This window comes from Pseudomonas sp. CFBP13509 (assembly GCF_005233485.1).
In the GTDB taxonomy this organism is placed as follows: domain Bacteria; phylum Pseudomonadota; class Gammaproteobacteria; order Pseudomonadales; family Pseudomonadaceae; genus Aquipseudomonas; species Aquipseudomonas marginalis.
In genome coordinates this window covers 1-107,407 of sequence record NZ_QGAA01000020.1, presented here as the reverse complement: position 1 = coordinate 107,407, position 107,407 = coordinate 1, and the positions used below count along the sequence as shown (strand labels likewise).

Sequence of the window (107,407 nt, the reverse complement as noted above, 5' to 3'; positions counted from 1 at the left end):
GGCTTGCCCCGCGCCGGGCCGCGAAGCGGCCCTCATCAAGAACACCGCGTTTTTCCAGGTGAACCCGGATGATAGATTTTGGGGCCGCTTCGCCGCCCGGCGCGGGGCAAGCCCGCTCACCACAAAAGCCAGGTCACTCCGGGCTGGATACATTCAGTCACCCGATGACACTGGCTCGCCAGCTACGGCGCGCTAGTGTTAATGCTCTTCAGGACGGTCCCCAGGAGCATCGGAATGCGCCCCACACCCCAATCCCATCGCCTGCGTCACGGTCGTTACTCTGAATACGGACGCAGTTACCTCATTACCGTTGTCGTGCATCACCGTCAGCGCCTATTCACCGACCTTTATCTGGGTCGTCTGTTGGTGGCCGAATTCCGGCAGGTTCATGAGCTGGGATTGGTCGACTCTCTGGCCTGGGTCATCATGCCTGACCACATTCACTGGTTGTTTGAGCTGAAGCAGAAGACGTTGCCCGACGTGGTGCGGCGTATGAAGTCGCGTAGCACGCTGACCATCAACCGGCGTCGTCAAAGCAAGGAGCGTGTCTGGCAACCCGGTTATCACGATAGGGCTGTCCGTGCGGAGGATGATGTTCGCAAGATGGCTCGCTACGTCATTGCCAACCCCTTGCGGGCCGGGTTGGTGGCGCAGGTAGGGGATTATTCGTTATGGGATGCTGCATGGCTCTGATTGAGTAATTGATGGTGTAGTGGTTGAAGCCCGCTCATCACAAAAAGGCGCCCGCTTGCCGCACAGGAACCTTCAGGCCTTGAGGGGCTCACTTGTTATGTCGCCCTGTTCCCCAGCCGAAAGGAATCCGCATGCATGCCACCTCATCAACGGTCCCCCTTCATCCCCCCGTCGAACGCGAACTGAGCCTGCGCGCGGTCATCACCGGCACGTTGCTCGGTATCCTGCTGACCCCTTCGAACGTGTACGCCGGGTTGAAGATCGGCTGGTCGTTCAACATGTCGATCATTGCCCTGCTGGTGGGGTATGCGATCTGGCAGGGCCTGGCGAAGCGGTCGTCGGAGCAGTTGCCGTGGACGCTGCATGAAAGCAATATCAACCAGACCGTCGCCTCGGCCGCTGCTTCGATCATTTCCGGTGGGCTGGTGGCGCCGATCCCGGCCTATACCCTGCTGACCGGCAACCAGTTGGACGCGCTGCCGATGATCGCCTGGGTGTTCTCGGTGAGTTTCCTGGGCATCTGGATCGCCTGGTACCTGCGGCCTTCGTTGCTCAATGACAAGGCGCTGAAATTTCCCGAAGGCATGGCCACCCTGGAAACCCTGCTGCATATCTACAACCATGGGCGCGAAGCGGCGACGCGTTTGAAGGTGCTGCTCAGCGCGGCGTTGCTGTCCGGGCTGGTGAAGTGGGTGGACACCTTTGTGTGGGCCTTCCCGCGTTGGTCGCCATCCGCCCAGCTGGAGCGCCTGACCTTCACCGCCGACCCCTCGCTGTTGCTGCTGGGGTTTGGCGGCATTATCGGCATTCGCGTCGGCCTGACCCTGCTGCTCGGCGCCTTGCTCGCCTGGGGCGGCCTGGGCCCGTGGTTGCTGGCGCAAGGCCTGGTGACCTTGCCGGCCGGCAGCAGCGGCCCGCAATTTGCGGCGTTGGTGGAGTGGTTGCTGTGGCCGGGAGTGAGCCTGATGGTGTGCTCAACCTTGGCGTCGCTGACGATTCGTCTGTGGGCGTTATACACCTCGACCAAGTCCGCCGGCGGGCAAGCCTGGAGCGTACCCAAACCCGGGCCGGCCGCTGGTTTTGTGCTGTCGATCGTATTGGTGGTGAGCCTGCAGGCGCTGTTGTTCGGCATCAACCTGTGGATGGCGTTGCTGACCATTCCCCTGGCGATCTGCCTGGCCGCCGTCGCCGCCCGCGTGGTGGGCGCCACCGGTATTCCGCCGATTGGCGCCATCGGGCAGTTGTCCCAGCTGAGCTTCGGCATCGTCGCGCCGGGGCAGGTGCCGATCAACCTGATGAGCGCCAACACCGCCGGCGGCTCGGCGGGGCAGTGCACCGACCTGATGAACGACTTCAAGGTCGGCAAGGCCATTGGTGCCACGCCGCACAAGCAAGTCATCGCCCAGATCCTGGGGATTTTCATTGGCAGCATCGTCGGGGTGTTTGCGTACCTGGCGCTGATTCCTGATCCGCAATCGATGCTGCTCACCGAGGAGTGGCCGGCGCCGGCGGTCGCAACCTGGAAAGCCGTGGCGCAAACCCTTACCCATGGGCTGGATTCATTGTCGGCGAGCATTCGCTGGGCGATCGGTATCGCAGGGCTGGCCGGGGTGTTGCTGGGCGTGCTCGACAGCCTGTTGCCCGCCCATCGCGCCCGCTACTTGCCCAGTGCCGCCGCGTTGGGGCTGGCGTTTGTGCTGCCAGCTTCGGTGTCGCTGATGATGGCCCTGGGTGCGGTGCTCACCTGGCTGGTGAGCTGCCGCTGGCCGAGCCTCACCGAGCGGTTTGCGATTACCGCAGCGGCGGGGTTGATTGCGGGGGAGAGCATCACCGGCGTGGGCGCTTCGCTGTGGCAGATGGCGGCGCCTTAGCCTCTGTCACGCGGTCGAGGGCAAGCTACTCACTTGGCAAACGCATACTCCCCACCCTGTTCCAGCGCCTGGCGGTAAGCCGGGCGAGCCTGGAACCGCTGTACCCACGCCGCCAGGTGCGGGTACGCCGCCAGCTTGCCCTGGGCCTTGGCGATTTCGCCGATAAAGCTCATCTGGATGTCCGCGCCGCTCACGTCATCCCCCAGCAGATACGGCGTGTGTGCCAGCGCCTCGTTGAGGTAACCGAGGTAATTGGTCACTTCCGATTCGATACGCGGATGCAGCGGTGCACCGGCATCGCCCAGGCGCCCGACGTACAGGTTAAGCATCAGCGGCAGCATGGCCGAGCCTTCGGCGAAGTGCAGCCATTGCACGTACTGGTCGTAGGCGGCCGTGGCCGGGTCCGGCTGCAGGCGACCGTCGCCATGGCGGCGGATCAGGTAATCGACGATGGCGCCGGACTCGATCACCACGTTGGCGCCGTCTTCGATCACCGGGGATTTACCCAGCGCATTGATCGCCTTGAGCTCCGGCGGCGCAAGGTTGGTTTTCGGGTCGCGCTGGTAGCGCTTGATCTCGTACGGCAGGCCAAGCTCTTCCAGCAGCCACAGAATGCGCTGCGAACGTGAGTTGTTGAGGTGATGGACAATGATCATGGGAACTCCGCGGGGCATGGGGTGTGTAGGAACAGACTGCTGCGACAACGTAGAGTGCCCTGAATCAGCGGGATGTTTGCTTGGCAAACGCCCCTTCGATCAACGCACCACCTCGAACGCCGTGTATTCATACGCCGAGCGCATTTTGCTCGACGTCGTCTCCAGCGTCAGGGCAATGCCCAGGTCTTCGATAAACGCGCGCGAGGTCTTGTAGTCGCCTTGCTCGCACTCCAGCTTGATGGCGTCGCCGGTCAACGAGGCAAACACCTGTCGGGCCGGGAAGCGCTGGCCGACCTTGCAGCTCACGGAGGTCTCGAGCGGAGTATCGGTCGGTTTGCCGGGCACGTTCGCCATGTGCAGGTTGGCGCTCAGCGTCTGGCCAGGCGTCCAACTGCTCGGAATACTCAGCTCGGCTTCGCGGGTCAGCAGCACCTGGCCGTCGCCCACGCCGTTCATCTTCGACTTCAACTGGATCAGGTCCGCCTGCACCAGGCGCTCGACATGGAAGGTGTCGCTGTAGATCTCGTTCTTGTTCAGCAAGCCACCCACCGCCGTGAAGGTCACCGAGGTGGGGCTGTCGTTGCTGCCATCGCTTTTTTTCGACAGGTACGTGTAGCTCAACGTCTTGAACTTCGGCTGCAGCAGGGCCGAGTCGAGGCGCTGGAGCACGCTGGCGGGGACGGCGACGTCGTTGATGCTTGGTTCTACGACGGTGCGCGGGTAGTCAACCGGTTGGATGTCCGGACGCGACCAGGCCAGCAGCGCCGCATCGACACCGCCCTGCAACGAACAACTGATGCGCGATTGCGTACCGTCGCTGCCCTCCGGTTCTACCAGCAGCACGCGCTCGACTTCGCGTGTGCCCGGCGCGACGCCGGGCCGTGGCTTGATGGCCTGCCAGCGGTCGCCGACCTTGAGCTCGCTGCGGATGTAGGCGCCGTCGCCCTTTTGCAGGCGAGCAGGTTGGTCGAGCAGCGGGGCAAGGCGTTGGGCAACCTCGTCGATAGTGCCTTGCACAACAAAGCCCCAGTAATAGTAGCGCCCCAGATTGCCGAGGTCGGTGGCCTCGTCGGCGTACGACAACAGCTTCAAGCCGGCGATGGGCGGCGTGCTGACCGGCACCGCGTTGGCCTTGCGGTCCGCGCGGTTGACTACCGCGATCCACGCGAAGTCTTTGTCCTGCTTGAGCGGTGCGTAGGGCTGCCAGGCGTCGCGGTGGCTGTTCAGGCGGCTGAAGAACGTCGCGTCGCAGCGGGTGAAGGCCTTGAGCGTGTCGGTCAGCGCGGCGTCGTCGGCGTGGGCGATGGAAGGCAGCAGCGCAGAGGCGAGGAGGAGGGCGGCGGTGGGCAACTTCATCGAGGGGATGTCCGTATCGGGAGCGGGAGCTGGGCATTATCCAGAAATTACCCGCTAAAGGCTCGGTTCAATGACGGAGAGTATCTACACACCTTTGACGGCTGCCACCGCTCACTACAAAAGCCTCACGCTGTAAGGCTATGGGTTCACCCGCGCCACTTTTCAGATCCACAGATCATTCATGGCCGTACGTTCACCGCCTTCATGGCCGGTATTCAAAATGCCCCGAGGCTCAATCATCATCAGCTTCGCCTCACCTTCGGCGGCGGTCCGATGTTCAACGCCACGCGGGACCACATACAGCTCGCCCGCCGCCACATACACCGGGCCTTCCGGTAGATCGATACGCAGCGTCCCTTCGAGCACCAGGAACGCTTCGTCGGTTTCCGGGTGCGAGTGCCAGATGAACTCCCCTTCGATGCGCACCACCTTGAACTGGTAGTCGTTCATTTCGGCGACGACCCTGGGGCTCCACTGCGCGTCGATGAGCGATGCCTTTTGCGCGAGGTTTACCGGTTGTGCCGAGTGCTGTGACGTAGCCATGATCCATCCTCTGGTAGGTAAGACGGCCAGACTATCGAGACCGCGGGGCGCCTGGCTTGTACGATCCTGCAGGTTGGTCGTCTAAAGCTCGGCCGATTTCCGTCGATAACCTGTATGAACCCGCCAATCATGGACCGATTAAATGGCTCTTTCCGTCAGCGCTGCCTATCTCCCGCCGGCCAACACCAGCCTTACACCTTCCGACCAGAAGCTCGTGGCCCAGCCTCTGACAGATGCCGCGAAGGAAGTGTTGGCAAACGCCGCCCCGGCGGCCGTCTACCATCCCAGTGGATCAGCAAGCACCACGGTGGAACCGCCGGAGGTGGTCGACGTCTGGGTCGGTCGGACCCAGTCGCCAGACCACCCTCGGCTCGTCGAAATTTCCACCGGCGCGCTCAATACGCTGAAGGCATCCTTCAAGGCATTCGAGTCAGCGCTGTCGACCACCGCTCCCGACTTGGCCGGCAAAAAATACGGCTTCACCGTCGAAGCCGATGGCCGCCTGAAAGTGCTGGATTCGGCCAGCCAGCTCAGCAGCTCGGATACCCAGCGGCTGACGGATTTGCTCAACCGATCCCTGGGCCTGAAAACCGCAGCCATTGCCTACCGCAATGCCGCCATCGACACGGTGGACGCCGATTCCGTCTGGTCGGGCCTGGGGTTTTACAGCCTGACTAACGAAAACTTCGCCAAGACCATTGATCTGGCGCCGCTCTTAAGAGACTTCGACCCGTCTGACTTCAAAGGGTCCAGGGATCGGATTTTTATTAATCAACTGGCCTCCAAAGGCGAACTGGCGACGCAACAGACGGAAGCGGCGATGTTTGAGCGGCGTGGAGTGCAGCGGTTCAGTACGCAGGCCTGACCTACTGTGTGGGGTAAAAATGAAGCCGTGCAGGCGGTTCAACCCCGCCTGCGCGATTCAATCCCCGCAAAAACCAGCATGCCCGTCACCATCGCCAGCGTGAACACCAGCACCTGCCATTGCCCCGTCAACAGCAATGCCACTGCCGGTCCGGGGCACAACCCCGCAATCGCCCACCCCATGCCGAACACCAGGCTGCCCAGCACGAGGCGGCGGTCGAGGGTGCGTTGCGTCGGCATCTGGATCGGTGCGCCCAGCAGCGAAACCTGACGATGCCTTACGACGTAAAAGGGCACGCTGCTCACCACCAGGGCGCCGAGCATGACCAGGGCCAATGAAGGGTCCCAATCGCCGGCGAGATCGAGGAACGCGAGCACCTTCTCCGGGTTGGTCATGCCGCTGAGGTGCAGTCCCAGACCGAAGATCAGACCGGCCATCAATGCCATGAATTTGCGCATGCTCAGGCTCCCAGCCCGTGGCGGATGAAGTAGACACCGGCAAACCCGCTGCCCATGAAACAACCGACCGCTACCAGCGAGCGCAGCGACCACCGCGAAAGCCCGCAGATGCCATGCCCACTGGTACAACCGGCGCCATAGCGCGTGCCGATGCCGACCAATAACCCGGCCAGCACCAGCGCGTAGCCACCGGCCTGGAACGATGACTCAGGCAGCTTGGCAAACAACGACCAGATCCAGGGCGAGACCAGCAGCCCGAGCACAAACAGCAGTTTCTCCCCACGTCCTTCGCCGCGCCTGGAGAGCAGGCTGCCGAGCAGGCCGCTGATCCCGGCGATGCGGCCGTTGAGCAGGATGAACAGGCCTGCGGACAAACCGATCAGGGCGCCGCCGAGCAGGGCGGTCCAGGGGGTGAACTGGGCGGAGAGGGTCATGGTGGGGCCTGGGTGTGTTGGACTACGTGCATCGATACCACAGTTTTATCCATGAACCCAACGAGTGACGATGCGCACTTACACCTTGGCCGTATGCACCTTGGCCAGGCGTACGCGCCAATCGCCGTCATGGCGCAGGCGGCATTCTTCGTCGGAGTCGAAGTGTACGCAGCGCTCCATGGGCGCGACGTGCACATCGGCGTCGTTGAGCGCGGCGGCGGTCAGCTCACGCATGCGTGTGTCTGCCCCTGTCGAGAGGGCGTGCTCCTTGTTGGCGCGGCTGTCGAACACCCAGATCACCCGCAGGCTTTGGGGGAAGACGCTGTAGTCGACGGTGTGGGTCAGCCAGTCGAAGCCGGGGATTTCGGCTTTGGCGGTTTCGCAGGCGTCGGTGAGGGCGGCGATGAGGCGACGTTCAAGCCGGGCGTTGTCGCGTGAGGTGGTTGGCATAAAGGGCTCCAGGTGGGTGTTCAGCGTGTGTATTAAACCAGCTACACCTGAACTCTTAGCGCATTGATGATAAACGCATGCAGGCTATTAACCGCCTTGGCCCCCCGAGAAGCTCGGCTACGCAGAATCGAAACCTCCATGGGCGCAATGCTTCCCAAGCCATGCTCGCTGCTCAACACCTGCAGTGATGGCTGCACGGTGCACTGCGTGATCGCGGCAATCGCCAGCCCACCTTCCACCGCGGCCACCTGGCCGGCGAGGCTGGAACTGTTGTAGACCACCTTGAATTGTCGCCCTTGCTGGGCCAGTGAATGCACCGCATAACGCCGCGCCAGGCTTTCACTTTCGTAGACGGCGATAGGCAGCGGGTCGCGCCGCCACAGTTCGAACTGGGGCGAGCCCACCCAGACCATGGGTTCCTTGAACAGAAAGGTGCCGCTGTGGGGCGAGTCCCTGGACACCAGCGCAAGATCAAGATCGCCGCTGCGCACACGCGGGATCAGCGTGGTCGACTGCTCGCAGGTCAGTTCTATTTCCACACCGGCGTAGCGCGGTGAAAAACGCTTCAGCAGCGGCGTGAGGTATTTCGCCGCATAGTCCTCCGCGACGCCCAGGCGGATTCGCCCGGTGATCGCTTCCCCGTTAAAGGCCGCCTGGGTTTCCGCGTGCAGTGCGAGCATGCGACGGGCATAGCCGAGCAGCGTCTGGCCGTCATCGGTGAGTTGCAGATGCCTTGGGCCACGGCTCAACAGCGGGCGTCCAAGGGCGGCTTCGAGCTTCTTCATCTGCATGCTGACGGCGGACTGCGAGCGATTGACCTCGTGGGCCGCAGCCGACAGCGAACCGGCGTCTACCACCGCCACGAAGCACTTGAGCCAATCGATCTGCAAATCGCTGGAGGGCATGGCGGTTTCCTTTATTCGTTAATCGAATGGCTGCAACGTGAATAATGCGCTTTTCAGGACTTTTCTTCACTCGCAAGATACTGGCCTCAATACCCACCTGCTGGAGTGGATCATGCCCTTTGATACCTGGTTGCTCTACCTGATGACGTGCTTCGGCATCGCCGTGGTACCAGGGCCCAATGCATTACTGGTGCTGACCCATGGGGCCCTGCACGGCAGTCGCCGGACGCTGTTCACCATCAGCGGCGGCGTGCTCGGTTTTGCCCTGGTGCTGACGCTGTGCGCGCTGGGCCTGGGGGCACTGATCCAGGCATCGGCCAGTGGGTTCACCGCCTTGAAGGTGGCCGGCGGGCTCTACCTGATCTGGCTCGGTTTCGGCCTGTGGCGCGCGCCCCCCGTCAGCCTTGAGGCCAGCGGCACAATCAGCTTGCGGCGCTGGTCGCTGTTCCGCCAAGGGCTGGTCTCGGCGATTTCAAACCCCAAGGCACTGCTGCTGTTCACCGCGTTTATCCCACCGTTTCTGGACCCGCATAGAAGCATCATCGCGCAGACGGCTGCCATCGCGCTGACCTACGCCGTGGTGGAATTCGTCGTTGAGTACCTGGTGGCCAGCGCAGCCAACCGCATCCGGCCCTGGCTGGCCCGCACCGGGCGCCGATTCAATAAAGTCTGCGGTGGTTTTTTTGTACTGTTTGGGTTGGCCTTGCCGGTGCATAGTTGAAGGCAAGGCTGCCTTGGAGCTTGTCGCCCCAATTTGTACAAAATCCGGAATTCGCACCCGCCTTTGGCACGAAGCTTACCGGCGCTGAAGAGCAACTGGAGCCGCCAGCCACAAACTTCACGGCAGGGCGGGCCAGGTGGTGCTTGATTTCCTGAATCTCCATGGCGATGTAAACCTTCCTTTTGCAGGCATAAAGGCCGCAGGTTAGCAGTGTGCGCAAGCGGGTGGCAGTAGTCAGGGGGGGCGGGACCAGCGGCACACGGATATTTTCAACGCAGGCCCGTATTGCTAAAGTTTCCCACTCACCCGCCGACAGCTTTTGTTCCCACTTCACGGATGATTTTAATGTTCCGCTCTCTTTTTTCCGGCGTTGCATTGCTCGCCGTCGCCTGCACTGCCCAAGCCCGTACCGTCACCACGCCCGAACAACTGCTGACCGAGTTCTCTCGTTGCGATGCACATTTCTTCGAGAGCCTGCGCGATGCGCGCTTGCCAGCAGGGACCTTGCGCCTGAGTGACTACGGTTCGGTCAAGGCACCGACCATCATGAGTCCGCTGCAGGAAGGTGGCACTTACCAACACTTCGAAACGCCCCTGATCGTTAACGGCGTGCGTATGGTCGGCTATTACAACCAGGCCCAAACCATCAAGGACGTCGGCAATTTTCTGTTCTGGGGGTTTGTAACCGATGGCTCGCCGCAAGAGGTGGCCGCAAAGCTCAAGCCGCTGATCGTTGATAACGCACGTTTTGTCAGTCAGGGCAAAGCCATTACCCGCGCCGAAATCCGCCGTGTCGGTGACCCGATCGGCCAATGGCGCACCGAAGGGCTGACCGGTCCTGGTGTCGCCACGCCGTTTGGTTTCGTAGACCGCGTGCTGATGGTCGACGCGGGCGACACGTCACCGTCGCTCGTGGGACACACCACCGTGTTCTGCTCGCTGCAAGGCACCGTGACCGCGCCGCTCCTGCAGGTCTATCGCCCTGACCTCAACGCTCATCTGCTCGACTGACAAGGATGCTGATCATGAATACTCGCTGGCTCGCACTGATTGCCTGCTCCGCCCTCCTCACCGGTTGTGCAGGGATGCAGAACCCGCAAAAAGCCAACCTTGCCCACTGCGCTAATCAGTTAAAGGCGTCCAAAGCCGAAAACTACCCCTTGGTGCTGCAGGAAGGTGATCTATGCCTGCAGAAAGCTACGCTGCCTGCCTCGCTGCATAGTTTGATTTATGCGGTGCAGGCCGACGCCTACCTCAACCTCAAGCGCTTTCCCGAAGCCTTGGCCGCCAAGGAGAAATCCATGCAACTGGTGGTCAAGCCTGAGCCGCGCGCCTACCTGGACTTGAGCGCCATGTATCGCGCCGCTGGTAACCCGAAAAAAGCCCTTGAGCTCGTGCAGTTCAACCTTGACAACGGAATGGGAGAAGCAGGAAAGGGGGCCGGCTTCAATATGCCGACCTACTATCATCTGGGCCTCGCACTGACAGACCTGGGTCAGTACCGGGAGGCCGCCGAAGCATTCAGTACCGGCCTTCAGCGCCAGCCGGACTACGCCTGGGCCTATTATGCGCGCGGGATCGCGTACGACCATTTGGGCAACAGGGAAGACGCCAAGGCCGACTTCATGAAGTTCTCGCAGATCGTCGACAAGAAGTACCTGGAGCAGGAGAACAAGGCCAAGCTCGCGGAGTACAGGATTTCCATGCCGTAATTGGAACACCCGCTTAGGGGCGAATGTGCACGTTGTCTGGATAATTCGACGGATTCTGAGAAAGCACAGGCAGTGGAACAGGGTGGCCAGGCTCTGTTGTTCATCTGTGCTGCGAATGGTTGGGGCTGCTGCGCAGCCCCACGGGAGCAAGCTCCCTCGCCACAAGGGGGAGCGTTTGCCTTGGTCAGTTCGCTGCTGCTGTCGCATGCTTCTAGCGCTCGTATTCAATTAAATCCACCCTGTTTTTTCAGGTATTAAAAGAGCGGTAGTGTTTACTAGTCTTATAGTTGGTGTTTTATGTTTTTTGTGTTTGGTGATTTAAGGTAGTTTATTGAATCGATTGTAGTTATTTGGTTGTCGCAAATGTCATTGCATAAGAGCATGAACCATTTAAGTAGTGAGTATTCTGATTCGTCTTCAGTGCTGTAGTACAGGCCGACAGCTTCTCTGGGGTCTGTTGTTAAACCAGAGTGTGAGTAGTAGGATATGATTCCCTTGTTTAAAATGCATGCCATGTTGGGCCAGAGATGCTTTTCTAATGACTTTAGTTCATTGGCTAGGTTGGTTGTAACTGTATCTAGCTTTGGGCTGTCTGAGCAGAATATGAAGGTCCATATTGAGTCGCAGTTGTTGTTTTTTGGTGAGATCAGTGAGTGATTGTTTTTGAAGTGGTATCCAAGGCGGGTTTTATTTTTGTTGTTTGCGGATCTGTCGAGTTGTCGTATTTTTGTTAGCTTGGTCAGTGCATCTTTTAATTCGATTTTGTCCATGAAGCTTTTGACTTCTCCAACAGCAACAACGGATTCGCATGGGTATACATATTTGTCACCTGCAATTTTAAATTTTGGCGCTACAAAACGGTCAAATATTATTATGTCAGACTGTTGGGAGATGGCCCCATTAATGTCCATTACAAAGCCTGTGCTGACCCCGAATCTTTCTGGAAGATATTTTTTTAGTAAGTTTTTTACAACTTCTTCGCGACCCTCGCCGCGCTCTCCGTAGTGGGGGATCTGGGAGGCAAGTTCTTCATATTCGACTTTGATTTGTTTTGATATCAGTCTGAATATTTCTTTAATATTTATGTTCTTTGTCTGGCTTGGCATGTGTCATTACATCCTGATGTGAAAGTGTGGGCGATAATTATTTTGGAGATAATGTTGGAGTTTGCTTTCGGTGTGCGGGCGATGGTCTATATCGTGTTCATAGTCAATCAGTAAAAGTGGTTTTTAAAGCCGTTGGGTATGTTGTTTTGGATTTGGATGGAACATCCGGTTCACACTACGTTTGAACGATGTTTAAGATGTGAGCTGACCCTGATGAGTTTCCGGTGAGGGAATTTGCCTTGGTCAGTTCGTTGTTGCTGCCGCATGCTTCTTGGCCCTCAGCGCCAGGCCGCGGTCGTATTCAGTTGTGAAGGCTTGGCTCGGTGTGTCGTTGGCGTGAGTCAAGCGCACCACTCGGATGATGCTCCGCATATCTTGGGCTTCCTGGCCTTTGAGGCCCCCGGCATGAACGCGAGCAGCAGCAGGCTGGCGGCGAGCAGTGTCTTGAATGGCGGCATTGCCTGTCCCTGGTCTTTGTTGGATTAAGTGTGCGGGCCCCGCGCGATGACGCGAGGCCGGGGTGATGCATGATAGCTAAATGACATGATTAAGGCATCTTGAGTTTGAAGGGGGGCATCAGGCTCACCCGGAAAACAGCCCCTTGCGGCGTATAACGGTCTACCATGCCACCCCCGGCAGTGGTTCCACGCGCTACCGATCTCTCTCTTTCAAGGTATCGCCCATGTCCATCGACCAAATCAGCCTTCCCAAGGGTGTAGGCCCTCACGCCATCAAGCTGCTTGACGCCATCACCGGCGCGTCCACCCCCGAAGAACTCAACCGTGCCGGCGGTAAGGCGGAAGGTTTTGTGTTGGGGCTGGAGTCCACCAAGGCCATCAAAAGCCAAATCGCCGAGTCGTTGTATGTGGCTTACGACGATGCGGCGGGTCATCGGGCGGGTGAGTTGAAAGGCTGATCATCAGCCGGAGCAAGGCACGGTGGCTGCGCGGCTCACACCGTAAGACTTAATAACCATCCCGCCGCGCCGCTTCCTACAACCACCAGCCACGGTGGCAGTTTCCCCACCATCAGCGCCACCAGGCCAATCAGCGCCAGGGCGACGTCCTGGGCGGTGAAGATGGCGCTGGTCCACACCGGTTGGTACAGCGCCGCCAGCAACAGGCCGACCACCGCCGCGTTCACGCCCGCCAGCGCGGCTTGGGTGCGCGGGCTGCGGCGCAGGCTTTCCCAGAAGGGCAGTGCGCCCAGCACCAGTAAAAACGACGGTGCGAAGATCGCCAGCAGGCAGAGCAGGCCACCGAGCCAGCCGTTCGGCGCTTGGGTCATCGAGGCGCCGAGGAAGGCGGCGAAGGTGAACAGCGGGCCGGGCATGGCTTGGACGGCGCCGTAGCCGGCGAGGAACACGTCGTTGCTCACCCAGTGGCGGGGCACGACTTCGGCTTGCAGCAAGGGCAGCACCACGTGGCCGCCGCCGAATACCAGCGCGCCGGTGCGGTAGAAGGCGTCGGTCACGGCCAGGGTTGGGTTGGGCATCAACTGGGCGAGGATCGGCAGGCTGGCCAGCAACAGCACAAACAGCGACAGCCATAGCGCCCCGGCGCGACGGCTGATGGTCACGGGCAGGGCGTCGTGCGCGGTGGGCGGTGTGGGCTTGAACAGCAGCAGGCCGGCCATGCCCGCGATGAGGATCACGCCGACCTGGCCCCACGCCGATGTTTGCAGCAGGGCCACGCAGGCGGCGAGCAGCATCACGGCCACGCGCGGGGCGTCGGTGCACAGGTTGCGCGCCATGCCCCACACGGCCTGGGCGACCACGGCGACGGCCACCACTTTAAGGCCATGCAACGCGCCGGGCGGGATGGCGGTGCTGTGCCGGGTGATGCCCAAGGCCAACAGGATCAGCACAACGGCGGACGGCAGGGTAAACCCGAGCCACGCCGCCAATGCGCCGCCGTACCCCGCGCGCGACAGGCCGAGGGCGATGCCGACCTGGCTGCTGGCGGGGCCGGGCAGGAATTGGCACAGCGCGACCAAATCCGCGTAACTGCGCTCGCTCAGCCAGCGTCGCCGGGTCACGAACGCGTCCCGGAAATAACCCAGGTGCGCAATCGGGCCGCCAAAGGAGGTAAGGCCCAGGCGCAGGAAAATCAGGAACACTGACCAGGGGCTTTCGCGTCGATTTGCTGGGGAGTCAGCCAAGGCGGGCGGTCTCGGTGAGGGCAGGGCATCGCGGCACCTTAGCGAATTTTGATGACGTGAAGAAGCGGCGCCAGCGCTCAATGTTGTACCGTTGCTCCCCAGGACCGTACCGATGATGAAGGAGCCTCCATGACATTGACCGTCGAAACCCTGCTCGAACTGGCCATGGCCAACCTCGTCAACGCCGAAATCACTGCGCGCCTGCCCGACCTCGGGGTGGACCAGTGCATGCTCACGGCGGGTTGCCTGTTCCAGGCGGTGTGGAATCATCAGGCGAATCTGCCGGCTGATCAGGGCGTGAAGGATTACGACGTTTTTTACTTCGACACCGACCTGTCCTACGAGGCGGAGGATGCGGTAATTCGTGCGGCGGATGAACTGTTCAAAGACCTGGGCGTGAATGTCGAGGTCAAGAACCAGGCGCGGGTGCACCTTTGGTACGGCAAACGCTTTGGTCGGCCTTACCCGCAGTTGCAGTCGGCGCGCGACGGGGTCGACCGTTATCTGGTGGCCGGTACGTGCATCGGCTTGGAGATTGCCACGGGCCAGGTGTATGCGCCGTATGGGTTGGAGGATGTGGAACTGGGGATTTTGCGGATTAATCCACTGCATCCGGAGCAGGCGTTGTTTGAGCAGAAGGCGCGCAGTTATCAGGCGCGGTGGCCTTGGCTGAGGATTGTCGGGGTGGAGATACCGGAATGGATTGGCGCTGAACTTTTAGGTAGGTGTCGCACGTCCAAGCTTCAAATCACTCCCGCCAAGGACAGACGATGACCTTCTTTATCTTCCTGCTTGCCTGCGCCGCCGCCGCCAGTACCGGCGTCATTTTCAAACCCGGCGCCTGGTATGAATCCCTCGTCAAACCCAGCTTCACCCCACCCAATTGGCTGTTTCCGGTGGCCTGGACGATCATCTACCTGCTGCTGGCCTGGGCCGGCTATCGCTTGAGCCTGATCCCCGGCAGTCAAATGGTGCTGGCGCTGTGGGCTGCGCAAATTGCCCTGAATACCCTGTGGACGCCGGTATTTTTCGGCGCGCATCGCCTGCTGGCCGGGATGGTGATCATCGTGTTGCTGTGGATCACCGTGGCGGCGATGGTGGTACTGGCCGTGCGCCTGGACCTGATCACCGGCCTGATCCTGTTCCCGTACCTGGCGTGGCTGTGTGTGGCGGCGGCGCTGAATTTCTCGATCCTGCGTAATAACCGCTGATGGCTCACCAACCGTGGCCCGCCAATGAGGCGGAACTGGCCCAGATGCGCCGCTTCAATCAGAAGCTCGCCTGGCTGCCGCGCTTCAAGATCCGCAATCGCGTTACGCCGCGTTTGATCCAGGCGCTGTTGCGCGTCAGTCAAACGCTCAAGCGCGCCACACCGGCTGAAAGCAGGGTTGTCGACAACGTCCCGGTGCGCATCCTGCGGCCAAGCGGCAAGCCCAAGGGCGTAGTGCTGGATATCCACGGCGGCGGCTGGGTGATCGGCAATGCGCAGATGGATGACGACCTCAACCTGGGCATGCTGCAGGCGTGCGACGTGGCGGTGGTGTCGGTGGATTATCGGTTGGCGGTCGACACGCCGGTCGAGGGGCTGATGGCGGATTGTTTGGCGGCGGCGCGCTGGTTACTCAGTGCTGATGAGTTTGCCGGCCTGCCGGTCATCGTCGTAGGCGAATCGGCCGGTGGGCATCTGGCGGCGGCGACGTTGCTGGCCCTCAAGCAATGGCCTGAACTGCTCAAGCGCATAAGCGGCGCGGTGTTGTATTACGGCGTTTACGACCTGACCGGCACACCGAGCGTACGCGCTGCGGGGCCTGAAACGTTGTTGCTGGATGGGCCTGGGATGGTGGAGGCGTTGCGCATGCTCACGCCGGGGCTGAGTGATGATGAGCGCCGACAGCCGCCGTTGTCGCCGTTGTATGGCGACTTTGAAGGGCTGCCCCCGGCGTTGATGTTTGTGGGGGAGTTGGACCCGCTTAAGGATGACACGCTGCTGATTGCCGAGCGGTGGCCCCACGCTGAAGCACACCTGTTGCCGGAGTCGGCCCATGGGTTTATTCATTTTCCGGTGGCGATGGCGGATGGGGTGTTGGCCTATAGCCGACAGTGGATCACTCAGTGCATTGATGGCGAACAGGCATAACTGTATAGGCGCCTCTCTAAGGCTCACCCATTCCTCTGTGGTGAGCGAGCTTGCTCGCGTTGGGCTGCGAAGCAGCCCCAAAACCAGCCAGTGCAGAGTAAGCCCGCTTCCCACAGAAAGCACCGATTCACTACAATCGCCTTATCTTTTATCAGCAGGCCGGGTACCCTCTTTTCTCCAAACATTCCCCCCAAGCAAAGGAAAGCACGTGAAGATTCTCCAAGGAGCCATCGGTCTATCGGCGCTGTATCTGCTGGCAGGCTGTGGCCAGGTCACCGAAAAAACACTGACGTTCGATGTGCCCTATGGGATGTATGAAACCGTTCTGCGCCAGAACGTCACCGGAACAGGCCAGTTGACCTGCAAGGTCACCACCGACAACCAGGACCGCGGCGAAAAGTGGGTGCCGTCGGTGATTCTTGCGGCGGCCGAGGACGCTGCCGAGGACGACACCCTGTTTCTTTCCAGCTACACGCCAGCCGACAGCGACCAGCGCTTGTTCCAACTGCGCACCTTCAACAAAGCCAAGCCGGTCATCGACACCTTCTTCCATCGGGCCCCCGACCAACGCGGTGTGTATACGTTGCGCCTGACCTGGCAAGCGGACGGCGCCATTGGTTATCAGGTCGCCAGCGGTGGGGCCTGGGAAGAGAGGAAACTCGTGGACAAGCCCGGTTTTTCCGTGCGCCACGTGAGCGTACATGCCTCCGGTATGAAGGGCAGCGCTGTGTGTGAGTTGCGTGAGTGAACGCGCTGACGTTGAGGCCGGCGACGGTGACTGATCTGCCGTCGATCTATCGGGGAGAGCAGGACTACATCCGCCGCTGGGAGCCCGACCACGAAGCAGCCTGGCGGCTCCAGTTGGAGCGCCACCTTACGCGCTGGGTCGATAACTTCGAACGCTTGACGATCGCGATGCTGGGCGGGCAGTTGGCCGGTTATTCGCTGTGGACTGCAGAGGAGGGGGTTGCCGAGCTTTGTACGATCAACGTCAGTGACGCTCACCGACGCCAGGGGATCGGTCGGACGTTGCTGGACGCTTACGCGGCGGCGGCTGGGCAGAATGACTTCTTGACGTTGCGATTGAGCGTACGTTCCGATAACCCTGCCCGGCTGATGTATGAGCGCGCCGGGTTTGCCTGTGTGGGCACAGATTCGAACGACTACCTTTGCTACGAGCGAGCCAGCCGCCCGTGAATATCACCGCAAGAAGCGGATAGCCACCGCTGGCCAGGTGCTTGTCTCATGGGGCTCACCCTAAGAGGCGCCCACCATGAACTTCCGCATTACGGGCCTTGCTCCCGATCCATTTCTCAGTGTGTTTGGTTTGCCCGACGATGAGCTTGCCGCGCGCGGGACAAGCCCGCTCGCCACAACAGCCCTATCTGTCCAGCGTTCAGCGTTTAGCCAACGGTGCGTAGATACCTATGCCCGATAGCAGTCTGTCAGGTGATGCATATGTCGACTGGCACACCGCTATCGGTGGCAAGCCCCTCCCACATTAGGATCTCGAGTGGAGTCGATATTGTGGTGTTCAGTTAGACCGCAACCGCAGTATCTGCGCCCCATCGAACGGGTCCGTCAGGTAGTGCGCCTGCACCCCGAATGTCTCCCGCAAGCGCTCCGGCGTCAGCACCTCCAGCGGCTTGCCCAGCGCGACCAGGCGCCCACGGTCCAGCACGGCCAGGCGATCGCAGGTCAGCGCCTGGTTCAGGTCATGCAGGGCGATGAGGGTGGTCACCGGCAAACCTTGCACACCTTTCAAAATCGCCAGTTGATGCTGGATATCCAGGTGATTGGTCGGCTCGTCCAGCAACAGTATCTGCGGCCGTTGCGCCAGGGCGCGGGCGATGTGCACGCGCTGGCGCTCGCCGCCGGAGAGGCTGCGCCAGGCGCGGTGGCTCAGGTGGGTGGCGTCCACATCATGCAGGGCCTGGCGCACGATGGCGTCGTCGTCGCCGGACCACGGGCTCAGCGCCGACAGCCACGGTGTACGGCCCAGTGCTACGGCGTCGAATACGCGGATGGCGTCGTCGGTGTCGGCCTGTTGCTCCACCACCGCCAGCTGTTGGGCGATGGCGCGGCGGGACAGGTCGCCCAGGCGTTGGCCGCCCAGGCGCACGTCGCCGCTGGCCGGTGTGCGCAGACCGGCGAGCAGTTTGAGCAGGGTGGATTTGCCGGAGCCGTTGGGCCCGACAATCCCCAGGGTTTCACCCAACTGAACCTCCAGGTGGATATCGCGCAGCAACTCCGCCTCACGCACCTTGAAGCCCAGGCCGGTGCAACTCAGTACGCTCATCGCGCATTCCTCCGGCCAATCAGGATCAGCGCAAACACCGGCGCGCCCACCAGCGCCGTCACCACGCCGACCGGGATCACCTGGCCTTTGATCAAGGTGCGCGACAACACATCGGCCGCAATCAAAAATAACGCGCCGCCCAGCGCACTGGCGGGCAGCAGGCGCGAATGCCCGGTGCCGAGGAGCAGGCGCACCGCGTGGGGGATCACCAGGCCGACAAAGCCGATGGAGCCGACAATCGACACCATCACCGCCGTCACCAGCGCCGCGCAACCCACCAGCACAACCTGCACGCGGCGCACCGGGATGCCCAGGGACGCGGCCGAATCCGTGCCGAAGGTGAACGCATCCAACGCGCGACGATGCCACAGGCACACCACCAGGCCCGTGATCGCCACCGGCACTGCCAGCCACACCGACGGCCAGCGCACGCCGCTGAGGTTACCCAGCAGCCAGAACAGGATGCCGCGCGCCTGTTCGGAGCTGGCTGATTTGGTGATCAGGAACGCCGTGAGCGCATTGAACAACTGCGACCCGGCGATGCCGGCGAGGATGATCTGCCCGGTGCCGCTGGACGAACCGCTGGCCCGCGCCAGCAAAATCACCAGGGCAAACGCCGCCATCGCGCCGACAAAGGCGCCGGCCGACAATGAAATCAGCCCGCCGCCCACGCCCATCAACGCCACCAGCACCGCGCCGGTCGAAGCGCCGGCGCTGATGCCCAGCAGGTACGGATCGGCCAGCGGGTTGCGCAGCAACGACTGCAAAATCACCCCGCAGGTGGCCAGCCCGGCACCGCAGGCGGCGGCCACCAGGGCACGGGTGAGGCGGTAGTTCCACACCACGCCTTCATCGATGGGGTCCAGCACGTAACCGGCCGCCCACAGTTTGTTGGCGAGCACCTGCAGCACCACCTGGGGCGAGATGGCGGTTTCGCCGATGGCCACGCCGGCGAGCACGGCGATCAGCAATAGCGCCAGGGCGAGTAAGGTCCGGATCATTGCGGCAGGTCGTAGCCGTCGATGGCCGTGGCCAGGTGTTCAAGGCCGTCGAACATGCGGATGCTGGCCTGCAGCGCCAGGGCGTCGAGGATGATGATGCGGTTGTTTTTCACCGCGTCCATGTTGCGCGTGACCGGGTCGCTGCGCAGGAAGGCGAGTTTCTTTTCATGGTCGTCGGCGGGATAGCGGCGACGGTCCATGCGGGCGATCACCAGGAAGGTCGGGTTGGCCTTGGCGAGGGTTTCCCAGCCGACGGCGGGCCATTCTTCATCGGATTGCACCACGTTGTGCAGGCCGAGGGTTTCGAGCATGAACTCCGGAATGCCCTTGTGGCCGGCCACGTAGGGGTCGCTGGCCAGTTCGGCGCTGGAGAACCACACCAGCGCGCTGGCCTGCTTGAGGCCTTTGCTCTGCACGGTGGCCACGGATTGGGCCAGGCGCGCCTGGAGCTCATCGTTCAACTGTTGGCCGCGATCCTGCACATCGAAAATCTGCGCCAGCTGGCGGATGCTCTTGTAGATCGTCTCGATACGGAACGGCTCCAGCCGCGTGCCGTCGGCGCCCACCAGGTTGTCCTTGCCTTCGCAGTCGGAGGGCAGCAGGTAGGTGGGGATCTTCAGGTCGTGAAACTGCTCGCGGGTGCCGACCACGCCTTGTGGACCCACCACCCATTCCAGCTCGGCGGCCACCAGTTGCGGGCGCTTGGCGATCACCGCTTCGAAGCTGGGCTCGTTGTTGGCCAGGCGCTCGATGCTGTCGTTCTGCGCCTTGAACTGCGGCAACACGCTGTTGAACCACAGCGAGGTGCCCACCACGCGGTCAGCCACGCCGAGGGCATAGAGCATTTCGGTGGCGGCCTGGCCGATGGTCACGCTGCGCGCGGGCGCCTGCGGGAAGGTGAGGGTGCTGCCGCAGTTTTCCAGGGTCAGCGGGTAGTGCGTGGGCGCGGCGTGGGCCAGGGCGCAGAAACCCAGGCCGCTGATCAGGGCGGTAACGCGTGGCAGCATGAGGCGATCTCCGTGTGGACCGTACGTGGAAACAGGCTAGGTACGGTTCGGAAATACGCCCTCGAACGCCGGCGAACGGGCAGGCAAGGATGTCCTTCCCGGACACCCCGCCGGTGAGTGATTGTGCTGGGCCGGCAGGTCTCCTGACTGATGCGTCGTCGCCACGCTCCGGCCTTCCCGGACGCGGTCCAGTGGCAGTGGGGAGCAGGCTCGGCACCTACAGTTGCGGGGGCAGTTCCGATTGACGCGGTGTACCGCGCTTCGGATTCCCTATTAGTCCCGTTCGGGAACCGGCGCGGTATGGTAGTTGATTAGGGCGAGGCGATACAGCCCGAAGGGCGCCCGGTCAGAGACGAATATCCTCGGGGCCGCGGATCAGCGCTTCAATTCGCGTGCCCGTAGCGCGCTCTTCGTTGCTGAAGCCGTCGTAGTCCGCCAGGTTGGCGAAGCGGATGCCGGTCAATTGTTCGATCTGGATCACGCTGCGCTGGTAGGTCCTGACCTGGCCGAACATCAGGTCGAGCTGACCCAGCTCGCGGCTTTGGTCGATCATGTAGGCGCTGGCGGAGGGCTTGCCGTCATCGCTGAGGTAGGCCACCACTTTCCAGAACGCCTTGGGGATTCTGATACCACGGTAAAGGCGGTCGTCGTCGGCGAACACCGGGCCGCTGAACACCGTTGCCCGGGCTTTCCAGCGCTGCGTGTTATTGAGGATGTAGTCTTCCAGTTCCAGCCAGGTCTTCTGGTTGAACCCGCTCATCTGCGGCGAGCAGTTGGTGAAGTGGAAGGTGTCGAGGTTGGCGGTGTTTGCCGCGTCGCCCCAGTTAGGATCCTGGCGCCGTACCAGGTGACCGCGATCCAGGCCATTGCTGGCATAGAGCTCTTCGCCCACCTGGGCGCTGATCGGCAGGCGCCCATCGTAGGCCCAGGTGTCGTTGCTGCGGATAATCTCCACATGCTGCCCGCCGTCGATATTGACGCCCACGTAGAGCGCCAGTCGTCGGGAACGGGACATCGTCACCGAGAAATGCGTGTAGTCCAGGCGCAGCGGTTGGACGTCGTCCGCCAATGCCTCATCGGCGGTGGGCCAGGGCACTGCGAAGCTGCTGAGAAAGTCCTCGGCGTAGCCCTGTCGGTCCTGTAGATCCTTGGCCGCGGTGACACGGGGCGTCGCCGCCCGGGCTTCCATCAAGGTGGGATTGGTCGCGATCAACGGGCGTAGATCGGCGAGTCGTGGGCGGTGCGCAAGATCGATTTTGGCTTTGCGGGCTGGCATGGGTAAGTCCTCCTTGGATAAACACGACTGCAACATAGATTGATGACAATTGATGACACGGGTTAACCCTGGGGGGCTATCCTCAAACGGTTACCGGAGCTACACCATATGCCAACAGGGAGCCAGCTAATGTGTGATCGCCACCACCGCAACCCGATTTTCTGCCTGATCCCGCCGTATATGCTCGACCAGATCGCGCGTCACGGTGATAAGGCCCAGCGCGACATCGCGCTGCGCACCCGCGCCAAGGACAGCACGTTCCGTTCGCTGCGCATGGTCGCAGTGCCCGCCAAGGGGCCGGCCCACATGGCCCTGGTCATGGGCGCCGGCAAACGGCGCTCGATCTACACCGCCGAAGGCACCGACAGCCTGCCGGGCAAGCTGGTCCGCGGTGAAGGCCAGCCCGCCAGTGGCGACGCCGCCGTGGACGAAGCCTATGACGGCTTGGGTGCCACGTTCGATTTTTTCGAAGAGGTGTTCGACCGCAACTCCATTGACGACGCCGGCATGGCCCTGGATGCCACCGTGCACTTTGGCCAGAACTATAACAATGCGTTCTGGAACTCGACCCAGATGGTGTTTGGCGATGGCGATGGGCAGTTGTTCAACCGCTTCACGGTGGCCCTCGATGTGATTGGCCATGAATTGGCCCACGGCGTCACCGAGGACGAGGCCAAGCTGATGTATTTCAATCAGTCCGGTGCCTTGAACGAGTCACTCTCGGACGTGTTCGGCTCACTGATCAAGCAGTATGCGTTGAAGCAAACCGCCGAAGACGCCGATTGGCTGATCGGCAAAGGGTTGTTCACCAAGAAGATCAAAGGCGTCGCCCTGCGTTCGATGAAGGCCCCCGGCACCGCGTTCGATGACAAGCTGCTGGGCAAGGACCCTCAGCCAGGGCATATGGATGATTTTGTCCAGACCTACGAGGACAATGGCGGGGTGCATATCAATTCCGGCATTCCCAACCATGCGTTCTATCAGGTGGCGACCCGGATTGGCGGGTTTGCCTGGGAGCGTGCAGGACGTATCTGGTATGACGCGCTGCGCGATGCGCGGTTGCGGCCGAACTCGGGGTTTTTACGTTTTGCGCGTATAACCTACGATATCGCCGGCCGTCTCTACGGCGCGAACAAGGATGAGCACAAGGCGGTCAAGGAGGGCTGGAAAGCGGTTGGCATTAACGTCTGACGTGAGGAACAGCCATGCAAATTTCGATCAAGGAAAACGGCGGGCCGGCGTTTTTTCCGGGTTTGACCAAGCCTCGTACTGTGGAGTTGAACACGTTGCCCGAGCCGGACCAACAAGAGTTGCGGCAGCTGATCGAGGCTTCAAACTTCTTTCAGTTGCCGCAGAGCACCACGCCAGAGCCCGGAAATCCGGGCCAGGTGCACTACACTCTGACCGTGAAGGAAGGCCAGCAGGAACATACGGTGTGCGTGCTCGCGCCGGTGAAGTCGCAGGCATTGGATGGGCTGGTGCAGTGTGTGCGCCGGCATATCCGCAGTTGAGGTCACCCCAGCAGTTCCTTCACCTTGGTAATGAGCTTGTTGATGTCGAACGGCTTATCCAGCACCGCATCGAACAGGTCCGAGCGCTGCATGCCGATATGGGCCTGCGCGCCGCTGATCAGGATAATCGGCAGGTGCTTGACGGCCGGCAGTGCACGGACCGCTTCGGCGAACTCCTCACCGTCCATCACCGGCATCATGAAATCGGTGATGATCAGCGACGGCCGTTCTCGCTCCAGCACCTCCAGCGCCTTTTTCCCATTGCCAGCTGTGACGACCATGAACCCCTCATCTTCCAGTGCGTAGGCAAGGATATCGGCGATCAAGTACTCGTCATCGACGACCAGGATGGTGGCCATGTCAATTCAACCTACCCAAAGACTTAAAAAGCTGAACCAGGCAGCGCTGAATTGGATGCAACTGAGGGGGCATTTGTTGAAACCTTTCTTAAGTCAACGGCTTGGTCACGGATCACCACCTCTAATAATGAGGGGTCATAAAAGCTGTCTCTGACCTTAAGAATGGAAAGCGTCCTTCTAAGTTCAGACTGAATCTCGAAGAAACGCATAAGCATGAGGTTGTCGGCAATGCTTGACAGTTCAGACGCGGGGGAAGTGACCTCCGAGCCGAACAGATCATGCATCTCCCACGTGGCGAAGACCGTGACGCCCTTGGCGCGCAGTTCGTTCATCAGTGCGCTGTAGAAGTCGGTGATCCGTGCCGGGTTGTTGGAGACGCGGGTCATGCCGCTCAAGCTGTCGATGAACAGGCGCTTGATGCCCTTTTCCTCGACAAGGCGCAGCAATCGCGCGCCAAGCCCGTCCAGCAGGCCTTCGGTGGTGGGCTGCCAGGCGATGGTCAGTGCGCCACTGTCTTCCATCTCCTGGATATCGATGCCCAGGGATTGGCCTTTGAGCCGCAGGCGCTGAGGGCTTTCGTAGAAGCCGAAGTGCAGGCCGGGAGCGTCTACCGTCGATTCCGAGAGAAACTTGAGGCCCAGGGTGGTCTTGCCAATGCCCGACGGCCCCATGACCAGGGTCACGCTGGAACTGTGCAGCCCGCCGCCGAGGATGCCGTCCAACGAGCCGATACCGCTGGCGATGCGCGTCAGGTCGGCGCTGTCGGGTGCGGACGGGCGGCCATAGAGGCTTTCCAGGCGTGGGTACACCACCAGGCCGTCGTCGTTGATTTCACACTCGTGCAGGCCGGTGAGCGCGCCGCTGCCGCGGGTCTTGCGCAACTGGATACGGCGCACGGAACGGGTGCCGAACAGTTCCTCACCCATTTCGATCACGCCATCGACCATGGTGTGCTCGGGACTGCCGTCATCCAGGCGTGAGCTGGTGAGGAACAACACCGTGCAACCGGCGAAGGCGGCATGCCCTTGCAGTTCTGAAATGAATTTTTTCGTGTCGATCGGCGAGTCGGCCTTGGAACGCGCGTTCAACAAGCCGTCCACCACCATGACGGTGGCCCTCTGCCTGCTGATCTCACGCCTGAGCAGCTTGACCACTTCGTCGAGGCCTTCGTTTTCCAGGGTGTCGAAGGCGCTGACAAACTGGATTTCGGCGCCGACACGGGAGGCGTCAAAAAAGCTCAGGGTAGAGAGGAACTGGAAAAGGCGGTCGTGGGATTCCGCCAACAGCGTGGCAACCAGGACTCGGCCGCCATTGCGCGCGTGATGAAACCCCAGCTGGTTGGCAAGGATGGTTTTACCTGAGCCGGGGCGGCCCTGAATGATGTAGGACGCCCCAGACACCAGCCCTCCCTTGAGCAGAGCGTCCAGCCCTTCGATTCCGCTTTGAAGGCGATTTAGCTTTTCCACAGTGCGATCCTGACCCTAAAAACATGCTGTTAAGCCGAGTGGACAGAATGCTAACGCCATTTGTTCACTGCTGCTACTTGCGATCCAGCCATACGGTCTGCGCATTGCAGAATTCGCGTAGGCCAAAATGCGACAACTCGCGCCCGAACCCGCTCTTCTTCACGCCGCCAAACGCCACCCGAGGGTCGGACACGCTGAACGCATTGATGAAGATCCCGCCGGTTTCCAGCTGGTTGGCGATGTCGCGGGCCTTGGCCGGGTCGGTGGTGAAGAGGCTGGCGGTGAGGCCGAACTCGCTGTCATTGGCCAGGGCCACGGCGTGGTCGGCATCGCGGGCGGTGATGATCGACGCCACGGGGCCAAACAGTTCCTGCTTGAACGAGGTCATCTGGTCGGTGACGTCGGCCAGTACGGTCGGCTCATAGTAGTTGGCGACACCGGCAACTTTGTGGCCGCCCAGCAGCAGGGTGGCGCCTTCTTCCAGGGTGGCCTGGACCTGGCCGTGCAACTCGTCGCGCAGGTCGAAGCGCGCCATCGGGCCGACGTAGGTGCTGGCCGAGGTCGGGTCGCCCATCACCAGCGCGCGGCTGGCTTCGACGAACTTGGCGGTGAAGGCGTCCACCACGCCGGCTTCGATGATCAGGCGCTTGGCGGCGGCGCAGACCTGGCCGCTGTTCTGGAAGCGGCCGATGACGGCGGCCTGCACGGCGGCGTCGAGGTCGGCGTCGTTGAGCACGATGAACGGGTCGGAGCCGCCCAGTTCCAGCACGCACTTCTTCAGCGCAGCGCCGGCCTGGGAGCCGATGGCCATGCCGGCGCGTACGCTGCCGGTGAGGGTGACGGCGGCGATGCGCGGGTCGGCGATGGCGGTGGATACGCCGTCCTGGGTCACGTTGATCACTTCGAACAGGCCTTCAGCGAATCCGGCCTTCTGCAACGCCGCTTTCATCATGTACGCGCTGCCCATCACGTTCGGCGCGTGTTTGAGCACGTAGGTATTGCCGGCGAGCAGGGTCGGCACGGCGCCACGCAGCACTTGCCATACCGGGAAGTTCCACGGCATCACGGCGAGGATCGGGCCCAGCGGGCGGTATTCGATGTGGGCGCTGCCGTTGTCCACCAGGGTGGGTTCCGGGGCTAGCATGGCCGGGCCGTGGGCGGCATACCACTCGCTGAGCTGGGCGCATTTTTCGATTTCGGCGCGGGCCTGGGTGATGGGCTTGCCCATTTCCAGGGTGATCATCTGCGCCATTTCTTCGGCTTGATCGCGCAGGGCGCCGGCCAGGGCCAGCAGCAATTCGGCACGCTGGCTGACCGGCTGGCGGCGCCAGGTGCGGAAGGCGGCGGTGGCACGGTCGAGGGCGGCGTCCAGTTGCGACGCGGTTTCGTAGGGGTAGCTGCCGACTGTTTCGCCGGTGGCGGGGTTGATCGACAGGGCGTGGGTCTGGTGAGAAATAGCGTTCATGGCACCGTCCGGCTGAATGAGTGGAATGGGTTCAGCCTACGGGGATGCATGTTTTCTGGAAACTGAATAATATTGAGCAATACGTTCACGATTGGAGAATGACTTGGATCTGGTGCAGCTGGAAATCTTCAAGGCCGTTGCCGAGCAAGGCAGCATCAGCGCCGCCGCGCAGTTGATTCATCGGGTGCCGTCGAACCTGACCACGCGCATCAAGCAACTGGAGCAGGATTTGGGCGTGGAGTTGTTTATCCGCGAGAAGAGTCGCCTGCGCCTGTCGCCCGCCGGATGGAATTTCCTCGGCTATGCGCGGCGTATTCTCGACCTGGTGCAGGAAGCCCGCGCGACGGTGGCGGGGGAGGAGCCCCAGGGCGCGTTTGCTCTCGGCTCCCTGGAAAGCACGGCGGCGGTGCGCATCCCGGCGCTGCTCGCGGCCTACAACCAGAAGCACACCAAGGTCGAATTGGACCTGAGCACCGGGCCTTCAGGCACGATGATCGAGGGCGTGTTGTCGGGACGGCTGGCGGCGGCGTTCGTCGATGGGCCGGTATTGCATGCCACCCTGGAAGGCGTGGCGGTGTTCGAGGAGGAGATGGTGGTGATTGCGCCGTTGCACCACGGTCCGATCACGCGAGGGCAGGATGTGAACGGGGAGAGCATCTACACCTTTCGCTCCAACTGTTCCTACCGGCACCATTTCGAGCGCTGGTTCGCACAGGACGGCGCGGTGCCGGGGAGGATCTTCGAGATGGAGTCCTACCACGGCATGCTCGCCTGCGTCAGCGCCGGGGCCGGCCTGGCGCTGATGCCACGCAGCATGCTCGAAAGCATGCCGGGGTTTACCACGGTGAGCGTGTGGCCGCTGACGGACAGTTTTCGCACCCTGCATACCTGGCTGATCTGGCGCCGTGGGACGGTGTCGCAGAGTTTGAACAGTTTTGTGAAGTTGCTGGAAGAGCAGGGTGTGGCGTCGGCCTAGCCGCCAAACTGGAAGGTGCCCATGGCCAGCTTGGCCATGATTGCCGTCGCGCCCAATTGCACCAGCCACAACGCCAAACCGCCCAGGAACACCCCCAGCGCCACTTGCAGTACCAGGCTTTTCTGGCGCTTGGCTTGGGGCGCGCGCGGGGTGTAGTCGTGCAGTTCGTCGCGGTCGGCGCGCAGGTCCAGGTCGTCGTTTCTCATAGGGCTCTCACAGCAAAGGGGCAATCAGGGTTCAGTCTAGTGGGTTCGCCAATAAAAAGGGGGAAGCCATCGGCTTCCCCCTTCGTATAACGCCGTCAGGCTTATAGAACCTGAACAATCGCCTTTGTTACCGCAGCAATGTTCGACTGGTTCAACGCTGCCACACAGATACGCCCGGTATCCAGCGCGTAGATACCAAACTCGCTGCGCAGGCGGGTGACTTGCTCAACGGTGAGGCCCGAGTAGGAGAACATCCCGCGTTGGCGACCGACGAAGCTGAAGTCGTGGCCCGGAGCAGCCTTGGCCAGCTCGGCAACCATCTGCTCACGCATGCCACGGATGCGCAGGCGCATCTCGGCCAGTTCGGCTTCCCACTGGGCGCGCAGCTCAGGGCTGTTCAGCACCGCGGCAACAATCGCTGCGCCATGGGTTGGCGGGTTGGAGTAGTTGGTGCGGATCACGCGCTTGACCTGGGACAGGATGCGCGCGCTTTCTTCCTTGGAGTCACCGACGATGGACAACGCGCCCACACGCTCGCCGTACAGGGAGAACGACTTGGAGAACGAGCTGGAGACAAAGAAGGTCAGGCCCGATTCGGCGAACAGGCGCACGGCGGCGGCGTCTTCGTGGATACCGTCGCCAAAGCCCTGATAGGCCATGTCGAGGAACGGCACCAGGTTCCTGGCCTTGACCACGTCCAGCACGTTCTGCCAGTCGGCCGGGCTCAGGTCGACGCCGGTCGGGTTATGGCAGCAGGCGTGCAGCACCACGATGGACTGGGGCGGCAGGGCGTTGAGGTCTTCGAGCAGGCCGGCACGGTTCACGTCGTGGGTGGCGGCGTCGTAGTAGCGGTAGTTCTGCACCGGGAAACCGGCGGTTTCGAACAGGGCGCGGTGGTTTTCCCAGCTCGGGTCGCTGATCGCAACGACGGCGCCTGGCAGCAATTGCTTGAGGAAGTCTGCACCCAGCTTCAGGGCGCCGGTGCCGCCTACCGCTTGTACGGTGGTGACGCGGCCAGCGTTCAGCAGTGGCGATTCAGCGCCGAACAGCAGGGTCTGCACGGCCTTGTCGTAGGCGGCGATGCCGTCGATCGGCAAGTAGCCACGGGCGGCGTGTTGCGCCACGCGAATGGCTTCCGCTTCGGCAACGGCACGCAAGAGTGGAATCTTCCCCTCCTCGTTGCAGTAAACGCCCACGCCAAGGTTAACCTTGGTGGTTCGTGTATCGGCGTTGAATGCTTCGTTGAGGCCCAGGATTGGATCGCGTGGTGCCATTTCGACAGCGGAGAACAGGCTCATTTTGCGGCAGCTCTATGGGGGAAGGGAGGGACGTGTCGCGCTCCAGCCGAATGCACTAGAGCGGTGCACAAACGGGGAGCTAGTATAGAGGCCATCACCGCTGAGGGCGACAACCGAAACGGCTTTTCGGCCAAGTTTTTCGGTTTATTTGCCGACCGTTAGTCTTATTGCAACATTGATCAACCACGGCAGACAGGACGATTGCCTTGAAACCCGTCACATTCGCCACCACTTCTACAGCTATCATGGTTTTTTCCTACGACCCGCTCTGAAACTTCGCGGGTTGTGGTCTTTTTCGTCCCCGACGGGTTTACAGTCTGGGGTGACTTCAAGAGGTACGTTATGTCGGATTTCCAACTAGTCACCCGCTTTGAACCTGCCGGCGACCAGCCCGAGGCCATTCGCCAGATGGTCGAAGGCATCGAGGCCGGCCTGGCGCACCAGACGCTGCTCGGGGTGACCGGTTCGGGCAAGACCTTCAGCATCGCCAACGTGATTGCGCAGATCAACCGCCCCACGCTGGTGCTGGCCCCGAACAAGACCTTGGCCGCGCAGTTGTACGGCGAGTTCAAGGCGTTCTTCCCGAACAACGCGGTGGAATACTTCGTTTCCTACTACGACTACTACCAGCCCGAAGCGTATGTGCCGTCCTCCGATACCTTTATCGAGAAGGATGCGTCGATCAACGACCATATCGAGCAGATGCGGCTGTCGGCGACCAAGGCGTTGCTGGAGCGCAAGGACGCGATCATCGTCACCACGGTGTCGTGCATCTATGGCCTGGGCAGCCCGGAAACCTATTTGAAGATGGTGCTGCACGTCGACCGCGGCGACAAACTCGACCAGCGCGAGCTGCTGCGCCGCCTGACCAGCCTGCAGTACACCCGCAACGACATGGATTTTGCCCGCGCCACCTTCCGTGTGCGTGGCGATGTGATCGACATCTACCCGGCCGAATCCGACCTGGAGGCGATCCGCATCGAGCTGTTTGACGATGAAGTCGAGAGCCTGTCGGCCTTCGATCCGTTGACCGGCGAAGTGATCCGCAAGCTGCCGCGCTTCACCTTCTATCCGAAAAGCCACTACGTGACCCCGCGCGAAACCCTGATGGGCGCCATCGAGGGTATCAAGGTCGAGCTGGCCGAGCGCCTGGAGTACCTGCGCGCCAACAACAAGCTGGTGGAAGCCCAGCGTTTGGAGCAACGCACGCGCTTTGACCTGGAGATGATCCTCGAGCTGGGCTACTGCAACGGCATCGAAAACTACTCGCGCTACCTCTCGGGCCGTGAGTCCGGCGCGCCGCCGCCGACCCTCTACGACTACCTGCCCGACGACGCACTGCTGGTGATCGACGAGTCCCACGTCAGCGTGCCGCAAGTGGGCGCGATGTATAAGGGCGACCGCTCGCGTAAGGAAACCCTGGTGGAGTACGGCTTCCGCCTGCCGTCGGCACTGGATAACCGGCCGATGCGCTTCGACGAGTGGGAAGCCATCAGCCCGCAGACCATCTTTGTGTCGGCCACGCCGGGCAACTATGAGGCCGAGCATGCCGGCCGTGTGATCGAGCAACTGGTGCGTCCCACCGGCCTGGTCGACCCGGAAATCGAAATCCGCCCGGCGCTGACCCAGGTGGATGACCTGTTGTCGGAGATCCATAAACGTGTGGCCCTGGAAGAGCGGGTGCTGGTCACCACGCTGACCAAGCGCATGTCCGAAGACTTGACCGACTACCTCGCCGACCACGGCGTGCGCGTGCGTTACCTGCACTCGGACATCGACACCGTGGAGCGCGTGGAAATCATCCGCGACCTGCGCCTGGGCACCTTTGATGTGCTGGTGGGCATCAACCTGCTGCGCGAAGGCCTGGACATGCCGGAAGTGTCGCTGGTGGCAATCCTCGATGCAGACAAGGAGGGCTTCCTGCGCTCTGAACGCTCGCTGATCCAAACCATCGGTCGTGCGGCGCGTAACCTCAATGGCCGGGCGATTCTCTACGCGGATCGCATCACCGGTTCCATGGAGCGGGCGATTGGCGAGACGCAACGCCGTCGCGACAAGCAGATTGCCTTCAACCTGGAAAACGGCATTACGCCCAAAGGCGTGTTCAAGGACGTTGCCGACATCATGGAAGGCGCCACCGTGCCGGGCTCGCGCAGCAAGAAGCGCAAGGGCATGGCCAAGGCCGCCGAGGAAAGCGCCAAGTACGAAAACGAACTGCGCTCGCCGAGTGAGATCACCAAGCGGATTCGCCAGTTGGAAGAGAAAATGTACCAGTTGGCGCGGGACCTGGAGTTTGAAGCTGCGGCGCAGACTCGGGATGAGATTGGCAAGTTGCGTGAGCGGTTGCTGGCTGTCTGATCTGCGGTGACTAGACTGGCCTCATCGGGGGCTTGCCCCCGATGGCTGCGCCTCGGTTTTCCAGAAATCACCCAGGCTGTTACCATTCGCCCCTTGTTTCAATTTCAGTTATATCGCCCATTCGAGACCTGCCATGACCACCGTCCGCACGCGCATCGCGCCATCGCCTACTGGGGATCCCCACGTCGGCACTGCCTACATCGCCTTGTTCAACTACTGCTTTGCCAAGCAGCACGGCGGTGAATTCATCCTGCGGATCGAGGACACCGACCAACTGCGCTCCACCCGTGAGTCGGAACAGCAGATTTTCGATGCCCTGCGCTGGTTGGGCATTACCTGGGCCGAAGGCCCGGACGTAGGCGGCCCGCACGGTCCGTATCGCCAGAGCGAGCGCAGCGACATCTACAAGCAGTACACCCAGCAACTGGTCGACATGGGCCATGCGTTCCCATGCTTCTGCACCGCTGAAGAACTCGACCAGATGCGCGCGGAGCAACAGGCCCGTGGCGAAACCCCGCGCTACGATGGCCGCGCATTGCTGCTGTCGAAAGAGGAGGTGGCTGCCCGCCTGGCCGCCGGTGAACCTCACGTTATCCGCATGAAGGTGCCGAGCGAAGGCGTGTGCGTGGTGCCGGACATGCTGCGCGGTGATGTCGAAATCCCGTGGGACCGCATGGATATGCAGGTGTTGATGAAGACCGACGGCCTGCCGACGTACTTCCTGGCCAACGTGGTCGACGACCACCTGATGGGCATCACCCACGTATTGCGGGGTGAAGAATGGCTGCCATCGGCGCCGAAGTTGATCCTTCTCTACGAATACTTCGGCTGGGAACAACCGCAGCTGTGCTACATGCCGCTGCTGCGTAACCCGGACAAGAGCAAGCTGTCCAAGCGCAAGAACCCGACCTCGGTGACGTTCTACGAGCGCATGGGCTTCATGCCTGAAGCGATGCTCAACTACCTGGGCCGCATGGGCTGGTCGATGCCGGACGAGCGTGAGAAGTTCTCGCTGCAGGAAATGGTCGATAACTTTGACCTGTCCCGCGTGTCGCTGGGCGGGCCGATCTTCGATATCGAGAAACTCTCGTGGCTCAATGGCCAGTGGCTGCGTGATCTGCCGGTGGAAGAATTCGCCAGCCGCGTGCAGCAATGGGCGCTGAACCCTGAATACATGATGAAGATCGCGCCACTGGTGCAGGGCAGGGTGGAGACGTTCAGCCAGGTTGCCCCGTTGGCCAGCTTCTTCTTTGCCGGTGGTGTGAACCCGGATACCAGGCTGTTCGAATCCAAGAAGCTCTCGGGCGATCAGGTGCGCCAGTTGATGCAACTGATCCTGTGGAAGCTGGAAAGCCTGCGCCAGTGGGAGAAGGATGCGATCACTGCGACGATCCAGGCGGTGGTGGAATCCCTTGAGTTGAAATTGCGCGATGCCATGCCGCTGATGTTTGCCGCGATCACCGGGCAGGCCAGTTCGGTGTCGGTGCTGGATGCGATGGAAATTCTCGGCCCGGACCTGACCCGTTTCCGCCTGCGCCAAGCCCTTGATTTGCTTGGTGGTGTATCGAAGAAAGAAAACAAAGAGTGGGAAAAGCTGTTGGGCGCTATCGCTTAAGCAGTCCATTGCAGCGACGAAACCCAGGTTTTCCGGGGTTTCGTCGGTAAGTGATTGTTATCCCGGCAAAAAATTTTGGAAAATGTTGAAAATAAATTTGACACCTTTCCAAACCGCCATTAAGATTCGCCCCGTCCTCACCGATGAGGGGCTATAGCTCAGCTGGGAGAGCGCTTGCATGGCATGCAAGAGGTCAACGGTTCGATCCCGTTTAGCTCCACCAATCTACAGGTTCAAGGTCTGGCCACACCGTCCTTGAATCGATCAGCTCTCAGCGCTGGTCAGTTGTACAGAAGGTTTTGTCCCCTTCGTCTAGTGGCCTAGGACACCGCCCTTTCACGGCGGTAACAGGGGTTCGAGTCCCCTAGGGGACGCCAGTTTCAACAAGCAGTTCGAAAGGTCTGCTGCGCCGCGAGGCGAAAAATCCGGGGCTATAGCTCAGCTGGGAGAGCGCTTGCATGGCATGCAAGAGGTCAACGGTTCGATCCCGTTTAGCTCCACCAATTTACAGGTTCAAGGTCTGGCCACACCGTCCTTGAATCAGATCAGTTCTCAGCGCTGATCAGGTGTATAGAAGGTTTGTGTCCCCTTCGTCTAGTGGCCTAGGACACCGCCCTTTCACGGCGGTAACAGGGGTTCGAGTCCCCTAGGGGACGCCACGATTACCCGCTCTGCGGGATTTTTAAGGGTCATTCAATTATTGAATGGCCCTTTTGTTTGTCTGGCGTTTGGCCAATTCTCTCCCCCCATTCCCTTTGCTTTGCTGACCAGTGGTCATGCTTGTCGCTTGCCAAATATTATTATGGTAATAATATTCAACCCATGAAAGTCGGAGGCAACGATGAGCGATAAAAAAGCGCAAACCCGCGAACGTATTCTGCAAGCCGCCAGCGCTGCATTGACCCAGCGTGGTCCGGCCGAGCCTAGTGTGGGCGAAGTCATGGGCGCGGCGGGGCTGACCGTCGGTGGCTTCTACGCACACTTTGAAAGCAAGGACGCCTTGATGCTGGAGGCGTTCACCCAGTTGTTGGCGCGGCGGCGTGCATCTATCGACGATATGGACGCACAGCTGACGGGAGAAGAGCGCAGGGGCCTGGTGGCGGCGTTTTATCTGTCACGCAAGCACCGCGATTCAACAGTCCAGGCATGCCCGATACCGGCCACAGTGGGCGAGATGGCGCGGCTGCCGGACGCCTTCCGCGAGGCGCTGAGCGAGCATGTGGAACTGATGGCGGCCCAGCTTGCCGCGAGTCCCGAAGACACTGACAAAGCCTTGGCTGATATGGCGTTGATGATCGGCGGGCTGGCCTTGGCGCGTGCCCTGGGGCCGGGCGAGTTGTCGGACCGAGTGTTACGCGCGGCCAAGTCGGCTGTGCGTTAGAAGAGGGTGCGAGGATGGGCGCGTTAACCTGGATTCGTCGCTTCAACGGCACCGTTGGACACCTGGCACCGCAAACCGTGGCCAACAAGATGCGGCGTGCCTTCATGACGCCGCGCGACCTGCCGCCACGTGACTGGGAGCTGCCGCTGCTGGCGCAATCGGAGCGCATCACCTTGCGTTTCGGCCTGTCGGCCCTGCGCTGGGGCCAAGGCCCTGCGGTGTTGTTGATGCACGGCTGGGAAGGCCGGCCAACCCAGTTCGCCAGCTTGATCACCGCGTTGGTAGGCAACGGTTACTCCGTGATTGCCCTGGACGGTCCGGCCCATGGTCGTTCGCCGGGACGGGAAGCTCACGTGCTGCTGTTCGCCCGAGCCATGCTGGAGGCGGCTGCCGAACTGCCGCCGCTGCACGCCGTGATCGGGCATTCCATGGGCGGCGCCAGTGCGATGCTGGCAGTGCAGTTGGGGCTGCGTACCGAGGCGTTGGTGAGCATCGCCGCACCGTCGCGCTTCCTGGATGTGCTGCGCGGCTTTACCACGATGGTCGGTCTGCCGGCGCGGGCACGCTCGGCGTTTATCCAGGAGGTGGAGCTGACGTTCGGAATGCCGCTCAAGCACTTGGATGTGGCGCACTACCAAATGAACATCCCTGGCCTGGTCGTGCACGCCGAGGACGATACCTTTGTTCCGGTCAAGGCATCTCAAGCCATCCACGAAGCCTGGTTCGACAGCCGCCTGCTGCGCCTGGAGCAGGGCGGGCACCAGAAAGTGCTGGCCGATCCCCGGGTGATCGAGGGCGTACTGGCGCTGTTGGCCGGCCGTCGTCTACAGGACCGGCAAACCGCCTGATACACTGCTCCCGCCGACATCAATCGACTGGAGCAAGGCATGGGCTGGGATTTGGCAACGCCGTTTATCATCGATCTGCAGGTCGCCCCTGAAGACATCGACGGCCTGGGGCACGCCAATAACGCGGTGTACGTGTCCTGGCTCGAGCGCTGCGCCTGGCGCCATTCGCAGCGTCTGGGGCTGGACCTCACCGAGTACCGCCGCCTGGACCGTGCCATGGCCGTGGTGCGCCATGAAATCGATTACCTCGCGGCAGGCTACGAAGGCGACGAGTTGCAGTTGGCCACCTGGATCGTCGATTGGGACCGGCGCCTGAAGATGACCCGTCGTTTCCAGCTGGTACGCCCGCGTGACGGTGCCACCTTGCTGCGGGCTCACACCACCTTTGTCTGCATCGAATTGTCCAGCGGCAGGCCCAAGCGCATGCCGGCCGAATTTCTCGACGGTTATGGTCCCGCCCTGACAGGGGGTTAACGGTTGCCGCGGGAAACCCAGTAAACTGCGCCACGATTTTTGTTGAGTGTTTTCCATGCAAATTGCTTTGGCGCCCATGGAGGGGTTGGTCGACAACATCCTGAGGGACGTGTTGACCCGCGTGGGCGGTATCGACTGGTGCGTGACCGAGTTCATCCGCGTCAACGACCGCTTGCTCACCCCCGCGTATTTCCACAAGCTCGCCCCGGAACTGCTGCACGGCGCCCACACCGCAGCCGGTGTGCCGTTGCGCGTGCAATTGCTCGGTTCCGACCCGGTATGCCTGGCGGAAAACGCCGCCCTGGCCTGCGAGCTGGGTTCCGAGGTGATCGATCTGAACTTCGGCTGCCCGGCCAAGACCGTCAATAAATCCCGCGGCGGTGCGGTGCTGCTCAAAGAGCCGGAGCTGCTCAACCGGATCGTCGAACACGTGCGCCGTGCCGTGCCTGCCCATATCCCGGTGACCGCCAAGATGCGCCTGGGCTTCGACAGCCCGGATGGCGCGCTGGTGTGTGCCACGGCCCTGGCCGAAGGCGGTGCGGCGCATATCGTGGTGCATGCGCGTACCAAGACCGATGGCTACAAACCGCCCGCCCACTGGGAGTGGATTCCGCGTGTGCAGGAGGTGGTCAAGGTGCCGGTGTTCGCCAACGGCGATATCTGGAGCGTCGAAGACTGGCGGCGCTGTCGGGAGATCAGTGGTGTCGAAGACATTATGCTCGGTCGCGGCCTGGTGGCGCGCCCGGACCTGGCCCGGCAAATCGCCGCCGCGCGTGCAGGCGAAGACGTCGTGGAAATGACCTGGGCGCAAATGCAACCCATGCTCCAGGACTTCTGGACCCAGTCGGTCGCACAGTTGACCGAGCGCCAGGCCCCTGGCCGGTTGAAGCAGTGGCTGGCAATGCTGACGCGCAACTACCCCGAAGCTGTCGCGCTGTTTACCGCGTTGCGCCGCGAGACCGAACTGGAGCAGGTCAGCCGGTTGTTGGGGATGGATACTCCGGTCGCAGCCTGACCTCTTAAAGCGCTGTGTCGAACGCCTGATATGTTTCACAGAAGGCTCCTTGTCGAAAGACAAGGAGCCTTCTGCGTTTAAAAGTCTTTGGATAATGACTGAATCATTCTGCATGTTTTGGTGACTGTTCCTGCGACGCTTTGATGATTGCGGGTGGATGTTCTGTGCGTGTGAATTATCACAGTTCAACTATTAGTGGTGTGTTCAGTTATGTCTCTTAATTGCATGTCCAGCACTTTATGAGTGGGTATGTCTGTTAGTGCGGCGCCGGTGTGCGATGAATCAAGGTTTTCTTGGAATGACCATGGGGTAAAGTCTGAAAGTTCGCGTTGGTTTCCTTATGTGAGGCGCGATTTCTGGAACTCGATAGTCTCACGCTCCACGAAGTAGGGACTGTAAGGCAGCGCTGTTGTTTTCCAGTATCTATAAATCCTATCGCCACTCCTGGTGTTAACCGCCGGGGAGGGGCGCCCACTAAGGAGCGTATTTATGTCCATCTCGATTAATGGTTCACCCTCTGTAAAGGTTGAGACCCCGCGTCACCACTTGCTGCCATCGACACCTCTTAAAACCAATGAACCGCTGAGTTCTTCCAAGGCGGATCCAGTATGGATTTCGCCTGCGCTTCGGCCTGACGTCGCCCGAGCGCCTCACGGTGAAATGATGATCAACGCCGGAGCATTTTCAAAATTGTTCGACATGCTTGAGCAAGTCTTCAAAACCATGCGTGAGATGGTGTCGGTGAGAAACATGACGCCTGCCCTGACCACACATTCCGATAAAACACCCAAGCACACGCCGGATATGACGACCCAGTTGAAAGCAAAGGCGGAACCAGCCAAGTTGCCGGGGACCACCCCGGACTTGGCGACCCAATTGAAAGTGAAGGGGGAACCAGGCACAACGCCCAGGGCTACATCGGATACGACGAATCAGCTGACAGTGAAAGTCGACAAAGGGACGCTTCAGTCGGTCCCTGTGCCCCGTGTCAACGTGAGCAACGACTCGAATGCGCAGGTCAAGGTGGAACTCAATATCGGCAATTGTCACTGTCCTGATACCCATGTGGAGCGCGACGGAGGACGGGTCAATCCTCCTTCGGTGCCCACCCCCGGGGTGACTCCACAACCCGACGCCAAGGTGCCGCCCATCAGGCCTGAGGTACGGCTTAATGCTCACCCGGTGCACAGGCTCGACGTGACTCCACGGCACGACACCAAGATGCCGGACAACAGGGCGACGGATACGAAGCTGCCGGACACCAAGTTGCCTGGTACCAAGGTGCCGGACACCAAGGTGCCGGACACCAAGGTGCCAGACGCCAAGGTGCCGGACACCAAGGTGCCGGACGCCAAGGTGCCGGACGCCAAGGTGCCGGACGCCAAGGTGCCGGACGCTAAGGTGCCGGACGCCAAGGTGCCGGACACCAAGGTGCCGGACACCAAGGTGCCGGACACCAAGGTGCCGGACGCTAAGGTGCCGGACGCCAAGGTGCCGGACACCAAGGTGCCGGACACCAAGGCTCCTGACGCCAAGGTGACACCACCCTCCAAAGCCAAGTCTTCAGGCATCCATCCTGGCGCGCTGCACCGGCTTGAATCGACGCCCCTGCCCGGAACTACACCGCGACCTGACACAAACACCCTGACCTCGACCGATAACAGGCAGAAGGATATTCCCGATCAGCCAAAGCCCGAAGCGGACGTCACCAGTCCTGGCCCGGCTGAAAATGAGACTGACTTCAAGGGGTGGGCCTTTATCAACCGTCGTCGGTTAGGAAACTGATTCCTGCCATTGCGTCGAAACTTCTTGGATAAATAAAACGGTGTTTCTCCGGGCGGCACAGCGCTTGGAGAAATACTCAGAAAGTGGAGTGAACACCATGTCGTATTGTTCGATTCATAATATTGCGCGCGTAGTGAATGTTCGTCTGGCGTATAACAGAAACTTGCCGGCGGCCGTCAACGAACCTGCACCTTCCTATCGATTTAAATCTATCGAGTTTGGCACAGGCGCTGCATCTGTTACCGCAGGCGGGCCACGCGGTCAGGCGGCGATAGGAGCCGATCCAGATCCGGCTGCCAGCGTTATTACGTTGTTCACTTCGTTTTTTACGCAGTTATTTAATCTTCTAACGAGTAAAACGGATAAGTTGGTTCCCGATAGTACGCCGCGCCCTCAGGTAAATCCGACCGTCGAGCCCGTCGTGCCGCCGGAGCCGCAACCCAAACAGTATGTGCCTATACCGAACCTGTCGGATAAACGTAATGGCGCAAAACCTGACAATATCTGGAGTGGGTTTCGTCAAGGCCCGGATGGTAACTGTGTCACGGTATCGGCCATCAAGGCAGCCATGTACAAGTTCGGCCAAAGTCCAACGGATATCTATAAAGAGGTGAGCAAGACAAGTGATGGTTACCGGGTGACGATGCGCGATGATTTTGTACTTAACTTGACGGATCAAGAGTTAAAAATTGGCGCCGCGGCTTCGCGTTTTATCGGCCGCGATAAAGGCATGCTCAAGGACGCGCAATTCCTGTTCGCCGTCAGTGCCAAGCGTGCACAGATGGAAAACAACGACGGCTGGGCGAGCCGCAGTTATCTCGCCGGAGTGAGAAGCTTGAACAATGGGGAGGATGAGTTTGGGCCAGGCGAGGGTTTCCTGCGTCTGGGCCTCAGGAAGCACATGAAGAGGGTGAGTGTGCGAGATCTCGCCAGGGGGCAACTGGGCATGTGCAATCGAGCCTTCCATTCCGTGGCGGTGATCAATGGCCGCGAAGAGATGTATGGGCGCCAGGGTTCCGCGCCGACCCGTGGGGATGCCATCGCATTGGTGTGATGTGCGCGTGCAAGAGGTGCGGCCAGTGCCCTGGCTGTACGTTTTCGTCCAGCCTTGAGTGAGCAGTCCGATGAACACTTTGATTGAGGGGCATCGCACGGTCATGGCAAAACGGCTGCCTGAGCATGGTTCAAGTATTGTCCGCTCCGGGGCCGGGATGAGCCTTGATGGGCCCGTGAATGCATTCGCAGCCGCCGAGCGTCGATTCGGCGAAAATAGGGACTGCAGTACTCACGTGGCGGTTATCAAACTGATGATGATGACCCTCGGCCCGCGTCCCTCCGATGTTTTCCAGCAGGTAACCCAAGCGGGTGAAGGTTATGCCGTCACCATGAAGGATCAATACAGGGTGCATGTGTCCCAGGCAGAGCTTGAGCAGGTCACCCGGGCGTCAAGGTTCACAGGGCAGGACCCTGATGCGCTGAAGCACGCCAACTTCATGTTGGCGGCCTTTGTAAAGCGCAAGCAGCAACTGGGCGGCTACGCGACGTTCGACGCCGCCCTGGCGAAGACCCTTGAGGGCGAGACAAGCAAGCGTTGCCTGGAGGGAATGGGCGTGTATGGGTTGTCGCGATGGGTTGCCGCTCGCGACATGGTCGGCAGGGATTTGGCCTGGGTCCGCCAGACCCATGACTTCGGAGCGGCGCTCGTGGTGGGCGGCGCCAATCACACGCACGGCGAAGGTTACGGTTATGTGCTGTTTGATGATCGTGAGACGCCACCGCAGCGTGACAGGGGCCTGGCTCAGGTATCGGAAAGTATCCGGCACGCCGATATCTGGAGCGGTTTTTATCAAGGTGTGGAGGGCAATTGCGTGACGGTGTCGGCGATCAAGGCGGCTATCACCCGTTTCCCCGAAGGCATCTACACGGCCATCTACAGAACGCCAGCCGGATGCGAAGTGACCATGCGTGATGGCTTCCGGTTGCGCTTGAGCCATGAGGAACTGAGGCAGGCTACCGCCGCGTCGAACTTCTATGGCAGCAACCCGGTATTGCTGGATTACGCCAACTTCCTCTATGCCTGCAGCGCCAAGCGGGCGCAGTTGGAGAACAACGATTTCCGTGCGGGGAGAAGCTTTACGGCGGCCCTGGAAACCCTCAACGATGGCGAATACCCCGGTGAGGCTCTCCAGCGCCTGGGCCTGTTCGGTTACATCCGTAACGGCACTGTCGAGGAGTTGGTCAACGGTGCAATCGGTACGATTGCAGACGGTTGGCATTCCGTGGTGGTCGTCAAAGGGATGCTGGACCTGTATGGGCAAAAGTACGCCTTGAACGAGTCGCCCTGGCGGCGCAAAACGCTCACTGCGTTGAAGCTGGTGTAAGGGCTAGCCCAACAACCGCCGAAATCCTTCGATCGGCAGTGGCCGACTGTGCAAATACCCCTGGAACAAATGGCAGCCCAGCTTTTGCAGGAATGCCAGTTGTTCCGGGGTTTCCACGCCTTCGGCAATCACTGTCAGGTTCAGGCTGCGGGCCATGGCCACGATGGCGCGGATGATTTCGGCGTCGTTGGGGTCATGGGTCGCGTCGCGTACGAAGGACTGGTCGATCTTCAGTGCATCCACCGGCAGGCGCTTGAGGTACGTCAGCGATGAGTAGCCGGTACCGAAGTCATCCATGGCAAAACTGACACCGAGCTTTTTCAGGCGGCGCATCTTCGCCACGGTGTCGTCCAGGTTCTGAATCACGATGCCTTCGGTGATTTCCAGTTTCAGCAGGTTGCAGGGCAGTTGATGCCGCTTGAGGCTGCGCTCCACCCGTTCGACAAAGTCGTTCTGGCGAAACTGCCGGGGGCTGATGTTCACGCACAGGCTGAAATTCAACGGGTCCACCAAGCCTTCGGCAATCAGCTGTGCAAAGGCGGCGCAGGCCTCATCGAGGATCCAGGTACCCACTTCGAGGATCAGGCCGCTGTCTTCCAGGACCTTGATGAATTCGGACGGCGACTGCGCGCCCAACTGCGGATGCTGCCAACGCACCAGGGCCTCGGCGCCGACGATCTTGTTGCCGCGCGCATCCACCTGGGGCTGGTAATGCACGCTGAACTCGCCGCGCGACAGGGCCAGGCGCAGGTCGGTTTCCATGCGCAGGCGCTCGCTGGCGGCCTTTTGCATGCTGTTGTGGAACATCTGCGTGGTGTTGCGCCCCGAATCCTTGGCCCGGTACAGGGCTATGTCGGCGCGCTTGAGCAGGTCCGCCGGGGTGGTGCCATGGTCGGGAATCAACGCCACGCCGATGCTTGGCGTGACCTGCAGGCGATGGCCATCGAGGAACATCGGCTCCGAAAGCAATTCGCGCAGGGTATCGGCCAGTTCCTGCACCTGGGTGCTGACTTGAGTGCGCGTACCATCCAGGCCGCTGAGCAGTACCACGAACTCATCGCCGCCCAGGCGCGCCACCGTGTCCTCCATGCGCACGCTGGCTTCCAGGCGCGCGGTGACGATTTTCAGCACGGTGTCGCCCACCGGGTGGCCGAGGGAATCGTTGATGTGCTTGAAATGGTCGAGGTCGAGAAACAGCAGGGCACCGCGCAGGTTATGGCGCTTGAGCAAGGCGATCTGTTGGCTCAGGCGATCCATCAGCAGCGCGCGGTTGGGCAGGTTGGTCAGCGGGTCGTGATAGGCCAGGTGACGGATCTGCGCCTGGGCGTTTTTCAGCAGGCTCACGTCCCGCGCGGTCAGCAGCAGGCACGGGGTTTCATTGAGGGTGATCGGCTCGACCGAGACTTCTACCGCCAATACGTCGCCGCGCTTGTTGTGCCAGAGCATTTCCAGGTGAGGGATGCGCCCTTTGATCTGCAATTCGGCCAACAAGGCGGAACGCTGGTTTTCATCGGCCCAGATGCCGATCTGGTACAGCGTCAGGCCGATGGCTTCTTCGGCACGGTAGCCGGTGAGGCGGCAGAAGCCATCGTTGACCTCCACATAACGGCCGGTGTCGCGCTCGGTGATGGAGATGGCGTCGGGGCTGGAATGGAAGGCCTTGGCGAATTTTTCCTCGCTGGCCTTCAGCGCGGCCTCCGAGCGTTGTTGCTGGGTGATGTCGCGCAAGGTGGTGACGATGCACGGCTGGTCGCCCACCTTGATCAGCCGGCTGGAAATCATGCAGGTCAGGGTTTGGCCGTTCTTGTGGTGCACCACGATGGCCACATTGCTCAACGCCTGGTCGCGAATCACCTGTTCGATACGCTGCAGGCGCTTGCTTGACTCGTCCCACAGGCCGATCTGCTCGGCGCTCTTGTCGATCACCTCGGCCGCCGTCCAGCCAAACGTCTGGGTGAAGGCGGGGTTGATCTCGATGAACCCGCCACTGTCCAGGCAGGTGACGCAGATGGGATCGGGGCTGGCCTGGAACAGGCTGGCGAACTTTTCTTCGGAGGCGGTCAGGCGTTGTTCGCGTTCCACCTGGTCGGTGATGTCCAGCAGGGTGCCGGCCATGCGCAGCGGCGCCCCTTGCTCGTCGCGGTAGAGGCGGGCGCGGCTTTCCAGGTAGCGCGAGCTGCCGTCTTCCACTGGCACGCGGTAAGTGAGTTGGTAATTGCCGGCCGGGCCTTCGCGCAGGGTGCGATAAGCGTTGCGCATGTTCTCGCGCTCTTGCCTGGGCATGCCCTCGAAAAACGCCTCGAAGGATTCATGGAAGGGCTCGGGTGGCAGGCCGTGCAGTTGAGCGGCGCGGGCCGAGCCGTAGAGCATGCCGGTGGGGATATGCCAGTCCCAGGTGCCCAGTTGCGCCGAGTCCAGGGCCAGGTCCAGGCGCTCCTGGCTGTCCTTGAGGGCATTTTCGGCGTTTTTGCGCTCGGTGGTGTCGAGAAAGGTGCTGAGCAAATAAGCCTCGCCCTCCAGTTCGACCTTTTGTGCACTGAGGGTGCCATCGTGGATCTGGCCGTTGCTGGCGCAGAACTGCACTTCCATGGTGATGGGTTCACCCTTGCGCTGGGTGGCCAGGACCAGCTGCGCACGTTGTTCGGGGTGCCTCCACAGGCCCAGGTCCAGGGTGGTGCGGCCGATGGCATCGGCCACCGGCCAGCCGAAGAGCATCTCGAAATACTGGTTGGCTTCGCTGATCAGGCCGTCGGACTGGCGGGTCAACAACACCATGTTCGGGCACAGGTGAAACAGCGTGGCGAAGCGTTTTTCGGAATGGCTGAGGGCGTGCTCACGCTCGCGCTGGCGAGTGGTCTCGCGGATCACGCCGATCATGCGGCGCCGACCGGCCTTGTCCGGTGCCAGGCTGCCGTTGATCTCCAACCAGTGATGGGTGCCGTCCGGCCATTGGATGTGATGGTGCATGGCCTGCTCGAACGGCTCGCCGGCCAGTACCGCATGAAAGGCTCGCACCACCCGGGAGCGATCCGAGGGCGCCAGCAGGTCGAGGTAGTCCAGGTCCTTGGGCAGTGGTTGGCGCGGGTCGAAGCCGAACAGCGCCTGGGTGCCCCGTGACCAGCTGATACGGCCCGTGTCGATTTCCCAGCACCACGCGCCCAGCCGGGCAGCATTCAGGGCTGCCAGCAGTTGCGGGGCGCTGTCCCAGCTTTGTTCCGCCTGCTGGGGGTCCAGGGCGTAGATACGGGGCAGGGGAGGCAGAGGGTCGACAGGGTTGCGCATTATCAAAGGGCCTTGGCTCGATGGGCAAACAGCGCGGTTTTATTCACAACCTGGGGCCGCACGGCGTCATACCGGTATCACTGGCAGATCCACCTGTGCATCCAACAGGCTCATGAACGCCCGCGCAGCGTTCGACAGCGTCCTTTCGGTGTGCACGATATAGCCTAGCTGGCGACTGAGTTGTATGCCCGGCAAAGCGATACTCGCCACCTGATCATCGAGCATGGTGCGCGGCAACACGCTCCAGGCCAGGCCGATGGAGACCATCATCTTGATGGTTTCCAGGTAGTTAGTACTCATCGCGATGTTCGGCGTAAGGCCCTGGGCCTCGAACAGTCGGCTGACAATATGGTGGGTAAAGGTATTACCGCCAGGGAAAACCGCCGGGTGGCCGGCAATATCGGCCAGGCTGACGTCGCGGTTGCCGGTGAGGCTGTGCTCCGGCGCCACCACGAAATCCAGCGGGTCGTCCCACACCGGGGTGGCGCGTACCAGGTGATGGGGGGCGGGCGCCAGGGTGATCACTGCCACTTCGGCGCGGCCGTGGAGGATTTCTTCGTAGGCCACTTCCGAATCGAGAAACTGAATATCCAGCGCCACATTCGGGTATTCCCGGGTGAAGGTACGCAGGATCGGAGGCAAACGATGCAGGCCGATATGGTGGCTGGTGGCTAAGGTCAGGCGGCCGCTGACTTCTCCGGTGAGATTGGTGAGGGCGCGGCGGGTGTCGTCCAGCACGTTGAGAATCTGATAAGCGCGCGGCAGCAAGGCCCGGCCGGCTTCGGTCAGGCCGACTTCACGGCCCAGGCGATCGAACAGTCGTACCTTCAATTGCTGTTCCAGGCCGGCGATGCGCTTGCTGATGGCCGGTTGGGTCAGGTGCAGGCGTTCACCGGCACCTGAGAAGCTGCCGGTCTCGGCGATGGCAATAAAGGCATTGAGGTTGGCCAGGTCCATGGGTGTATTCCAGTTGGTAATCCAAAGCATAAAAAATATGAATTTGAGTTATTTAATGTAGCGCCATACCATCAGCCTCACAAGCCAAAGGGTTATTGAAAAGCCCGGCGCATAGAAACACCGCTGATGAGGACCGACTGATGGCCGGCAAAACGCTTTACGACAAGCTTTGGGATTCCCATGAAGTGAAACGGCGCGACGATGGCTCGTCGCTGATCTATATCGACCGTCACATCATCCATGAAGTGACCTCGCCCCAAGCGTTCGAAGGCCTGCGGCTGGCCGGGCGCAAGCCCTGGCGCGTCGACTCGATCATCGCCACCCCGGACCACAACGTACCGACCACCCCGGAGCGCAAGGGCGGGATCGACGCCATTGTCGACACCGTGTCGCGCTTGCAGGTGCAGACCCTCGACGACTACTGCGACGAATATGGCATCACCGAATTCAAGATGAATGACGTGCGTCAAGGGATCGTCCACGTGATCGGCCCGGAGCAGGGCGCCACCTTGCCGGGCATGACCGTGGTCTGCGGCGACTCCCACACCTCCACCCACGGTGCGTTTGGCGCCCTGGCCCACGGCATCGGCACCTCGGAGGTGGAGCATGTGTTCGCCACCCAGTGCCTGGTCGCCAAGAAAATGAAGAACATGCTGGTGCGTGTCGAAGGCACCTTGCCGTTCGGCGTGACCGCCAAGGACATCGTGCTCGCCGTGATCGGCAAGATCGGCACCGCCGGCGGTAACGGCCATGCCATCGAGTTTGCCGGCAGCGCCATTCGCGACCTGTCCATCGAAGGCCGCATGACCATTTGCAACATGTCCATCGAAGCCGGTGCTCGCGTGGGCATGGTGGCGGCGGACGAGAAAACCGTTGAATACGTGAAGGGGCGCCCATTTGCTCCGCAAGGCGCCGATTGGGACGCCGCGGTTGAAGCCTGGAAAGACCTGGTGTCAGACGCCGATGCGGTGTTCGACACCGTGGTTGAACTCGATGCTGCCCAGATCAAGCCGCAGGTCAGCTGGGGCACTTCGCCGGAAATGGTCCTGGCCGTCGACCAGAACGTGCCGGACCCGGCGCAGGAAGCCGACCTGGTCAAGCGCGGTTCCATCGAGCGCGCCTTGAAGTACATGGGCTTGAAGGCCAACCAGGCGATCACCGACATCCAGTTGGATCGCGTGTTTATCGGCTCCTGCACCAACTCGCGGATCGAAGACCTGCGCGCTGCGGCGGTTATCGCCAAGGGCCGCAAAGTCGCTTCGACCATCAAGCAGGCCATCGTGGTGCCAGGCTCGGGCCTGGTTAAAGCCCAGGCTGAAGCCGAAGGCCTGGACAAGATCTTCCTCGAAGCCGGTTTCGAGTGGCGTGAGCCGGGCTGCTCGATGTGCCTGGCGATGAACCCGGACCGCCTGGAGTCGGGCGAGCATTGCGCGTCGACCTCCAACCGTAACTTCGAAGGGCGTCAGGGCGCCGGTGGCCGTACCCACCTGGTCAGCCCGGCCATGGCCGCCGCCGCTGCCGTCAACGGTCGTTTCATCGACGTTCGCGAATTGATCTGAGGAAAACCCGATGAGAGCTTTTACCCAACACACCGGTTTGGTCGCGCCGTTGGACCGTGCCAACGTCGACACCGACCAGATCATCCCCAAGCAGTTCTTGAAGTCCATCAAACGCACCGGTTTCGGCCCCAACCTGTTCGACGAGTGGCGCTACCTGGACGTGGGCTACGCCTACCAGGACAACTCCAAGCGCCCGCTGAACAAGGACTTCGTGCTCAACGCCGAGCGCTACCAGGGCGCCAGTGTGTTGCTGGCCCGGGAAAACTTCGGTTGCGGCTCCAGTCGCGAGCACGCGCCGTGGGCCCTGGAAGAATATGGCTTTCGCAGCATTATCGCGCCGAGCTATGCCGACATCTTCTTCAACAACAGCTTCAAGAACGGCCTGTTGCCGATCATCTTGACCGACGAAGAAGTCGACGAACTGTTCAAGCAAGTGGAAGCCGATGTGGGCTACCAGCTGACCATCGACCTGGCTGCGCAAACCGTGACCCGTCCGGACGGCAAGGTGTACCACTTTGAGGTGGACGCCTTCCGCAAGCACTGCCTGATCAACGGCCTGGACGATATCGGCCTGACCTTGCAGGACGGCGATGCGATTGCCGCGTTCGAAGCCAGGCACCGGGTGAGCCAGCCCTGGTTGTTTCGTGACGCATAAATTGATGTAGGCCGGTACCAGCAACACAACCCTTGAAGGATGCCACCATGACCAGCACCGCCCACACCCAAGTCGTGCAAAAACAATTCGGCGAACAGGCGTCTGCCTACCTGAGCAGTGCCGTGCACGCCCAAGGCACCGAATTCGCGCTGCTCCAGGCCGAACTGGCCGGGCAGGGCGGTGCACGACTGCTGGACCTGGGCTGCGGTGCCGGTCATGTGAGTTTCCATGTGGCGCCATTGGTCAAGGAAGTGGTGGCCTACGATCTATCCCAGCAGATGCTCGATGTGGTGGCCGCCGCTGCGCAAGATCGCGGTCTCACCAATATCAGCACCGTAAACGGCGCCGCCGAGCGCCTGCCGTTTGCCGATGGCGAATTCGACTTCGTGTTCAGCCGTTATTCGGCGCACCATTGGAGCGACCTCGGCGTGGCCCTGCGCGAAGTGCGCCGCGTGCTCAAGCCGGGCGGCGTGGCGGCGTTTGTCGATGTCTTGTCACCGGGCAGCCCGTTGCTGGACACTTACCTGCAAACCGTCGAAGTGTTGCGCGACACCAGCCACGTGCGTGACTACTCCGCCGCCGAATGGATGCGCCAGCTCAGCGAAGCCGGTTTGCACGTACGCAACAGCAGCCGCCAGCGCCTGCGCCTGGAATACACCTCGTGGGTCGAACGCATGCGCACACCGCAAGTGCTGCGCGCCGCGATCCTGCAGCTGCAGCAGGCGATGGGCCAGGAAGTGCGCGATTACTACGAGATTCAGGCCGACGGCACCTTCAGCACCGACGTGCTGGTGGTCTGGGCCGAACGCTGATTAATTTTCCCGACCTGCCCACGGGCAGGTCGCTCGATGAAATGAGGAACCCATGAGCAAGCAGATTCTGATTCTCCCTGGCGACGGTATTGGTCCGGAAATCATGGCCGAAGCGGTCAAGGTCCTGGAGCTTGCCAACAGCAAGTACAGCCTGGGCTTCGAATTGAGCCACGACGTGATCGGCGGCGCTGCCATCGACAAGCACGGCGTGCCCCTGGCCGACGAAACCCTGGACCGCGCCCGCGCCGCCGATGCCGTGCTGCTGGGCGCCGTGGGTGGCCCGAAGTGGGACAAGATCGAGCGTGATATCCGCCCTGAGCGCGGCCTGCTGAAAATCCGCGCGCAACTTGGCCTGTTCGGCAACCTGCGCCCGGCGATCCTCTACCCGCAACTGGCCGATGCGTCGAGCCTGAAGCCGGAAGTGGTGGCGGGCCTGGACATCCTGATCGTGCGTGAACTGACCGGCGGTATCTACTTTGGCTCGCCACGGGGCGTGCGCGAGCTGGAGAATGGCGAGCGCCAGGCCTACGACACACTGCCGTACAGCGAGAGTGAAATCCGCCGTATCGCCCGCGTCGGTTTCGACATGGCCCGTGTACGCGGCAAGAAGGTCTGCTCGGTGGACAAGGCCAACGTCCTGGCCTCCAGCCAACTGTGGCGCGAAATCGTCGAAGAAGTGGCCAAGGATTACCCGGACGTCGAACTGAGCCACATGTACGTCGACAACGCCGCCATGCAATTGGTCCGTGCGCCGAAGCAGTTCGACGTGATCGTCACCGACAACCTGTTCGGCGACATCCTGTCCGACCAGGCGTCGATGCTCACCGGTTCCATCGGCATGCTGCCGTCGGCGTCCCTGGACACCAATAACAAGGGTATGTACGAGCCTTGCCACGGCTCGGCGCCGGACATCGCGGGCCAGGGCATTGCCAACCCGCTGGCGACCATCCTGTCGGTCTCGATGATGCTGCGTTACAGCTTCAACCTGAGCGACGCCGCGGATGCGATCGAGAAGGCCGTGAGCCTGGTGCTGGACCAGGGCTTGCGCACCGGCGACATCTGGTCGCAGGGTTGCACCAAGGTGGGTACGCAGGAAATGGGCGACGCAGTAGTCGCCGCGCTGCGGAATCTGTAATCTCTCGGGCCCGCTTGCAGTTGTTGCTGCAAGGCGGCCCACTTTTTAACAAGGTGTAGTTGCGATGAAACGTGTAGGTCTGATCGGTTGGCGCGGTATGGTCGGTTCCGTGCTCATGCAGCGGATGCTGGAAGAGCAGGATTTCGATCTTATTGAGCCGGTGTTTTTCACCACTTCGAACGTAGGTGGCCAAGGGCCGTCCGTGGGCAAGGATATTGCCCCGCTCAAGGACGCCTACAGCATTGAAGAGCTGAAGACCCTCGACGTGATCCTCACCTGCCAGGGTGGCGACTACACCAGCGAAGTCTTCCCCAAGCTGCGTGAAGCCGGCTGGCAGGGTTACTGGATCGACGCCGCCTCGAGCCTGCGCATGCAGGACGACGCCGTGATCATCCTCGATCCGGTCAACCGCAAGGTCATCGACCAGCAACTGGATGCCGGCACCAAGAATTATGTGGGCGGCAACTGCACCGTCAGCCTGATGCTGATGGGCCTGGGCGGTCTGTTCGAAGCCGGCCTGGTCGAGTGGATGAGCGCCATGACCTACCAGGCGGCGTCCGGCGCCGGCGCGCAGAACATGCGTGAGTTGATCAAGCAGATGGGCGCGACCCACGCCGCCGTCGCCGATCAACTGGCCGACCCGGCCAGCGCGATCCTCGACATCGACCGCCGTGTGGCCGAAGCCATGCGCAGCGATGCCTACCCGACCGAGAACTTCGGTGTGCCATTGGCCGGCAGCCTGATCCCGTGGATCGACAAAGAGCTGCCGAACGGCCAGAGCCGCGAAGAGTGGAAGGCCCAGGCCGAGACCAACAAGATCCTCGGCCGGTTCAAGAGCCCGATCCCGGTGGATGGCATCTGCGTGCGCATCGGCGCCATGCGCTGCCACAGCCAGGCGCTGACCATCAAGCTGAACAAAGACGTGCCGATCGCCGATATCGAAGGGCTGATCAGCCAGCACAACCCCTGGGTCAAGCTGGTGCCGAACAACCGCGACATCAGCATGCAGGAACTGAGCCCGACCAAGGTCACCGGCACCCTGAATGTACCAGTGGGCCGTCTGCGCAAGCTGAACATGGGCACCCAGTACCTGGGCGCATTCACCGTCGGCGACCAACTGCTGTGGGGCGCGGCCGAGCCGTTGCGTCGCATGTTGCGGATCTTGCTGGAGCGTTGATCGCTTGAAGCAATAATAGAAACCCGCGTTCTGGTGACAGGCGCGGGTTTTTTATTGTTCTTTCGGGCGCTATCGAGGGCAAGCCCCCCCACAGTGAACAGCATTTCAAGGTTGGAACTCGGTTGAATGTGGGAGGGGCTTGCCCTCGATAGGCATAGGTATCTACACAACTCTTAAAGGCTGACACATAACTCTGTGGTGAGCGGGCTTGCCCCGCGCTGGGTTGCGAAGCAACCCCAAAACCTTCACCTCGATTGATTCTGGCACTCTGCGTTGACCTTATTGGGGCTGCTTCGCAACCCAGCGCGGGGCAAGCCCGCTCACCACAGAAGCCTAATTGCCATAGATTCCGTATTCACTGGAAGTTGTGTAGATACCTATGCCCCGATAGGGCCATCAGCCACTTCACCAGACCCAGGTTAATTGCCTCGCTCCCGGCCACCCGGTAAAGTGCCGCTCCCCCCGCAATGCCCGAGGCAGCCCCCATGACCCAGACCTTTGAAATTGCCGTGATCGGTGCCACCGGCACCGTTGGTGAAACCCTGGTGCAGATTCTCGAAGAGCTGGAATTCCCGGTGGGCACCCTGTACCTGCTGGCGGGCAGTAACTCTGCTGGCGCCTCGGTACCGTTTCGCGGCAAGAACGTACGGGTCAAGGAGGTCGACGAATTCGATTTCAGCAAGGTGCAACTGGCCTTCTTCGCCGCAGGCCCGGAAGTCACCCTGAGCTTCGCGCCGCGAGCCACGGCGGCGGGTTGCTCGGTGATCGACTTGTCGGGAGCCTTGCCCGCCGAGCAGGCGCCCCAGGTGGTGCCGGAAGCCAATGCCCACGTCCTCGACGGCCTGGAAAAACCGTTCCAGCTCGGCAGCCCGAGCCCGTCGGCCACCAACCTGGCGGTGGTGCTGGCGCCGTTGCGCGGCTTGCTGGACATCCAGCGTGTCGCCGTCACTGCCAGCCTGGCAGTGTCTGCCCAGGGCCGCGAAGCCGTCAGCGAATTGGCACGTCAGACCGCCGAGCTCCTGAATGTGCGCCCTCTGGAACCTAAGTTCTTTGACCGGCAAATGGCCTTCAACCTGTTGGCACAAGTCGGCACGCCAGACGCCCAAGGGCATACCACCCTGGAAAAGCGCCTGGTTCACGAACTGCGCGCAGTCCTGGAATTACCTTTGCTAAAGATTTCCGCAACTTGCGTTCAAGCCCCGGTGTTTTTTGGCGATAGCCTGACTGTGTCATTGCAATTGGGCGCGGCGGTCGATCTTGCCGCCGTCAACCGCGCCTTGGAGGCCGCGCCGGGTATCGAGCTGGTAGAAGAGGGGGATTACCCTACAGCCGTGGGCGACGCAGTGGGCCAGGATGTGGTCTATGTAGGCCGGGTGCGCGCGGGAGTGGATGACGCAGCTGAACTAAATCTGTGGCTGACGTCAGATAACGTACGCAAGGGCGCCGCCCTTAACGCCGTGCAACTGGCGCAGTTGTTGATAAAACGCCTTGCGTAAAAGATACTTGGCGGCAATTTGTAGATTGATTCTAACCAGGCGCTATGCTTGGCCCCAAGCAGGAACAATTGCGCGTCGGTGACCTATCGGCTCGCCATGCCTTATGGCAAGCGGTTACCAACCTTCTCGCAGGCCGGGGAGTGTTCAAACAAAGGATGAGGCTATGGTTCAAGTTCGCAAACTGGTGTTAGCAATAGCGGCCGCCTCGGCGCTGTCCTCCGGTATGGCGCAGGCGCTCCAGTTGGGGGAAATGACCCTCAAGTCGAAGTTGAACCAGCCGTTGTCGGTGGAAATCGAATTGCTCGATGTCGGTGGCCTCACGGCGTCCGAGATCACCCCGAGCCTGGCCTCATCCCAGGCGTTCGTGGACGCGGGCGTCGATCGCCAGGCGTTTCTCGATGACCTGACGTTTACCCCGGTCATCAATCCCAGCGGTCGCAGCGTGGTGCGCGTCACCTCCAGCAAGCCGCTGCCGGATTCCTACGTACGTTTCCTGCTGCAGGTGCAATGGCCCAATGGCCGCTTGATGCGCGACTACAGCGTGTTGCTCGACCCTGCCAAGTTCGACCAGTCGGCTTCGACCCCCGCAGCACCTGCACCGCGCGTGGGAACGCCCGCCCGCAGTGCGCCCGCTGTGAGCAAGCCGGCCCAGCACACCACCACCTCCCGCGACACCCTGTGGGAAATTGCGCAGAAGCACCGCAATGGCGGCTCGGTGCAGCAGACCATGCTGGCCATTCAGGCACTCAATCCCGACGCCTTTATCGACGGCAATATCAACCGCCTGAAAACCGGCCAGGTGCTGCGCCTGCCGGACACCGTACAAAGCACGGCGTTGCCGCAGCCTCAGGCAATTGCCGAAGTGAGGGTACAAAATGCCGCCTGGCGCCAGGGTCGGCGCGGGGCGACCAATCAGGCGGCCGGTAAGCAGCAACTGGACGCCACCAAGCGTGCCCAGGCCGGCAATGCGCCGTCGACCACCAATACCCAGGACAACCTGAGCCTGGTCTCGGCTGAAGCAGCCAGGAGGGGCGGCAAGGGCAAGGCCGGTGACAGCCAGGTCTTGAGTGACAAGCTGGCGATGACCCAGGAGCAACTGGACACCACCCGCCGCGATAACGAAGAACTCAAGAGCCGTGCGGCAGATCTGCAAAGCCAGTTGGATAAACTGCAAAAGTTGATTCAACTGAAAAACGATCAACTGGCCCGTTTGCAGGCAGACAAAGGTGCCCCGGCCGTAGCGGCGACGGCAGCGATGCCCGCACAGCTGGCAAGCGACCCGGCCGCCACGCCGGCCGCACCCGCTGCACAGGCCGCCGCGCCAACGCCAACCCCGGCGGCGCCGGCACCTGAGGCAGCTACGCCGGCCACGGCACCTGACACCACGGAAGGCAAGTTCAATGATCTGCTGACCAATCCGGTTGTCCTCGGTGTGATCGGCGGTGCGGCTGGCCTGGTGGTGTTGCTGCTCCTGCTGTTGTGGGCGCGCCATCGCAACGCCCGCCGTGAAGAGGAAAAGCACTTGCGCATGGCGCGGGCGCTGGCTGAAGAGCCGGAATTTACCTCAAGCATCGAACAGGACCTGCCGTCGGACAGTTTCGAAGGCCTCGAAGTGCCGCCGCCGAACGTCAAGCTGGCAGCCGCTCCGGCACCTGCTCCAGTGGTTGCGCCGGCGGTAGCGGTTCCGACGGTTGCCTCCGTGCTCGCGCCGCTGGCCGCTGCCGTGGCCCCGCAAAACGCCAACGATGCCCTGGCGCAAGCCCAGTCCCATATCGACCGTGGTCATCTGAACCAGGCCGCCGATGTGCTGGAGCAAGCGATCAAGCACGAGCCCAAGCGCAGCGACCTGCGGTTGAAGCTGATGGAGGTCTACGGCCTGCAAAGCGACAAGGACGGTTTCGTGACCCAGGAGCGTCAACTGGTGGCCAATGGTGAAAACCATGCCCAGGTCGAGCAGCTCAAGTCGCGCTTTCCTGCGATGGCGGTATTGGCGGCGGGCGTCAGTGCCGCGGTTGCCGCCGCGGCCCTTGACGCTCAGTACGTCAAGGACCTGCTGGAAGACAAACCGGCTGCCCCGGCCGCCGAGCCCAATGCACTCGACACCGATTTCGACCTGAGCCTGGATGAGCTGGAGGCGGCTTCGCCAGCCAGCCTGGACGACGAGCAGACGTTTGCAGCGCTCCTGGAGCAGCAATCGGCGCCCAAGGCCGGCGAGGAAGACCTGTCGGACTTCGACCTGGACCTGCAACTCAATGACCCGGCGTCCGAGCAATCCGACGACGACTTCCTTTCCGGTCTTGAGGACCAGATGAAGGATGTGTCTGCCGTGGAGCCGCCGACGCTGACCCCATCGGCGCTGGATGACTTCGATTTGCCGGAGGATTTCGACTTGTCCCTGGCGGACGAACCAGACGCAGCGGCCAAGCCTGATGCCTTCGCTTCGGAGCTGGACGATGTCAACGCCGAGCTGGATCGCCTGTCCCAGAGCCTGGAAAGTCCGCCCATCGAACCTTCCTTTACCGCTGAGGACGCGGCGCTGGGCGATGATGAGCCGGAGTTCGATTTCCTGTCCGGTACGAATGAAGTCGCCACCAAGCTAGACCTCGCCCAGGCCTATATCGACATGGGGGATGCCGACGGCGCGCGGGACATTCTCTCTGAAGTGCTCACCGAAGGTGATGAGGCGCAGCGCGGCGAGGCCAAGGAAATGCTCGGCAAAATCTGAAGGTTGATGCAGGTGCGGTGTGGGAAGGTCAATCCCCAACAAAAGCGCACGCCACGCAGCTGGCGCATTTATAATGGCCGCCTTCGCGTAACTCATCAGGCTCTCAGTTCTTGGCAAATATAGATAACCCGGCCGCCGAAATGGCGGCCGCTGGCTTTTACCGCATCGCCCTCGGCGTGGAATACAAAGGCTCGCGCTATCGCGGCTGGCAGCGCCAGGCGTCAGGCGTGCTGACGGTGCAGGAAACCCTGGAGAAGGCGCTGTCGAAAGTGGCTGACTCCCCGGTGTCGTTGATGTGTGCCGGGCGTACCGATGCCGGTGTGCATGCCTGCGGCCAGGTGGTGCACTTCGATACCCAGGCCGAACGCACGATGAAGGCCTGGGTGATGGGCGCCAATATCAATTTGCCCCATGACGTCAGCGTAAGTTGGGCCAAGGTCATGCCTGCGCACTTTCATGCGCGCTTCAAGGCGATTGCCCGGCGTTATCGCTATGTGATCTACAACGACCAGATCCGTCCCGCGCACCTCAACGAAGAAATCACCTGGAACCACCGTCCGCTGGATGCCGAACGCATGGCCGAGGCTGCGCAGCATCTGGTAGGGGTGCATGATTTCAGTGCGTTTCGTGCCGGCCAGTGCCAGGCCAAGTCGCCGATCAAGGAAGTCCACCACCTGCGGGTGACTCGCCACGGCAAGATGATCGTGCTGGACATCCGCGCCGGCGCCTTCCTGCACCATATGGTGCGTAACATTGCGGGCGTATTGATGACCATCGGCACCGGCGAGCGCCCGGTGGAATGGGCCAGGGAAGTGCTGGAAAGCCGCATTCGCCGCACGGGCGGCGTCACGGCGCATCCGTTTGGCCTGTACCTGGTGGATGTGGAGTACCGCGACGAGTTCGAACTGCCGCAGCGCTTCATCGGGCCACACTTCCTCACAGGGTTCAGTGAACTTGGCGGCTGACGCCCGGAATAGCTTTTGTTACCATCCGGGACTTTATCGGTCCAACCCCTGAGGTTTCTACGACATGCCTGTCGTTCGCAGCAAGATTTGCGGGATTACCCGCATAGAAGACGCGCTGGCGGCAGTCGAGGCGGGGGCGGATGCCATTGGCCTGGTGTTTTATGCCAGGAGCCCGCGGGCGGTGAATGTGTTGCAGGCGCGGGCGATCATTGCGGCGCTGCCGCCGTTCGTGACCACCGTGGGCTTGTTCGTCAACGCCAGCCGCTGCGAACTCAACGAAACCCTGGATGCCGTGCAGCTGGATATGCTGCAATTTCACGGCGACGAAACCCCGGATGAATGTGAAAGCTACCAACGCCCGTATATCAAGGCGTTGCGGGTCAAGGCGGGTGACGATATAGCGAGGGCCTGCGCGGCCTATTCCGGCGCGCGTGGCGTTCTGCTGGACACGTATGTCGAAGGCGTACCCGGTGGTACCGGTGAAGCGTTCGATTGGTCGCTGATCCCCGAAGGATTGAGCAAGCCGATCATCCTGGCCGGGGGGCTCAACCCAGCGAATGTCGGTGCGGCGATTCAACAGGTCCGGCCGTATGCCGTGGATGTCAGCGGTGGGGTAGAGCAAGGCAAGGGCATCAAGGATCACGACAGGATTCGCGCATTCATGCACGCGGTGCGCAACAGCTGTGGCGGGATGTGACGGCTGGCAGTCTGCCGCCGTCCATAACTACCACTGTGTAAAACAGCCCGGCGCCGCCTGAGGGCGGCCCGGAAATGAAGTGGCAACCTGCGCAGGCAGGCTGTCTGGAAGGCTGAGGATGCAGGCTGGAAATGGCAGGTCGAACGTCTGACCCCGTCCAGCCTGCGTCATCGCCACATATGAATTTAGCTCAAGGGCATACGCGGGGCTGTGTTCAAGCCACCGGTACTGGAGAAAGAAAGCATGAGCAACTGGTTAGTAGACAAACTGATCCCTTCGATCATGCGTTCCGAGGTGAAGAAAAGCTCGGTTCCTGAAGGTCTGTGGCACAAGTGCCCATCCTGCGACGCGGTGCTGTACCGCCCCGAGCTGGAAAAGACCCTGGATGTTTGCCCCAAGTGCAACCACCACATGCGTATCGGCGCCCGCGCCCGCATCGATATCTTCCTCGACGCCGACGGCCGTAACGAGCTGGGCGCCGACCTGGAGCCGGTCGACCGTCTGAAGTTCCGCGACGGCAAGAAGTACAAGGACCGCCTGACCGCTGCGCAAAAGCAGACCGGTGAGAAGGACGCGCTGATTTCCGTCAGCGGCAAGCTGCTGGGCATGCCGGTGGTGGTGTCGGCGTTCGAGTTCTCCTTCATGGGCGGCTCCATGGGGGCCATCGTCGGCGAGCGCTTCGTGCGCGCGGCCAACTACGCCCTGGAAAACCGTTGCCCGATGATCTGCTTCGCCGCCTCCGGTGGTGCGCGGATGCAGGAAGCGTTGATCTCCCTGATGCAAATGGCCAAGACCTCTGCGGTGCTGGCGCGTCTGCGCGAAGAAGGCATTCCGTTCATCTCCGTGCTGACCGACCCGGTCTACGGCGGTGTTTCCGCCAGCCTGGCGATGCTGGGCGACGTGATTGTCGGTGAGCCAAAAGCCCTGATCGGCTTTGCCGGCCCGCGCGTGATCGAGCAGACCGTGCGCGAAAAACTGCCGGAAGGCTTCCAGCGCAGCGAGTTCCTGCTGGAGCACGGCGCAATCGACCTGATCATTCCGCGCGGTGAGCTGCGTCCACGCCTGGGTAGCCTGCTGGCGCAGATGATGGGCCTGCCGACACCTGTTTACGTCGCGCCTAAAGTCGAGCCGATCGTTGTGCCGCCGGTGCCTGCGAACCTATGACCCAACGTACCCTGGGCGAATGGCTCGCCTACCTCGAGCAGTTGCATCCGTCCGCCATCGACATGGGCCTGGAGCGCTCGCAACAGGTAGCGGCCCGCCTTGGGTTGGGCCGGCCGGCGCCGCGTGTGATCACGGTGACCGGCACCAACGGCAAGGGCTCTACCTGTGCCTTTGTTGCCGCGCTGCTGCAGGCCCAGGGGCTGAAAGTCGGCGTGTACAGCTCGCCGCACTTGCTGCGTTACAACGAGCGGGTGCAACTCAATGGCGTCGAAGCCAGCGATGAGCAACTCTGCGAAGCCTTCGCCGCACTCGATGCCGGGCGCGGTGAGATTTCCCTGACTTACTTCGAAATGGGCACCCTGGCGGCGTTCTGGCTGTTCGAGCGTGCGCAGCTGGATGTGGTCGTGTTGGAAGTGGGCCTGGGGGGGCGCCTGGACACCGTCAACGTGGTGGATGCCGACCTGGCGCTGGTCACCAGTATTGGCGTGGACCATGCCGACTACCTGGGGGATACCCGCGAGTCCGTGGCCTATGAGAAGGCCGGGATTTTCCGCCCGGGCAAGCCTGCGCTGTGCGGTGACCTGGATCCGCCGCAGCCCTTGCTGGACAAGGTGCGTGAGCTGGGCTGCCCATTCTTCCTGCGTGGCCGCGAATTCAATCTTGAAATCGGTGACCGGCACTGGCAGTGGCGCGGCCGGGATGCCCATGGGCAGGCTGTGGAGCTGCGTGATCTGCCCTTGCTGAACCTGCCGATGGAGAACGCCGCACTCGCGCTGCAAGCCTATCTGTTGCTGGACCTGCCTTGGCAGGCTGAGCAGATTGCTGCGACGTTGCTGGCGACCCGCGTGGTCGGGCGCCTGGATCGCCGGGTGTTCGACTGGCACGGCAAGCGCCTGAACCTGTTGCTGGATGTGGGGCATAACCCCCATGCCGCGCAATACCTGGCCAAGCGCCTGGCACGCACGCCGCCGGTGGGGCGTCGCCTGGCTGTATTCGGTTTGCTCGCCGATAAGGACCTGGAGGGCGTAGTTGCGCCGTTGCTGGACAGCGTCCAGGCTTGGGCGGTAGCGCCGCTGGATACGCCCCGCAGCCGTCCGGCCCATGAGCTTGAGATCGCGTTACAGAACCTTGGTGCGCCCGTGGCGTCGTATGCAAGCGTGACTGCCGCCCTGGAGGCTCAGTGCGCGGTGGCGACGGCCGAGGACGAAATTCTGTTGTTCGGATCATTTTATTGTGTTGCCGAGGCGCTTGAGTGGTTGGCCCGGCGCTCCACGGAGGAAGCTGCAGATGGCATTACTGGATAGCGCATACAAGCAGCGAATGGTTGGAGCCCTGGTGCTGGTGGCATTGGCGGTGATTTTCCTGCCGATGCTGTTTTCCCGCCAGGACGAGCAGCGCCAGGTGGTCGTCGAGGCTCCGGCTGCGCCCCAGGCACCGGCAGTGCCCCAAGTGCAGGTGGAGCCGGTGGTGGTGCCTGAACCGCAGGCGTTGCCGGAAGAAGAACCGGTGCCGACCGATGATGAGGTGGCCGCGCAGCAGGCGCCGTCGATGCCGGTGCAGCCAAGCGTGCCGGTGGTCAAGCCGACACCTGCTCCGACGGTCGCCGCCAAGCCGGCGACACCTGCGCCTGCGCCCAAACCTGTAGCGCCACAGCCTGCTGCGCCGGGCAAGCCGGATGTGGGGCAGAGCCGTATCGACCCGAACGGCTTGCCGATCAGTTGGTCGATCCAGGTGGCCAGCCTGGGCAATCGTGAAGGCGCCGACGCCTTGCAGAAGAAGCTGCGTGCCCAGGGCTACAACGCCTACATCCGTAGCGCCGACGGCAAGAACCGGGTGTTTATCGGGCCGCTGATCGAGCGCGCCGAGGCCGACCGGCTGCGGGATTTGCTGGACCGTCAGCAGAACCTGAAAGGCTTCGTGACCCGCTTCCAGCCTGAGCGCGGCTGAGCCCGCATCGGTTTAAACCTGAAGTCCAATCAAATGTGGTGAGGTTGAAATGTGATCGGCCCGCCACAATCTATTGATTTGCAAAGCAGCCGCAATCACAGCTTACCGACAGCCCGACGCTCTGCTAAAATGCGCCGCCTTATCCGTCCGTAGGCTCAAACGTGCCATTTACCTGGGTTGACTGGGCGATCGTTGCAATCGTCGCCATCTCCGCTTTGATCAGTCTAAGCCGCGGCTTCGTAAAAGAAGCACTGTCGTTGCTGACCTGGATCATCGCAGGAGTCGTAGCCTGGATGTTCGGCGGTTCGTTGTCGGTCTACCTGGCCGGATACATCGAGACACCTTCGGCTCGCGTCATCGCGGGCTGCGCCATCATGTTCATCGCCACGCTGCTGGTGGGGGCAATGGTCAATTATCTTATTGGCGAGTTGATACGTGTCACCGGCCTCTCCGGGACCGATCGATTTCTCGGCATGGCCTTCGGTGCCGCGCGTGGTGCGTTGCTGGTGGTCGTGGCGGTCGGGCTGTTGAGCCTGGGGCCGGTACAGCAGGATTCGTGGTGGCAGGAGTCGGTACTCGTGCCAAAATTTCTATTGGTCGCAGATTGGTCCAAGAACCTCATATTGGGGTGGAGCAGTCAGTGGCTGGCCAGCGGAATCAGCGTACCCGCTGATCTTCCGTTCAAGGAACACCTCTTGCCGGCCAAAACGCCGCAGTAAGTTGTGTTCAGTCAAGATTCATTAAGTAGGGGTTGCGTCGCATGTGTGGCATCGTCGGTATCGTCGGTAAGTCGAACGTCAATCAGGCGCTGTATGACGCGCTAACCGTCCTCCAGCACCGCGGCCAGGACGCTGCCGGTATTGTGACCAGCCACGACGGCCGGTTATTCCTGCGCAAGGACAATGGCCTGGTACGTGACGTGTTCCATCAGCGTCACATGCAGCGCCTCGTCGGGCACATGGGCATTGGCCATGTGCGTTACCCGACCGCCGGTAGCTCGACGTCGGCCGAAGCTCAGCCGTTCTACGTCAACTCGCCTTACGGCATTACCCTGGCGCATAACGGTAACCTGACCAACGTTGAGCAACTGGCCAAGGAGATTTACGAATCTGACCTGCGCCACGTCAACACCAGCTCAGACTCGGAAGTGCTGCTCAACGTGTTCGCCCACGAGCTGGCCCAGCGCGGCAAGCTGCAGCCGACCGAAGAAGATGTGTTCGCCGCCGTGATCGACGTGCATAACCGTTGCGTCGGCGGTTATGCCGTCGTTGCGATGATCACCGGCTACGGCATCGTCGGCTTCCGTGACCCCCACGGTATTCGCCCGATCGTGTTCGGCCAGCGTCACACCGACGAAGGCGTCGAGTACATGATCGCGTCCGAAAGCGTGTCCCTGGACGTGCTGGGCTTCACTCTGATCCGCGACCTCGCGCCGGGCGAAGCGGTGTACATCACCGAAGACGGCAAACTGCACACCCGTCAGTGCGCTGTCGCGCCGAAACTCACCCCGTGCATCTTCGAACACGTCTACCTGGCGCGTCCGGATTCGATCATCGATGGTGTGTCGGTGTACAAGGCGCGCCTGCGCATGGGCGAGAAGCTGGCCGACAAGATCCTGCGCGAGCGTCCCGAGCACGACATCGACGTGGTGATCCCGATCCCGGACACCAGCCGTACTGCTGCGCTGGAATTGGCCAACCACCTGGGCGTCAAGTTCCGCGAAGGCTTCGTGAAGAACCGTTACATCGGTCGCACCTTCATCATGCCGGGCCAGGCGGCCCGCAAGAAGTCGGTGCGCCAGAAGCTCAACGCCATCGAACTGGAATTTCGCGGCAAGAACGTGATGCTGGTGGACGACTCCATCGTACGCGGCACCACCTGCAAGCAAATCATCCAGATGGCCCGTGAGGCCGGTGCGAAGAACGTGTACTTCTGTTCCGCAGCGCCTGCCGTGCGTTACCCGAACGTGTACGGTATCGACATGCCGAGCGCCCACGAACTGATCGCCCACAACCGCACGACCCAGGACGTGGCCGACCTGATCGGCGCCGATTGGCTGATCTACCAGGACCTGCCGGACCTGATCGAAGCGGTCGGCGGTGGCAAGATCAAGATCGAGCAGTTCGACTGCGCCGTGTTCGACGGCAAGTACGTGACCGGTGACGTCGACGAGGCCTACCTGAACAAGATCGAGCAGGCGCGTAACGACTCGTCGAAGATCAAGACCCAGGCGGTCAGCGCGATCATCGATCTGTACAACAACTGAGTAGACACCGGCCCTGAGGGGCCGGTTTTGTATCTTAAATAAAGAATTGAGTAAGGAGTCGCAGCATGAGTCAGGAATGGGATGCCGGTCGCTTGGACAGCGACCTCGATGGCGTAGCTTTCGATACCCTGGCTGTGCGCGCCGGCCAGCACCGTACCCCGGAAGGTGAGCACGGTGACCCGATGTTCTTCACCTCCAGCTACGTGTTCCGCACAGCGGCCGACGCCGCGGCGCGCTTTGCTGGCGAAGTGCCGGGTAACGTTTATTCCCGCTACACCAACCCGACTGTGCGCGCGTTCGAAGAGCGTATTGCGGCCCTGGAAGGCGCAGAGCAGGCGGTGGCAACGGCCACCGGCATGGCGGCGATCCTGGCGGTGGTGATGAGCCTGTGCAGTGCCGGCGACCACGTGCTGGTGTCGCGCAGCGTGTTCGGTTCGACCATCAGCCTGTTCGAGAAGTATTTCAAGCGCTTCGGTATCGAAGTGGACTACGTGCCCCTGGCGGATCTGTCCGGGTGGGGTGCGGCAATCAAGTCCAACACCAAGCTGCTGTTCGTCGAGTCGCCGTCCAATCCGTTGGCCGAGTTGGTGGATATCGCCGCGTTGTCCGAAGTGGCTCACGCCAAAGGCGCGATGCTGGTGGTCGACAACTGTTTCTGCACGCCTGCCTTGCAGCAGCCGCTGAAGCTGGGCGCGGACATTGTGGTGCACTCGGCCACCAAGTTTATCGATGGCCAGGGCCGTTGCATGGGCGGCGTGGTTGCCGGTCGCAGCGAGCAGATGAAGGAGGTGGTGGGCTTCCTGCGCACCGCCGGCCCGACCCTGAGCCCGTTCAACGCCTGGATCTTCCTCAAGGGCCTGGAAACCCTCAGCCTGCGCATGAAGGCCCATTGCGCCAACGCCCAGGCCCTGGCCGAGTGGCTGGAGCAGCAGGACGGTATCGAAAAAGTGCATTACGCCGGCCTCAAGAGCCACCCGCAGCACGCGTTGGCCCAGCGCCAGCAACGTGGTTTCGGCGCCGTGGTAAGTTTCGAAGTGAAGGGCGGCAAAGAGGGCGCCTGGCGCTTTATCGATGCGACGCGCCTGATCTCCATCACGGCCAACCTGGGCGACAGCAAGACCACCATTACCCATCCGAGCACCACGTCCCACGGACGCCTGGCGCCGCAGGAGCGTGAGGCGGCCGGTATCCGGGACAGCCTGATCCGCATCGCGGTCGGCCTGGAAGATGTCACGGATCTGCAGGCTGACCTGGCTCGCGGGCTGGCTGCCTTGTGATCGAGTGGTCCCTGGAGGCCGCGGCGGCCAGTAATGGGCGCGTCGCCCTGGTGACGGGCGCGGCGCGGGGTATTGGTCTCGGGATTGCGGCGTGGCTGATCAGCGAAGGCTGGCAGGTGGTCTTGACCGACCTCGACCGCGAGCGCGGTTCCAAGGTGTCCAAGGTGCTGGGCGAAAACGCCTGGTTTATCACCATGGACGTGGCTGACGAGAAACAGGTGGCCCAGGGGGTCGCCGAAGTCCTGGGGCAATTCGGTCGCCTGGACGCGTTGGTCTGTAACGCTGCGGTGGCCGACCCGCACAACATCACCCTGGAAAGCCTTGACCTGGCTTACTGGAATCGCGTGCTGGCCGTTAACCTCAGTGGGCCGATGTTGCTGGCCAAGCACTGTGCGCCTTACCTGCGTGCCCACGGCGGCGCCATCGTCAACCTGGCGTCGACCCGGGCTCGTCAGTCGGAGCCGGATACCGAGGCTTATGCGGCGAGCAAGGGTGGCCTGTTGGCCCTTACTCACGCCTTGGCGATCAGCCTCGGGCCGGAAGTGCGGGTGAATGCGGTCAGTCCTGGCTGGATTGATGCCCGTGATCCAGCTGCGCGGCGTGCCGAGCCTTTGACCGATGCCGATCATGCCCAGCATCCGGCGGGCAGGGTGGGTACGGTAGAGGACGTGGCAGCGATGGTGGCGTGGTTGCTGTCGCGCCAGGCCGGGTTTGTCACCGGGCAAGAGTTTGTGGTGGACGGTGGCATGAGCAAGAAGATGATTTACAGCGAGTAGGACGGGTAGCCGTCTTGAAGCCATTTTGTCTTTTTCAGAAAAACTTCAAGCAGGCTATTGACTTAGGTCCGCTACCTGCGTAAATTTCGCGGCCTCAACGAAGCAAAGGGTGATTAGCTCAGCTGGGAGAGCATCTGCCTTACAAGCAGAGGGTCGGCGGTTCGATCCCGTCATCACCCACCACTTCTTGAGAGTTTTGCCTTCGGGCAGGACGCAACGTTAAAGGTTGCACCGACGCGCAGCGGTAGTTCAGTCGGTTAGAATACCGGCCTGTCACGCCGGGGGTCGCGGGTTCGAGTCCCGTCCGCTGCGCCATATTTTCCAGGTTCGATTTATCGGGCTTGAGGTTGAACAGCCAAGCTGATCAATCAGATGTTCAAAGACGGTTGAGGCGGTTTGCTCAGCCGGTCAAGCGATACGCAGCGGTAGTTCAGTCGGTTAGAATACCGGCCTGTCACGCCGGGGGTCGCGGGTTCGAGTCCCGTCCGCTGCGCCATATCTGCCTCAAGGCCCGCTGAACGCCTTGAAGCACAAAGAAAGCCACTGGCTACTTTGATCCGATAGCAAAGACCCTGGTCGAAAGACCGGGGTTTTTTGTGTCTGCAATTTGGCAATTTTTTGCGGGAGCCGGCGAACCGGCTCCCATTGATTTGTCAGAAGCCCAGCTTATCCCGCAGCCCGTAGTACCAAGCTCCCAGTGCCGCAAACGGTGTGCGCAACAGTTGCCCGCCCGGGAATGGGTAGTGCGGCAGGTCGGCAAACGCATCGAAGCGCTCTGCCTGGCCTCTCAGCGCTTCCGCCAGGACCTTGCCCGCCAGGTGGGTGTACGTCACGCCATGGCCGCTGCAGCCTTGTGAGTAGTAGATGTTGTCGCCCAGGCGACCAACCTGCGGCAAGCGCGACAGGGTCAGCAGGAAGTTGCCGGTCCAGGCGTAGTCGATCTTCACATCCTTGAGTTGCGGGAAGGCCTTGAGCATCTTCGGGCGGATGATTGCTTCGATGTTCGCCGGGTCGCGCGCGCCATACACCACGCCGCTGCCGAAGATCAGGCGCTTGTCACTGGTGAGGCGATAGTAGTCGAGCAGGTAGTTGCAGTCCTCTACGCAGTAATCCTGCGGCAGGAGTGTCCTGGCCAGCTCATCCCCGAGTGGCGCCGTCGTGATCACCTGGGTGCCACAGGGCATCGACTTGGCCGCCAGCTCCGGCACCAGGTTGCCCAGGTAGGCATTGCCCGCGACGATGATGAACTTGGCCCTGACTTTACCTTCTGCCGTATGGACCACCGGGTTGGCGCCACGCTCGATGCGCACCGCCGCCGATTGTTCGTAGATCGTCCCGCCCAGAGACTCCACGGCGGCGGCTTCACCGAGTGCCAGGTTGAGTGGGTGGATATGGCCGCCACTCATGTCCAGCAGTCCGCCGACATAGTTGTCACAGGCCACGACCTCATGAATGCGGCGCTCGTCCAGCAACTCCAGCTGTGTATGGCCGTAGCGCTCCCACAAGCGTTTCTGCGACTCCAGGTGGCCCATGTGCTTGCTGTTGAGTGCCGCGAACACGCCGCCGTCCTTCAGGTCGCACTGGATCTGGTATTTGGCCACACGCTCGCGAATGATCCTGCCACCCTCGAACGCCATCTGCCCCAGCAACTGCGCCTGCTGGGGGCCGACGCTGCGCTCGATCACATCAATGTCACGGCTGTAGCTGTTGACGATCTGTCCACCATTGCGGCCCGACGCGCCAAAACCCACCTTGGCAGCTTCCAGCACCGTCACGCGAAAACCGTTCTCCAGCAGAAACAGCGCGCTGGATAGGCCGGTATAGCCGGCGCCAATCACGCACACATCGGTTTCGACGTCGCCTTGCAACATTGGGCGCGGCGGAACGGCATTGGCGGAAGCGGCGTAATACGACTGGGGGTAGGGGGTGTTCGCCATCCTGGAACCTCTGTTTTATATTTTTTACGAGTGCCCTGATCCTACCTGAGTTGAAAATTGCCTGCCAGCCACCCCAAAAAGTGCGGTGCGCCGGCTGCAAATAAATAATTCGCATATTCATAGGGTTAGCTGCAAAAAAGATGTTGACACCCCTCCGGAATTCCGTAGAATGCCGCCTCACAGCAGGCACGTAGCTCAGTTGGTTAGAGCACCACCTTGACATGGTGGGGGTCGTTGGTTCGAGTCCAATCGCGCCTACCAAACAAAATCCGCTCTGCTGGGCGGTCTAGAAGGGCTCACCGAAAGGTGGGCCCTTTTTTGTTCATGCGATTTATTACTACCCGAAAATCTTCCCACCCCCCGCCTAAAGTAATCGACACCCAGGCCGATAGAGATCGCAAATCTCTTACTCTCGGACACTTGGCATGCTTATCAACATCAGCACTACCGCCTCCGTAGCAAGCACTCCAAGCACTGTCAGCTCGACGGCTGCCGCGACCAAGGAAAGCACAAGCAGCGCAGGCGGCACGACCGTCAACATGCACGCTGATTCCAATGGTGCGGCAGGTGTAAGTGGCGGTGGCGGTGGCCAAGCCTCCTCGCTCTCGAAGGAGTCCGATACCGTCAAAGAGTTGAAGAAGCAGATCGAGCAGTTGCAAAAGCAGCTTCAAGCGCAGCAGCAAGCCTTGCAGAAAGCTCAGTCCAGCAACCAGAGTGCAGAAGCCAAAGCGGCGGCAGTAGCGGCGGCGCAGATGCAGATCGCCGGCACTGCGGCGGCGTTGCAGACAGTGACTTCCGCACTGTTGCAGGCAGTCACCGATGAGGGCAACAGCACGTCGGGTTCGATGGTTAGTACCACCGCCTGATACTGGCAACAGTGTGTTGAGTCGCAGCCTTCACTGTCGATTCAACACACTTTCTCCCGCTCCCACCGTCAAGCGATACACATCCACCAGCGCCCACGCTCCCAGCAGCGCCACGCCGACGAACGCCACGCGAAAATCCCCGACCTGTGCCTGCATCTCATGCCCCTGCTGGGTCATGGATGCTCGTAGCAGCAGCGCCGCCACCGTTACGCCCATCCCCATGGCCAGCTGGAATGACATGCTGAACAGTGCCGAGGCCTCACTCATGCGCGGTTTGGGCACATCCGCGAAGCCGATCGAGTTGTAGCAGGTGAACTGCATCGAGCGGGACAACCCTCCCACAAATAACACGGCCGCGATCAGCACAAATGGGGTCTGCACCGTGAAAAGCGCGCAAGCGGCTATCGACACCACGCCGATTATCCCGTTCACCAGCAAGACCCGGCGAAACCCATAGCGGCGCATAATGGCCGTGGTGAACGGCTTCATCGCCAGATTGCCAGCGAATACCGCCAGCACCAGCAAGCCTGCGTCCACCGGGGACAAGCCAAAGGCGACTTGAAACAGCAGCGGCAGCAGGAACGGCAGGGCGCTGATGGCCAGGCGAAACAGCGAGCCGCCATAGATGCTCACACGAAATGTATCGATGGACAGGGTCTCGAGCGGCAATAACGGGTCGCTGGCATGGCGGCAATGGTGCACGGCCCACACTGCCAGCGCGATGCCTGCCGCGACCAGCACGGCGCCTGGAATAAGGCGTTCACCGGTCTGGTTACCCAGCCATTCCAGCCCGCCCAGCAGGGCCACACAGGCGCCTGCCAGCAGTACAAAACCCTTGGCATCGAACTGGCGCACGCTGGCTTCACGGTCTTCCGGTACAAGCCATAGTGCGGCGGCCAATGCCAGCGCACCCAGCGGCAGATTCACGTAGAAGATCCATGGCCACGATGCATGCGTCACGATCAAGCCGCCGACCAGCGGCCCCAGAATCGGCGCGACCAGGCCGGGCCAGGTAATGATCGCGATCATTTTCACCAAGTCTTTCTTATCCGTATTACGCAGCACGGCCAGGCGCCCCACGGGCACCATCAATGCGCCGCCGATGCCCTGCAGGACGCGGGCGAACACGAACATCTCGATACTTTGGCTGAGCCCGCAGAGCAGCGAAGCGAGGGTGAACAGGATGATTGCGCCAGCGAATACCCGGCGCGCACCAAAGCGGTCGGCGACCCAGCTGGACAGCGGTATGCAGATCGCCACGGCGAGGATATAGGCAGTGATGCCGATGTTCATGTCGACCGGTGTCACGCCAAAGGCCGATGCCATGGTTGGCAGCGCGGTGGCGATAACCGTGGCGTCGAGGTTCTCCATGAAGAAGGTCACGGCGACCACCAGGGCGATCAGACTGGTTTGTAGGCTGAGGCGGTTTTGCGCGGCGGAATCTGGAGTGGCTGAGCTCACCGGTGCTGCCCTTTTTCAGTGAACGGTTTGATGAAGAAGGCCGACCAACTGCCTGATGCGCCGCGCACGATAAACGGGCGGCGTTAAGATGAGCGAATCCTTCATGGTCTGTCCACGTCTTGTTACTTGTGGACTACTCAATTACCCACAAAATTTATTGGTTTGCAGCAACAATTTTTCTTGTTGGACACCTCCCGCTCCCAGGCAGCACAGTTGCCGCCACTGACGCTCGCCCTGACGGGCCAACAATAAAAAACCGAGCCGACTGCACGCCACTTCCTGCTGTGAACCCTTTGTTCACATCCTGCTGTAATGGCGCCGCAGCGCGCACTTAAGGACCTCTCCGCCATGCAAACTGTTGTGAACTTATGGCCGTTGATCGGCGTACTTGTGATCGTGGTTGGCTTTGTTTTGCGTTTCAATCCGCTGTTGGTGGTCACCGCCGCAGCTATCGCCACCGGGCTCGCTGCCCACTTCCCGCTGGAGAAAATCCTCGCCACTATGGGGGATGGTTTCCTACAGACTCGCGCCCTGCAATTGATCCTGTTGTTGCCCCTCGCCGTCATCGGTTTGCTGGAGCGCCACGGCTTGCGCCTGCACGCGCAGAACTGGATTGCGCGGTTTGAGCGCGCCACGGTCGGACGCCTGCTGATCATCTATCTGTTTGTACGCGAATCCACTGCAGCCATGGGCTTGACCAGCCTCGGCGGGCACCCGCAAATGGTGCGCCCGCTACTGGCCCCGATGGCCGAAGGCGCGGCGGAAAAGCGCTACGGCAAACTGCCGGACAAACTGCGTCACAAGGTGTTGGCCATGTGCGCCGCCACCGATAACGTCGGCCTGTTTTTTGGTGAGGACATCTTCGTCGCCTTTGGTGCGATTGCGTTGATGCATACCTTCCTGCTCGGTTCGGGGATTGATGTGGAGCCGCTGCACATTGCGGTGTGGGGTATTCCTACGGCGATTTGCGCCTTTATCATTCACGCGCTCCGACTTCATCGGTTTGACCGAAGACTGACCCGCGAGATGACGACCGCCGCGACCCCTGTGGAGGCCGCGCTATGATCATCTCTATCCAATACCTGTACTGGCTCGCCGGGGTCCTGCTGCTGATCACCGCCGGCATGATCCTGTTGGATCGAACCCATCCCAAGCGCTGGTCCAGCGCACTGTTCTGGCTGCTGTTCGCCATCCCGTTCCTGGTGGGGGAGCGCCTGCCCTCGGTGGTGGTCGGTGCGGGAGTGGTGGTGATGGCGCTGATCGCCGGCCTGGGCGGCGTCGGCCGTGGCACCCATGCTGAGTTGCATGACAAGGCTTCGCGCGCCAGTGCCGGCCGCCTCGGGCACAAGCTGTTTATCCCGGCGCTGGCGATCCCCCTGACCACCGTGATCGGTTCGGTCTTGCTCAAGCACACCCAGATTGGCGGGGTACCGCTGCTGGATCCGAAAAACACCACCTTCGTGTCCCTCGGCATCGGCTGCCTGATCGCCCTCGGCCTGGCGTGCTGGCTGACCCGTGATACCCCGGTGCAAGCCTTGCGCGAATCCCGGCGACTCACCGAGGCCCTGGGCTGGGCCATGGTGCTGCCGCAGATGCTGGCGATGCTTGGCCTGCTGTTCAATGAAGCCGGTGTCGGCACGGCTGTCGCCCATGTCACCACCACCTACATCAACCTGGATTTCAAGTTGGTGGCGGTCATGGTGTACGTGTTGGGCATGGCGCTGTTTACGGTGATCATGGGCAATGGCTTCGCGGCGTTCCCGGTGATGACCGGGGGCGTCGGCGTGCCGGTGCTGGTGGGTATCTACGGCGGTAACCCGGCGGTGATGGCCGCCATCGGTATGTTCTCCGGCTACTGCGGTACGCTGATGACGCCGATGGCGGCCAACTTCAATATCGTGCCGGCGGCGTTGCTGGAGTTGCCGGACAAGAACGCGGTGATCAAGGCGCAACTGCCGACCGCGTTGATGATGCTGGTGGTCAATATTGTCCTGCTTTATGTGTTGATGTGAGGCGACGATGCGAACTGTATTGCTGACGGGGTTCGAGCCCTTTGATCAAGACCTGGTGAATCCTTCCTGGGAAGCGGTGCGCCAGTTGGATGGCGTGCAACTCGACGATGATGTGCGCATTGTTGCGCGCCGATTGCCCTGTGCGTTTGCCACGGCGGGTGAATGCCTGCTCCAACTGATCAGTGAACTGCGTCCGGCGATGGTCATCGCCACTGGGTTGGCCCCCGGGCGCAGCGAAATATCCATCGAGCGGGTGGCGATCAACGTCAACGATGCACGCATCCCCGATAATCTGGGGGAGCAGCCCATCGACACGGCGGTGGTGGTCGGCGGCCCGGCGGCGTACTTTTCGACGCTGCCGATCAAGGCCATGGCCAGGGCGGTGCGCGAGGCAGGGATTGCGGTGTCGGTATCGCAGACGGCGGGCACATTCGTGTGCAACCAGGTGTTCTACCGCTTGCAGCACGAACTCGCGGGCACCGGTGTACGCAGTGGTTTTATCCACGTGCCGAACCAGCTGGGAGCGGGCCTGGTCGATGGGCTGCGCACCGCGGTGTCGACGGCGTGGAATACCCCGGTGGATGTGCTGGAAGTGGGCGGTCAGGTGAGTTGACGTCCCACGGGTGCGATAACCTCGACTACAGTTCAGCTACATTCCTGTGTTGGATAATCGCCATGATCAAGTGCCCGAAATTCGTGTCTGTTGCGCTTTCGCTTGTGTTGTTTGCCGCTGGCGGTATGGCCCTGGCTGATCCAGGCAATGGCAAGGGGCAAGGCAACGATAAAGGCAATGGTCACGGCGGACAGGGGCATGACAAGCCCAAGGGCAAGGGTGCAGCAGGCAGTCGCGGCCCCAGTGTAGACCGTGGCAGCGTGCTGAATGTGTTGGGCGGTTATCGCGACTACTGGAGCCCGGGGCCCGCCTTGCCGCCTGGCATCCAGAAGAACCTGGCCCGCGGCAAGCCGCTGCCGCCGGGCATTGCCAAGAAACTGGACGGGCGTTTGTTGGGCCGCTTGCCCCATTACGATGGGTACGAGTGGCAGCAGGCGGGCACCGACTTGATACTGGTGGCCATCGCGACGGGCATCATCTACGAAGTCCTCAATGGCGCCCTCGATTGAGCTGGCGGTGTCGCCCGCATGGCGCTCGACGCCGCCGTGTTATTGCCGGCGTCGTTGGCGTTTACAAGCCGCCAGGTGATCCGTAGATTGCATTGCGTCGATTATTCGTTTCAGCTCACGAGGAAACCCCGCAGTGTCCATCCGAGGTTCAGCCGTATTTACCCGCCCTTACCGCGCCTTTCTGTTCGATATGGATGGGACTCTGCTCAATTCGATTGCCGCGGCCGAGCGGGTATGGAGCATCTGGGCTGAACGCCATGGGCTGGAGGTGGCGACGTTCCTGGCCACGATCCATGGCGCCCGGGCGATCGACACCATCACGCGCCAGGCCTTGCCCGGCGTCGACCCGGAGGTTGAAGCGCAGTGGATTACCGAGGCTGAAATCAATGATGTGCAAGGTGTCGTTGCGATTGCCGGTGCCGTCGAGTTTCTGAACCGCTTGCCCGGCGATCAGTGGGCGCTGGTCACCTCTGCACCCAGGGAACTGGCGTTGCGTCGACTGCAAGCGGCAGGTATTACACCGCCAGCGGTGCTGGTCACGGCTGAAGACGTGGCTATCGGCAAGCCGAACCCTGCCTGTTATGTGCTCGGTGCGCAGCGCCTGGGGGTGTCAACGCAGGATTGCCTGGTGTTTGAGGATGCGACGGTGGGGATCCGTGCAGGGGAGGCGGCTGGCGCGGATGTGATGGTCGTGACCTCGACGCACCTCAAGCCCATGGCGACGGAGCATCCTTCGATCGATGGGTATGAACAGCTGCAGGTGCAACGCAGCGCTGATGGCTTGCTGTACTTGGCGCGCGCGACGGGCTGACGCAGCAAGGCCGAGCCGGCTACCGGGCTCGGCCTGTTTCGCGGGTGGCTGGATCAGGCGACGCCTGCATTCGATCACTGCGCATGCCTTGGCGTGACAGCACCATCTCCCTGAGAATCTCGTTGGCGAGCCGGGCAATCGCTTCGGCACCGCGATAATGCGCGCGCACGATTCCGGTGATTGCGAAGTGGTCGGTCTCCGGACCGCTGAGCACGGCCGAGAGGGTGCCGTCGGCGTGCAGCGTACAGGTGACCGTGTAGCTGGGCAGGCGGGCTGCCAATTCAGATTCGATTTGGGTTTTAGTGAGCGTGTCCATCTGTACCGGCACCTTCTACTGACTGTGCAAACACACCCAAGGATAGGTCCTGCTGCGAGGCTGTAAATACCAGCGATCTGAAAGCGAATCGGGGGTGGGCGTCAGCGTACGGTTTTGCGCACGATGCGTTGGCACAACTTGCGCTGCACGGCCATCTGGATGGGCTTGAGGCAGAACATGAACAGGTAGCCACACAGCAGGAGTACCAGGTCCAGCCGCGAACGGGGCGCTTCGGCGCCCTCTATTTCAAGCTTCAGGCCATATTCCAAGCCGACAAAGACCAGCCCCGTCAGCAGGGCGATCATCCAGGATCTGGAGAAAAATGGCTGGGCATTGCCTGGCAGCATCGACGTGCTCCTAAGTGCACACGGATGGCGGGATATCAGTCAGAGGATTCGGTTGCAAAGGGTGTAATAAGTTCCAGGCGTGAAGATAGTTTCATCTTGATGCATGGATGGGCATGCGGCAAAAAGCGCTTCGCGCAACAGAGACAAAAGCAGAGCAAAGAGGTTTTCGCCAGCCGTTACAGTGAACGAAAGGGCTGGCTACTGAGGGCGCTTCAAGGCGTCTGGTTTTTGTCCGGAGCGGACAGACCGGCCTGGATGCGCTGGTAAATCTCCTCGCGATGCACGGCAACATCCTTGGGTGCGTTGATGCCGATTCGTACTTGCTGGCCGCTGACGCCCAGGATGGTGATCGTAATGTCATCACCGATGTTTATGCTTTCACCGACTTTGCGGGTGAGTATAAGCATGGACTTCTCCTTGATTACTTTTAAGGACACATGTTCAGACAGGGCAGGTGTCGTATGTGTGTAGCTTACTGCTAAGCGCGTCCCTGTGACTGCCTCTTTTAGGACGCATAGAGGCGACATTAATTCCCATGGCGGCATCATACAGGTCTGGGATACATCATTCGCATTGTTTAAGCCAACGTTTATGACGGCCAGAATAGACAGTGAATGATAAAGTCGCCTCTTTATCCGTTGAAGGAGCAGGGCAGTGCGTAAAGTAGCGATGGCAATTGCGGTGTTGGCATTGGCCGGTTGCGGTGAAGGCAAAAGCGTCGATGCCCCCAAGGCCAAGCCTGCCGTAACCGAAAGCCAGCCACAAACCGGCGCGATTGCTGCCCAGGAATGGGACCTGCGAGTAGGCCCGCCGGACCACAAGCTGCAGGCAATCACCGACCTGACCGCCTGGTTGCTCGAACACGGGTTCAGTTTTTACATCGTGAAGGTCGACGGCAAGGACGAAGTGCTGCTGGGGCCATTTGCAACCAGGGCCGAGGCCGAGGCCAAGCAGACGCTGCTCAACGAGAAGATGGCGCGGGCCAAGAAAACTGACACGGTGTCCGAGATCATCGAGCACAAGGCCGCGCAGTAACCGCTGATTGGGCGGCATTGCCGCCCCTGTTCAACCGCAGGCTTTCAGGTTAACCGGGCCGACAAACTCATTGCCGCGCCCCATCACGCACGCCACCGTTTGGTTCCGCTGGCGCTCCCAGGCTTGTACCGGATAGGTCTTGTTCCAGGCTTCGTACAACTGGCGATCCTGTTTCGACAGGCGCAAGCCGTACTGCTTGCTCATGTAGAAATACGTGCGTGCGATCATCCCGCGAATGGACGGGCGCGGCATGACCTTCTTGGCCTTGAAATCCACCTGGGTCAGGCACGAACCGTACTGCCCGCTTTGCACCGGCAGCCAGCCAAAACTGAAGTTACTTCGATCTCCATTGACCTCGCCGATGCTCGGCACCAGGTTGTGCAGATCCGCTTCGGCACGCTTGAATACGTCGTCATGGCGGGTGCAGTTCTTGCGTCCGCCGTCCTGCCAGCACTGGCGCTGATGTCCGATCTGCCAGGCCGGAACAATGTGCTCCCACTCGATGCGCGCGGCACGGTTGGCGTTTTTGCGTGGGATGTAGCCGCAGGCTTTCAGGTCAACGCGGTTGCCGGTGTATTTGCAGCCGCAATAGAACTCGGTGGATTGTGGCGCGTACAGCTTCCAGGCGACCTTTTTGGCTTCGCTGAAGGTTCGGGGCGCCTGGGCATGGGCAGTGACAGCAAAAAGCAGGCAGCACACTGCAATAAAACGGGCACTCATTGAATCAATCTTCCTTCGGCACAACCCAGAAAATCTGCACGCCGCCGTCATCCCGATAGGCGAGGGTGACGTTGTCGTTCTCCGCGATTTCCTCCAGCAAGCGCTGCCACTCGTCTTCTGGCTCGTCCGGCAAGCGGAAGATCAAGGCTGCCTTGGCTTTTTGGGCGTTGGTGGAGTTGATGATCTTTTGCACACGAATGGCCAGGCGTTCGTAGGCATCAGGTGGGGTTAGGGCTGCGGAAGAGGACTTTGCCACGGAGTGTTCCTTAATAAGCTGTACGTGCATACAGTATTTAACTGTAGGCAATTTCGCAACTGCTTAAAATTCAATAAGTTCGTCTGACGGCGATTTAGGCGAGTTGATGTAAGGCGGGGAGGTGTTGGTTGCGGGATTTACGCAGGAGGTAGAGGCGGGTAAACCCGCCCCTACAGAGATGTCAGCAGGAATCAATATTCCCAGAACATCCGTTGCAGTTCTTTGCTGTCCTGGGTCTTGGTCAGGGCGACCATTGCCAGAATCCGCGCTTTCTGCGGGTTCAGGTCGAGGGCGGCGACCCAGTCGTATTTGTCGTCCGGCTGTTCGGCATTACGCAGCACCATGCCCCCGGCATTTACGTGGGAAGAACGGATGATCTGCACACCTTGTTTGCGCAATTCCACCAGCGCAGGAACCACTTTGGATGACACCGAACCATTGCCGGTGCCTGCGTGGATGATGGCTTTGGCGCCAGCCTGGGCCAGTGCCTTGTAGGCGGTGTCGCTCACGTTGCCGTAGCCATAGGCGATTTCAACATCGGGCAGGCTCTTGATGTTCTTGATATCGAATTCCGAGTCCATGGTGTGACGCTTGGCCGGCAGGCGGAACCAGTAGGACTTGCCTTCAACGACCATGCCCAGCGGGCCCCATGGGCTCTTGAAGGCTTCGGTCTTGATATTGATCATCTTGCTGACGTCGCGACCCGATTGGATCTCGTCGTTCATGGTCACCAGTACGCCTTTGCCGCGTGCATCCTTGCTGCCGGCCACGGCGACGGCGTTGTACAGGTTGAGCATGCCGTCGGCCGACATGGCGGTGCCTGGGCGCATGGAGCCGACCACCACGATAGGCTTGTCGGTTTTTTCCACCAGGTTCAAGAAGTAGGCGGTCTCTTCCAGGGTGTCGGTACCGTGGGTGATCACGATGCCGTCCACGTCCTTGCTGTCGGCCAGTTCGGCGACGCGGCGACCCAGTTGCAGCAGGTTCTCGTTGTTGATGCTTTCGGACGCAATTTGCATCACTTGCTCGCCACGCACATTGGCGATCTGGCTAAGCTCAGGAACACCGGCGATCAATTGCTCGATACCGACTTTGGCAGCCTGGTACGTCGCACTGTTGGCGGCGCTGGCGCCGGCGCCGGCAATGGTGCCGCCGGTGGCGAGGATCACCACGTTGGACAGTTTGGTCTTGGATTCAACCTCCTTTGCCTGGGCGGCAACGGGGAATAGCAGCAGAAGGGCCAACGCCCCCGGAACAAAGTTCTTCAATGCAGATTTCATTATTTTTCTCTCTGGTTTTTGATGAGTGCTGTAGCAGGTTCATCTAGAACACCTGGGCATTGCTGAATGCCTCCAGGCGCTGTGTAGGAGCAGGATCTGTACCATGCCGAATATGTTCGAGCATATAAATTAACTTGTTGATATATATAAATTTTTATTGATTGAGCGATGAGGTTTTGCTTGCTGGATGTCCGGCTTTCCGAACAACCTGAGGTGTGGCGTTCGGTTGTCCGAAAGTTATGACGAAAGAATCCTGAGTGCCGCGCCAAAACCTGTCGTTTCAGAGAACGACCGAACGTGGCAGATGTTTAAGAGCGGCCTTCGCAGGACGGGAGAGCCGGGGCTGGAGGTCTTGCATGAAAGGCCATGTTCTACCGTTGACAAATCTCGACAAGGTTCTCATAGTTTGGCTAACGCAAACGTTTGCGAGATGTTTCATGAGACCCTTGATTAGAGTCTCCTGTCAGCTCGTATCAGCCACCCGGGTGGGAGGGCCGCCGAAGCACACTTCGGTGCACGCGTTGCTCACAATAATCATAAGATCGGAGTGAACCCATGAAGCTGCCATTCGCTGGACGTCTTCTTGCTGTCGCTGTGCTTGCTGCCGCATCCGCCGCCTTACCTTTCTCCCCTGCATTCGCTGATGACGCTGCCGCCAAACCCAAGGTCGGCCTGGTGATGAAATCCCTCGCCAACGAATTTTTCGTGACCATGCAGGACGGTGCCAAGGCGTATCAGAAAGATCACGCCGCCGATTTCGACATGATCACCAACGGCATCAAGGACGAAACCGATACCAGCGCGCAAATCGGTATCGTCAAGCAGATGATCCTGGCCAAGGTCAATGCCATCGTTATCGCGCCTGCTGACTCCAAGGCACTGGTAAAAGTGCTGGAGGATGCCTCTAAAGCCGGGATCAAGATCGTCAACATCGATAACCGCCTGGACCCGGACGTGCTGAAAAGCAAAAACCTCGATATTCCCTTCGTCGGCCCCGACAACCGCAAAGGCGCCAAACTGGTGGGCGACTACCTGGCCAAGCAACTGGCTGCCGGCGACAAGGTCGGCATTATCGAAGGCGTACCGACCACCACCAACGCCCAGCAGCGCACCGCGGGCTTCAAGGATGCGATGGACGCTGCCGGTATGAAGATCGTTTCCACCCAATCCGGCAACTGGGAAATTGACCAGGGCCAGAAAGTGGCCTCGGCCATGCTGAGCGAACACCCGGACCTCAAGGCGCTGCTGGCCGGTAACGACAACATGGCCCTGGGCGCAGTCTCCGCCGTACGTGCTGCAGGCAAGGCCGGTAAGGTGCTGGTGGTGGGTTACGACAACATCGACGCCATCAAGCCGATGCTGCAGGACGGTCGTGTTCTGGCGACCGCCGACCAGGCGGCTGCGCAGCAAGCGGTGTTCGGTATCCAGAACGCCCTCAAGCTGGTCAAGGGTGAGAAAGTCGATGCCAAGGATGGCATGATCGAAACCCCGGTCGAACTCGTCCTCAAGAAGTAATCCTGGCAGCACCCAACAGCGTCCGCCCGTCCTGGGCGGACGCCTGGAGATTTTCCTATGTCATCTTCCGCTCCGAACGCTGTCCTCTCGGTCAGCGGTATCGGTAAGACCTATGCCCAACCGGTTCTGGCCGACATTACCCTCACGCTTAACCGTGGTGAAGTACTGGCGCTGACCGGTGAAAACGGCGCGGGCAAGAGTACCTTGTCGAAGATCGTCGGCGGGCTGGTCACCCCGACCACCGGGCACATGCAATTCCAGGGGCAGGATTACCGTCCGGCCAGCCGTACCCAGGCTGAAGCGTTGGGCGTGCGCATGGTCATGCAGGAACTCAATCTGCTGCCGACGCTGACCGTGGCCGAAAACCTGTTTCTGGATAACCTGCCCAGCCACTGTGGCTGGATCAGCCGCAAGCAATTGCGCAAAGCCGCGATCGAGGCCATGGCCCAGGTCGGCCTGGACGCCATCGACCCGGACACTCTGGTCGGTAGCCTCGGCATCGGCCATCAACAGATGGTCGAGATCGCCCGCAACCTGATCGGCGACTGCCATGTGCTGATCCTCGACGAGCCCACCGCGATGCTCACGGCCCGCGAAGTCGAGATGCTGTTTGAGCAAATCACCCGCCTGCAGGCCCGGGGCGTGGCGATCATTTATATTTCGCACCGGCTCGAAGAACTGGCCCGTGTCGCCCAGCGCATTGCGGTATTGCGCGACGGCAAGCTGGTCTGCGTCGAGCCGATGGCCAATTACAACAGCGAACAACTGGTCACCTTGATGGTGGGCCGGGAGCTGGGAGAACACATCGACCTGGGGCCGCGCAACATCGGCGGCCCAGCCCTGACCGTGAAGGGCCTGACCCGCTCGGACAAAGTCCGCGACGTATCCTTTGAAGTGCGTGCCGGTGAGATATATGGCATCTCCGGCCTGATCGGCGCCGGTCGTACAGAGTTACTGCGGCTTATCTTCGGTGCCGACCTGGCCGACAGCGGCACTGTGGCTTTGGGTTCGCCGGCCCAGGTGGTGAATATTCGCTCGCCGGTGGATGCCGTGGGTCATGGCATTGCCCTGATCACCGAGGACCGCAAGGGCGAAGGGCTGCTGCTGACCCAGTCGATCAGTGCGAATATCGCACTGGGCAACATGCCGGAAATTTCCGCTGGCGGCCTGGTCAATAGCCGCGATGAAACTGCCTTGGCCAAGCGCCAGATCGATGCCATGCGGATCCGCAGTTCCAGCCCGGCGCAATTGGTGTCCGAACTGTCCGGTGGCAACCAGCAGAAAGTGGTGATCGGCCGCTGGCTGGAGCGCGACTGCTCGGTGATGCTGTTCGACGAGCCCACCCGTGGCATTGATGTCGGTGCCAAGTTCGATATTTATGCCTTGCTGGGTGAATTGACTCGCCAGGGCAAGGCGCTGGTGGTGGTGTCCAGCGACCTGCGTGAACTCATGCTGATCTGCGACCGCATCGGCGTGCTGTCCGCCGGGCGCTTGATCGAGACCTTCGAGCGCGACAGCTGGACCCAGGACGAATTGCTCGCCGCCGCCTTTGCCGGCTATCAGAAACGTGATGCGCTGCTCAACGACGCAGTGCTTAGGGATACCCCATGAAACTAACAACTTCCCCCGGTAAAACCGGCGGCAACTTCTACGGCTTGGGCACCTACCTGGGGCTGGCCGGTGCATTGCTGGCGATGATCGCGCTGTTTTCGGTGCTCAGTGATCACTTCCTGTCCTATGACACGTTCAGCACCCTGGCCAACCAGATTCCTGACCTGATGGTGCTGGCGGTGGGCATGACCTTCATCCTGATCATCGGCGGTATCGACCTGTCGGTGGGCTCGGTATTGGCGTTGGCGGCATCGGCGGTCAGCGTGGCGATTCTCGGGTGGGGCTGGAGTGTCTTGCCGGCTGCCTTGCTCGGCATGGGCTGCGCCGCGTTGGCCGGCACTATTACCGGCTCGATCACGGTGGCCTGGCGCATTCCATCGTTTATCGTGTCCCTCGGCGTGTTGGAAATGGCCCGTGGCGTCGCGTACCAGATGACCGGCTCGCGCACGGCCTATATCGGCGATTCGTTTGCCTGGCTGTCCAACCCGATCGCCTTCGGCATTTCGCCGTCGTTTATCATCGCTTTGCTGGTGATCATTGCCGCCCAGCTGGTATTGACCCGCACCGTATTCGGTCGTTACCTGATCGGTATCGGCACCAACGAAGAAGCCGTACGCCTGGCCGGGATCAATCCCAAGCCGTACAAGATTCTGGTGTTCAGTCTTATGGGCCTGCTGGCCGGTGTGGCGGCGCTGTTCCAGATTTCGCGCCTGGAAGCGGCAGACCCGAATGCCGGTGCCGGCCTCGAGCTGCAAGTGATCGCCGCAGTGGTGATCGGCGGCACCAGCCTGATGGGCGGGCGTGGTTCGGTGATCAGTACCTTCTTCGGTGTGTTGATTATTTCGGTATTGGCCGCCGGCCTGGCGCAGATCGGTGCCACGGAGCCCACCAAGCGCATCATCACCGGTGCCGTGATCGTGATCGCCGTGGTCCTGGATACTTATCGCAGCCGTCGTGCCAGTCGGCGAGGCTGAACCATGGCAACGATCAAGGATGTGGCCGCGATTGCAGGTATTTCCTACACCACCGTGTCCCATGTGGTGAACAAGACGCGCCCGGTGAGCGAGCCGGTACGGATCAAGGTTGAAGCGGCGATCAAACAGCTCGACTACGTGCCCAGTGCCGTCGCGCGTTCGCTCAAGGCCAAGACCACGGCCACCATCGGATTGCTGGTGCCCAACAGCCTCAACCCGTATTTTGCCGAGCTGGCCCGGGGCATCGAGGATTATTGTGAGCGTAACGGCTACTGCGTGATTCTCTGCAACTCCGACGACAACGCGGAAAAACAACGCAGCTATTTGCGGGTGTTGCTGGAGAAGCGCGTCGATGGCTTGATCGTGACTTCGGTAGGCGGTGATGACAGCGGCCTCGCCGCAGGCTTGAGCGCCGTGCGCACGCCCATGGTGATTGTCGACCGGGCTCTGGATGGCATCGATGTCGACCTGGTACGCATCGACCACGAGGAGGGCGCCTACCTGGCGACCCGGCACTTGCTTGAGCTGGGGCATCGGGACATCGCCTGCATCGGCGGCCCGGCCCACACCCGCGTCGCGCAAATGCGCCTGGCGGGTTACCAGCGTGCGCTCCATGAAGCCGGTGTGGCGGTGGTGGCCGATCGCATCCAGGAAAGCGACTTCACCAGCACCGGCGGTTATGCTGCTGCCGTGCAATTGCTGGCGCAGAACCCGCCCAGCGCGATTTTTGCCAGCAACGACATGATCGGCTTCGGCGTGTTGCGCGCGGCGGCGGAGCGCAATATCCGCGTGCCCGGTGAACTGTCGGTGATCGGTTTCGATGACATTCAAATGGGCCGCTACGTGTACCCGGCGCTGACCACGGTCGGGCAGTCGATCCTGCAACTGGGCGAGACCGCGGCCGAGCTTTTACTGCGACGAATTGCAACCCCCCAACTGCCGATCGATCAACGCATCGTGACGCCGAGCATCGTGTTGCGTGAATCGACGGCGCCCGTCGCCGGTGTGTTCGCCCAATACCGCTGAACCGAATTGATGAGTACTGATGTATGCCAGCAAAAGTAGTGGTAATAGGCAGCTTGAACATGGACCTGGTCACCCGCGCGAGTCGGCTGCCCCGTGCCGGTGAGACCCTGGTCGGCCAGACGTTTTCCACGGTGCCTGGCGGCAAGGGCGCCAACCAGGCAGTGGCCTCGGCGCGACTGGGTGCGGATGTGGCAATGATCGGCTGTGTCGGTAGCGATGCCTATGGCACTGAACTGCGTGGCGCCTTGCTGGTGGAAGGTATCGATTGCCAGGCGGTGAGCACCGTGGACGGTTCCAGTGGCGTGGCCTTGATTGTGGTGGACGACAGCAGCCAGAACGCGATTGTGATCGTTGCCGGCAGCAACGGCGAGCTGACACCCGCCTCACTGCAGGCGTCCGATGCGGTGCTGCAGGCTGCCGATGTGATTATCTGCCAGCTGGAAGTGCCGATGGATACCGTGGGCTACACCCTCAAGCGCGGTCGTGAACTGGGCAAGACCGTGATCCTCAACCCGGCGCCGGCCAGCGGCCCGTTGCCCGCCGACTGGTACGCCTCGGTCGACTACCTGATTCCCAACGAAAGCGAAGCCAGCGCACTGAGCGGCGTGACAGTCGACTCCCTCGACAGTGCCAAGGTCGCGGCGACACGGTTGATCCAGGCGGGAGCTGGCAAAGTCATTATTACCCTGGGTGCCCAAGGTGCGTTGTTTGCCGATGGCCAGGGCTTTGAGCACCTGGTGGCGCCCAAGGTCAAGGCGGTGGATACCACCGCTGCCGGCGATACCTTTGTCGGTGGTTTTGCCGCAGCACTGGCCAGTGGCAAAAGTGAAGCCGAGGCCATCCGTTTCGGCCAGGTCGCGGCAGCCTTGTCAGTCACCCGTGCTGGTGCGCAACCCTCCATTCCTACGCTGCATGACGTTCAAGGTTTTGTGTTTTTATGAAAAAGACGCCTCTGCTCAATATCGCCTTGTCGCGGTTGATCGCATCCCTGGGCCATGGTGACATCCTGGTGATCGGCGACGCCGGCCTGCCAGTGCCGCCCGGGGTCGAGTTGATCGACCTGGCGCTGACCCAGGGCATTCCCGACTTCATCAGCACCTTGCGTATCGTGCTCAGTGAAATGCAGGTGGAAAGCCACGTACTGGCGGAAGAAATCCTGCTCAAGCAGCCACCCGCGCTGACGGAGCTGAACGCTTTGGCTGAACAGGCCGCCCTCGGCGAGCGACGTCTGCTCAGCCATGAACAATTCAAGCAACTGAGCCGTAGCGCGCGCGCTGTCGTGCGTACCGGCGAGTGCCAGCCTTACTGCAATATCGCGCTGGTCTCCGGCGTAACCTTCTAGAGTTTCCCAACGACAAGGAGTGTTTTATGCAACGTGGTCTGCCAACCCTGAAAAACCTGTTTCGGAGTGTCCTGCTTTTGTCCGCACTCACTGCTGCCAGCGCCCAAGCGGCGGAAAAAATCGACTTGATCATCGACACCGACCCAGGTGCCGACGACGTGGTGGCCTTGCTCTTCGCCATGGCTTCCCCGGACGAATTGAACATTCGTGCACTGACCACCGTCGCCGGCAACGTGCGCCTGGACAAGACCTCGCGTAACGCGCGCCTGGCCCGCGAGTGGGCCGGGCGTGAAGAAATCCCGGTGTACGCCGGCGCACCCAAGCCGCTGTTGCGCACACCGATCTATGCCGAGAACATCCATGGCAAAGAAGGTATTTCCGGCGTCACCGTCCATGAGCCTAAAAAGGGCCTGGCCGAAGGCAACGCCGTTGATTACCTGATCAAGACCCTGCGTGCGGCCAAGCCTCACAGCATCACCATTGCCATGCTCGGTCCGCAGACCAACCTGGCGCTGGCCTTGACCCAGGACCCGGAAATCACCCAAGGCATCAAGGAAGTGGTGGTGATGGGGGGCGCGCACTTCAACGGCGGCAATATCACCCCGGTTGCCGAGTTCAACCTGTTCGCCGATCCGATTGCAGCCGAGATTGTGCTCAAGAGTGGCGTCAAGCTGACCTACCTGCCGCTGGACGTGACCCACAAGGTGCTGACCAGCGAGGCGCGCCTGAAGAAGATCGCCGACATCAACAACAACGCGAGCAAGGTCGTCGGCGATATTCTCAATGAATACGTCAAGGGCGATATGGAACACTACGGCATCCCGGGCGGCCCGGTACATGATGCCACTGTCATCGCCTATCTGCTCAAGCCGTCCTTGTTCACAGGGCGTCAGGCCAATATGGTGGTGGACAGCCGCGAAGGCCCGACCTTCGGCCAGACCATCGTTGATTGGTACGACGGCCTGAAGCAGACAAAAAATGTGTTCTGGGTTGAGAACGGCGACGCCCAGGGCTTCTTCGATCTGCTCACCGAGCGCCTGGCACGCTTGAAGTAACCCGGTCGACGTTCGCCAGCCGGTTCTTATTCGCGCTCGGGGTCTGGTGCCCCCATGTGATCGGCCGGGTATTTTTCGAATACCTGGCCGATGAACGCCTGTGCCGCCTGGGTGCCGAGTTCCTTGACCAGCAGGTCGATACCGATGATTGCCAGTTCCTCCGGGCTTCCTGGGCTGTAGGAACTTTGTCCTTGGGGCCATTTGGCTTTGATGTCGGCTTGGAGCGTTACGGTGGTCATGGAAGTCTCACGGATTGAAATGCTGGGCAATGCGCTGGAACGCGGCTCTAACCGGCGCAGTTAATCATTTTGCGCGGGGTTTGGCACTGCTACTTAGGCATGAAGCAGGTGCTGTGCGACACTGTCCTCCTGTTTAATTGCCGGGGGACCCCGCGTGCAGATCGATTTGAATAACCCCGAGAACCTGACACTGGCCGCCGTGCGTCAACTGATCGCCAGTGCCAGTGATGACGAGCATACCCAGTTGCGTGTAACCAGGGCCGGAATTGCCTACATATCTTCTGGGGTGGTGGGAGGCACTGACATCGATGGCCTGCTGTTCCGCCTGGAGACCTGGGCCAAGGGTTCCGGTTATGTCGGCAATGTCGCGGCCAGCGACGAGGTCTGGGTTACACAGATTTTCAATGCGCTGAAGCAGAACTGGCCGAAGCCGCCGTTTGATTACATCGACGTCTACTGATTGCGCTCATATTTGGTCACGATTGATCGGGCGAATGCCTGCTGATAGTCGGGCAGACTTACCTATCGGCGGTTTACGTTTTGAAACCTATCAGCCAGACCGCTGTCGCACGATCTCTGTTCATTTTTCAATAGGAGGCTTCATGCCTTGGAAGCTCGCATCATTCGGTACTTTGTTGGCAGCACTCGCGTTGGCGGGTTGCAGCACCCCGGGTGCCTCTGAGCCAGCCAAAGACGCCGCCGTGACCGATGCCGGTCATAGCCGCTGTGAGTCGAAGGCCGCCGAATTCAGCATTGGCCAGAAAGCCTCGCCGCAGTTGCTGGAGCAGGCCCGTACCCGTGCTGGCGCACAGAACGCGCGGATCCTCAAGCCCAACGATATGATCACGCTGGAATACCGCTCCGACCGACTGAACCTGAACACCGATGACAAACTGGTGATCACACGCGTTAATTGCGGCTGATCGTTTCCAGGCTTTTGCAACGCCCATAAAAAACCCCGTCACATGGACGGGGTTTTTTTAGCTCAGCGGAGAATTACTCGCCGCGAACCTGTGCAGCTTGCATACCCTTTTGGCCTTTCTCAGCCACGAAGGAAACGGTTTGGCCTTCTTTCAGGCTTTTGAAACCGTCGCTTTCGATAGCTTTGAAGTGTACGAACAGGTCGTCACCGCCACCTTGAGGAGTGATGAAGCCGAAGCCTTTTTCATCGTTGAACCATTTAACGGTGCCGGTTTGGCGATTAGACATGGTGTATCTCCAAGAAACATATATTTTCAGTAGTGCTGTGCTGCTCAGGCCAACTGGGCACACTGGGCTATCATAGTCGAAATGTTCGGCTTGGGAGCCCCCCCAAGGCATTGTTTGCTAATCAATAGCGTTGCGTTTGCTACTTGTGTCGGCTGAAAGCCCCGATCTACGGGGCTTCGGCGCGAAATATCAGCTGGTAAAAAAAGCCGTAAAAGCTGCGTAATTTGTGCGAAATGGCAGTTTTCAGGCTGTTTTCCTGCCAAAACGGCCGTCTGATCAAGGCCCGATCTTACTTTTTCTTCACGACTTTGCAGGACGAAATAGCCGCGACTGCCTTGTTTTTAAGCTCCGGGCTGGCGTTCTGGTTAGTCATGAGCTCTTTGATTTCCGCAGTGCTCAATTCGGCGTTGATCTTGTCGGCGCCACATTCGCAGTGGGCCTTGGCAGTCTTGACGTCTACGTTCTGGCTGGCGGCCGCGCTGCAGTCGCTGACGAAACTGTCACGGGCACCGGCTGGCCAATTGGATGGAGCGGCAGCCTGCGCGCCGAGGGAAAGGAGGCTCAGGGTAGCGGCGAAAGCGAGGGTCGAGGTAAAACGCATCATGGGATGCTCCTTTGATTCGAGGACGAACGGCGATTCTCAGTGGGTTTGAGGTGTGGCGTACAGCTCAAGTTCACTTTTGCAGCTATAAAGGCTGGAATTTGTCTTTGCAGCGGATACTGCCGGCGCGATGACCGTTCATCTGTGCTAGCATCTTCGGCCTGGCTAATTCCGGGCGCGCCATTTGCCGCCTTGCCATGTTTCTTTTCAGCTCACTCCAGTCACTGTGGTTCGATTATCGGTTGGCCGAAAGGCTCCTGCCGCTGTAAGGCAGGCGTTCATCACTGAACGGCCTGGTGTTGGATCTTGTACTGGCTCATCCCAACCCACGTGACCTTTGGTAGGGGTCACCACTAGGAGAGGAGGCGCCATGCCAACTATTACTCTTCCCGACGGCAGTCAACGTTCATTCGATCATTCGGTTTCCGTAGCCGAGGTCGCCGCATCCATTGGTGCTGGCCTGGCCAAGGCCACCGTGGCCGGCAAGGTCGATGGCAAGCTGGTTGACGCCAGCGACCTGATCACCTCCGATGCCAGCCTGCAAATCATCACGCCCAAGGATCAAGAGGGGCTGGAGATCATTCGCCACTCCTGCGCGCACTTGATTGGCCATGCGGTCAAGCAGCTGTATCCGACTGCGAAGATGGTGATCGGCCCGGTCATCGACGAAGGCTTTTATTACGATATCGCCTACGAGCGTCCTTTCACCCCGGACGATCTGGCCGCTATCGAACAGCGCATGCACGCCCTGATCGAAAAAGATTACGACGTCATCAAGAAAGTCACTCCGCGCGCCGAAGTGATCGACGTGTTCACTGCGCGTGGCGAAGACTACAAGCTGCGCCTGGTGGAAGACATGCCGGACGAGCAGGCCATGGGCCTGTACTACCACGAAGAATACGTCGATATGTGCCGTGGTCCCCACGTGCCGAACACGCGCTTCCTCAAGTCCTTCAAGCTGACCAAGCTGTCCGGTGCCTACTGGCGCGGCGACGCGAAGAACGAGCAGCTGCAACGCATCTACGGTACTGCCTGGGCTGACAAGAAGCAGCTGGCCGCCTATATCCAGCGCATTGAGGAGGCCGAAAAACGCGACCACCGCAAGATCGGCAAGCGCCTGAACCTGTTCCACCTCCAGGAAGAAGCGCCGGGCATGGTGTTCTGGCACCCGAACGGCTGGACCCTGTACCAGGTGCTCGAGCAGTACATGCGCAAGGTTCAGCGCGACAACGGTTACCTGGAGATCAAGACCCCACAGGTCGTTGATCGCAGCCTGTGGGAGAAATCCGGGCACTGGGCCAACTACGCCGACAATATGTTCACCACCCAGTCGGAAAACCGCGACTACGCCATCAAGCCGATGAACTGCCCATGCCACGTGCAGGTGTTCAATCAAGGCCTGAAGAGCTATCGCGAGTTGCCGATGCGCCTGGCCGAGTTCGGTGCCTGCCACCGTAACGAGCCATCGGGTGCGTTGCACGGCATCATGCGGGTACGCGGCTTCACCCAGGACGACGCCCACATCTTCTGTACCGAAGAGCAGATGCAGGCCGAATCCGCCGCGTTCATCAAGCTGACCATGGACGTTTATCGTGATTTCGGCTTTACCGAAGTCGAGATGAAGCTGTCCACTCGTCCGGAAAAACGCGTCGGTTCCGACGAACTGTGGGATCGCGCCGAAGCGGCCCTGGCCGCAGCGCTAGACAGTGCGGGCCTTGCGTACGATCTGCAGCCGGGTGAGGGGGCCTTCTACGGGCCGAAGATCGAGTTCTCGTTGAAAGATTGCCTTGGCCGTGTCTGGCAATGTGGTACCTTGCAGCTCGATTTTAACCTGCCGATCCGTTTGGGAGCCGAATACGTCTCCGAAGATAACAGTCGTAAACACCCGGTTATGCTGCACCGGGCGATCCTGGGCTCGTTCGAACGGTTCGTCGGTATCCTGATCGAGCACTACGAGGGTGCGTTCCCTGCGTGGCTGGCTCCGACTCAGGCAGTGATCATGAATATCACTGATAAACAGGCGGATTTTGCTGCTGAAGTTGAAAAAACTCTCAACGAAAGCGGATTTCGTGCCAAGTCCGACTTGAGAAATGAAAAGATCGGCTTTAAAATCCGCGAGCATACTTTGCTCAAGGTTCCCTATCTTTTGGTTATCGGAGATCGGGAAGTCGAGATGCAGACTGTCGCTGTGCGTACTCGTGAAGGTGCTGACCTGGGCTCGATGCCCGTCGCCCAGTTCGCTGAGTTCCTCGCGCAAGCGGTTTCCCGGCGTGGTCGCCCAGATTCGGAGTAATTATTATTAAGCGTGAAATGAGACAAGATAAACGAGCTGCACCGAAAGCCCCGATCAACGAGAATATCTCGGCACGCGAGGTTCGGTTAATTGGCGCTGACGGCGAGCAGATTGGCATCGTCTCGATTGATGAAGCGCTTCGTATTGCAGAAGAGTCCAAGTTGGACCTGGTGGAAATCTCCGCCGATGCAATCCCACCCGTTTGCCGGGTGATGGACTACGGCAAGTCGATCTTCGAAAAGAAGAAGCAGGTTGCCGCGGCGAAGAAGAACCAGAAGCAGATTCAAGTAAAAGAAATCAAGTTTCGTCCAGGGACGGAGGAAGGGGATTACCAGGTAAAACTGCGCAACCTGGTACGTTTCCTGAGTGATGGGGACAGGGCCAAGGTATCCTTGCGATTCCGCGGCCGTGAGATGGCCCACCAGGAGCTGGGGATGGAACTCCTCAAGCGGGTTGAAGCTGACCTGCTCGAGTACGGTTCGGTCGAACAGCATCCTAAGATGGAAGGACGCCAGCTGATCATGGTCATCGCCCCGAAAAAGAAGAAGTAATCAACAGGGCACGGCAGGCCTTCTGATTATGTTTATCAACTGAATGCGGAGTATCCGAACATGCCAAAGATGAAGACTAAAAGTGGTGCTGCTAAGCGGTTTCTGAAAACTGCTAACGGTATCAAGCACAAGCACGCTTTCAAGAGCCACATCCTGACCAAAATGTCGACCAAGCGTAAGCGTCAACTGCGCGGTAGCAGCTTGCTGCATCCGTCTGACGTGGCAAAAGTCGAGCGCATGCTGCGCCTTCGTTAATTTTGGATCAAGAATAGAGGAAGTAACTCATGGCTCGTGTAAAGCGTGGCGTCATTGCCCGTAAACGTCACAAAAAAATTCTGAAACTCGCTAAAGGCTACTACGGCGCGCGTTCACGCGTATTCCGTGTTGCCAAGCAAGCGGTAATCAAGGCAGGCCAATACGCCTACCGCGACCGTCGTCAGAAAAAACGTCAGTTCCGCGCTCTGTGGATCGCTCGTATCAACGCTGGTGCACGTGTTAACGGTCTGTCTTACAGCCGTTTCATCGCTGGCCTGAAAAAAGCGTCCATCGAAATCGACCGTAAGGTTCTGGCTGAACTGGCCGTGAACGAAAAAGCGGTGTTTGCTGCGATTGTCGAGAAAGCTAAAGCCACCTTGGCTTAAGTACCCCCGACAGTCACCCTGGGCTGCGCCTGTAGCCCAAGGTGGTAAACGTCATAAATAGGGGAAGAGCCTTCAAGCTCTTCCCCTATTTTGTATCTGGAGTCTGTACATGGAAAACCTGGACGCGCTCGTCGCTCAAGCTCTTGAGGCTGTGCAAAGCGCTGAAGATATCAATGCCCTGGAGCAAATCCGGGTTCACTACCTTGGCAAAAAGGGTGAATTGACTCAGGTGATGAAGACCCTGGGAAATTTGCCGGCTGAAGAGCGCCCGCAATTCGGCGCGCTGATCAACGTTGCCAAGGAGCGTGTCACAGAGGTGCTCAATGCGCGCAAGGCGACCATGGAGGAGGCCGATCTCGCAGCCAAACTCGCCGCCGAGTCCATTGATGTAACCCTGCCTGGTCGTGGCCAGGCCTCGGGCGGTCTGCATCCGATCACCCGGACTCTGGAACGTATCGAGCAGTTCTTCACCCATATCGGCTACGGCATTGCCGAAGGCCCTGAGGTCGAAGACGACTATCACAACTTCGAGGCGCTCAACATCCCAGGCCATCACCCGGCCCGGTCGATGCACGACACCTTCTATTTCAATGCAAACATGCTGTTGCGCACCCATACCTCCCCGGTACAGGTCCGCACCATGGAAGCGAACAAGCCGCCGATCCGCATTGTCTGCCCAGGCCGTGTGTACCGCAGCGACTCCGATATCACCCACTCGCCGATGTTCCACCAGGTCGAAGGCCTGCTGGTTGATCGCGACATCAACTTCGCCGACCTCAAGGGCACCATCGAAGAGTTCCTGCGAGTGTTCTTCGAGAAAGAGCTGGCGGTGCGTTTCCGTCCATCATTCTTCCCGTTCACCGAGCCATCCGCAGAAGTCGACATGGAATGCGTGATGTGCAGCGGTAAAGGCTGCCGCGTCTGCAAGCAGACTGGCTGGCTGGAAGTGATGGGCTGCGGCATGGTTCACCCCAACGTGCTGCGCATGTCCGGGATCGATCCGGAAGAGTTCTCGGGCTTTGCCTTCGGCATGGGCGTTGAGCGTCTGGCCATGCTGCGTTACGGCGTGAACGACTTGCGTCTGTTCTTCGACAACGACTTGCGGTTCCTCGCGCAATTTCGCTAGTCGTAACGAATCTTTAGGAGAGCAGGATGAAATTCAGTGAACAATGGCTGCGCGGCTGGGTAAGCCCGCAGGTAGATCGCGATGCGCTGGTTGCGCGTCTGTCGATGGCCGGTCTTGAGGTCGATAGCGTTACGCCGGCCGCCGGTGTTTTCAGTGGTGTGGTGGTGGGCGAGGTGCTGAGCACCGAGCAACACCCCGATGCTGACAAATTGCGTGTGTGCCAGGTCAGCAATGGCGCACAAACGTTCCAGGTCGTGTGCGGAGCGCCTAACGTGCGCCCGGGCCTGAAGATCCCGTTCGCCATGATCGGTGCCGAACTGCCGGGCGACTTCAAGATCAAGAAAGCCAAGCTGCGTGGCGTCGAGTCCAACGGCATGCTGTGCTCCCAGGCGGAGCTGCAAGTAGGCGAGGGCAATGATGGCCTGATGGAGCTGCCGGCCGATGCACCTGTGGGCCAGGACATTCGTGTCTACCTGGAGCTGGAAGACGCCAGTATCGAGGTCGACCTGACCCCGAACCGTGGCGACTGCCTGTCCCTGGCCGGCCTGGCACGTGAAGTGGGCGCGTTGTACAACGCGCCAGTCACTCGTCCAGTGGTTGCCGCAGTGGCTGCGGTCCACGATGAAGTGCGTCCGATCGAAGTACTGGCACCAAACGCCTGCCCACGTTACCTGGGGCGCGTGATCCGCAACGTTGACCTGTCCAAGCCAACCCCGTTGTGGATGGTTGAGCGTCTGCGCCGCGCCGACGTGCGTAGCATCGACGCTGCCGTTGACATCACCAACTACGTGATGCTTGAGCTGGGCCAGCCGCTGCACGCTTTCGATCTCGCCGAAATCAATGGCGGCATCCGTGTGCGCATGGCCGAAGAAGGCGAGAAGCTTGTATTGCTCGACGGCCAGGAAGTCAGCCTGCGCGCCGACACCCTGGTGATCGCTGACCATTCCCGCGCCCTGGCGATTGCCGGTGTGATGGGGGGCGAGCACAGCGGTGTGTCCGCGACCACGCGCGATGTATTCCTTGAAAGCGCGTTCTTCGACCAGATTGCCATCGCTGGCAAGGCCCGCTCCTACGGCCTGCACACCGATGCCTCACATCGCTATGAGCGCGGGGTGGACTGGAAGCTCGCCCGTGAAGCCATGGAGCGCGCCACTGGCCTGCTGCTGGAAATCACCGGTGGCGAAGCCGGCCCGATCACTGAGACTGTCAGTGAACAGTATCTGCCGTCCGTTGCGCCGATCACCCTGCGCGCCAAAAGTGTCGAGCAAATGCTTGGCCTGGTCATCGCTCCGGCTGAAATCGAGCAATTGTTGTCGGCCCTCGGGTTGAACATTTCTGCGGGTGGGGAAGCGCAGTGGCATGTTGACGTGCCAAGCCATCGCTTCGATATCAGCCTGGAAGTCGATCTGATCGAAGAATTGGCTCGCCTGTACGGTTACAACCGCCTGCCGGTTCGTTACCCGCAAGCGCGCCTGGCACCGCAACCCAAGGCAGAAGCGCGTGCGCACCTGCCTGAGCTGCGCCGTCTGCTGGTTGCCCGTGGCTATCAGGAAGCGGTGACCTACAGCTTCATCGACCCGAAGCAGTTCGAACTGTTCAACCCGGGCGTCGAGCCGCTGCTGCTGGCCAATCCGATCTCCAACGACATGGCCGCCATGCGTTCATCCCTGTGGCCGGGCCTGGTGAAAGCCCTTTCCCATAACCTGAACCGTCAGCAAGACCGCGTGCGCATGTTCGAAAGCGGCCTGCGGTTTGTCGGGCAACTCGACGGCCTGAAGCAAGAGCCAATGCTGGCCGGCGTTGTTTGCGGCAGTCGCTTGCCGGAAGGCTGGGCGCAAGGCCGGGATGCCGTGGACTTCTTCGACGTTAAAGCGGACGTGGAAGCGGTACTGGGCTTTGCCGGTGCACTGGACGACTTCACATTTGTGCCAGGCAACCACCCGGCGTTGCACCCTGGTCAGACTGCGCGTATCGAGCGCGAAGGTCGTCTGGTGGGCTTCATCGGGGCCATCCACCCGGAACTGTCGAAAACCCTTGGGCTCGACCGCCCGGTCTTCGTCTTCGAGCTGGTCCTGGCCGAAGTGGCCTCGGGCAAGATGCCTAAATTCAGCGAGTTGTCGCGCTTCCCTGAAGTGCGTCGCGACCTGGCCCTGATCGCCGACCGTGAAGTCGCCGCCACTGCGGTTCTGGATGTAATCCGTGAAAATGCAGGGGAATGGCTGACAGACCTCAGGCTATTTGACGTCTATCAGGGTAAAGGCATTGATCCGCATAGAAAAAGCCTTGCAGTTGGCTTGACCTGGCAGCATCCATCGCGCACTCTTAATGACGATGAGGTGAATACCACGACACAAAATATCCTCACCTCGCTCGAACAAAGGTTAAACGCCACGTTAAGGAAGTGACGTATGGGGGCTTTGACGAAAGCTGAGATGGCGGAACGTCTGTACGAAGAGTTGGGTCTGAACAAGCGCGAGGCCAAGGAATTGGTCGAGCTGTTTTTTGAAGAGATCAGACACGCTCTGGAAGACAACGAACAGGTCAAATTGTCCGGTTTCGGCAATTTTGATCTGCGGGACAAACGCCAGCGGCCTGGCCGCAATCCAAAAACGGGAGAAGAAATCCCGATCACGGCTCGCCGTGTGGTCACCTTTCGTCCAGGGCAGAAGTTGAAGGCCCGAGTTGAGGCTTATGCTGGAACCAAGTCATAACGACGAGCTACCCGTCATCCCAGGCAAACGCTACTTCACCATTGGTGAAGTCAGCGAGCTCTGTGCGGTAAAACCGCACGTGCTGCGCTATTGGGAGCAGGAGTTTCCTCAACTCAACCCTGTCAAACGCACTGGGAACCGTCGGTATTATCAGCGCCAGGATGTGCTGATGATCCGACAGATCCGTGCGTTGCTGTATGACCAGGGGTTCACCATCAGCGGCGCGCGCCAGCGTATGTCCGGTGATGAAGCCAAAGACGACACCACCCAGTACAAGCAACTGATCCGCCAGATGATCTCCGAACTGGAAGATGTGCTGGTGGTTTTGAAAAAATGATTCAGGCTTTTAAAATACTTCCACATTTCAAAAGCTTGCGGTATATTCCTGATCGCTTCGTTGCGAAGCGAACCCAGTAACACGCCTAGTCGGGGCGTAGCGCAGTCCGGTAGCGCACTAGCATGGGGTGCTAGGGGTCGAGTGTTCGAATCACTCCGTCCCGACCATATTTTTCAGTGACTTAGCCGAACTCCAGCCAGTTCGGCTTTTTTACGCATAGGGACTTTTGCGGGGGATCATCCCAACTTCCTCCTCAAGATCGTCACCGCCCCACGCTTGGATCCAGCCAATGCACTGAAAGCTTCAGGCCATCAAGGTCCTGGATGAGTTGCGTCTGCTGATTCTGAAAATTCTTTTTAAACCCACACAGGTTCATTGAGCATAGGCAGATCTGAAGTACGATCAGCGCATACGCTTCAGCGTAAGCCCCAAATGGCCCAGGGCATAGTGCTCACTATGCAACAGAAGGCCCCCGCCATTCTTCTCGCTGGCCGTGGAACCCAATCCAGATAACTCCTTCAATCTCCTGCTAAAAAAGACTGAAGTATCCGGGCTGATATTCGGATTTTTTGAGAAGGGCCCTCAACTGCCGACACCCAATGTGTGTAGTGCAGGGAGTTGGCGAAGGCCTCCAGGCCGACTGTGTGTCTACTGGTGGAGCATCGCTTCCACTTGAGCGACGCTGATACGCGGAATCACACTCGCCGGAATCTTCGAAATATCGGATAAGTTGTAAACCATGAAGTCATCCCCCATGACCTTTTTGGACATCAACTCGAACGACGGCAGTATGCGGGTGTAATAGTGTTGGTCGAGCCCGCAGGGGGAGTTTGTGGAGTTTTTCGTTTCGTAAAACCTCCCCGACTTTTCGTCCAGGTCGACGCCCACCAGGAAAACCTTGGAGAACCCGACGTGGAATGCCAGCTGGATGGCCAGGTAGGCCACGGTTCGGGCATCAAAAAAGCCCTGGCTCATGTCCTTGCTGAACCCGATGGACCGTTTCCGAAAGGCGATCAAGGAGTGATCAGTAACCAGCTCTTTTGATCTTCCGAGCGCCACATCGATCCACGACGGTTTTGGAGCCTTGGACAGCGGGTAGAGCTGCCCGGTTGGACGAGCATGGGAGGATTGCGCGTGGTCTTCCCATAGCGCGACCCTTTGGCTGACAGCCATGGCGTAATTGAATAAATCCGGCTGCTGTTTGGAAAAGCTTCTGTCCGTGCAAGCGTAAAAACTCGGCTTGATATCGGTGTTCATAAACATCGAAATGGCGCCATTCATGGTGATCATGGGCACGTGCGCAAACTTTTCGAGGGGGAATGATTTGGCTGACAGGCCGGAAGCGATAATAAAAACCGCGCCTGATTCGACATTCCGACAGGCAGCAAAATCGTGCAGGTGCAGCGGGCTTGCGCTTGAACGCCATGGCGCTGACACGGGTGCAAACAAAGCCAGCTTTTTGTCGGCAACAGGCTTGGCCTCGACGAAGGGCATCTGTTTCATCCGATCTATCCGCGTAGTGAAAGGAAAATCCACACATCAGCCGACCAAGGCTCGATAGCAGAGTTCCTTTATAAAAAACAATATATAAACGCGGCTTCGCCAGATGTCCGGTATTTGTGTAGGGCCTTTCCCAGAAGGGGGAAACGCATCAACACGCCGCAACCTTTAAAACGTCTGCCCCATGGAGAACTGAAACACCTGCTTGTCCGCGTTCTCCGGCGTGCGAATCGGGTATGCCAAATTCACACTCAGCGGCCCCAGCGGGCTGTACCACGTCACCCCAACCCCCACCGAACTGGCCATCTGGCCCAGGTCCACGCTGCCGCAGCCTTGGGTGGTACTGAGGTAGCACTTGTCCGAATACACCGTGCCCACGTCCCAGAACAACGAGGTTCGCACGGATTTGTTGTCTTTGATGAACGGCACCGGGAATAAGTACTCCGCGCCGCCGGTTATCAGGATATTGCCGCCCAGCGATTCGGTGTCCCGGTCCGAGTAGTACGCCTGCCCGGCACTGGCGTAGGCACCGGTTGCCGGGGTGTTGCGCGGGCCGAGGGTGCCGCTTTCAAAGCCGCGCACCGTGCCTTCGCCGCCGGCGGTGTAGGTTTCATAGAAGGGCAGCCCGTCCGTGGAGCCGTAGCCGCTGCCGTAGCCGAGCTTGGTGTGAAAGCGCAGTGATGTGTTGTTGCTGACAGGCAGGAACGTCTGCCCCGTGTAGTCGATTTTGTAGAAACTCAGGTCGCTGCCGGGCACCGTCACCATCAGGTTGAGGTTTTGCGAATGCCCGCGAGTCGCCAGCACGCCTTTGTTCAAGGTCGATTCCGACCAGCCAAGGTTGGCCTTGAAGTTGGTGAATTCCTTGCCTTCGCGCTCGATAAAGTCGTAGATCTCGTCGGCGCTGTAGGTGCCCGGTTCGATACTGTCGTGTTGCGCCGTCAGGCCAAAGCTCAAACGCGAGGTTTCATTGATCGGGTAACCGAGGGTGGCACCCAGGCCAAAACTATTGATGGCGTAATAGGACACCCCGTCATCGTAGTACTTGTTGTAGTCGGTCTTGCTGTAGAACGCGTTGTAACCCAGGCTCACCCCGTCGGTGGTGAAGTAGGGATCGGTGAAACCGATGTTGTACTTGCTCTGGTAGGACGAGCGGGTCAGCCCCAGGCTGGCGTAGTTGCCGGTGCCGAGGAAGTTGTTCTGGGTGATCGAGCCGCCGAGGATCAGCCCCGAACTCTGGGCAAAGCCGACACTGGCGGTAATCGAACCGGACGCCTGTTCTTCCACGGCGTAGTTCACATCCAGTTGGTCATCGAGGCCGGCCACCGCAGGCGTCTCGACGTTCACGTCCTTGAAGAACCCCAGGCGCTCCAGGCGCACCTTGGACTGGTCGATCAGGTACGTCGACGCCCAGCCACCTTCCATCTGGCGCATTTCCCGCCGCAGCACCTTGTCGTCGGTCTTGGTATTGCCACGGAAGTTGATACGGTTGACGTAGGCCCGCTTACCTGGGTCGACGGAGAACGTGACGTCAACCGTGTGGTCTTCATCGTGGGCCTGCGGCACGCCGTTGACGTTGGCGAACGTGTAGCCTTCGTTGCCCAGGCGACGGGTAATCAGCTCCGAGGTGGTGGTCATCAGTTTGCGTGAGAACACCTGGCCCTTCTGCACCAGCAGCAAGGACTGGACCTGGTCCTGCGGGACTTTCAGCTCACCACTGAGCTTCACCTCGCGTACCGTGTATTTCTGGCCTTCGTGGATGTTCACGGTGATGTAGACGTGCTTTTTGTCCGGGGTCATCGAGACCTGGGTCGAGGTGATATCCATGTTGATATAGCCACGGTCCAGGTAATAGGAGCGCAAGCGTTCAAGGTCGCCCGACAGCTTCTCCCGTGCGTATTTGTCGTCGTTCTTGAAAAACGACAGCCAGTTGCTGGTCTTGAGGGTGAACTGGTCGATCAGGGCGTCGTCGGCGAACACCGTGTTGCCCACCACGTTGATGTGCTGGATCGACGCCACTTCACCTTCGTCGATCTTGATTTTCAAGCCCACGCGGTTACGCGGCTGAGCCACCACCTGCGCGTCGACCGACGCCGAGTACCGGCCCTGGGCAACGTACTGGCGCTGCAACTCGTTGCGTATCCCTTCCAGGGTGGCGCGCTGGAAAATCTCGCCCTCGGCAAGGCCCGATTGCTTCATGCCTTTCATCAGGTCATCGGTGGCAATCGCCTTGTTGCCCTCGAATTCGATACTGGCAACCGAAGGACGCTCGACTACATTGATGATCAACACATCGCCTTCGCGGCTCAGTTGGATGTCCTGGAAGTAACCGGTCTTGAACAGCGCGCGGGTCGAGTCCACCAGGCGCCGGTCATCCGCTTCGTCGCCGACGTTCAGGGGTAATGCCCCGAACACGCTGCCCGCAGAGACCCGTTGCAGGCCGTTGATTCGAATATCCGAGATTTTGAAGCCTTGGGCGAGTGCCAGTGAGGTATTGAGCAGCAGCGCAACCGAGCAGAGCAGGCGCGAAAAATTCATCAAGATCTTTTCCAGAACACATCGACAAGCAGCGCCGGCACGCATGGACAACTCGCCGCGCGGCCGGACTGGTGAACATCCAGCATACGAGCGAGGGGCGTTTGGTGCGGTTAACCGAATGTCAAGTTAGGTAAAGTTTGGTCTGGGATGCCAATGCCGGGTCGATAATGCGCAACCCCCCACTGACGAGCCCGAGATGATCCGCGTACTGTTGGTCGACGACGACCAGGAACTGACTGACATGCTGAGCCAATACCTCGCGCGCGAAGGCTTTGAGGCCACGGCCGTGCACACGGGGGAGGAGGGCGAGGAGGAGGCGCTGTCGGGGCGCTACAGCATTGTGGTGCTGGACGTCATGCTGCCCCAGCGCTCGGGCATCGAGGTACTCCGGCGCATCCGCGTCGTCAGCCAGGTACCCGTAGTGCTGCTCACCGCCCGTGGCGACAACATCGACCGCATCACCGGCCTGGAACTCGGCGCCGATGATTACGTGCCCAAGCCCAGCTCCCCCGGCGAACTGGTCGCGCGCCTGCGCGCCATCATGCGCAGGGTGCAGCCGGCAGGCCAGCCGACCACCGAAGTGATCACGACCGGCGCGCTGGTGTTGTGGCCCGGCAGGCGCCAGGCCCTGTGGAACGGCCTCGAGCTGGGCGTGACCAGCACCGAGTTCAGCCTGCTGGAAGAGCTGGCCCGCAGTGCCGGCCAGGTAGTGAGTAAAAAGGATCTGTCACTCAATGCCCTCGGTTGCCCGCTGACCCGCTACGACCGGCGCATCGACGTGCATATCAGCAGCATCCGGCAAAAACTCGGGCCGCGCCCGGACGCCAAGGCCTGGATCCAGAGCGTGCGCGGCCTCGGCTATTTGTTGATTGCCGAATGACCAAGCCCAGCCTGCTGTTCTGGAAACTGTTCCTGGCCTTCTGGTTGGCGACCACCTTGACCTTCCTGGTGGGCGTCGGCGTGCTTGAACTGGGCCGTTTCCAGCCGAATGACCCGCATGTGGAAGCCATGCTGGCGGCCGAAGACAAGCTGCTGCAAACGTTCGGTGTCGAGGCGGGCGGCCAGCTCCTGGCGGTGTGGGAGCGCCCGGCGGATGAGGCCATCGGCGTCTACAACAGTGCCGGTCAATTGCTGGTAGGTGGGCCGGTGACGCAGCCGGTCTATGAGCGAGCGGTCGTCAGCAAGGAAGGCCTGACGCTGTCGATCAGGTCGACCCACGCGCCCGGTAACCCGCCGGGCCGGCCCTGGCACCAGATTCCGCTGATCATCGGCACGTTGATGAGTGCGCTGTTCAGCGGCTACATGGCCTATTACCTGGCCTGGCCCCTGGCGTACCTGAAGCGCGCCATGAGCGACGCGGCCCAGGGACGCTTCGAAACCCGGGTCAAGCCGGCCATGGGCAAGCGTCGCGACGAGATCGTCGACCTGGCGGAAGACTGCGACCGCATGGCCAACCAGTTGAAGGTGCTGGTGGAGGCCCAGCAACAGCTGCTGCACGACATCTCCCATGAACTGCGCTCCCCGCTGACGCGCATGCAGGCGGCCATCGGCCTGTTGCGCCAGGACGCCGCCCGCCTGGAAATGCTCGAACGCATCGAGCGCGAATCCGAGCGCATGGACACCCTGATCGAGGCGTTGCTGACCCTGGCGCGCCTGCAAGGCCGTCCGGAAAGTATCGAGCGCGAGCCCGTGGATATTGTCGAATTGCTGGCGATGATCGTTGAAGATGCGCAGTTTGAGGCCGGCATCAAAGGCTGTCGCGTGCACCTGCAGGTGTGCCCGCCGTTTATCGCCTGCGTCAGCGGTGAGTTGTTGTATCGCTGCTTCGAGAACGTGATTCGCAATGCCGTGCGCTACACCCGACCGGACACCACCGTGTGCGTGTCGGCGCAGGTCAACCACGATGCGAACCGCCTCACGGTACAGATCACCGACCAAGGGCCGGGCGTCGACAATGACCGGCTGCACAGCATTTTCCAGCCGTTCGAGCGTGGGGTGGGCGATGCCAGCGTGGGGTTTGGCCTGGGGCTGGCCATTGCTGCGAGGGCCGTCCAGATGCACGGCGGCCACATCCTCGCGCGCAACGAGCCAGGCGGTGGGCTGGCAGTGGAGATCACCCTGCACAGCGCGCGATCTTTACACGACATTACACTGGCTTGACCGCCCTGTACGTCGCGCCTGATTAGACTTGTCACCCTTGATTGAGTGGAGGTGGCGATGTTTCAGGTGCATAAAAAGGGCTTTGTGCCCGGCAGGAAAATGGTCGACGGCCTGGTCCCTTACGACTTCTTTTGCGAAGACAGCCCGGCGATCAATCTGTTTGTGTTTACCGGCGCCGCTACGCCGGGCGCCACCGTCGAAGAACAGACCCTATGGGGCTTCACGCGGTTGGAACGTTTCGAGGCGATGAGCCACGCGCTGGTGAGCAACCAGCGGCACGCCGGCTGGTTTCAAAGCGTCAATGTGCTCACCGGGCCCAACCAGAACGGCACGCAAAGCGTGAAGTTCCAGCGCGTGCTGAAAATCATCAAGCACGCCAGTCCGGCCCGCAAGGCCGACTACGAGATCCTCACCGACGAAGGCGACACCTATTTCACCCGCCGGGCGGTCGGCGAAAACAGCGCGCAAACCGTCATCTATTCGGTCGAGCCATAAAGCCAGCGGTGGGCTGGATTCGCCTCAAGCAAAAAGCATCTCGCCCACGGTCCGCTTGTTACTTCCGCCCACCAATGGGGCGTCTTCTGCGCCATTGGGTAGCAAAATCCCACGCGACTTTTCAACGCCAGCCCCAGCTTTTTCCCTTCTATCCGATCTGAATCAATCACTTGGCTCCTGTCCCAAGCCGTTGGCACGCATCCTGCTTTTTTGTATTCGTGGATAATTGGATACAAAAATTCAAAAGGTGCTGCCGATGCAATTCGCTCCCGCTTACGTTGACCGCCAGCCCCTCACCGCCGAGGAGGAGGCCTACAACTTTCTGCTCGATGCCATTTGCGGCGGCCGCTACCGCAAGGGTGACCGGCTGATCGCCGAAGACATCGCCAGCGAGATCGGCATGAGCCGCATGCCGGTGCGCGAGGCCTTTCGCCGCCTGGACGCCCAGGGCCTGGTGACCCTGCGGCCCAACCGTGGCGCAGTCGTCAGCGGTTTGGATATTGATGAACTGCACGAAGTGTTTGAGATGCGCAGCGCCCTTGAAGGCCTGGCGGTACGCGTTGCCGTCGGGCGTATCGGCGAGCGTCAACTGGCGGCCCTGGAGCGCATGCTCGATGAGATGGACGACTACCGTGACGAAGGCGCCGCGTGGGTCAGTCGGCACCGCGCGTTCCATGAATACCTGTGCAGCCTCAGCGGCCGCCCGCGCCTGATGAAGCAGATTTCGGCGCTGTACTCGCTGGTCGAGGCACCTATGCGCTTGTGGCTGCAGCACGGCGAAAAACCCCTCAGCGCCCGCCAGGAACACGCAGTGATCCTTGATGCGATCCGCGCCGGCGATGCCGCCCGTGCCGAAGCCGTGGTGCGCGAACACATCGAAGGCACCGTGCCGGCACTGATCCAGTTCCTGCAAACCGAACAATAAGAAACACCCGCTGTGTTTTGACTTTAGTCCTGCCCCGTTATTCAACGAACTGGAGTGTCTGGTCATGCATAAATGCCGCGCCTTGCTGGTGGCTGTCTCCCTCGGTCTCTGCGCACAAGGGGCCTTTGCTGCGCCTCAAGTGCCGGATCGTCTGCAAAAAGTCGACAAACTTGTCTATTGCTCGGGGATGGATTCCCCGCCTCTGGTGTCCTTCGACGAAGCCCAGAAACCGCGCGGGCTCACCGTTGACCTGGGCCTGGAAATCGCCAAGCGCCTGGGCGGCAAGCAAGTGCAATGGCGGGTGATTCCGTTCTCTGGGCTGGTGCCGGCGTTGCTCGCCCAGCAGTGCGACATGATCGTCGACCAGCTGTTCGACAAACCCGAGCGGCGCCAGGTGATCGACATCGTCAACTACATGTATTCCAGCCAGTCGGTGGTGGTGCCCAAGGGCAACCCCAAGGGCATCAAGGCGCTGGATGACCTGTCCGCGCACAAGGTCGCGGTGCTCAACGGCTCCACCGTCAAGACCCTGCTCGATGCCCACAATGAAAGCCTCGCCAAGGCCGGCAAGCCCCCGATGAAACTGGTGGTCTACAACACCGACACCGATGCCTTCCAGGCCCTGCGTATCAGCCAGGTCGACGCCTACGGCACCACCGTGGAAACCGCCGGTTACTACGCAGCAATGGCCCCGGACCTGTTCCAGGAAGGCGTGCCGGCGTTCAGCCGCATCCTCACCGGCCTGGGCATACGCAAGGACGACCCGCAACTGACCGCCGCCGTGCAACAGGTGATCAGCGATATGCGCAGCGATGGCAGCTATGTGCAGTTGCTGGACAAATGGCATGTCAGCAGCGACACACTCGACTGAGGCGTACCTGCGATGAATTTCAATTGGGATGTGTTCTGGCAGTACCTGCTGCAGCCCAGCGGGGTCTACCTCACGGGGCTGTGGCTGACGTGCCTGATCAGTGTGCTGGCGATGCTGTTGGGCTGCGCGCTGGGGCTGGCGGCGGCGTTGTTGCGCTTGTCGAAGAACCCGCTGTTGCATCTGCCGGTGCGTTTTTACGTGTGGCTGATGCGCGGCACGCCGCTGCTGGTACAGATCGTGTTTCTGTACACGGCACTGGCGGCGGGCGGGATTTTCCGCTTCGAAGATATTGAACTGTTCGGCCTGATCGTCCCCGGCAATATCCAGGCGGCGATCATTGCCCTGGGCCTCAACGAAGGTGCCTATATGGCCGAGATCATCCGTGCCGGCATCGGCGCGGTGGACAAGGGCCAATATGAAGCCGGGCGCTCCCTGGGCATGGGCTTCGCCAAGTTGATGCGGCGCATCGTGCTGCCCCAGGCGTTCCGGGTGATCGTGCCGCCGCTGGGCAATGAGTTCAACGTGATGCTCAAGAACACCACCCTGGTCAGCGTGATCGGTGTGCAGGAGCTGCTGCTCAGCACCCAGATGATCACCTCGGCGACCTTCCGCGTGTTTGAGCTGTACCTGGTGGTCGCCCTGTATTTCCTGACGCTGACCACCCTCTGGGGCTTTTTCCAGCGCTGGCTCGAAGCCCGTTTCAGCCAGTCCGACCGGCCTTCCGCGCCACCACCGGCAGCCAGCCGCATGTTCGGGCGCAGCACTCTGAAACTGCTGAGGGGACGATAACCATGGCGCACCAAAGTGAAGAGCTGATCATTGAGGCACTGGATATTCAGAAGTCGTTCGGCGAGTTGCAGATCCTCAAGGGTATCTCGCTGCAAGTACGGCGCGGCGAAGTGGTGGTGCTGATCGGCGCCTCGGGCTCGGGCAAGACCACCTTTATCCGCTGCATCAACCTGCTGGAAGACATCCAGGGCGGGCGCATCCGCGTCAACGGCCGCGCCATGGGCTATCGCGAGCGCAGCGACGGCAGCCTGGTGCGCGATTCGGAGCGCAACATCGCCCGCCAGCGCCGCGACATTGGCATGGTGTTCCAGCGCTTCAACCTGTTCCCCCATATGACGGCGCTGGAAAACATCATTGAAGCGCCGATCCAGGTCCTCGGCACACCACGTGCCGAAGCGCTGGAACAGGCCCGTGGCCTGCTGGCGCGGGTCGGCCTGGCGGACAAGGCCAGCCATTACCCGTCGATGCTCTCCGGCGGCCAGCAGCAACGGGTCGCCATCGCCCGCGCCCTGGCGATGAAACCCCAGGCCATGCTGTTCGACGAACCCACCAGCGCCCTCGACCCGGAAACCGTCGGCGAAGTGCTGCAGGTGATGAAAGAGCTGGCCGAGGAGGGCATGACCATGGTGGTGGTCACCCATGAAATGGGCTTTGCCCGGGAAGTGGCAGACCGCGTGGTGGTACTCGATCAGGGCGAACTCATCGAACAAGGGCCGCCGGAACAGATCTTCAGCCACCCCAGCCATCCCCGTACCCGGGCGTTTCTCAGCCGTGTGTTATGACTTTTTTTGAAGAGCCTTTGCCATGTTGAAATTTTCTGCCCACGAGTACCCCTATCCGTCGCAGCGCCAGAGCGTATTTGCCCGTCGTGGCATGGTAGCTGCGTCCCAGCCCCTGGCCGCCCAGGCCGGTATCGAGATCATGCAAAAGGGCGGCAACGCCATCGACGCGGCCATCGCCACGGCGGCCGCGCTCACGGTGGTGGAGCCCACCGGCTGCGGCCTGGGCGGCGATGCGTTTGCCCTGGTGTGGTGCAAGGGCCAGTTGCATGGCCTGAACGGCAATGGCCACGCGCCGGGCGCCTTGAGTGTCGAGGCGGTCAAGGCTGCCGGGCACGATCGGATGCCGCTGTACGGCTGGACCCCGGTGACCGTGCCCGGCTGCCCATCGGCCTGGGCGGAGCTGTCGCAACGCTTCGGCAAGCTGGCGTTTGACGAGCTGCTGCAACCGGCCATCCGCCTGGCCCGCGAGGGTTTCCCGCTGTCACCGGTGGTTGCCCACCAATGGCAGATCTCCTTGAACGAATTCAGCCCGCACCGCGATGAAGTGCTGCAAGCCTGGTTCGACACGTTCCTCATCGATGGGCGCGCACCCCAAGCGGGCGAGATCTTCCGCAACCCGGCCCAGGCGCGGACCCTGGAAGAACTGGCCGCCAGCCGTTGCGAAAGCCTGTATCGCGGTGCCCTGGCCGCACGCCTGGACGCCCACTCACGGGCCACCGGGGGTTACCTGCGCGCCAGTGATCTCAAGGACTACCGCGCACAGTGGGTGGACCCGATCCACATCAATTATCGCGGTGTCGACGTCTGGGAAATCCCGCCGAGCGGCCAGGGCCTGGTGGCGCTGATGGCGCTGAACATCCTCGAAGGCTTCACCTTCGATCACCGCGACAGCCAACAGACCTGGCACCGCCAGCTCGAGGCCATGAAGCTCGCCTACAGCGACGGCCTGCACTACATCACCGACCCGCTGCACATGCGCGTGGCAGTGGCCGACCTGCTCAGCGACGACTACAGCGCCCGCCGTCGCAGCCAGATCGGCGAACAGGCACAGGCGCCCAAGCCCGGTGACCCGCACGCCAGCGGCACGGTGTACCTGGCCACGGCGGACGCTGAAGGCAATATGGTCTCGTTCATCCAGAGCAACTACCACGGCTTCGGCTCCGGCGTGGTACTGCCCGACAGCGGCATTGCGTTGCAGAACCGTGGGCAGGAATTCAGCCTCGACCCGGCCCACGCCAACTGCCTGGCAGCAGGCAAGAAGACCTTCCACACCATCATCCCCGGTTTCCTCACCAAGGACGGCCAGGCCCTTGGCCCGTTCGGCGTGATGGGCGGCTACATGCAGCCCCAGGGTCACGTACAGATGGTGATGAACCTGGTGGACTTCGGCCTCAACCCCCAGGCCGCACTGGATGCGCCGCGCTGGCAATGGCTGGGCGACATGAAGGTCGGCATCGAGCAGGGCGCCTCCCGCGACCTGGCCAATGCCCTGGCCCGGCGTGGTCACCAGGTGCAGATCGCCAGCGACCTCACCGACTACGGCCGTGGGCAGATCATCCTGCGCGACCCGGTCAGCGGCGTGCTGTGCGGCGGTACCGAACCGCGTGCGGATTCCCATATCGCGGTATGGTAGCCAAAGCAGGGCATGGCGCCGCCATTGCCCTGCCATTTTGAAAAAAGTTGGTCGAAGCCTGTCCCCTTTTTTCACCTCGCCTGTCATTCCAGGCAAGTGAACAAAATCGAGAGCTTCTTCCAATGCCCGCAGTCCAACCCTTGCGCTTGCGCCCGTTGCTCAAACTGAGCCTGATGCTGAGCCTCAGCGCCAGCCCCTTGTTCGTCCCCGTCAGCTATGCCGAAGACAGCGCCGCGCGCCGCAGCTACCAGGTGCCGGCCGGCAGCCTGAGTGCGGCGTTGACCCGTTTTGCCGGGTTGTCGGGGGTCAACCTGTCGGTGGACCCGGCGCTGGTCAGCGGGCGCAGCAGCAGCGGTTTATCCGGCGAATACGGCGTGGAAGAGGGCTTTGCCCGCTTGCTGCAAGGCTCCGGCCTGCAATTGCAGCCCATGGGGGAGCAGGCCTACATGCTGGTGCCGGTGCCGGAGGGCGGCAGCCTGGAGCTGGCGCCCACGTCAATTCTCGGTACTACCGGCCTGTACGACGGCGACACCTACGCCGGTGGCCAGGTGGCGCGGCGTGGCTCGCAAGGCCTGCTGGGCACCCGGGACTTCATGGAAACCCCGTTCAGCATGACCACCTACACCCAGGACGCGGTGAAAAACCAGCAGGCGCGCACCCTCGGCGACCTGATCGCCAGCGACCCGTCGGTACGCGCCACCAACCCGGCCGGTGGGCGTTATGAACAGTTCACCATTCGCGGCTTCAGCCTGTTCAACAGTGATGTGTCGTACAACGGCCTGTACGGCGTGCTGCCGACCTACACCATCGACATGGAAATGGCCGACCGCGTCGACATCTTCAAAGGCCCCACCCAGTTGATCAACGGCATCTCGCCGCGCGGCAGCGTTGGCGGCGGGATCAACGTGGTGCCCAAGCGCGCCACCGACAAGGACATCACCTCGTTCACCGGCACCTGGGCCTCCGACAGCCAGGCCGGTGGTGCGGTGGACGTGGGCCGGCGCTTTGGTGAGGACAACAAGTTCGGCCTGCGCTTCAACGGCGTGAAGCAATCCGGCGATACCGAATGGGACCACCAGAGCGTCGACCGTGAGATGGCCGTGCTGGGCCTGGATTTTCGTGGCGAGCGTCTGCGCCTTTCCACCGATATCGGCCGCACCGAGCGCGATACCGATGCGCCGCAGGAGCGTGTGCAAGTCGCGGCTGCCGCGCCGGTGCCCAGCGCCAACGATGTGCGCCGCAACTATGCGCAGTCCTGGAGCAAGGCGCGCACCAAGGACACCTTCGGTACGGTGAATGCCGAATATGACCTCAGCGATTCGGTGATGCTCTACGGCGGTGTCGGCGCGCGTAAAAGTAACCATGAGTTCCTGCGCCATGCTGTTTCGGTGACCAATGCGGCCGGTGATTTCACCGTGCAGCCTCGGGACTTCACCCGCGATGAAAACGTCCGCACCGCCACGGCCGGCGTGCGTAACTGGTTCCACACCGGGCCGGTGAGCCATGAGGTCAACCTGGCCGCCAGCTACTTCTATATGGACTTCACCAACGGCGGTGCGCGTTATGCGAACGCATCGAGCAATCTCTACAACCCCGTGCAAACCCCGACGCCGTCGGTGGCCACGCGCCAGGATGCGAAGGTTTATACCGAGAACACGTTCAGTGGCGTGGCCTTGTCCGACACCCTGGGTTTCTTCGATGACCGCCTGTTGCTCACCCTCGGTGCGCGCTGGCAGCGCGTGATCGTGGACGATTGGAGCGACGGCATCAAAGGCAAGACCAACTACGACGAAGAAAAGATCTCGCCTTCGGGCGGTCTGCTGTTCAAAGCCACCGACAAACTGTCGCTGTACGCCAACTACATGGAAGGGTTGAGCCAGGGCAAGATCGCACCGTCCACGTCGCGCAACGAAGACCAGATCTTCCCGCCGTTTATCAGCCGCCAGGTGGAAGTGGGCGCCAAGTACGACGCTGGCGCCTTCGCCGTGACCGCCGCGGTGTTCCGCATCAAGCAACCGGCCTACGAGACCAACGCCACGTCGCGGCTGTTCGGTCCCAATGGCAAGCGCCAGAACACCGGTGCGGAGCTGAGCGTGTTCGGCGAACCCCTCAAGGGCGTGCGCCTGCTCGGCGGCGTGATGTACATCGACAGCAAATTGAAGGACACCACCAATGGCGCCTGGGACGGCAACCGCGCGCCGGCCACGCCCAAGTACAACGTCAACCTCGGTGCCGAGTGGGACGTACCGACCCTCGAAGGCCTGACCCTGACCAGCCGGGGCATCCACTCCAGTTCCCAATACCTGGACCAGTCCAACGTCAAGGAAATCGACGCCTGGAACCGTATCGACATCGGCGCCCGCTACGCCTTCAAGGTCGATGACAAGCACATCACCCTGCGGGCGAATGTGGAGAATGTCGCCGACAAGCGCTACTGGAGTTCGGCCGGCGCGTCGGATGACAGCGAGCCGGGGCTGACCTTGTCGACCCCGCGTACCTATCTGGTGTCTGCCACGGTCGACTTTTAGACGCGGATTAAAAATGTGGGAGGGGGCTTGCCCTAATGCCAGTCAGTTAAGCGTACATCGCCTCCTGTAGGAGCGAGCTTGCTCGCGAAAAACGTCAACGATAACGCGTGCTTCCTG

106 protein-coding genes, 9 tRNA genes and 1 riboswitch are annotated in these 107,407 nt (G+C 60.9%); of the genes, 82 read left to right on the top strand and 33 right to left on the bottom strand.

Annotated elements, in window-relative coordinates; all coding sequences use genetic code 11:
• The first annotated feature begins 234 nt into the window (after window positions 1–234).
• Both PspCFBP13509_RS26365 and PspCFBP13509_RS26360 read left to right on the top strand, forming a co-directional pair.
• The gene (locus PspCFBP13509_RS26365; RefSeq protein WP_065925056.1) at window positions 235–693 is read left to right on the top strand and encodes an REP-associated tyrosine transposase; all 459 of its coding nucleotides are present in this window, start codon (window positions 235–237) and stop codon (window positions 691–693) included.
• Window positions 694–824: 131 nt separating this feature from the next.
• Window positions 825–2,564, top strand: a complete 1,740-nt coding sequence (locus PspCFBP13509_RS26360; protein ID WP_065925057.1) for an OPT family oligopeptide transporter — start codon at window positions 825–827, stop codon at window positions 2,562–2,564.
• A gap of 29 nt (window positions 2,565–2,593) precedes the next feature.
• On the opposite strand, the gene PspCFBP13509_RS26355 is transcribed toward PspCFBP13509_RS26360, so the two are convergent.
• The 3 genes from PspCFBP13509_RS26355 to PspCFBP13509_RS26345 all read right to left on the bottom strand — a co-directional run bounded on the left by PspCFBP13509_RS26355 (window position 2,594) and on the right by PspCFBP13509_RS26345 (window position 5,119).
• Window positions 2,594–3,220 carry a glutathione S-transferase family protein gene (locus PspCFBP13509_RS26355; RefSeq protein ID WP_137212889.1) on the bottom strand — a complete coding sequence of 209 codons (627 nt, stop codon included), beginning with the start codon at window positions 3,218–3,220 and terminating at the stop codon, window positions 2,594–2,596.
• Window positions 3,221–3,319: 99 nt separating this feature from the next.
• Window positions 3,320–4,576, bottom strand: coding sequence for a hypothetical protein (locus tag PspCFBP13509_RS26350; RefSeq protein WP_137212888.1), 1,257 nt, complete (start codon window positions 4,574–4,576; stop codon window positions 3,320–3,322).
• Window positions 4,577–4,738: 162 nt separating this feature from the next.
• Window positions 4,739–5,119 carry a cupin domain-containing protein gene (locus PspCFBP13509_RS26345; RefSeq protein WP_065925060.1) on the bottom strand — a complete coding sequence of 127 codons (381 nt, stop codon included), beginning with the start codon at window positions 5,117–5,119 and terminating at the stop codon, window positions 4,739–4,741.
• 142 nt (window positions 5,120–5,261) lie between these two features.
• Between PspCFBP13509_RS26345 and PspCFBP13509_RS26340 the strand changes: the two genes are divergently transcribed.
• A complete protein-coding gene (locus PspCFBP13509_RS26340) occupies window positions 5,262–5,984 on the top strand; it encodes a hypothetical protein (RefSeq protein ID WP_065946503.1) in 723 nt (240 codons plus the stop codon).
• 38 nt (window positions 5,985–6,022) lie between these two features.
• Here PspCFBP13509_RS26340 and PspCFBP13509_RS26335 read toward each other — a convergent pair whose 3' ends face one another.
• The 4 genes from PspCFBP13509_RS26335 to PspCFBP13509_RS26320 form a co-directional block, all read right to left on the bottom strand.
• On the bottom strand, window positions 6,023–6,442 hold the full coding sequence (locus PspCFBP13509_RS26335) for a DUF6691 family protein (RefSeq protein ID WP_065925062.1): 420 nt from the start codon (window positions 6,440–6,442) through the stop codon (window positions 6,023–6,025).
• A 2-nt stretch (window positions 6,443–6,444) separates the two neighbouring features.
• Window positions 6,445–6,876: a YeeE/YedE family protein gene (locus tag PspCFBP13509_RS26330; RefSeq protein ID WP_065925063.1), complete on the bottom strand. Its 432-nt coding sequence runs from the start codon at window positions 6,874–6,876 to the stop codon at window positions 6,445–6,447.
• Between the two features lie 78 nt (window positions 6,877–6,954).
• The gene (locus tag PspCFBP13509_RS26325) at window positions 6,955–7,326 is read right to left on the bottom strand and encodes a hypothetical protein (protein ID WP_074847339.1); all 372 of its coding nucleotides are present in this window, start codon (window positions 7,324–7,326) and stop codon (window positions 6,955–6,957) included.
• Window positions 7,327–7,367: 41 nt separating this feature from the next.
• Window positions 7,368–8,231 (bottom strand): LysR family transcriptional regulator, encoded by an 864-nt coding sequence (locus tag PspCFBP13509_RS26320; RefSeq protein ID WP_065925065.1) that lies wholly within the window; start codon window positions 8,229–8,231, stop codon window positions 7,368–7,370.
• A 112-nt stretch (window positions 8,232–8,343) separates the two neighbouring features.
• Here PspCFBP13509_RS26320 and PspCFBP13509_RS26315 point away from each other — a divergent pair, with 112 nt between their 5' ends.
• The 3 genes from PspCFBP13509_RS26315 to PspCFBP13509_RS26305 all read left to right on the top strand — a co-directional run bounded on the left by PspCFBP13509_RS26315 (window position 8,344) and on the right by PspCFBP13509_RS26305 (window position 10,664).
• The gene (locus PspCFBP13509_RS26315; RefSeq protein WP_065925066.1) at window positions 8,344–8,952 is read left to right on the top strand and encodes a LysE family translocator; all 609 of its coding nucleotides are present in this window, start codon (window positions 8,344–8,346) and stop codon (window positions 8,950–8,952) included.
• 345 nt (window positions 8,953–9,297) lie between these two features.
• Window positions 9,298–9,963, top strand: coding sequence for a hypothetical protein (locus PspCFBP13509_RS26310; RefSeq protein ID WP_083221118.1), 666 nt, complete (start codon window positions 9,298–9,300; stop codon window positions 9,961–9,963).
• Between the two features lie 14 nt (window positions 9,964–9,977).
• Window positions 9,978–10,664 carry a tetratricopeptide repeat protein gene (locus tag PspCFBP13509_RS26305; RefSeq protein ID WP_174562739.1) on the top strand — a complete coding sequence of 229 codons (687 nt, stop codon included), beginning with the start codon at window positions 9,978–9,980 and terminating at the stop codon, window positions 10,662–10,664.
• A gap of 281 nt (window positions 10,665–10,945) precedes the next feature.
• Here the strand turns inward: PspCFBP13509_RS26305 and PspCFBP13509_RS26300 are convergent, their stop codons facing one another.
• Window positions 10,946–11,770, bottom strand: coding sequence for a DUF6602 domain-containing protein (locus tag PspCFBP13509_RS26300; protein ID WP_137212887.1), 825 nt, complete (start codon window positions 11,768–11,770; stop codon window positions 10,946–10,948).
• A gap of 682 nt (window positions 11,771–12,452) precedes the next feature.
• On the opposite strand from PspCFBP13509_RS26300, the gene PspCFBP13509_RS26295 reads away from it, so the two are divergent.
• A complete protein-coding gene (locus PspCFBP13509_RS26295) occupies window positions 12,453–12,686 on the top strand; it encodes a hypothetical protein (protein ID WP_074847337.1) in 234 nt (77 codons plus the stop codon).
• Window positions 12,687–12,721: 35 nt separating this feature from the next.
• Here PspCFBP13509_RS26295 and chrA read toward each other — a convergent pair whose 3' ends face one another.
• Entirely contained in the window at window positions 12,722–13,930 is a 1,209-nt protein-coding gene (gene chrA / locus PspCFBP13509_RS26290; protein WP_065925070.1) for a chromate efflux transporter, read from the bottom strand.
• A gap of 129 nt (window positions 13,931–14,059) precedes the next feature.
• On the opposite strand from chrA, the gene PspCFBP13509_RS26285 reads away from it, so the two are divergent.
• The 5 genes from PspCFBP13509_RS26285 (at window position 14,060) to PspCFBP13509_RS26265 (ending at window position 17,264) form a co-directional block, all read left to right on the top strand.
• Window positions 14,060–14,704 carry a nucleotidyltransferase family protein gene (locus PspCFBP13509_RS26285; RefSeq protein WP_137212886.1) on the top strand — a complete coding sequence of 215 codons (645 nt, stop codon included), beginning with the start codon at window positions 14,060–14,062 and terminating at the stop codon, window positions 14,702–14,704.
• Window positions 14,701–15,141, top strand: a complete 441-nt coding sequence (gene tspO / locus PspCFBP13509_RS26280) for a tryptophan-rich sensory protein TspO (RefSeq protein ID WP_065925072.1) — start codon at window positions 14,701–14,703, stop codon at window positions 15,139–15,141. Before PspCFBP13509_RS26285 ends, tspO begins: the two co-directional genes overlap by 4 nt.
• The gene (locus PspCFBP13509_RS26275; protein WP_065946497.1) at window positions 15,141–16,067 is read left to right on the top strand and encodes an alpha/beta hydrolase fold domain-containing protein; all 927 of its coding nucleotides are present in this window, start codon (window positions 15,141–15,143) and stop codon (window positions 16,065–16,067) included. The genes tspO and PspCFBP13509_RS26275 overlap by 1 nt, the downstream gene beginning before the upstream one ends.
• Window positions 16,068–16,275: 208 nt before the next feature.
• The gene (locus PspCFBP13509_RS26270) at window positions 16,276–16,815 is read left to right on the top strand and encodes a hypothetical protein (RefSeq protein WP_074847333.1); all 540 of its coding nucleotides are present in this window, start codon (window positions 16,276–16,278) and stop codon (window positions 16,813–16,815) included.
• On the top strand, window positions 16,812–17,264 hold the full coding sequence (locus tag PspCFBP13509_RS26265; protein ID WP_178084560.1) for a GNAT family N-acetyltransferase: 453 nt from the start codon (window positions 16,812–16,814) through the stop codon (window positions 17,262–17,264). Before PspCFBP13509_RS26270 ends, PspCFBP13509_RS26265 begins: the two co-directional genes overlap by 4 nt.
• Before the next feature lie 337 nt (window positions 17,265–17,601).
• Here PspCFBP13509_RS26265 and PspCFBP13509_RS26255 read toward each other — a convergent pair whose 3' ends face one another.
• The 4 genes from PspCFBP13509_RS26255 to PspCFBP13509_RS26240 all read right to left on the bottom strand — a co-directional run bounded on the left by PspCFBP13509_RS26255 (window position 17,602) and on the right by PspCFBP13509_RS26240 (window position 21,650).
• Entirely contained in the window at window positions 17,602–18,366 is a 765-nt protein-coding gene (locus PspCFBP13509_RS26255) for an ABC transporter ATP-binding protein (RefSeq protein ID WP_065925074.1), read from the bottom strand.
• Window positions 18,363–19,367 (bottom strand): FecCD family ABC transporter permease, encoded by a 1,005-nt coding sequence (locus PspCFBP13509_RS26250; protein WP_065925075.1) that lies wholly within the window; start codon window positions 19,365–19,367, stop codon window positions 18,363–18,365. The genes PspCFBP13509_RS26255 and PspCFBP13509_RS26250 overlap by 4 nt, the downstream gene beginning before the upstream one ends.
• Window positions 19,364–20,374, bottom strand: a complete 1,011-nt coding sequence (locus PspCFBP13509_RS26245) for an ABC transporter substrate-binding protein (protein ID WP_065925076.1) — start codon at window positions 20,372–20,374, stop codon at window positions 19,364–19,366. Before PspCFBP13509_RS26245 ends, PspCFBP13509_RS26250 begins: the two co-directional genes overlap by 4 nt.
• A gap of 116 nt (window positions 20,375–20,490) precedes the next feature.
• Window positions 20,491–20,684, bottom strand: a riboswitch (cobalamin riboswitch).
• Between the two features lie 36 nt (window positions 20,685–20,720).
• A complete protein-coding gene (locus PspCFBP13509_RS26240; RefSeq protein ID WP_065925077.1) occupies window positions 20,721–21,650 on the bottom strand; it encodes a DNA/RNA non-specific endonuclease in 930 nt (309 codons plus the stop codon).
• A 129-nt stretch (window positions 21,651–21,779) separates the two neighbouring features.
• Between PspCFBP13509_RS26240 and PspCFBP13509_RS26235 the strand changes: the two genes are divergently transcribed.
• Both PspCFBP13509_RS26235 and PspCFBP13509_RS26230 read left to right on the top strand, forming a co-directional pair.
• On the top strand, window positions 21,780–22,841 hold the full coding sequence (locus tag PspCFBP13509_RS26235; protein ID WP_065925078.1) for a M4 family metallopeptidase: 1,062 nt from the start codon (window positions 21,780–21,782) through the stop codon (window positions 22,839–22,841).
• A gap of 14 nt (window positions 22,842–22,855) precedes the next feature.
• Window positions 22,856–23,161, top strand: coding sequence for a protealysin inhibitor emfourin (locus PspCFBP13509_RS26230; RefSeq protein WP_027604053.1), 306 nt, complete (start codon window positions 22,856–22,858; stop codon window positions 23,159–23,161).
• 2 nt (window positions 23,162–23,163) lie between these two features.
• Here the strand turns inward: PspCFBP13509_RS26230 and PspCFBP13509_RS26225 are convergent, their stop codons facing one another.
• The 3 genes from PspCFBP13509_RS26225 to PspCFBP13509_RS26215 form a co-directional block, all read right to left on the bottom strand.
• Window positions 23,164–23,520, bottom strand: a complete 357-nt coding sequence (locus tag PspCFBP13509_RS26225) for a response regulator (protein ID WP_027604054.1) — start codon at window positions 23,518–23,520, stop codon at window positions 23,164–23,166.
• A gap of 23 nt (window positions 23,521–23,543) precedes the next feature.
• Entirely contained in the window at window positions 23,544–24,986 is a 1,443-nt protein-coding gene (locus tag PspCFBP13509_RS26220; protein ID WP_137212885.1) for an ATPase domain-containing protein, read from the bottom strand.
• 73 nt (window positions 24,987–25,059) lie between these two features.
• Window positions 25,060–26,451, bottom strand: a complete 1,392-nt coding sequence (locus tag PspCFBP13509_RS26215) for an aldehyde dehydrogenase family protein (protein WP_065925080.1) — start codon at window positions 26,449–26,451, stop codon at window positions 25,060–25,062.
• Window positions 26,452–26,554: 103 nt separating this feature from the next.
• Between PspCFBP13509_RS26215 and ptrR the strand changes: the two genes are divergently transcribed.
• The gene (gene ptrR / locus PspCFBP13509_RS26210; RefSeq protein ID WP_065947088.1) at window positions 26,555–27,427 is read left to right on the top strand and encodes a putrescine utilization regulator PtrR; all 873 of its coding nucleotides are present in this window, start codon (window positions 26,555–26,557) and stop codon (window positions 27,425–27,427) included.
• On the opposite strand, the gene PspCFBP13509_RS26205 is transcribed toward ptrR, so the two are convergent.
• Window positions 27,424–27,633 (bottom strand): hypothetical protein, encoded by a 210-nt coding sequence (locus PspCFBP13509_RS26205; protein WP_016970937.1) that lies wholly within the window; start codon window positions 27,631–27,633, stop codon window positions 27,424–27,426. The genes ptrR and PspCFBP13509_RS26205 overlap by 4 nt on opposite strands.
• 101 nt (window positions 27,634–27,734) lie before the next feature.
• Window positions 27,735–28,931: an amino acid aminotransferase gene (locus PspCFBP13509_RS26200; protein ID WP_065925082.1), complete on the bottom strand. Its 1,197-nt coding sequence runs from the start codon at window positions 28,929–28,931 to the stop codon at window positions 27,735–27,737.
• Between the two features lie 342 nt (window positions 28,932–29,273).
• Between PspCFBP13509_RS26200 and uvrB the strand changes: the two genes are divergently transcribed.
• The 13 genes from uvrB to PspCFBP13509_RS26135 all read left to right on the top strand — a co-directional run bounded on the left by uvrB (window position 29,274) and on the right by PspCFBP13509_RS26135 (window position 40,788).
• The gene (gene uvrB / locus PspCFBP13509_RS26195) at window positions 29,274–31,289 is read left to right on the top strand and encodes an excinuclease ABC subunit UvrB (RefSeq protein WP_065925083.1); all 2,016 of its coding nucleotides are present in this window, start codon (window positions 29,274–29,276) and stop codon (window positions 31,287–31,289) included.
• Between the two features lie 133 nt (window positions 31,290–31,422).
• Window positions 31,423–32,904: a glutamate--tRNA ligase gene (gltX, locus tag PspCFBP13509_RS26190; protein ID WP_065925084.1), complete on the top strand. Its 1,482-nt coding sequence runs from the start codon at window positions 31,423–31,425 to the stop codon at window positions 32,902–32,904.
• Between the two features lie 147 nt (window positions 32,905–33,051).
• Window positions 33,052–33,127: transfer RNA gene (locus PspCFBP13509_RS26185), tRNA-Ala, on the top strand.
• A gap of 78 nt (window positions 33,128–33,205) precedes the next feature.
• Window positions 33,206–33,281: transfer RNA gene (locus PspCFBP13509_RS26180), tRNA-Glu, on the top strand.
• A gap of 50 nt (window positions 33,282–33,331) precedes the next feature.
• A tRNA-Ala gene (locus tag PspCFBP13509_RS26175) sits at window positions 33,332–33,407 on the top strand.
• 80 nt (window positions 33,408–33,487) lie between these two features.
• Window positions 33,488–33,563, top strand: a tRNA-Glu gene (locus PspCFBP13509_RS26170).
• Window positions 33,564–33,745: 182 nt separating this feature from the next.
• Window positions 33,746–34,285, top strand: a complete 540-nt coding sequence (locus PspCFBP13509_RS26165) for a TetR/AcrR family transcriptional regulator (RefSeq protein ID WP_027604060.1) — start codon at window positions 33,746–33,748, stop codon at window positions 34,283–34,285.
• A gap of 14 nt (window positions 34,286–34,299) precedes the next feature.
• Window positions 34,300–35,133 (top strand): alpha/beta hydrolase, encoded by an 834-nt coding sequence (locus tag PspCFBP13509_RS26160; protein WP_137212884.1) that lies wholly within the window; start codon window positions 34,300–34,302, stop codon window positions 35,131–35,133.
• A 39-nt stretch (window positions 35,134–35,172) separates the two neighbouring features.
• Entirely contained in the window at window positions 35,173–35,607 is a 435-nt protein-coding gene (locus PspCFBP13509_RS26155) for an acyl-CoA thioesterase (protein WP_065925086.1), read from the top strand.
• Between the two features lie 55 nt (window positions 35,608–35,662).
• Window positions 35,663–36,622, top strand: coding sequence for a tRNA dihydrouridine synthase (locus PspCFBP13509_RS26150; protein ID WP_137212883.1), 960 nt, complete (start codon window positions 35,663–35,665; stop codon window positions 36,620–36,622).
• 489 nt (window positions 36,623–37,111) lie between these two features.
• Window positions 37,112–38,407 (top strand): hypothetical protein, encoded by a 1,296-nt coding sequence (locus PspCFBP13509_RS31390; RefSeq protein WP_161985739.1) that lies wholly within the window; start codon window positions 37,112–37,114, stop codon window positions 38,405–38,407.
• Between the two features lie 97 nt (window positions 38,408–38,504).
• A complete protein-coding gene (locus tag PspCFBP13509_RS26140; RefSeq protein WP_137212882.1) occupies window positions 38,505–39,461 on the top strand; it encodes a hypothetical protein in 957 nt (318 codons plus the stop codon).
• Window positions 39,462–39,531: 70 nt separating this feature from the next.
• Window positions 39,532–40,788: a hypothetical protein gene (locus PspCFBP13509_RS26135; protein ID WP_065925089.1), complete on the top strand. Its 1,257-nt coding sequence runs from the start codon at window positions 39,532–39,534 to the stop codon at window positions 40,786–40,788.
• A 3-nt stretch (window positions 40,789–40,791) separates the two neighbouring features.
• Here PspCFBP13509_RS26135 and PspCFBP13509_RS26130 read toward each other — a convergent pair whose 3' ends face one another.
• Window positions 40,792–44,070, bottom strand: a complete 3,279-nt coding sequence (locus PspCFBP13509_RS26130; RefSeq protein ID WP_065925090.1) for an EAL domain-containing protein — start codon at window positions 44,068–44,070, stop codon at window positions 40,792–40,794.
• Window positions 44,071–44,136: 66 nt separating this feature from the next.
• A complete protein-coding gene (locus tag PspCFBP13509_RS26125; protein ID WP_065925091.1) occupies window positions 44,137–45,027 on the bottom strand; it encodes a LysR family transcriptional regulator in 891 nt (296 codons plus the stop codon).
• Between the two features lie 140 nt (window positions 45,028–45,167).
• Between PspCFBP13509_RS26125 and leuC the strand changes: the two genes are divergently transcribed.
• The 19 genes from leuC (at window position 45,168) to PspCFBP13509_RS26030 (ending at window position 64,174) form a co-directional block, all read left to right on the top strand.
• Window positions 45,168–46,586: a 3-isopropylmalate dehydratase large subunit gene (leuC, locus tag PspCFBP13509_RS26120; RefSeq protein ID WP_027604068.1), complete on the top strand. Its 1,419-nt coding sequence runs from the start codon at window positions 45,168–45,170 to the stop codon at window positions 46,584–46,586.
• A gap of 10 nt (window positions 46,587–46,596) precedes the next feature.
• A complete protein-coding gene (gene leuD / locus PspCFBP13509_RS26115) occupies window positions 46,597–47,241 on the top strand; it encodes a 3-isopropylmalate dehydratase small subunit (protein ID WP_065925092.1) in 645 nt (214 codons plus the stop codon).
• Between the two features lie 47 nt (window positions 47,242–47,288).
• A complete protein-coding gene (locus tag PspCFBP13509_RS26110; protein WP_065947093.1) occupies window positions 47,289–48,053 on the top strand; it encodes a class I SAM-dependent methyltransferase in 765 nt (254 codons plus the stop codon).
• Window positions 48,054–48,105: 52 nt separating this feature from the next.
• Window positions 48,106–49,188 (top strand): 3-isopropylmalate dehydrogenase, encoded by a 1,083-nt coding sequence (leuB, locus tag PspCFBP13509_RS26105; protein ID WP_017530190.1) that lies wholly within the window; start codon window positions 48,106–48,108, stop codon window positions 49,186–49,188.
• Window positions 49,189–49,252: 64 nt separating this feature from the next.
• On the top strand, window positions 49,253–50,365 hold the full coding sequence (asd, locus tag PspCFBP13509_RS26100; protein WP_027604071.1) for an aspartate-semialdehyde dehydrogenase: 1,113 nt from the start codon (window positions 49,253–49,255) through the stop codon (window positions 50,363–50,365).
• Window positions 50,366–50,850: 485 nt separating this feature from the next.
• Window positions 50,851–51,861: an aspartate-semialdehyde dehydrogenase gene (locus PspCFBP13509_RS26095; RefSeq protein WP_065947094.1), complete on the top strand. Its 1,011-nt coding sequence runs from the start codon at window positions 50,851–50,853 to the stop codon at window positions 51,859–51,861.
• A 163-nt stretch (window positions 51,862–52,024) separates the two neighbouring features.
• Window positions 52,025–54,586 carry a FimV/HubP family polar landmark protein gene (locus tag PspCFBP13509_RS26090; RefSeq protein WP_137212881.1) on the top strand — a complete coding sequence of 854 codons (2,562 nt, stop codon included), beginning with the start codon at window positions 52,025–52,027 and terminating at the stop codon, window positions 54,584–54,586.
• Window positions 54,587–54,726: 140 nt separating this feature from the next.
• Window positions 54,727–55,551: a tRNA pseudouridine(38-40) synthase TruA gene (truA, locus tag PspCFBP13509_RS26085; protein ID WP_027604074.1), complete on the top strand. Its 825-nt coding sequence runs from the start codon at window positions 54,727–54,729 to the stop codon at window positions 55,549–55,551.
• A 64-nt stretch (window positions 55,552–55,615) separates the two neighbouring features.
• Complete coding sequence (locus tag PspCFBP13509_RS26080) at window positions 55,616–56,248, top strand: phosphoribosylanthranilate isomerase (RefSeq protein WP_065927243.1); 633 nt, start codon at window positions 55,616–55,618, stop codon at window positions 56,246–56,248.
• A 243-nt stretch (window positions 56,249–56,491) separates the two neighbouring features.
• Complete coding sequence (accD, locus tag PspCFBP13509_RS26075) at window positions 56,492–57,412, top strand: acetyl-CoA carboxylase, carboxyltransferase subunit beta (RefSeq protein WP_027604076.1); 921 nt, start codon at window positions 56,492–56,494, stop codon at window positions 57,410–57,412.
• Window positions 57,409–58,716: a bifunctional tetrahydrofolate synthase/dihydrofolate synthase gene (gene folC / locus PspCFBP13509_RS26070; protein ID WP_137212880.1), complete on the top strand. Its 1,308-nt coding sequence runs from the start codon at window positions 57,409–57,411 to the stop codon at window positions 58,714–58,716. Before accD ends, folC begins: the two co-directional genes overlap by 4 nt.
• Window positions 58,700–59,359, top strand: coding sequence for an SPOR domain-containing protein (locus PspCFBP13509_RS26065; protein ID WP_065927245.1), 660 nt, complete (start codon window positions 58,700–58,702; stop codon window positions 59,357–59,359). The genes folC and PspCFBP13509_RS26065 overlap by 17 nt, the downstream gene beginning before the upstream one ends.
• A 161-nt stretch (window positions 59,360–59,520) precedes the next feature.
• Entirely contained in the window at window positions 59,521–60,078 is a 558-nt protein-coding gene (locus PspCFBP13509_RS26060; RefSeq protein ID WP_003192538.1) for a CvpA family protein, read from the top strand.
• 41 nt (window positions 60,079–60,119) lie between these two features.
• Window positions 60,120–61,625 carry an amidophosphoribosyltransferase gene (gene purF, locus PspCFBP13509_RS26055; RefSeq protein WP_027604079.1) on the top strand — a complete coding sequence of 502 codons (1,506 nt, stop codon included), beginning with the start codon at window positions 60,120–60,122 and terminating at the stop codon, window positions 61,623–61,625.
• A 65-nt stretch (window positions 61,626–61,690) separates the two neighbouring features.
• Window positions 61,691–62,902: an O-succinylhomoserine sulfhydrylase gene (locus PspCFBP13509_RS26050; RefSeq protein ID WP_065927246.1), complete on the top strand. Its 1,212-nt coding sequence runs from the start codon at window positions 61,691–61,693 to the stop codon at window positions 62,900–62,902.
• 11 nt (window positions 62,903–62,913) lie between these two features.
• Window positions 62,914–63,678 carry an SDR family oxidoreductase gene (locus tag PspCFBP13509_RS26045; RefSeq protein ID WP_027604081.1) on the top strand — a complete coding sequence of 255 codons (765 nt, stop codon included), beginning with the start codon at window positions 62,914–62,916 and terminating at the stop codon, window positions 63,676–63,678.
• Between the two features lie 107 nt (window positions 63,679–63,785).
• Window positions 63,786–63,861 (top strand) — tRNA-Val (locus PspCFBP13509_RS26040).
• A gap of 55 nt (window positions 63,862–63,916) precedes the next feature.
• A tRNA-Asp gene (locus PspCFBP13509_RS26035) sits at window positions 63,917–63,993 on the top strand.
• Between the two features lie 104 nt (window positions 63,994–64,097).
• Window positions 64,098–64,174 (top strand) — tRNA-Asp (locus PspCFBP13509_RS26030).
• A gap of 157 nt (window positions 64,175–64,331) precedes the next feature.
• On the opposite strand, the gene PspCFBP13509_RS26025 is transcribed toward PspCFBP13509_RS26030, so the two are convergent.
• Window positions 64,332–65,615, bottom strand: a complete 1,284-nt coding sequence (locus tag PspCFBP13509_RS26025; protein WP_137212879.1) for an NAD(P)/FAD-dependent oxidoreductase — start codon at window positions 65,613–65,615, stop codon at window positions 64,332–64,334.
• Between the two features lie 184 nt (window positions 65,616–65,799).
• On the opposite strand from PspCFBP13509_RS26025, the gene PspCFBP13509_RS26020 reads away from it, so the two are divergent.
• Together PspCFBP13509_RS26020 and PspCFBP13509_RS26015 are read left to right on the top strand one after the other, a co-directional pair.
• Window positions 65,800–65,876: transfer RNA gene (locus PspCFBP13509_RS26020), tRNA-Val, on the top strand.
• A 164-nt stretch (window positions 65,877–66,040) separates the two neighbouring features.
• Window positions 66,041–66,481 (top strand): hypothetical protein, encoded by a 441-nt coding sequence (locus PspCFBP13509_RS26015; RefSeq protein ID WP_065948011.1) that lies wholly within the window; start codon window positions 66,041–66,043, stop codon window positions 66,479–66,481.
• A gap of 30 nt (window positions 66,482–66,511) precedes the next feature.
• On the opposite strand, the gene PspCFBP13509_RS26010 is transcribed toward PspCFBP13509_RS26015, so the two are convergent.
• Entirely contained in the window at window positions 66,512–67,942 is a 1,431-nt protein-coding gene (locus tag PspCFBP13509_RS26010) for a DHA2 family efflux MFS transporter permease subunit (RefSeq protein ID WP_137212878.1), read from the bottom strand.
• 348 nt (window positions 67,943–68,290) lie between these two features.
• Between PspCFBP13509_RS26010 and PspCFBP13509_RS26005 the strand changes: the two genes are divergently transcribed.
• The 5 genes from PspCFBP13509_RS26005 (at window position 68,291) to PspCFBP13509_RS25985 (ending at window position 71,887) form a co-directional block, all read left to right on the top strand.
• Window positions 68,291–69,007, top strand: a complete 717-nt coding sequence (locus tag PspCFBP13509_RS26005; protein WP_065927249.1) for a DUF969 domain-containing protein — start codon at window positions 68,291–68,293, stop codon at window positions 69,005–69,007.
• On the top strand, window positions 69,004–69,954 hold the full coding sequence (locus tag PspCFBP13509_RS26000; RefSeq protein ID WP_065948012.1) for a DUF979 domain-containing protein: 951 nt from the start codon (window positions 69,004–69,006) through the stop codon (window positions 69,952–69,954). The genes PspCFBP13509_RS26005 and PspCFBP13509_RS26000 overlap by 4 nt, the downstream gene beginning before the upstream one ends.
• Window positions 69,955–69,961: 7 nt before the next feature.
• Window positions 69,962–70,567 carry a pyroglutamyl-peptidase I gene (pcp, locus tag PspCFBP13509_RS25995; protein WP_065927251.1) on the top strand — a complete coding sequence of 202 codons (606 nt, stop codon included), beginning with the start codon at window positions 69,962–69,964 and terminating at the stop codon, window positions 70,565–70,567.
• Between the two features lie 62 nt (window positions 70,568–70,629).
• Complete coding sequence (locus PspCFBP13509_RS25990) at window positions 70,630–71,076, top strand: anti-virulence regulator CigR family protein (RefSeq protein WP_065927252.1); 447 nt, start codon at window positions 70,630–70,632, stop codon at window positions 71,074–71,076.
• Window positions 71,077–71,209: 133 nt separating this feature from the next.
• Window positions 71,210–71,887 (top strand): HAD-IA family hydrolase, encoded by a 678-nt coding sequence (locus PspCFBP13509_RS25985; protein ID WP_065948013.1) that lies wholly within the window; start codon window positions 71,210–71,212, stop codon window positions 71,885–71,887.
• 19 nt (window positions 71,888–71,906) lie between these two features.
• Here PspCFBP13509_RS25985 and PspCFBP13509_RS25980 read toward each other — a convergent pair whose 3' ends face one another.
• The 3 genes from PspCFBP13509_RS25980 to csrA form a co-directional block, all read right to left on the bottom strand.
• On the bottom strand, window positions 71,907–72,203 hold the full coding sequence (locus tag PspCFBP13509_RS25980) for a hypothetical protein (protein WP_137212877.1): 297 nt from the start codon (window positions 72,201–72,203) through the stop codon (window positions 71,907–71,909).
• Between the two features lie 101 nt (window positions 72,204–72,304).
• Window positions 72,305–72,550 (bottom strand): hypothetical protein, encoded by a 246-nt coding sequence (locus PspCFBP13509_RS25975; protein WP_027604094.1) that lies wholly within the window; start codon window positions 72,548–72,550, stop codon window positions 72,305–72,307.
• 212 nt (window positions 72,551–72,762) lie between these two features.
• Window positions 72,763–72,957, bottom strand: coding sequence for a carbon storage regulator CsrA (gene csrA, locus PspCFBP13509_RS25970; protein WP_027604095.1), 195 nt, complete (start codon window positions 72,955–72,957; stop codon window positions 72,763–72,765).
• Between the two features lie 262 nt (window positions 72,958–73,219).
• Between csrA and PspCFBP13509_RS25965 the strand changes: the two genes are divergently transcribed.
• Window positions 73,220–73,585, top strand: a complete 366-nt coding sequence (locus PspCFBP13509_RS25965; RefSeq protein ID WP_065927254.1) for a penicillin-binding protein activator LpoB — start codon at window positions 73,220–73,222, stop codon at window positions 73,583–73,585.
• Between the two features lie 30 nt (window positions 73,586–73,615).
• Here the strand turns inward: PspCFBP13509_RS25965 and PspCFBP13509_RS25960 are convergent, their stop codons facing one another.
• From PspCFBP13509_RS25960 to PspCFBP13509_RS25950, 3 genes are all read right to left on the bottom strand, one after another.
• On the bottom strand, window positions 73,616–74,305 hold the full coding sequence (locus PspCFBP13509_RS25960; protein WP_027604097.1) for an endonuclease: 690 nt from the start codon (window positions 74,303–74,305) through the stop codon (window positions 73,616–73,618).
• A gap of 4 nt (window positions 74,306–74,309) precedes the next feature.
• A complete protein-coding gene (locus PspCFBP13509_RS25955; RefSeq protein WP_174562738.1) occupies window positions 74,310–74,561 on the bottom strand; it encodes a DUF1654 domain-containing protein in 252 nt (83 codons plus the stop codon).
• Between the two features lie 191 nt (window positions 74,562–74,752).
• Window positions 74,753–75,841: an asparaginase gene (locus tag PspCFBP13509_RS25950; RefSeq protein ID WP_010209102.1), complete on the bottom strand. Its 1,089-nt coding sequence runs from the start codon at window positions 75,839–75,841 to the stop codon at window positions 74,753–74,755.
• 555 nt (window positions 75,842–76,396) lie between these two features.
• Between PspCFBP13509_RS25950 and PspCFBP13509_RS25945 the strand changes: the two genes are divergently transcribed.
• From PspCFBP13509_RS25945 to PspCFBP13509_RS25915, 7 genes are read left to right on the top strand one after another with little or no spacing between them, the layout of a single operon-like run.
• Window positions 76,397–77,356, top strand: a complete 960-nt coding sequence (locus PspCFBP13509_RS25945; RefSeq protein ID WP_027604099.1) for a sugar ABC transporter substrate-binding protein — start codon at window positions 76,397–76,399, stop codon at window positions 77,354–77,356.
• Between the two features lie 57 nt (window positions 77,357–77,413).
• A complete protein-coding gene (locus PspCFBP13509_RS25940) occupies window positions 77,414–78,967 on the top strand; it encodes a sugar ABC transporter ATP-binding protein (RefSeq protein ID WP_137212876.1) in 1,554 nt (517 codons plus the stop codon).
• On the top strand, window positions 78,964–79,941 hold the full coding sequence (locus PspCFBP13509_RS25935; RefSeq protein WP_065927257.1) for an ABC transporter permease: 978 nt from the start codon (window positions 78,964–78,966) through the stop codon (window positions 79,939–79,941). The genes PspCFBP13509_RS25940 and PspCFBP13509_RS25935 overlap by 4 nt, the downstream gene beginning before the upstream one ends.
• 3 nt (window positions 79,942–79,944) lie before the next feature.
• Window positions 79,945–80,967 (top strand): LacI family DNA-binding transcriptional regulator, encoded by a 1,023-nt coding sequence (locus PspCFBP13509_RS25930; RefSeq protein ID WP_065927258.1) that lies wholly within the window; start codon window positions 79,945–79,947, stop codon window positions 80,965–80,967.
• 23 nt (window positions 80,968–80,990) lie between these two features.
• A complete protein-coding gene (gene rbsK / locus PspCFBP13509_RS25925) occupies window positions 80,991–81,908 on the top strand; it encodes a ribokinase (protein ID WP_137212875.1) in 918 nt (305 codons plus the stop codon).
• A complete protein-coding gene (gene rbsD / locus PspCFBP13509_RS25920; RefSeq protein WP_065927260.1) occupies window positions 81,905–82,309 on the top strand; it encodes a D-ribose pyranase in 405 nt (134 codons plus the stop codon). The genes rbsK and rbsD overlap by 4 nt, the downstream gene beginning before the upstream one ends.
• A 26-nt stretch (window positions 82,310–82,335) precedes the next feature.
• Window positions 82,336–83,364, top strand: a complete 1,029-nt coding sequence (locus PspCFBP13509_RS25915) for a nucleoside hydrolase (RefSeq protein ID WP_027604105.1) — start codon at window positions 82,336–82,338, stop codon at window positions 83,362–83,364.
• Between the two features lie 26 nt (window positions 83,365–83,390).
• Here the strand turns inward: PspCFBP13509_RS25915 and PspCFBP13509_RS25910 are convergent, their stop codons facing one another.
• Complete coding sequence (locus PspCFBP13509_RS25910) at window positions 83,391–83,603, bottom strand: hypothetical protein (protein WP_027604106.1); 213 nt, start codon at window positions 83,601–83,603, stop codon at window positions 83,391–83,393.
• Window positions 83,604–83,757: 154 nt separating this feature from the next.
• On the opposite strand from PspCFBP13509_RS25910, the gene PspCFBP13509_RS25905 reads away from it, so the two are divergent.
• The gene (locus tag PspCFBP13509_RS25905; protein ID WP_065927262.1) at window positions 83,758–84,063 is read left to right on the top strand and encodes a hypothetical protein; all 306 of its coding nucleotides are present in this window, start codon (window positions 83,758–83,760) and stop codon (window positions 84,061–84,063) included.
• A gap of 142 nt (window positions 84,064–84,205) precedes the next feature.
• Entirely contained in the window at window positions 84,206–84,526 is a 321-nt protein-coding gene (locus tag PspCFBP13509_RS25900; RefSeq protein WP_137212874.1) for an I78 family peptidase inhibitor, read from the top strand.
• A gap of 73 nt (window positions 84,527–84,599) precedes the next feature.
• On the opposite strand, the gene PspCFBP13509_RS25895 is transcribed toward PspCFBP13509_RS25900, so the two are convergent.
• Both PspCFBP13509_RS25895 and PspCFBP13509_RS25890 read right to left on the bottom strand, forming a co-directional pair.
• Window positions 84,600–84,812, bottom strand: a complete 213-nt coding sequence (locus PspCFBP13509_RS25895) for a cold-shock protein (protein WP_003234260.1) — start codon at window positions 84,810–84,812, stop codon at window positions 84,600–84,602.
• Window positions 84,813–85,101: 289 nt separating this feature from the next.
• Window positions 85,102–85,416 carry a hypothetical protein gene (locus tag PspCFBP13509_RS25890; protein WP_027604109.1) on the bottom strand — a complete coding sequence of 105 codons (315 nt, stop codon included), beginning with the start codon at window positions 85,414–85,416 and terminating at the stop codon, window positions 85,102–85,104.
• 367 nt (window positions 85,417–85,783) lie between these two features.
• Here PspCFBP13509_RS25890 and thrS point away from each other — a divergent pair, with 367 nt between their 5' ends.
• From thrS to PspCFBP13509_RS25845, 9 genes are all read left to right on the top strand, one after another.
• A complete protein-coding gene (gene thrS, locus PspCFBP13509_RS25885) occupies window positions 85,784–87,706 on the top strand; it encodes a threonine--tRNA ligase (protein ID WP_048719014.1) in 1,923 nt (640 codons plus the stop codon).
• A complete protein-coding gene (infC, locus tag PspCFBP13509_RS25880; protein WP_015884933.1) occupies window positions 87,706–88,257 on the top strand; it encodes a translation initiation factor IF-3 in 552 nt (183 codons plus the stop codon). Before thrS ends, infC begins: the two co-directional genes overlap by 1 nt.
• Before the next feature lie 60 nt (window positions 88,258–88,317).
• Window positions 88,318–88,512 carry a 50S ribosomal protein L35 gene (gene rpmI, locus PspCFBP13509_RS25875; RefSeq protein WP_002553160.1) on the top strand — a complete coding sequence of 65 codons (195 nt, stop codon included), beginning with the start codon at window positions 88,318–88,320 and terminating at the stop codon, window positions 88,510–88,512.
• A gap of 29 nt (window positions 88,513–88,541) precedes the next feature.
• Complete coding sequence (gene rplT, locus PspCFBP13509_RS25870; RefSeq protein WP_003174975.1) at window positions 88,542–88,898, top strand: 50S ribosomal protein L20; 357 nt, start codon at window positions 88,542–88,544, stop codon at window positions 88,896–88,898.
• A 109-nt stretch (window positions 88,899–89,007) separates the two neighbouring features.
• Window positions 89,008–90,024 carry a phenylalanine--tRNA ligase subunit alpha gene (gene pheS, locus PspCFBP13509_RS25865; protein WP_065927263.1) on the top strand — a complete coding sequence of 339 codons (1,017 nt, stop codon included), beginning with the start codon at window positions 89,008–89,010 and terminating at the stop codon, window positions 90,022–90,024.
• A 26-nt stretch (window positions 90,025–90,050) separates the two neighbouring features.
• Window positions 90,051–92,429: a phenylalanine--tRNA ligase subunit beta gene (gene pheT, locus PspCFBP13509_RS25860; RefSeq protein WP_137212873.1), complete on the top strand. Its 2,379-nt coding sequence runs from the start codon at window positions 90,051–90,053 to the stop codon at window positions 92,427–92,429.
• A gap of 3 nt (window positions 92,430–92,432) precedes the next feature.
• Complete coding sequence (gene ihfA, locus PspCFBP13509_RS25855) at window positions 92,433–92,735, top strand: integration host factor subunit alpha (protein ID WP_002553164.1); 303 nt, start codon at window positions 92,433–92,435, stop codon at window positions 92,733–92,735.
• On the top strand, window positions 92,716–93,072 hold the full coding sequence (locus tag PspCFBP13509_RS25850) for a MerR family transcriptional regulator (protein ID WP_003174972.1): 357 nt from the start codon (window positions 92,716–92,718) through the stop codon (window positions 93,070–93,072). The genes ihfA and PspCFBP13509_RS25850 overlap by 20 nt, the downstream gene beginning before the upstream one ends.
• Before the next feature lie 90 nt (window positions 93,073–93,162).
• Window positions 93,163–93,239, top strand: a tRNA-Pro gene (locus tag PspCFBP13509_RS25845).
• A 481-nt stretch (window positions 93,240–93,720) separates the two neighbouring features.
• Here PspCFBP13509_RS25845 and PspCFBP13509_RS25840 read toward each other — a convergent pair.
• Together PspCFBP13509_RS25840 and bamA are read right to left on the bottom strand one after the other, a co-directional pair.
• A complete protein-coding gene (locus PspCFBP13509_RS25840) occupies window positions 93,721–94,575 on the bottom strand; it encodes a lipopolysaccharide biosynthesis protein (protein ID WP_137212872.1) in 855 nt (284 codons plus the stop codon).
• A 165-nt stretch (window positions 94,576–94,740) separates the two neighbouring features.
• Window positions 94,741–97,107 carry an outer membrane protein assembly factor BamA gene (gene bamA, locus PspCFBP13509_RS25835; protein WP_137212871.1) on the bottom strand — a complete coding sequence of 789 codons (2,367 nt, stop codon included), beginning with the start codon at window positions 97,105–97,107 and terminating at the stop codon, window positions 94,741–94,743.
• 196 nt (window positions 97,108–97,303) lie between these two features.
• Here bamA and PspCFBP13509_RS25830 point away from each other — a divergent pair, with 196 nt between their 5' ends.
• The 9 genes from PspCFBP13509_RS25830 (at window position 97,304) to PspCFBP13509_RS25790 (ending at window position 107,290) form a co-directional block, all read left to right on the top strand.
• On the top strand, window positions 97,304–97,987 hold the full coding sequence (locus PspCFBP13509_RS25830) for a response regulator transcription factor (protein WP_137212870.1): 684 nt from the start codon (window positions 97,304–97,306) through the stop codon (window positions 97,985–97,987).
• Window positions 97,984–99,267, top strand: a complete 1,284-nt coding sequence (locus PspCFBP13509_RS25825) for a HAMP domain-containing sensor histidine kinase (RefSeq protein ID WP_074847301.1) — start codon at window positions 97,984–97,986, stop codon at window positions 99,265–99,267. Before PspCFBP13509_RS25830 ends, PspCFBP13509_RS25825 begins: the two co-directional genes overlap by 4 nt.
• A 57-nt stretch (window positions 99,268–99,324) precedes the next feature.
• Window positions 99,325–99,762, top strand: coding sequence for a hypothetical protein (locus PspCFBP13509_RS25820; protein WP_065927275.1), 438 nt, complete (start codon window positions 99,325–99,327; stop codon window positions 99,760–99,762).
• A gap of 256 nt (window positions 99,763–100,018) precedes the next feature.
• A complete protein-coding gene (locus PspCFBP13509_RS25815) occupies window positions 100,019–100,687 on the top strand; it encodes a GntR family transcriptional regulator (protein ID WP_065927276.1) in 669 nt (222 codons plus the stop codon).
• Window positions 100,688–100,751: 64 nt separating this feature from the next.
• Window positions 100,752–101,558, top strand: a complete 807-nt coding sequence (locus PspCFBP13509_RS25810) for an ABC transporter substrate-binding protein (protein WP_137212869.1) — start codon at window positions 100,752–100,754, stop codon at window positions 101,556–101,558.
• Window positions 101,559–101,570: 12 nt separating this feature from the next.
• Window positions 101,571–102,347 (top strand): amino acid ABC transporter permease, encoded by a 777-nt coding sequence (locus PspCFBP13509_RS25805; RefSeq protein ID WP_027607402.1) that lies wholly within the window; start codon window positions 101,571–101,573, stop codon window positions 102,345–102,347.
• A 2-nt stretch (window positions 102,348–102,349) separates the two neighbouring features.
• Window positions 102,350–103,129, top strand: a complete 780-nt coding sequence (locus PspCFBP13509_RS25800; RefSeq protein WP_053129053.1) for an amino acid ABC transporter ATP-binding protein — start codon at window positions 102,350–102,352, stop codon at window positions 103,127–103,129.
• A 22-nt stretch (window positions 103,130–103,151) separates the two neighbouring features.
• Window positions 103,152–104,762 (top strand): gamma-glutamyltransferase family protein, encoded by a 1,611-nt coding sequence (locus tag PspCFBP13509_RS25795; RefSeq protein ID WP_065948024.1) that lies wholly within the window; start codon window positions 103,152–103,154, stop codon window positions 104,760–104,762.
• Between the two features lie 122 nt (window positions 104,763–104,884).
• Window positions 104,885–107,290: a TonB-dependent receptor gene (locus tag PspCFBP13509_RS25790; RefSeq protein ID WP_137212868.1), complete on the top strand. Its 2,406-nt coding sequence runs from the start codon at window positions 104,885–104,887 to the stop codon at window positions 107,288–107,290.
• Window positions 107,291–107,407: the final 117 nt, after the last annotated feature.

What these genes read in the sequence shown, in the direction of transcription:
- PspCFBP13509_RS26300 (WP_137212887.1), bottom strand. Translation starts at nt 11,770, where the DNA reads ATGCCAAGCCAGACAAAGAACATAAATATTAAAGAAATATTCAGACTG.
- PspCFBP13509_RS25990 (WP_065927252.1), top strand. Translation starts at nt 70,630, where the DNA reads ATGATCAAGTGCCCGAAATTCGTGTCTGTTGCGCTTTCGCTTGTGTTG.
- rplT (WP_003174975.1), top strand. Translation starts at nt 88,542, where the DNA reads ATGGCTCGTGTAAAGCGTGGCGTCATTGCCCGTAAACGTCACAAAAAA.
- PspCFBP13509_RS26090 (WP_137212881.1), top strand. Translation starts at nt 52,025, where the DNA reads ATGGTTCAAGTTCGCAAACTGGTGTTAGCAATAGCGGCCGCCTCGGCG.
- thrS (WP_048719014.1), top strand. Translation starts at nt 85,784, where the DNA reads ATGCCAACTATTACTCTTCCCGACGGCAGTCAACGTTCATTCGATCAT.
- PspCFBP13509_RS26310 (WP_083221118.1), top strand. Translation starts at nt 9,298, where the DNA reads ATGTTCCGCTCTCTTTTTTCCGGCGTTGCATTGCTCGCCGTCGCCTGC.
- pheT (WP_137212873.1), top strand. Translation starts at nt 90,051, where the DNA reads ATGAAATTCAGTGAACAATGGCTGCGCGGCTGGGTAAGCCCGCAGGTA.
- PspCFBP13509_RS25805 (WP_027607402.1), top strand. Translation starts at nt 101,571, where the DNA reads ATGAATTTCAATTGGGATGTGTTCTGGCAGTACCTGCTGCAGCCCAGC.
- PspCFBP13509_RS26125 (WP_065925091.1), bottom strand. Translation starts at nt 45,027, where the DNA reads ATGGACCTGGCCAACCTCAATGCCTTTATTGCCATCGCCGAGACCGGC.
- PspCFBP13509_RS25795 (WP_065948024.1), top strand. Translation starts at nt 103,152, where the DNA reads ATGTTGAAATTTTCTGCCCACGAGTACCCCTATCCGTCGCAGCGCCAG.
- leuB (WP_017530190.1), top strand. Translation starts at nt 48,106, where the DNA reads ATGAGCAAGCAGATTCTGATTCTCCCTGGCGACGGTATTGGTCCGGAA.
- PspCFBP13509_RS25815 (WP_065927276.1), top strand. Translation starts at nt 100,019, where the DNA reads ATGCAATTCGCTCCCGCTTACGTTGACCGCCAGCCCCTCACCGCCGAG.
- rbsK (WP_137212875.1), top strand. Translation starts at nt 80,991, where the DNA reads ATGCCAGCAAAAGTAGTGGTAATAGGCAGCTTGAACATGGACCTGGTC.
- leuD (WP_065925092.1), top strand. Translation starts at nt 46,597, where the DNA reads ATGAGAGCTTTTACCCAACACACCGGTTTGGTCGCGCCGTTGGACCGT.
- PspCFBP13509_RS25830 (WP_137212870.1), top strand. Translation starts at nt 97,304, where the DNA reads ATGATCCGCGTACTGTTGGTCGACGACGACCAGGAACTGACTGACATG.
- accD (WP_027604076.1), top strand. Translation starts at nt 56,492, where the DNA reads ATGAGCAACTGGTTAGTAGACAAACTGATCCCTTCGATCATGCGTTCC.
- PspCFBP13509_RS25900 (WP_137212874.1), top strand. Translation starts at nt 84,206, where the DNA reads ATGCCTTGGAAGCTCGCATCATTCGGTACTTTGTTGGCAGCACTCGCG.
- PspCFBP13509_RS26340 (WP_065946503.1), top strand. Translation starts at nt 5,262, where the DNA reads ATGGCTCTTTCCGTCAGCGCTGCCTATCTCCCGCCGGCCAACACCAGC.
- PspCFBP13509_RS25890 (WP_027604109.1), bottom strand. Translation starts at nt 85,416, where the DNA reads ATGATGCGTTTTACCTCGACCCTCGCTTTCGCCGCTACCCTGAGCCTC.
- PspCFBP13509_RS25945 (WP_027604099.1), top strand. Translation starts at nt 76,397, where the DNA reads ATGAAGCTGCCATTCGCTGGACGTCTTCTTGCTGTCGCTGTGCTTGCT.
- purF (WP_027604079.1), top strand. Translation starts at nt 60,120, where the DNA reads ATGTGTGGCATCGTCGGTATCGTCGGTAAGTCGAACGTCAATCAGGCG.
- PspCFBP13509_RS26325 (WP_074847339.1), bottom strand. Translation starts at nt 7,326, where the DNA reads ATGCCAACCACCTCACGCGACAACGCCCGGCTTGAACGTCGCCTCATC.
- PspCFBP13509_RS26245 (WP_065925076.1), bottom strand. Translation starts at nt 20,374, where the DNA reads ATGCTGCCACGCGTTACCGCCCTGATCAGCGGCCTGGGTTTCTGCGCC.
- PspCFBP13509_RS25810 (WP_137212869.1), top strand. Translation starts at nt 100,752, where the DNA reads ATGCATAAATGCCGCGCCTTGCTGGTGGCTGTCTCCCTCGGTCTCTGC.
- PspCFBP13509_RS26160 (WP_137212884.1), top strand. Translation starts at nt 34,300, where the DNA reads ATGGGCGCGTTAACCTGGATTCGTCGCTTCAACGGCACCGTTGGACAC.
- PspCFBP13509_RS26345 (WP_065925060.1), bottom strand. Translation starts at nt 5,119, where the DNA reads ATGGCTACGTCACAGCACTCGGCACAACCGGTAAACCTCGCGCAAAAG.
- PspCFBP13509_RS26295 (WP_074847337.1), top strand. Translation starts at nt 12,453, where the DNA reads ATGTCCATCGACCAAATCAGCCTTCCCAAGGGTGTAGGCCCTCACGCC.
- PspCFBP13509_RS26225 (WP_027604054.1), bottom strand. Translation starts at nt 23,520, where the DNA reads ATGGCCACCATCCTGGTCGTCGATGACGAGTACTTGATCGCCGATATC.
- PspCFBP13509_RS26215 (WP_065925080.1), bottom strand. Translation starts at nt 26,451, where the DNA reads ATGAACGCTATTTCTCACCAGACCCACGCCCTGTCGATCAACCCCGCC.
- PspCFBP13509_RS25960 (WP_027604097.1), bottom strand. Translation starts at nt 74,305, where the DNA reads ATGAGTGCCCGTTTTATTGCAGTGTGCTGCCTGCTTTTTGCTGTCACT.
- PspCFBP13509_RS25800 (WP_053129053.1), top strand. Translation starts at nt 102,350, where the DNA reads ATGGCGCACCAAAGTGAAGAGCTGATCATTGAGGCACTGGATATTCAG.
- PspCFBP13509_RS25790 (WP_137212868.1), top strand. Translation starts at nt 104,885, where the DNA reads ATGCCCGCAGTCCAACCCTTGCGCTTGCGCCCGTTGCTCAAACTGAGC.
- PspCFBP13509_RS25820 (WP_065927275.1), top strand. Translation starts at nt 99,325, where the DNA reads ATGTTTCAGGTGCATAAAAAGGGCTTTGTGCCCGGCAGGAAAATGGTC.
- PspCFBP13509_RS25965 (WP_065927254.1), top strand. Translation starts at nt 73,220, where the DNA reads ATGGCAATTGCGGTGTTGGCATTGGCCGGTTGCGGTGAAGGCAAAAGC.
- PspCFBP13509_RS25950 (WP_010209102.1), bottom strand. Translation starts at nt 75,841, where the DNA reads ATGAAATCTGCATTGAAGAACTTTGTTCCGGGGGCGTTGGCCCTTCTG.
- PspCFBP13509_RS26320 (WP_065925065.1), bottom strand. Translation starts at nt 8,231, where the DNA reads ATGCCCTCCAGCGATTTGCAGATCGATTGGCTCAAGTGCTTCGTGGCG.
- PspCFBP13509_RS26230 (WP_027604053.1), top strand. Translation starts at nt 22,856, where the DNA reads ATGCAAATTTCGATCAAGGAAAACGGCGGGCCGGCGTTTTTTCCGGGT.
- rbsD (WP_065927260.1), top strand. Translation starts at nt 81,905, where the DNA reads ATGAAAAAGACGCCTCTGCTCAATATCGCCTTGTCGCGGTTGATCGCA.
- tspO (WP_065925072.1), top strand. Translation starts at nt 14,701, where the DNA reads ATGACCTTCTTTATCTTCCTGCTTGCCTGCGCCGCCGCCGCCAGTACC.
- uvrB (WP_065925083.1), top strand. Translation starts at nt 29,274, where the DNA reads ATGTCGGATTTCCAACTAGTCACCCGCTTTGAACCTGCCGGCGACCAG.
- PspCFBP13509_RS26305 (WP_174562739.1), top strand. Translation starts at nt 9,978, where the DNA reads ATGAATACTCGCTGGCTCGCACTGATTGCCTGCTCCGCCCTCCTCACC.
- PspCFBP13509_RS26150 (WP_137212883.1), top strand. Translation starts at nt 35,663, where the DNA reads ATGCAAATTGCTTTGGCGCCCATGGAGGGGTTGGTCGACAACATCCTG.
- PspCFBP13509_RS26255 (WP_065925074.1), bottom strand. Translation starts at nt 18,366, where the DNA reads ATGAGCGTACTGAGTTGCACCGGCCTGGGCTTCAAGGTGCGTGAGGCG.
- PspCFBP13509_RS26240 (WP_065925077.1), bottom strand. Translation starts at nt 21,650, where the DNA reads ATGCCAGCCCGCAAAGCCAAAATCGATCTTGCGCACCGCCCACGACTC.
- PspCFBP13509_RS31390 (WP_161985739.1), top strand. Translation starts at nt 37,112, where the DNA reads ATGTCCATCTCGATTAATGGTTCACCCTCTGTAAAGGTTGAGACCCCG.
- PspCFBP13509_RS26025 (WP_137212879.1), bottom strand. Translation starts at nt 65,615, where the DNA reads ATGGCGAACACCCCCTACCCCCAGTCGTATTACGCCGCTTCCGCCAAT.
- PspCFBP13509_RS25915 (WP_027604105.1), top strand. Translation starts at nt 82,336, where the DNA reads ATGCAACGTGGTCTGCCAACCCTGAAAAACCTGTTTCGGAGTGTCCTG.
- leuC (WP_027604068.1), top strand. Translation starts at nt 45,168, where the DNA reads ATGGCCGGCAAAACGCTTTACGACAAGCTTTGGGATTCCCATGAAGTG.
- PspCFBP13509_RS26365 (WP_065925056.1), top strand. Translation starts at nt 235, where the DNA reads ATGCGCCCCACACCCCAATCCCATCGCCTGCGTCACGGTCGTTACTCT.
- PspCFBP13509_RS26360 (WP_065925057.1), top strand. Translation starts at nt 825, where the DNA reads ATGCATGCCACCTCATCAACGGTCCCCCTTCATCCCCCCGTCGAACGC.
- PspCFBP13509_RS25935 (WP_065927257.1), top strand. Translation starts at nt 78,964, where the DNA reads ATGAAACTAACAACTTCCCCCGGTAAAACCGGCGGCAACTTCTACGGC.
- PspCFBP13509_RS26275 (WP_065946497.1), top strand. Translation starts at nt 15,141, where the DNA reads ATGGCTCACCAACCGTGGCCCGCCAATGAGGCGGAACTGGCCCAGATG.
- PspCFBP13509_RS26155 (WP_065925086.1), top strand. Translation starts at nt 35,173, where the DNA reads ATGGGCTGGGATTTGGCAACGCCGTTTATCATCGATCTGCAGGTCGCC.
- PspCFBP13509_RS25940 (WP_137212876.1), top strand. Translation starts at nt 77,414, where the DNA reads ATGTCATCTTCCGCTCCGAACGCTGTCCTCTCGGTCAGCGGTATCGGT.
- folC (WP_137212880.1), top strand. Translation starts at nt 57,409, where the DNA reads ATGACCCAACGTACCCTGGGCGAATGGCTCGCCTACCTCGAGCAGTTG.
- truA (WP_027604074.1), top strand. Translation starts at nt 54,727, where the DNA reads ATGGCGGCCGCTGGCTTTTACCGCATCGCCCTCGGCGTGGAATACAAA.
- pheS (WP_065927263.1), top strand. Translation starts at nt 89,008, where the DNA reads ATGGAAAACCTGGACGCGCTCGTCGCTCAAGCTCTTGAGGCTGTGCAA.
- PspCFBP13509_RS26050 (WP_065927246.1), top strand. Translation starts at nt 61,691, where the DNA reads ATGAGTCAGGAATGGGATGCCGGTCGCTTGGACAGCGACCTCGATGGC.
- PspCFBP13509_RS25975 (WP_027604094.1), bottom strand. Translation starts at nt 72,550, where the DNA reads ATGCTGCCAGGCAATGCCCAGCCATTTTTCTCCAGATCCTGGATGATC.
- csrA (WP_027604095.1), bottom strand. Translation starts at nt 72,957, where the DNA reads ATGCTTATACTCACCCGCAAAGTCGGTGAAAGCATAAACATCGGTGAT.
- PspCFBP13509_RS26005 (WP_065927249.1), top strand. Translation starts at nt 68,291, where the DNA reads ATGCAAACTGTTGTGAACTTATGGCCGTTGATCGGCGTACTTGTGATC.
- gltX (WP_065925084.1), top strand. Translation starts at nt 31,423, where the DNA reads ATGACCACCGTCCGCACGCGCATCGCGCCATCGCCTACTGGGGATCCC.
- PspCFBP13509_RS25850 (WP_003174972.1), top strand. Translation starts at nt 92,716, where the DNA reads ATGCTGGAACCAAGTCATAACGACGAGCTACCCGTCATCCCAGGCAAA.
- pcp (WP_065927251.1), top strand. Translation starts at nt 69,962, where the DNA reads ATGCGAACTGTATTGCTGACGGGGTTCGAGCCCTTTGATCAAGACCTG.
- PspCFBP13509_RS26095 (WP_065947094.1), top strand. Translation starts at nt 50,851, where the DNA reads ATGACCCAGACCTTTGAAATTGCCGTGATCGGTGCCACCGGCACCGTT.
- PspCFBP13509_RS26355 (WP_137212889.1), bottom strand. Translation starts at nt 3,220, where the DNA reads ATGATCATTGTCCATCACCTCAACAACTCACGTTCGCAGCGCATTCTG.
- rpmI (WP_002553160.1), top strand. Translation starts at nt 88,318, where the DNA reads ATGCCAAAGATGAAGACTAAAAGTGGTGCTGCTAAGCGGTTTCTGAAA.
- PspCFBP13509_RS25980 (WP_137212877.1), bottom strand. Translation starts at nt 72,203, where the DNA reads ATGGACACGCTCACTAAAACCCAAATCGAATCTGAATTGGCAGCCCGC.
- PspCFBP13509_RS26000 (WP_065948012.1), top strand. Translation starts at nt 69,004, where the DNA reads ATGATCATCTCTATCCAATACCTGTACTGGCTCGCCGGGGTCCTGCTG.
- PspCFBP13509_RS25840 (WP_137212872.1), bottom strand. Translation starts at nt 94,575, where the DNA reads ATGAAACAGATGCCCTTCGTCGAGGCCAAGCCTGTTGCCGACAAAAAG.
- PspCFBP13509_RS26065 (WP_065927245.1), top strand. Translation starts at nt 58,700, where the DNA reads ATGGCATTACTGGATAGCGCATACAAGCAGCGAATGGTTGGAGCCCTG.
- PspCFBP13509_RS25895 (WP_003234260.1), bottom strand. Translation starts at nt 84,812, where the DNA reads ATGTCTAATCGCCAAACCGGCACCGTTAAATGGTTCAACGATGAAAAA.
- bamA (WP_137212871.1), bottom strand. Translation starts at nt 97,107, where the DNA reads ATGAATTTTTCGCGCCTGCTCTGCTCGGTTGCGCTGCTGCTCAATACC.
- PspCFBP13509_RS26285 (WP_137212886.1), top strand. Translation starts at nt 14,060, where the DNA reads ATGACATTGACCGTCGAAACCCTGCTCGAACTGGCCATGGCCAACCTC.
- PspCFBP13509_RS25910 (WP_027604106.1), bottom strand. Translation starts at nt 83,603, where the DNA reads ATGACCACCGTAACGCTCCAAGCCGACATCAAAGCCAAATGGCCCCAA.
- PspCFBP13509_RS26130 (WP_065925090.1), bottom strand. Translation starts at nt 44,070, where the DNA reads ATGCGCAACCCTGTCGACCCTCTGCCTCCCCTGCCCCGTATCTACGCC.
- PspCFBP13509_RS26080 (WP_065927243.1), top strand. Translation starts at nt 55,616, where the DNA reads ATGCCTGTCGTTCGCAGCAAGATTTGCGGGATTACCCGCATAGAAGAC.
- PspCFBP13509_RS25930 (WP_065927258.1), top strand. Translation starts at nt 79,945, where the DNA reads ATGGCAACGATCAAGGATGTGGCCGCGATTGCAGGTATTTCCTACACC.
- PspCFBP13509_RS26250 (WP_065925075.1), bottom strand. Translation starts at nt 19,367, where the DNA reads ATGATCCGGACCTTACTCGCCCTGGCGCTATTGCTGATCGCCGTGCTC.
- ihfA (WP_002553164.1), top strand. Translation starts at nt 92,433, where the DNA reads ATGGGGGCTTTGACGAAAGCTGAGATGGCGGAACGTCTGTACGAAGAG.
- PspCFBP13509_RS26140 (WP_137212882.1), top strand. Translation starts at nt 38,505, where the DNA reads ATGTCGTATTGTTCGATTCATAATATTGCGCGCGTAGTGAATGTTCGT.
- asd (WP_027604071.1), top strand. Translation starts at nt 49,253, where the DNA reads ATGAAACGTGTAGGTCTGATCGGTTGGCGCGGTATGGTCGGTTCCGTG.
- PspCFBP13509_RS26015 (WP_065948011.1), top strand. Translation starts at nt 66,041, where the DNA reads ATGCTTATCAACATCAGCACTACCGCCTCCGTAGCAAGCACTCCAAGC.
- PspCFBP13509_RS26165 (WP_027604060.1), top strand. Translation starts at nt 33,746, where the DNA reads ATGAGCGATAAAAAAGCGCAAACCCGCGAACGTATTCTGCAAGCCGCC.
- PspCFBP13509_RS26350 (WP_137212888.1), bottom strand. Translation starts at nt 4,576, where the DNA reads ATGAAGTTGCCCACCGCCGCCCTCCTCCTCGCCTCTGCGCTGCTGCCT.
- PspCFBP13509_RS26335 (WP_065925062.1), bottom strand. Translation starts at nt 6,442, where the DNA reads ATGCGCAAATTCATGGCATTGATGGCCGGTCTGATCTTCGGTCTGGGA.
- PspCFBP13509_RS25825 (WP_074847301.1), top strand. Translation starts at nt 97,984, where the DNA reads ATGACCAAGCCCAGCCTGCTGTTCTGGAAACTGTTCCTGGCCTTCTGG.
- PspCFBP13509_RS26235 (WP_065925078.1), top strand. Translation starts at nt 21,780, where the DNA reads ATGTGTGATCGCCACCACCGCAACCCGATTTTCTGCCTGATCCCGCCG.
- PspCFBP13509_RS26330 (WP_065925063.1), bottom strand. Translation starts at nt 6,876, where the DNA reads ATGACCCTCTCCGCCCAGTTCACCCCCTGGACCGCCCTGCTCGGCGGC.
- PspCFBP13509_RS26205 (WP_016970937.1), bottom strand. Translation starts at nt 27,633, where the DNA reads ATGAGAAACGACGACCTGGACCTGCGCGCCGACCGCGACGAACTGCAC.
- PspCFBP13509_RS26135 (WP_065925089.1), top strand. Translation starts at nt 39,532, where the DNA reads ATGAACACTTTGATTGAGGGGCATCGCACGGTCATGGCAAAACGGCTG.
- PspCFBP13509_RS26315 (WP_065925066.1), top strand. Translation starts at nt 8,344, where the DNA reads ATGCCCTTTGATACCTGGTTGCTCTACCTGATGACGTGCTTCGGCATC.
- PspCFBP13509_RS26200 (WP_065925082.1), bottom strand. Translation starts at nt 28,931, where the DNA reads ATGAGCCTGTTCTCCGCTGTCGAAATGGCACCACGCGATCCAATCCTG.
- PspCFBP13509_RS26110 (WP_065947093.1), top strand. Translation starts at nt 47,289, where the DNA reads ATGACCAGCACCGCCCACACCCAAGTCGTGCAAAAACAATTCGGCGAA.